The 84,632-nt window shown below is 47.9% G+C and carries 70 protein-coding genes and 1 riboswitch; of the genes, 31 read left to right on the forward strand and 39 right to left on the reverse strand.

Going from position 1 to position 84,632, the window contains the following annotated elements; all coding sequences use genetic code 11:
• Positions 1–212, forward strand: a 212-nt coding sequence (locus tag H3001_RS19265) for a hypothetical protein (RefSeq protein WP_219915837.1), incomplete at its 5' end; no start/stop codon positions are given.
• Positions 213–314: 102 nt separating this feature from the next.
• Here the strand turns inward: H3001_RS19265 and H3001_RS04395 are convergent.
• From H3001_RS04395 to H3001_RS04420, 6 genes are all read right to left on the reverse strand, one after another.
• Positions 315–845 (reverse strand): methylglyoxal synthase, encoded by a 531-nt coding sequence (locus H3001_RS04395; RefSeq protein ID WP_178244159.1) that lies wholly within the window; start codon positions 843–845, stop codon positions 315–317.
• Between the two features lie 186 nt (positions 846–1,031).
• Entirely contained in the window at positions 1,032–1,295 is a 264-nt protein-coding gene (locus H3001_RS04400; protein WP_181214179.1) for a hypothetical protein, read from the reverse strand.
• Positions 1,295–2,194: a helix-turn-helix domain-containing protein gene (locus H3001_RS04405; RefSeq protein WP_178244158.1), complete on the reverse strand. Its 900-nt coding sequence runs from the start codon at positions 2,192–2,194 to the stop codon at positions 1,295–1,297. Before H3001_RS04405 ends, H3001_RS04400 begins: the two co-directional genes overlap by 1 nt.
• A 41-nt stretch (positions 2,195–2,235) precedes the next feature.
• Complete coding sequence (locus tag H3001_RS04410) at positions 2,236–3,876, reverse strand: efflux MFS transporter permease (RefSeq protein WP_178244157.1); 1,641 nt, start codon at positions 3,874–3,876, stop codon at positions 2,236–2,238.
• A gap of 4 nt (positions 3,877–3,880) precedes the next feature.
• Positions 3,881–4,963, reverse strand: a complete 1,083-nt coding sequence (locus tag H3001_RS04415; RefSeq protein WP_178244156.1) for an HlyD family secretion protein — start codon at positions 4,961–4,963, stop codon at positions 3,881–3,883.
• Between the two features lie 63 nt (positions 4,964–5,026).
• Positions 5,027–6,352: a TolC family protein gene (locus H3001_RS04420; protein WP_178244155.1), complete on the reverse strand. Its 1,326-nt coding sequence runs from the start codon at positions 6,350–6,352 to the stop codon at positions 5,027–5,029.
• Between the two features lie 289 nt (positions 6,353–6,641).
• On the opposite strand from H3001_RS04420, the gene H3001_RS04425 reads away from it, so the two are divergent.
• From H3001_RS04425 to H3001_RS04435, 3 genes are all read left to right on the forward strand, one after another.
• Positions 6,642–8,183, forward strand: a complete 1,542-nt coding sequence (locus tag H3001_RS04425) for a phosphatase PAP2 family protein (protein ID WP_246368474.1) — start codon at positions 6,642–6,644, stop codon at positions 8,181–8,183.
• Positions 8,184–8,251: 68 nt separating this feature from the next.
• A complete protein-coding gene (dnaG, locus tag H3001_RS04430; protein ID WP_181214180.1) occupies positions 8,252–10,354 on the forward strand; it encodes a DNA primase in 2,103 nt (700 codons plus the stop codon).
• A 154-nt stretch (positions 10,355–10,508) separates the two neighbouring features.
• Positions 10,509–10,829 carry a cupin domain-containing protein gene (locus H3001_RS04435; protein WP_178244168.1) on the forward strand — a complete coding sequence of 107 codons (321 nt, stop codon included), beginning with the start codon at positions 10,509–10,511 and terminating at the stop codon, positions 10,827–10,829.
• 230 nt (positions 10,830–11,059) lie between these two features.
• On the opposite strand, the gene kduI is transcribed toward H3001_RS04435, so the two are convergent.
• The 5 genes from kduI to cls (H3001_RS04460) all read right to left on the reverse strand — a co-directional run bounded on the left by kduI (position 11,060) and on the right by cls (H3001_RS04460) (position 17,322).
• Positions 11,060–11,983 (reverse strand): 5-dehydro-4-deoxy-D-glucuronate isomerase, encoded by a 924-nt coding sequence (kduI, locus tag H3001_RS04440; protein ID WP_178244153.1) that lies wholly within the window; start codon positions 11,981–11,983, stop codon positions 11,060–11,062.
• 52 nt (positions 11,984–12,035) lie between these two features.
• Positions 12,036–13,421 (reverse strand): PTS galactitol transporter subunit IIC, encoded by a 1,386-nt coding sequence (locus tag H3001_RS04445; protein ID WP_181214181.1) that lies wholly within the window; start codon positions 13,419–13,421, stop codon positions 12,036–12,038.
• Positions 13,422–13,433: 12 nt separating this feature from the next.
• Complete coding sequence (locus H3001_RS04450) at positions 13,434–14,672, reverse strand: DUF4861 domain-containing protein (protein WP_394367791.1); 1,239 nt, start codon at positions 14,670–14,672, stop codon at positions 13,434–13,436.
• 39 nt (positions 14,673–14,711) lie between these two features.
• Positions 14,712–15,506 carry a gluconate 5-dehydrogenase gene (locus tag H3001_RS04455; protein WP_178244151.1) on the reverse strand — a complete coding sequence of 265 codons (795 nt, stop codon included), beginning with the start codon at positions 15,504–15,506 and terminating at the stop codon, positions 14,712–14,714.
• Between the two features lie 382 nt (positions 15,507–15,888).
• Positions 15,889–17,322 carry a cardiolipin synthase gene (gene cls / locus H3001_RS04460; protein ID WP_181214182.1) on the reverse strand — a complete coding sequence of 478 codons (1,434 nt, stop codon included), beginning with the start codon at positions 17,320–17,322 and terminating at the stop codon, positions 15,889–15,891.
• Positions 17,323–17,544: 222 nt separating this feature from the next.
• Here cls (H3001_RS04460) and cls (H3001_RS04465) point away from each other — a divergent pair, with 222 nt between their 5' ends.
• The 5 genes from cls (H3001_RS04465) to H3001_RS04485 all read left to right on the forward strand — a co-directional run bounded on the left by cls (H3001_RS04465) (position 17,545) and on the right by H3001_RS04485 (position 23,187).
• Positions 17,545–18,858: a cardiolipin synthase gene (gene cls, locus H3001_RS04465; protein ID WP_181214183.1), complete on the forward strand. Its 1,314-nt coding sequence runs from the start codon at positions 17,545–17,547 to the stop codon at positions 18,856–18,858.
• 107 nt (positions 18,859–18,965) lie between these two features.
• Positions 18,966–19,919, forward strand: a complete 954-nt coding sequence (gene metF, locus H3001_RS04470; protein WP_178244148.1) for a methylenetetrahydrofolate reductase [NAD(P)H] — start codon at positions 18,966–18,968, stop codon at positions 19,917–19,919.
• Between the two features lies 1 nt (position 19,920).
• Positions 19,921–21,048 carry a DNA polymerase III subunit gene (locus tag H3001_RS04475; protein ID WP_181214184.1) on the forward strand — a complete coding sequence of 376 codons (1,128 nt, stop codon included), beginning with the start codon at positions 19,921–19,923 and terminating at the stop codon, positions 21,046–21,048.
• A gap of 83 nt (positions 21,049–21,131) precedes the next feature.
• Positions 21,132–22,571: a PSP1 domain-containing protein gene (locus H3001_RS04480; RefSeq protein ID WP_181214185.1), complete on the forward strand. Its 1,440-nt coding sequence runs from the start codon at positions 21,132–21,134 to the stop codon at positions 22,569–22,571.
• A gap of 148 nt (positions 22,572–22,719) precedes the next feature.
• The gene (locus tag H3001_RS04485; protein ID WP_181214186.1) at positions 22,720–23,187 is read left to right on the forward strand and encodes a gliding motility lipoprotein GldH; all 468 of its coding nucleotides are present in this window, start codon (positions 22,720–22,722) and stop codon (positions 23,185–23,187) included.
• On the opposite strand, the gene rodA is transcribed toward H3001_RS04485, so the two are convergent.
• The 6 genes from rodA to purH form a co-directional block, all read right to left on the reverse strand.
• Positions 23,119–24,573 carry a rod shape-determining protein RodA gene (gene rodA, locus H3001_RS04490; protein ID WP_178244144.1) on the reverse strand — a complete coding sequence of 485 codons (1,455 nt, stop codon included), beginning with the start codon at positions 24,571–24,573 and terminating at the stop codon, positions 23,119–23,121. The two genes, H3001_RS04485 and rodA, sit on opposite strands and share 69 nt — an antisense overlap.
• Positions 24,554–26,404 carry a penicillin-binding protein 2 gene (gene mrdA, locus H3001_RS04495; RefSeq protein WP_178244143.1) on the reverse strand — a complete coding sequence of 617 codons (1,851 nt, stop codon included), beginning with the start codon at positions 26,402–26,404 and terminating at the stop codon, positions 24,554–24,556. The genes rodA and mrdA overlap by 20 nt, the downstream gene beginning before the upstream one ends.
• On the reverse strand, positions 26,404–26,904 hold the full coding sequence (gene mreD / locus H3001_RS04500) for a rod shape-determining protein MreD (RefSeq protein WP_181214187.1): 501 nt from the start codon (positions 26,902–26,904) through the stop codon (positions 26,404–26,406). Before mreD ends, mrdA begins: the two co-directional genes overlap by 1 nt.
• Positions 26,905–26,967: 63 nt before the next feature.
• Entirely contained in the window at positions 26,968–27,807 is an 840-nt protein-coding gene (mreC, locus tag H3001_RS04505; protein ID WP_181214188.1) for a rod shape-determining protein MreC, read from the reverse strand.
• Positions 27,808–27,899: 92 nt separating this feature from the next.
• Positions 27,900–28,922, reverse strand: a complete 1,023-nt coding sequence (locus H3001_RS04510) for a rod shape-determining protein (protein ID WP_178244140.1) — start codon at positions 28,920–28,922, stop codon at positions 27,900–27,902.
• Positions 28,923–29,041: 119 nt separating this feature from the next.
• Positions 29,042–30,568, reverse strand: a complete 1,527-nt coding sequence (gene purH / locus H3001_RS04515) for a bifunctional phosphoribosylaminoimidazolecarboxamide formyltransferase/IMP cyclohydrolase (protein ID WP_178244139.1) — start codon at positions 30,566–30,568, stop codon at positions 29,042–29,044.
• Positions 30,569–30,746: 178 nt separating this feature from the next.
• On the opposite strand from purH, the gene H3001_RS04520 reads away from it, so the two are divergent.
• The gene (locus tag H3001_RS04520) at positions 30,747–33,041 is read left to right on the forward strand and encodes an inorganic phosphate transporter (protein ID WP_178244138.1); all 2,295 of its coding nucleotides are present in this window, start codon (positions 30,747–30,749) and stop codon (positions 33,039–33,041) included.
• Positions 33,042–33,541: 500 nt separating this feature from the next.
• Here H3001_RS04520 and H3001_RS04525 read toward each other — a convergent pair whose 3' ends face one another.
• The 5 genes from H3001_RS04525 to H3001_RS04545 all read right to left on the reverse strand — a co-directional run bounded on the left by H3001_RS04525 (position 33,542) and on the right by H3001_RS04545 (position 41,460).
• Positions 33,542–34,459: a DUF4999 domain-containing protein gene (locus H3001_RS04525; protein ID WP_178244137.1), complete on the reverse strand. Its 918-nt coding sequence runs from the start codon at positions 34,457–34,459 to the stop codon at positions 33,542–33,544.
• A gap of 79 nt (positions 34,460–34,538) precedes the next feature.
• Positions 34,539–35,741 (reverse strand): DUF1735 and LamG domain-containing protein, encoded by a 1,203-nt coding sequence (locus tag H3001_RS04530; RefSeq protein WP_181214189.1) that lies wholly within the window; start codon positions 35,739–35,741, stop codon positions 34,539–34,541.
• Between the two features lie 8 nt (positions 35,742–35,749).
• Positions 35,750–36,901: a glycoside hydrolase family 18 gene (locus H3001_RS04535; protein WP_181214190.1), complete on the reverse strand. Its 1,152-nt coding sequence runs from the start codon at positions 36,899–36,901 to the stop codon at positions 35,750–35,752.
• A 27-nt stretch (positions 36,902–36,928) separates the two neighbouring features.
• Complete coding sequence (locus H3001_RS04540) at positions 36,929–38,476, reverse strand: SusD/RagB family nutrient-binding outer membrane lipoprotein (RefSeq protein ID WP_178244134.1); 1,548 nt, start codon at positions 38,474–38,476, stop codon at positions 36,929–36,931.
• A gap of 17 nt (positions 38,477–38,493) precedes the next feature.
• Positions 38,494–41,460 (reverse strand): SusC/RagA family TonB-linked outer membrane protein, encoded by a 2,967-nt coding sequence (locus H3001_RS04545; protein WP_178244133.1) that lies wholly within the window; start codon positions 41,458–41,460, stop codon positions 38,494–38,496.
• A 759-nt stretch (positions 41,461–42,219) separates the two neighbouring features.
• On the opposite strand from H3001_RS04545, the gene argR reads away from it, so the two are divergent.
• From argR to proC, 6 genes are all read left to right on the forward strand, one after another.
• Entirely contained in the window at positions 42,220–42,702 is a 483-nt protein-coding gene (gene argR, locus H3001_RS04550; RefSeq protein WP_178244132.1) for an arginine repressor, read from the forward strand.
• 25 nt (positions 42,703–42,727) lie between these two features.
• Entirely contained in the window at positions 42,728–43,294 is a 567-nt protein-coding gene (locus H3001_RS04555) for a GNAT family N-acetyltransferase (RefSeq protein WP_181214191.1), read from the forward strand.
• Between the two features lie 67 nt (positions 43,295–43,361).
• Positions 43,362–44,570 carry an argininosuccinate synthase gene (locus tag H3001_RS04560; RefSeq protein ID WP_178244130.1) on the forward strand — a complete coding sequence of 403 codons (1,209 nt, stop codon included), beginning with the start codon at positions 43,362–43,364 and terminating at the stop codon, positions 44,568–44,570.
• Positions 44,571–44,588: 18 nt separating this feature from the next.
• Positions 44,589–45,557 (forward strand): N-acetyl-gamma-glutamyl-phosphate reductase, encoded by a 969-nt coding sequence (gene argC / locus H3001_RS04565; RefSeq protein ID WP_178244129.1) that lies wholly within the window; start codon positions 44,589–44,591, stop codon positions 45,555–45,557.
• 16 nt (positions 45,558–45,573) lie between these two features.
• Complete coding sequence (locus tag H3001_RS04570; protein WP_181214192.1) at positions 45,574–46,698, forward strand: aspartate aminotransferase family protein; 1,125 nt, start codon at positions 45,574–45,576, stop codon at positions 46,696–46,698.
• Positions 46,699–46,986: 288 nt separating this feature from the next.
• A complete protein-coding gene (proC, locus tag H3001_RS04575; protein ID WP_178244127.1) occupies positions 46,987–47,757 on the forward strand; it encodes a pyrroline-5-carboxylate reductase in 771 nt (256 codons plus the stop codon).
• Between the two features lie 175 nt (positions 47,758–47,932).
• Here proC and H3001_RS04580 read toward each other — a convergent pair whose 3' ends face one another.
• Positions 47,933–49,282: an MATE family efflux transporter gene (locus H3001_RS04580; RefSeq protein WP_178244126.1), complete on the reverse strand. Its 1,350-nt coding sequence runs from the start codon at positions 49,280–49,282 to the stop codon at positions 47,933–47,935.
• 161 nt (positions 49,283–49,443) lie between these two features.
• Here H3001_RS04580 and H3001_RS04585 point away from each other — a divergent pair, with 161 nt between their 5' ends.
• A complete protein-coding gene (locus H3001_RS04585) occupies positions 49,444–50,022 on the forward strand; it encodes a superoxide dismutase (RefSeq protein ID WP_181214193.1) in 579 nt (192 codons plus the stop codon).
• A 186-nt stretch (positions 50,023–50,208) separates the two neighbouring features.
• Here the strand turns inward: H3001_RS04585 and H3001_RS04590 are convergent, their stop codons facing one another.
• Together H3001_RS04590 and H3001_RS04595 are read right to left on the reverse strand one after the other, a co-directional pair.
• Positions 50,209–50,910 (reverse strand): hypothetical protein, encoded by a 702-nt coding sequence (locus tag H3001_RS04590; protein ID WP_181214194.1) that lies wholly within the window; start codon positions 50,908–50,910, stop codon positions 50,209–50,211.
• A 4-nt stretch (positions 50,911–50,914) separates the two neighbouring features.
• On the reverse strand, positions 50,915–51,754 hold the full coding sequence (locus H3001_RS04595; protein WP_178244123.1) for an outer membrane protein assembly factor BamD: 840 nt from the start codon (positions 51,752–51,754) through the stop codon (positions 50,915–50,917).
• A 107-nt stretch (positions 51,755–51,861) separates the two neighbouring features.
• Here H3001_RS04595 and H3001_RS04600 point away from each other — a divergent pair, with 107 nt between their 5' ends.
• The 4 genes from H3001_RS04600 (at position 51,862) to H3001_RS04615 (ending at position 60,763) form a co-directional block, all read left to right on the forward strand.
• Positions 51,862–53,292, forward strand: a complete 1,431-nt coding sequence (locus H3001_RS04600; RefSeq protein WP_181214195.1) for a CCA tRNA nucleotidyltransferase — start codon at positions 51,862–51,864, stop codon at positions 53,290–53,292.
• A gap of 270 nt (positions 53,293–53,562) precedes the next feature.
• Positions 53,563–53,747, forward strand: a riboswitch (cobalamin riboswitch).
• A gap of 30 nt (positions 53,748–53,777) precedes the next feature.
• Positions 53,778–56,165 carry an anaerobic ribonucleoside triphosphate reductase gene (locus H3001_RS04605; RefSeq protein ID WP_181214196.1) on the forward strand — a complete coding sequence of 796 codons (2,388 nt, stop codon included), beginning with the start codon at positions 53,778–53,780 and terminating at the stop codon, positions 56,163–56,165.
• Positions 56,166–56,183: 18 nt separating this feature from the next.
• Complete coding sequence (gene nrdG / locus H3001_RS04610; RefSeq protein ID WP_178244120.1) at positions 56,184–56,648, forward strand: anaerobic ribonucleoside-triphosphate reductase activating protein; 465 nt, start codon at positions 56,184–56,186, stop codon at positions 56,646–56,648.
• A gap of 1,043 nt (positions 56,649–57,691) precedes the next feature.
• Positions 57,692–60,763, forward strand: coding sequence for a DUF6250 domain-containing protein (locus H3001_RS04615; RefSeq protein ID WP_219915838.1), 3,072 nt, complete (start codon positions 57,692–57,694; stop codon positions 60,761–60,763).
• A gap of 145 nt (positions 60,764–60,908) precedes the next feature.
• Here H3001_RS04615 and H3001_RS04620 read toward each other — a convergent pair whose 3' ends face one another.
• From H3001_RS04620 to H3001_RS04630, 3 genes are all read right to left on the reverse strand, one after another.
• A complete protein-coding gene (locus tag H3001_RS04620) occupies positions 60,909–62,240 on the reverse strand; it encodes a nucleobase:cation symporter-2 family protein (protein ID WP_178244119.1) in 1,332 nt (443 codons plus the stop codon).
• Positions 62,241–62,345: 105 nt separating this feature from the next.
• Complete coding sequence (gene xpt / locus H3001_RS04625) at positions 62,346–62,915, reverse strand: xanthine phosphoribosyltransferase (protein WP_178244118.1); 570 nt, start codon at positions 62,913–62,915, stop codon at positions 62,346–62,348.
• A 112-nt stretch (positions 62,916–63,027) separates the two neighbouring features.
• Complete coding sequence (locus H3001_RS04630; protein ID WP_181214197.1) at positions 63,028–64,002, reverse strand: fimbrillin family protein; 975 nt, start codon at positions 64,000–64,002, stop codon at positions 63,028–63,030.
• 135 nt (positions 64,003–64,137) lie between these two features.
• Between H3001_RS04630 and H3001_RS04635 the strand changes: the two genes are divergently transcribed.
• Positions 64,138–65,568: an alkaline phosphatase gene (locus tag H3001_RS04635; RefSeq protein ID WP_181214198.1), complete on the forward strand. Its 1,431-nt coding sequence runs from the start codon at positions 64,138–64,140 to the stop codon at positions 65,566–65,568.
• 6 nt (positions 65,569–65,574) lie between these two features.
• Here H3001_RS04635 and H3001_RS04640 read toward each other — a convergent pair whose 3' ends face one another.
• Both H3001_RS04640 and H3001_RS04645 read right to left on the reverse strand, forming a co-directional pair.
• Entirely contained in the window at positions 65,575–66,486 is a 912-nt protein-coding gene (locus H3001_RS04640) for a helix-hairpin-helix domain-containing protein (protein WP_181214199.1), read from the reverse strand.
• An 11-nt stretch (positions 66,487–66,497) separates the two neighbouring features.
• Entirely contained in the window at positions 66,498–67,862 is a 1,365-nt protein-coding gene (locus H3001_RS04645; RefSeq protein ID WP_178244114.1) for a sodium-dependent transporter, read from the reverse strand.
• Here H3001_RS04645 and H3001_RS04650 point away from each other — a divergent pair.
• Entirely contained in the window at positions 67,854–68,351 is a 498-nt protein-coding gene (locus H3001_RS04650; RefSeq protein ID WP_178244113.1) for a VanZ family protein, read from the forward strand. The two genes, H3001_RS04645 and H3001_RS04650, sit on opposite strands and share 9 nt — an antisense overlap.
• 73 nt (positions 68,352–68,424) lie before the next feature.
• Here the strand turns inward: H3001_RS04650 and H3001_RS04655 are convergent, their stop codons facing one another.
• The 5 genes from H3001_RS04655 to H3001_RS04670 form a co-directional block, all read right to left on the reverse strand.
• Positions 68,425–68,925, reverse strand: coding sequence for an RNA polymerase sigma factor (locus H3001_RS04655; protein ID WP_219915839.1), 501 nt, complete (start codon positions 68,923–68,925; stop codon positions 68,425–68,427).
• Positions 68,926–69,085: 160 nt separating this feature from the next.
• Positions 69,086–69,568, reverse strand: coding sequence for a CYTH domain-containing protein (locus H3001_RS04660; RefSeq protein ID WP_178244112.1), 483 nt, complete (start codon positions 69,566–69,568; stop codon positions 69,086–69,088).
• The gene (locus tag H3001_RS19620) at positions 69,569–69,703 is read right to left on the reverse strand and encodes a hypothetical protein (RefSeq protein ID WP_262890846.1); all 135 of its coding nucleotides are present in this window, start codon (positions 69,701–69,703) and stop codon (positions 69,569–69,571) included. It abuts the gene before it with no gap.
• A 65-nt stretch (positions 69,704–69,768) separates the two neighbouring features.
• On the reverse strand, positions 69,769–70,884 hold the full coding sequence (gene prfB / locus H3001_RS04665) for a peptide chain release factor 2 (RefSeq protein ID WP_178244111.1): 1,116 nt from the start codon (positions 70,882–70,884) through the stop codon (positions 69,769–69,771).
• 59 nt (positions 70,885–70,943) lie between these two features.
• On the reverse strand, positions 70,944–72,752 hold the full coding sequence (locus tag H3001_RS04670; RefSeq protein ID WP_181214200.1) for an AMP-dependent synthetase/ligase: 1,809 nt from the start codon (positions 72,750–72,752) through the stop codon (positions 70,944–70,946).
• 98 nt (positions 72,753–72,850) lie between these two features.
• Between H3001_RS04670 and H3001_RS04675 the strand changes: the two genes are divergently transcribed.
• Genes H3001_RS04675 through H3001_RS04685 form a run of 3 tightly spaced genes read left to right on the forward strand, consistent with a single transcriptional unit; the run spans position 72,851 to position 75,382 of the window.
• A complete protein-coding gene (locus tag H3001_RS04675) occupies positions 72,851–73,912 on the forward strand; it encodes a M20 family metallo-hydrolase (RefSeq protein WP_178244109.1) in 1,062 nt (353 codons plus the stop codon).
• 14 nt (positions 73,913–73,926) lie between these two features.
• Positions 73,927–74,937, forward strand: coding sequence for a M20 family metallopeptidase (locus H3001_RS04680; protein ID WP_178244108.1), 1,011 nt, complete (start codon positions 73,927–73,929; stop codon positions 74,935–74,937).
• Positions 74,938–74,956: 19 nt separating this feature from the next.
• Entirely contained in the window at positions 74,957–75,382 is a 426-nt protein-coding gene (locus tag H3001_RS04685; protein WP_178244107.1) for a SufE family protein, read from the forward strand.
• A gap of 92 nt (positions 75,383–75,474) precedes the next feature.
• Here the strand turns inward: H3001_RS04685 and cdaA are convergent, their stop codons facing one another.
• Both cdaA and folP read right to left on the reverse strand, forming a co-directional pair.
• The gene (cdaA, locus tag H3001_RS04690; RefSeq protein WP_178244106.1) at positions 75,475–76,254 is read right to left on the reverse strand and encodes a diadenylate cyclase CdaA; all 780 of its coding nucleotides are present in this window, start codon (positions 76,252–76,254) and stop codon (positions 75,475–75,477) included.
• Positions 76,255–76,268: 14 nt separating this feature from the next.
• Entirely contained in the window at positions 76,269–77,132 is an 864-nt protein-coding gene (gene folP, locus H3001_RS04695) for a dihydropteroate synthase (RefSeq protein WP_181214201.1), read from the reverse strand.
• Positions 77,133–77,289: 157 nt separating this feature from the next.
• Here folP and H3001_RS04700 point away from each other — a divergent pair, with 157 nt between their 5' ends.
• Complete coding sequence (locus tag H3001_RS04700) at positions 77,290–78,573, forward strand: UDP-N-acetylmuramoyl-tripeptide--D-alanyl-D-alanine ligase (RefSeq protein WP_181214202.1); 1,284 nt, start codon at positions 77,290–77,292, stop codon at positions 78,571–78,573.
• Positions 78,574–78,660: 87 nt separating this feature from the next.
• Here H3001_RS04700 and H3001_RS04705 read toward each other — a convergent pair whose 3' ends face one another.
• On the reverse strand, positions 78,661–79,626 hold the full coding sequence (locus H3001_RS04705) for a Rossmann-fold NAD(P)-binding domain-containing protein (RefSeq protein WP_178244103.1): 966 nt from the start codon (positions 79,624–79,626) through the stop codon (positions 78,661–78,663).
• Positions 79,627–79,725: 99 nt separating this feature from the next.
• Positions 79,726–80,973, reverse strand: coding sequence for a glutamate-5-semialdehyde dehydrogenase (locus H3001_RS04710; RefSeq protein ID WP_181214203.1), 1,248 nt, complete (start codon positions 80,971–80,973; stop codon positions 79,726–79,728).
• A gap of 158 nt (positions 80,974–81,131) precedes the next feature.
• On the opposite strand from H3001_RS04710, the gene H3001_RS04715 reads away from it, so the two are divergent.
• The 4 genes from H3001_RS04715 (at position 81,132) to H3001_RS04730 (ending at position 84,328) form a co-directional block, all read left to right on the forward strand.
• Entirely contained in the window at positions 81,132–81,362 is a 231-nt protein-coding gene (locus tag H3001_RS04715) for a DUF2007-related protein (RefSeq protein WP_178244101.1), read from the forward strand.
• Entirely contained in the window at positions 81,359–81,829 is a 471-nt protein-coding gene (locus H3001_RS04720) for an amidohydrolase family protein (RefSeq protein WP_178244100.1), read from the forward strand. Before H3001_RS04715 ends, H3001_RS04720 begins: the two co-directional genes overlap by 4 nt.
• 194 nt (positions 81,830–82,023) lie before the next feature.
• Entirely contained in the window at positions 82,024–82,998 is a 975-nt protein-coding gene (locus H3001_RS04725; RefSeq protein ID WP_181214204.1) for a lytic transglycosylase domain-containing protein, read from the forward strand.
• Between the two features lie 847 nt (positions 82,999–83,845).
• Positions 83,846–84,328, forward strand: a complete 483-nt coding sequence (locus H3001_RS04730; RefSeq protein ID WP_317170750.1) for an IS66 family transposase — start codon at positions 83,846–83,848, stop codon at positions 84,326–84,328.
• Positions 84,329–84,632 lie beyond the last annotated feature (304 nt).

Raw genomic sequence — 84,632 nt, forward strand, 5'->3', positions numbered from 1 at the left:
AGTTTGATTCCCTAAGATACAAAAAATTAGGGAAACGGGCAAGTTCTGACTTAGTGAAGTTAGGGCTTGCCCGATTTTTTTTGCAGACACAAAAAAGGCCATCTCAAAGTATTTTGAGACAGCCTCTTTTTCTTTTTTTATCTATTTTAAAAAGGTTGAATACAGGAAGGGCTACGTGGTTCCCCAAAGCACCGCCCCCGTGGATGCCTTAAACCAAGACGAACCTCCACTTACAAAATACCCGGCCACTGTATCCTACAATGGCCGGGCAATATTTTTTTATTCAGCAAATCTACTCCGACAGCAGAATATTCCTATCCCTTTTTCTGCTTCTTTTTGCGCTTGGCCACCTGTTCGGCTGCCTCGGATACAATCTGTTTGTTCGCAAAACGCTGCGTATACTGCGTATAGTCAGGATGAATCCGCTCGTAATTCGGGTCGGAGAAAAGCGGACTGGTGATGATATGGTCGGCAGTCGAACGGTTGCAACAGAAAACAATATTCTCCACCCCTGCCAGTCGCGTAAGTGCCTTGACATCCGTATCGTGAGGCTGCAAGGTCATCGGGTCGGTAAAGAAAAACAAATAGTCAATCTCTCCCTCCACAATGCGCGAACCGATCTGCTGGTCACCGCCCAACGGACCTGATTTCAGAATCACAATATCCCATTCCACATCAGGGTGCTTCTCCTGAAGCGCCTTTTTAATCAGCGAACCGGTAGTACCAGTACAATAGAACTTATGTCCCATCAGACGTTCTGAATTCCACAGAACCCATTCTATCAAATCTTTCTTCATGGCATCATGTGCCACGAGTCCAATCTTGCGTGTAACAGTCTTTTCCATAACATTAAAATAAATTATTCAGTCCATTCAAACACAGACTGAATCAAATGAAAACCTGAAAACTTTTAATCCTTTTACTTGATAAATCTAATATCTATATTACAAATAAACGGAATTTAGTCCTAAAAAGCAAATAAAATGCAATAAATATCACAGAAACGACAAGCAAAATGACATTTAATTGATTTACATCATCCCAAGACAGATATATACCCATAATGAAACATTCCTGAAAGAAACCCGACATGAATGCATTCCGGCAATCTTCTGTTCTTCAACCCCCATACGCAGGTCGAAGAACCTCCGCAGGAAGGTCGGACAACCCTCAATGGGAAGTTGCCCGACCTTCCTGCGGAGGCCAGTCAGAAGCCGAAAGTCCTTCAGCAACAAGACCATCAGCGACAACCATCTCTTCAATAATACTTTCCAGACGGTTTCTTTCACCAGCATTAATGCGAATCAGCCTCATCCGGCAGCTCTCCCTTCTGCAAACGATACTGCATGGGAGAAAAGCCCGTCTGTTTCTTGAAAAAGGTTCCAAAATAAGAAGCATTAGGGAAATTCATCTCATCTGAAATTTCCTGGATAGGCTTCTGTGTATTTTTCAACAGAGAGATACACTTTCGGACAATCGCTTTGAATACCAGTTCCTGGACCGTATATCCACTGATTTGCTTTGAAACCTGCGACAGATATTTCGGAGAAAGACAAAGTTTGTCCGCATAAAACTCTACTCCTCTCTCCTGCATGTAATACCGGTCAATCAGATCGATCAACTTCATGAACACTTCGTTCTTATGACCTACTTTTTCACTGGCCGTCTGAAGTTTCCGGCTGTAAATAGAGCATAGTCTGTGCGTCAGAGCCAGCAACAGCAGTTTGCATTCGTAGGAAGCCATCACATTGCTCCGGGCAGCTTGTGCGCTTTCCAGCAAGGACATATACTTCAGAACCTCCTCCTCTTCGCCCGTCTTCCACACGTAGCAGGGCTCTGCCGACAACTGCGAATAGGGGTACATGGAAAGTACCAAAGTGCCCATGATATCTCGGATAGGATCTACCTGATACACAAAGACAAAGACCTCCAGTCCGGGATCCTCTTCCAAGATCTGCAAACAGGAATATTCCGGAATGAAAAGTGTTTCACCGGCTGTGGCTGAATACGGTTTTCTGTCCAGCATGAACCGGAAACCACCTCCGTTACAGACAATCAGTCCGATACCATTCACCATATAAGGTGTTCTGAATGCCTCAGGGAAAGTATGCAGTACTCCCCCTGAAGAACAGATATATGCATTGCCTAATAAGGCTTCATTCAATTTTTCCAATCTTTCCTGACAGTGGTTCATGGCGACATATTTTAAAGGAGAATCCCCCCTGGAACATGCCGCTAAGTTAATAATTTTCGTTTAGGATAACGCAGGACCAGTACAAATATTGCACAAGCCATACAGCCGTAGAATGTCCATCCGGACATCTCTTTCACAGCCGACAGTGTGGCCTGCACCTGTACTTTCCCCTTTGCCGACAACGCAGCCATCTGTGCTGCCTCCGTCTCACTCTTTCCCTGGAGCCTCATGCCCATAGCTGTCTGTTTATAGGAGAGGGAAGATTCGGGGCTGACCCCATCTACTCCGTGAGCATAACGGGTAACATAATACTGCTGGCGCTCCTGGAGCACGTTGGTATACAGAGCCACTCCCGTACCCGGCCCCAGCACCATACGCACAGTCAGCATGATGCATACCCAGGTAGAAAGATATTTGTAAGGCATTCGCTGATTGGCATATACAGCTGTCAGGGCATACAGAATCACCATTCCCACCGAACGGATAATGATGGGATACTTCATCCGCTCATACAGCCCCATGGTCTGCACCTCGAAATACATGAACAGGGCAGCAAGGCCAATGAACAGGAAACCCATGGCAAAGAGGTACTTGAAATGTACTCCCTTATTGCGCAGCACTAGAATGAGAACGATGCCGATGGCATACCCCGCCAGACACCAGTTGCCCAGCGTAGCATTCTGCCAGTTGTCTATCTTCATGCCCACTCCGGTAAAGACATTGACCAGCATCGAACTGGAATTGAGTACCATCAGCAGGAAAAACAGGACAATCCCGACACGGATGGTACGCAGCTTGAAAATATCCAACAAGAAGTAAGGCGAACGGCGGGTAGACTCCATATAAAGGAAAATGCCGCCCGAAGCAAAGGCCAGCGCCGTAGCCCAGCAGATGGAAGGATCGTCATACCAGTCGAGCACCTTGCCGTATACCAGTACATAAACGACCGAAACCCACAGCACGGAGAAGATGACCACATTGCCGAAGTCACGAAAATTGATGGGAAAGCGCTGCCCCACATATGTATGAAAAGGCATCGTAATGAATATGAGTAAAATAGAGACCAGCAACATTCCCATCATATAATAGTAGACATACTGCCATTCGTATTCATAGGCCAGCCAGGCAGTGAGCCAGGTACCCATCTGCCCCAGGATCATGAAGAAAAGGTAAATCATCGGCTGACTGTTACTCTTCTCCACATCAAGTTTATCCCATCCGGCCTCATCCTGCGGCTCCAGACCCGGAGTTATGTTACGGGTAGCCTCCATACCGAAGGCATACCTGATCAGTGTAAACAGGTTGACCATCATCAGCACCATCCGGAAAAATCCCATAATGAGACTGCAGAGGGCAAGGATAAAGATGCTGTCGGTCACCGCGCACACATAGCTCAGCCCGTACATGATGGAAAATCCGACCAGGCACATCAGTTTCTCCCGGCGAATGCACACCAGGCGATAGAAAAACGGACAGAATGCCGCCATTCCTACCGAGGTCACAAAGCCGGCAAACTGGATGTGTTCGGAAATGATACCCAGTCCGCTCATCATCTCACCGCTGTTGGAGGTATAGACCCCTCCCACAGTCAGAATCGGCAGAAACAGGAAAAGCAGGATGACAATTCCTACGGGTTTGGGTACCCAGTTATAGAACGGATAATTTTTAGGATAAGAAGCCATAATCTTAAAGTTTTGCTTTCACGACCACCATCATTCCGGCAGCCAGTCTTTCATTTTCTTCTTTTGACAAATTGACAAAGTCAATGCGTACAGGGATGCGCTGCTGAATCTTCACAAAGTTGCCTGCCGAATTATCGGTCGGTACCAGTGAATACTTGGACCCGGTAGCTCCCGAGATGGCCGTAATCACTCCCTCAAATTCCTTGTCGCTGACCGCATCGACCGAAATCGTTACCTTCTGTCCTTCCTTCAGGTTTTCAATCTGAGTTTCCTTATAATTGGCAATCACCCATTTCTGCGTTTCGGGGATGATGTAAGTAATGGTCTGTCCGGCATTGATAAACTGTCCTTCTTCCAGGGCACGGCGTCCCAACTGTCCGTCGCAGGGGGCCACTACCACCGTATAAGAAAGATTCAGCCTTGCCATATCGAGCGCAGCCTGTGCACGCTGGATAGCTGCTTCGGTGTTGACCTTTCGCTGTGAGACCTCATTGACACCCGACTTGGCAGCCCGCTGCTGACGCTTTACAGCTTCCAGTTTTTTCAAGGTAGCCGCATATTCCGTTTCAATCTGCTCCAGCTGAATCGGCGTAGCGGCATTCCGCTTCACCAGATTCTGATAACGCTGACGGTCTTTCTCCAGTTTCGCCAGTCGGACCTCAATTTCCGCTATGGAAGACTCGAAGACTGCCGCATTGTTCTGCGTCGTCTGCAAGGTCGCATCGATTACCGTCGCTCCCGCCATCGCATCCTTCAGTGCAGCCTCGGCCTCCATCACCCGGATACGATACTCACGGTCGTCGAGTACCAGCAGCGTATCCCCTTTCTTCACATGTTGATGTTCCGTAAAGCAAATCTGCTTGATGTATCCCGAAGCCCTCAGGTTAACGGGTGATATATACTGTTCAATCTGAGCGTCATTGCTTGTTTCAGTCTGCTTGTAGTCTAAGAACAGAAAGACTACCTGAACCAGTCCAATTGCCAGCACCAATACCCCCAGCAGACTGGCAATCTTCTGCCAACGACGTAATTTCCTTAATTTCTGTGCTTTTTCCTGATGTGTATTTGAAATATTTGTTGTTTCCATAATGATTCTTTTATTATTGGTTATCTAATGATGGTAATGAATAAATCTATTTTCTGCCTGCCGTCAACGAAGCAGGGTATCCAGTTTCCCGGTCAGCTTGAGCAAGGTCAGGTTGTTCAAGCGGTACGAATAATGCGCACTGATGTAATTGTTCTGCGCCTCGGTCATCCTCATTTCATCCTGCAAGACCTCCGTCATCGAGGCAATGCCTTCCTTATACCGGCTGCTGGTCACCTCATACACGTCTTCCGACAACAGATAATTGTCTTTCTGCTTCCGGAAGTTGCGCTGACTGTTCATCAGATCGTTCGTGGCATTCAGGTACTGCGTCTGCAAGCTCTTCCTTGCATTTTCTTCTGCCAAGGTAAAATTGGCCACATCCAGCTTTGCTTTTTTCAGTTTCTGCCGCTTATCGAGCCCGTCGAATATCGGTACCTTCAGAGACACCCCAATTCCGTAAGAACGGTACCACTTGTTGGAAGGGTGACTGTGAAACCAGTGATATCCCTTATCCGTATATGCTGAAAAAGAAAGATTCCCCACCAGACTCAAAGATGGCAGATAGCCGTGTACCACTGCCTGCTGCTGCTTTCCGGCCAGTTCCTTCTGTGAGCGTACCAGCTGCAGTTCATATAGATCTTCCGAGAGTCCGGAAAGTTCAGCCGTAGCAATCTGTTCCGTATTGACAGGCTCCGGAAGAATCTCCTTGTCGGCCGGATAATCCATCAGGTACTTCAGCATATTCATCTGCTGGGTGAACATTGCCTTTGCATTATCGTACTGTACACGCAAGTTCTCCAGATTGATGTTTACTCGTTTAACATCCACCTCAAGCGCCATGTCGTTGTCGTAAAAGGCCACCGTAATATCCTTCAGTTCCTCCAGTCGGCGGATATTTCCTTCCACCAGCCGCAACTGCTCGGCAGTAGTCTGCCCCAGGTAATACATCTTCGTAATCTCCATGATCAGGTCCTCACGCGCCTTTCCGTAATTCTGACGGTTCATACGGTCGGTGATACGGGCAATGGAAACTGCCGTATAAAGGGTCTGGTTGTAAAGCGGCATCTGCAACTGAATTCCGGCATTCGCCGTATACTGCAGTGTCTGTGTGACATTGTATGGCACCCCGAAAGCACTCCCGTCGGTCACAGATACCGGAGGATCAATGTTGTCATTAAAATTGGCGAAACCGTTAATCTGAGGCAATAGCCTTGCCCGGTTTTCCGAAAGCGTATATTTCCCTTTTTCCATATCATTCCGCTTGGTCTGCAAAGAAAGGTTATTCTCTATACCTATATTCAGACATTCCTCCAAGCTCAACACTTCTTGACTGTTACCTTGAACAATCCCCGCTCCTAGTAAAGCAAATATGAACAATATCTTTCTCATAAATTATGTTTTGTAAGACATTGCAAATGTATATATTAACAACTTTACAAGTCTCTTTATATTGTTTGCAAGAATGTTCATATTTTCGCTATTCACGGTTTGACTGAGTATTTTTTCATCCCTCAAAGCCGACAGCTGCTCTGCTGCGTTACTTCTTCCCCTCCTTTCCCCACGGATTTATTGTAATTTATATACATTTTTTATACTCTTATTCCCCGTAAAACAATTATATTTGTAAAATCAATTTTTACAAAACTATTCAGACTTAATTCTATCAGACTTGACAGCTATGAAAAGAGCATTATTGTTTGCCCTTGTTTATGGCTTTTTCACGACTTGCCTGTATGCACAGCACGTACCGGAAGGTCTTGAAAAAGCAGATTCAACCGCCTCCTCCCCACCAACAGCCGGAGAGTATTTCCAGAGCCGCATGTCACTCATGGGGATTCCGCTGATTGCCTCCGGACTGATTGCCCAGCGCCAAAATGAGAATTTCAAGGCGCTGAGAAACCGTTTCGACGAAAAGTTCCATCACCGCTACGACGATTACCTGCAGTATGTGCCGCTGGCAAGTACCTGGGTCATGAAGGCGGCAGGGGTGGAAAGCCAGAGTTCCTGGAAGGAACTGGCACTCAGCAATACGTTTTCGGCCCTCCTCATGGCGGGCTGCGTGAATGCGTTGAAGTATACGGTCAGGGAAGAAAGACCGGACCAGAGTTCGCGCAACTCCTTTCCTTCCGGTCATACGGCTACGGCTTTCATGGGAGCCACCATCCTGCACAAGGAATACGGCAGAATCAGTCCGTGGATCAGCATCGGAGGATATACGCTGGCTGGGGTGACCGGAGTGATGCGCCAGTTGAACAACCGCCACTGGGTGGGCGACGTACTGGTGGGGGCAGGTATCGGAATCACGACTACCGAACTGGGGTATTTCCTCTCGGACGTGGTACTGAAGCCCCGGCATGCCACCGGCTATTCGAGGGATATCAGCGATACTTCTCCTTCGTTTCTGGGATTCGACTTGGGAATGCGGACGGGACCGTCGGTACTGAAGAGCCCGGAGATATACGATACGGAAAACGGGACTCCGCTGGACATGCGGCTGAAGATAGGCAGCAATACGGTGGTAGGAGTAGAAGGGGCTTATTTCTTCAATTCGCTGTGGGGAATAGGCGGAAGGGTACGGATTGCCACGCTCCCGATTACGGCAGACATTCCGGCGGACAACCTGGAGCTGTTCGACCTCGATTCGGACCGGCTGAACGGGGCTCCGGTAAATATGTTTCTCTTTCACGGACTGGAGTCCGACCACCTGGGAATCTGCGACACCGACCTGGGTGTGTATTTCTCGCTTCCGTTCGGACAGCGTTTCCGGGCAGTGACGAAGTGTCTGATCGGCAGAAGATGGAATGCCGGATTCAGCCTGAACTCCATCAGCAGCATCAATCCCGAAATCTTCGACAGGACGAAGGTTTCCGAGAGTGAATATCAGAAATATTACCGGGAGGACGTGGAGTATTACATGGCACAGGAGAATATCACGGACCGGCGCACCTTGCTGGCCACGGAGTTTGTGGACGAGGAATTCCTGAACATACGCAGAGGGTCGACATTCAAAGCCGGAACCGGTATCTCCCTGCATTATCAGTACAAGGACAATGCGGCCTTCAAGATATTCTGCGACTATGATTACTCGAACCTGAAACTGACGTACGAGTTCAACAACTCCTGGGCAGACGAGCACGGAAACACCACTACCCGGATTTACCGGCAGCGGACACCGATGCACAACCTGACGTTCGGCTCCTCCATCCTCTTCCTGTTTTAAAAAGGACACACAACGGAAGTCGGGAATGAACGGATATTGAATTATTTTTCGTAATTTCGTGGCTTGATATGATAGACCAAGCCACCATAGACCGGATATTGGATGCAGCCCAGATTGTGGATGTTGTATCGGAGTTTGTTACCCTGCGCAAGCGTGGGGTGAACTACATCGGCCTGTGCCCTTTCCACAATGAAAAGACACCTTCGTTCAGTGTGTCCCCCAGCAAGGGAGTATGCAAATGCTTCAGTTGCGGAAAGGGCGGAAACGTGGTGCATTTCATCATGGAACACGAACAGATGTCGTATTACGAAGCCCTGAAATGGCTGGCCAAGAAATACAACATCGAAGTGAAGGAGCGGGAGCTGACCGACGAGGAGAAGCAGGCACACAGCCTGAGGGAAAGTCTGTTCGTCGTCAACCAGTTTGCTGCGGAATATTTCCAGGATGTATTGTACAACCAGCTGGAGGGACAGCGGATCGGTATGACGTACTTCCGCAGCCGGGGATTCCGGGATGACATCATCCGGAAATTCCAGTTGGGATACAGTCCGGACAAGCGTACGGCACTGGCAGATACGGCCTTGCAGAAAGGCTATAAGGAAGAATTTCTCGTCAAGACCGGACTCTGCTACCGAAAGGACGACGGAAAACTGCACGACCGCTTCTGGGGACGTGTCATCTTTCCGGTGCATTCGATTTCGGGCAAGGTAGTGGCTTTCGGCGGACGTGTGCTGAGCAGTGCGACCAAGAACGTACAGATGAAGTACGTCAACTCCCCGGAATCGGAGATTTATCACAAAAGCCGGGAGTTGTATGGTATCTTTTTTGCCAAGCAGGCCATCGTACAGCAGGACCGATGTTTCCTGGTAGAAGGATATACCGACGTCATCTCCATGCACCAGAGCGGCATAGAGAATGTGGTGTCCTCATCGGGTACGGCACTGACTTCCGATCAGATCCGGCTGATACATCGCTTTACCAATAACATTACGGTACTTTATGACGGGGACGGAGCCGGTATCAAGGCCAGTATCCGCGGAATTGACATGCTGCTGGAAGAGGGCATGAACATCAAGGTGTGTCTTCTCCCCGACGGTGAAGACCCTGACAGTTTTGCACGGAAGCACAACGCGACGGATTACCAGGCTTACATCAACGACCATGAGGTGGATTTTATCCGCTTCAAGACCAACCTGCTGATGGAAGAGGCCGGAAAGGACCCGATCAAGCGGGCGGCCCTGATTTCTAGCATCGTAAAGAGCATCTCTGTGATTCCCGACTCCATTGTCCGTTCGGTGTACATCCGCGAATGCAGTCAGCTGCTGGAAATGGAGGAAAAGATTCTGGTGGAGGCTACTGCCAAACTGATTGAGCAGGCCCACGAGAACCGTTTCAAAGAGGCGGAAAGGAAGAAGCAGCGCGAAGAGCGGGAAAAGCAGGCACTGCTGGCAAAGGAAGAAAGCGAAAAAGCGCCGGACACAGGAACAAACGGTGAGAACCGGCCCGCAGAAACCGGTGAAAATACAGTACTTCCGGCAGAAGAAGCCATTCCCCTGCCCGTAGCCCCCGAAGATACGTACCGCTCGTTTATTCCGGCAGAAGGCAACGACCAGAAACTCTTCTACCAGAAAGAACAGGAGCTGGTCAAGATGCTGGTGCGCTACGGAGAGTGCGTAATGTGTTACATCGAGGACGAAAACGGAGAGGCCGTACCTTATAAGGTGGCCGAATTCATTATCGATAACCTGAAGGAAGACAACCTGCAGTTCCACAGTCCCCTGCACCGGAAGATGCTGAGGGAAATCGAACAGCAGCTGCAGAACCCGAACTTCATCGCAGAAAAGTATTTTGTGGCTCATCCCGATCCGGAAATCAGCAGGCTCGCAGCGGAAATTGCCAGCGACAGGTATCAGTTGAGCAAGTACCACTTCAAGGCACAGAAAATCGTAACCGACAAGGAGCGGTTGCACGAACTGATTCCGAGACTGGTCATCGACTTCAAGATTTCGATTGTCGACGAGGAGATGAAGCAGACTTTGCGCGAGCTCTCGGAACCTGCTGTACAGAACGATCCGGAACAGTCCAGAAAAATCATGCAGCGGTACATCGAACTGCAGCAGATACAGAGTGCCATGGCCAAACGTGCGGGAGAACGCATCCTGCTGATTTAAGCATTCAATGTCAATATCAATAATATAACACACTATGAAAACAAGATTATTTTCGTTTTGCATGGCTTGTCTGGCATTCATGCCGGCCACTTATGCCATGGAAAAAATGAACGAGCCGCAGAAGGCTGTAGAAAAGACATGCAGTCTGGCCTTTATGTTCGACAGCGAATCGGAATGGGAGGCTACCGGAGACAAGGGTGTAGTACGCAAGATATTGGGCTACAACGGACAGGTAATGATGGTGAAAATCAAATTTGACAAAGACGCTGTGGGAGCGACTCACCGCCACTACCATACACAGGTGACATACGTAGTCAGCGGAAAGTTCGAATTTACCATCAACGGAGAAAAGAAGGTAGTTTCGGGCGGTGATGCACTTTACATGGAGCCGGATGTAGAACACGGATGCAAATGCCTCGAACCGGGAATGCTAATCGACTGTTTCTCCCCGATGAGAGAAAGTTTCCTGAAATAATACCACACGGACAGTTGCATACGGACGGAGGATTCACCCCAACTGCGGACTGAAGGACACTGACCGTACCTCTACAGGTTGCAGATAATATGATTTGCAGCCAGCCGATAACCGCATTCATTCTGTTCCGTGTGAACCGGATAATAAAACAGCCTGCCATTGAGAGAGTCACTCATCAACGGCAGGCTGTTATTTTATGCCTGTACCAAAAGGATAAATATCCTTCGGTATTATCTCATTTCAGTATAAGAAATCTTGTCCATATCTCCATAGTCCAGGTTTTCACCGGCCATACCCCAGATAAACATGTAGTTGCTGGTACCTGCTGCAGCATGGATAGACCATTCCGGAGACATTACAGCCTGTTCGTTAGCCAACCACAACAGACGTTCTTCCTGAGGTTCACCCATCAGGTGGCAAATCATGTTGCCCGGAGTCAGGTTGAAGTAGAAGTAAGCCTCGATACGACGAGAGTGAGTGTGAGCCGGCATGGTGTTCCATACGCTACCCGGTTTCAGTTCAGTCAATCCCATCTGCAACTGGCAAGGACCTTCCTGAAGTACGTTCTTCACGATCAACTGGTTGATGACACGGTCGTTGCTGTCTTCCATCTTTCCGGCAGCGAAAGAGTTGGCTTTCAGTGAACCTTTTCTTCCGTCCAAAGTAATCAGCTGAGTCTTGTAAGACTTGTGAGCAGTAGCAGAGTTCAGATAGAATTTAGCAGGCTTAGAAGCGTCCTTGCTCTTGAAAGTCACCTTCTGGTTGCCGCTTCCTACATAAAGCGCTTCCTTGAAGTTCAGTGTATATTCCTTACCGTCTACAGTCACGATACCTTCGCCACCCACGTTGATGACTCCCAGCTCACGGCTGAACAGGAAGTAAGGTGCCTTCAGGTTATCAATGGTTTCCAGAGTCAGTTCTTTGTTCACCGGCATCGCACCACCGAAAATGAAACGGTCGTACATAGAATAAGTCAGGTTGATTTCATCGGCAACCAATACTTTTTCCATTACGAAACTGCTGCGCAGTCTCTGAGTATCATAAGTCTTCACATCCTGAGGATGGCATGCAGTCTGTACACTTACACTCGCAATCTGGGCATTGGCAGTAAACGCTGCAAAACCCATCATCATTGCAATCGCTAATTTTTTCATATGCTTCTTGTTTATTTAGTGATTAATTATTTTAGTAAACACAACGGTCCGATCAGTTCTGACGGCTTTCCTTGATGATTCTCCGGCGGTTGAAGATAGCCAGTCCCAAAGTAAAGATGACCAGGATTCCTGTACCCACAAGTTTCATGTTATAGATGGCATAGAAAATCACCCAAGAGAAGATGCTGGAAGCGAAGTCGAGCGCACCGCCCTGGAAACCTTCCGGAATCTTCACAGCTGCATCACCTGTCTTCACATATACGTCCTGTGCAGCCTGAGTAAAGAACGGAGCCAGGTCGGTTACGAAATAAAGACCGATTACCAATACTACCAGACCGATGATGAAAGTCTTCAGTACATTACCCTTAGTGATAGGCAGGACTGCCGGGAAAAGATAGAACATACCGGCCAGTGAAGCCAATGGCAGGAACTGGTTGCCGGGCAATACTACAGAAAGGAAGAGTGCCACCGGAATCAGCAACAGAGAAACTACCAGGGTAGTCGGATGACCGATAACCAGTGCCGGGCTCATACCGATGTTCAGTCCTGAAGCATTCTTGAATTTCTTTGCAATCAGTTCACGGGTAGCGTCAGAAATCGGACGAAGACCTTCGATGAACAGTGCAGTAATTCTAGGAATCAGCTCCATTACGGCTCCCATCTTGATACCCAGACCCAGAATGGCAGGAATACCGTCTACCAGTTCTTTGCCGTCCTTGCAGGCCAGCGCTCCGATACCGCAGCCTACTACCACTCCCAGGAAGAGAGGCTCGCCCATGATACCGAATTTTTTCTTCATGCCTTCCGCATCGATATTCAGTTTGTCAAATCCCGGAATCATATCCAGCACCTTGTTGACAACCAATGCAAACGGAACGAATCCCTGACAGAAAGGCTGAGGGATGGAAATACCGTCCATTTTCTCGTAATATCCCTGGAACTGCTTGCAGGTCAGGTCGGCCATTACCAGCGTAATGATGTAGCAGATGACTGCAGCAAAGAATCCCCACCAGATATTATCAGTAGCGAAATAAATCACCGCACCGATAAAGGCAAAATGCCAGTAGTTCCACAAGTCAATGTTGACTGTCTTGGTAGTCTTGGTCAGCAGCATGACAATGTTGACTGCCAGACACACCGGGATGATGAATGCTCCTACCGAAGTATTGTAGGCTACCGATGCGGCAGCCGGCCATCCCATATCAAAAATACCCAAACTCAATCCGTAAATTTCTGTCACTTTCTTCAAGGGATCCCCCAAGCTGCTGGTAAGCAATCCGGTGATGACTGACAGTCCCACAAAACCGACACCTACCAACAATCCGCTCTTCAGCGCCTTGCCGAACTTGATACCGATACATACTCCCAGAATTGTAAATAAGATAGGCATCATTACGGCGGCTCCCAAGCCTATGATATAACTAAAAACTTGTTCCATAAATTCATTTAACTATTTAACTTCTACGTGTAATGGTTTCTCAATCTTACGCGCGTATTCTTTCAAATACTGTTTCCATGTTTCCATGTCGGGCATATCCGCCTTGCTCCATCCGCTTCCCCAATAATATACATAGGAAGCTCCCGGCTGGTAAGTGGTATATCCCAGCAAATGTCCGATGGCACCCGGACGCTGTGCCTTCTCTTCCTCAGAGAACCACTGAACTCCTGTATTCTCCAGTGAAGGTTCGAAAGCAGCTCCTACAAAAATCACACCGTTCTTATTCTGTGTATTATTGGTAGAATCGGCATATGCGATGTATCTTTCTTCTGTACTGAAAGCATAACCGTCAGGATGCTGCGGATGCAGTACGATACCGGTCACCACGGTTGAGGCACCCGATAAGTTTTCGTAACGGATTTCCGTTTTATTCAGGTACGATCCCTTATCCAGCGTAATGATTCGGGTTTCTACCACATTCGAATCATTCTTGACTACCGAAGGATGATAGGTCAGTTTCACAGAAAAGCGCAACGGACCATTGTCCAGGATGGCATACTCTTTATAACAATATGGATAAATAATCGTTGAATCTTCCATAAGTGCAGCCGTACCTCCTCCCAGAGTGGCACCTACGCTGTAACAGTCCATACCGTTGCCATGATCGACATGGTAAGACTTGGTATTCAGCAAGCTGTCGGCCTTTTCCTTTTGTCCCTGTTCTCTAAGAAGACGTATCTGCGCAATGGTTGCAGAGTCAGTTTCCATCTTGTATCTCTGCTCTACAACGGGTTCTGACACCGACTTAGTGAAGACATCATATCCATAAGATTTTTCTCCGGTTTTCTGAAGTGCCGGTCCATAGGCTCTGTATGCAGCCTTGTCATTTTCCCAAGCAATGTCATCCAGACGATTCGGGTACATTTTTCCGCACGCAATCGTATCCACTTTTTCCGGAACTCCCGCCGATACAGTATATACCACTGCCTGATTCGGACCTACCGTAGCCGGAAAGATCAGCAAACTATCATGAGTAATCTGATAAGGCACCTGATTGTGCTGCGCATCGGTCACTACCCATTCCCCATTGGCAGCAGCCAGTTTTTCCAGATTCCGTACAGGAATCTCAACCATTTCGTTTTCACGGTTTAAATCTGTAGAGTTGGTTACAGTAATCTCTACAGTCTGCTTGTTGGAAGAACATCCTGCCAGGCAGCAGGCTGCCAGCAGGACGTTCATTGATTTAGTAATAAGACTCATCCGTACTTATATATAGGTTATATTACAATGTTATTTAGGCTGCTTACCGATATAAGCCAAAATACCACCATCTACATACAATACATGACCGTTTACAAAGTTAGATGCGTCTGAAGCCAAGAATACAGCCGGACCCATCAGGTCTTCAGGATTACCCCAGCGAGCAGCAGGGGTCTTAGCGATGATGAATGCATCGAACGGATGACGAGAACCGTCAGCCTGAGGCTCACGCAACGGAGCAGTCTGAGGAGTTGCGATGTAACCCGGGCCGATACCGTTACACTGGATGTTGAATTCACCGTATTCAGAAGCGATATTGCGAGTCAGCATCTTCAAGCCACCTTTGGCAGCCGCATAAGCAGAAACTGTTTCACGACCCAGTTCACTCATCATAGAACAGATGTTGATGATCTTACCGTGACCTTTCTTGATCATTGCAGGGATCACAGCCTTAGAAACGATAAACGGAGCGTTCAAGTCTACATCAATAACCTGACGGAATTCAGCTGCAGACATTTCGCACATCGGAATACGCTTGATGATACCTGCGTTGTTTACCAGAATATCGATTACACCTACTTCTTTTTCAATCTGGGCAACCATGGCATTTACAGCTTCTTCATTGGTTACGTCGCATACATAACCGTGAGCTTCGATACCCAGTTCCTTGTATGCAGCCAGACCTTTGTCGACCAATTCCTGCTTAATATCATTGAATACGATTGTAGCACCAGCCTGAGCAAAACCTGTTGCAATAGCGAAACCAATACCATAAGAAGCTCCAGTTACCAAAGCTATCTTACCTTCAAGTGAAAAATTAACCATACGTCGTTAAAAGTTTTAATTTAATTAATCAATATATCTTTTGAGTGTTACAAATTTAGGCTGAAAAATTGAGAATCTGCCATTTTAGGCCAATTCTTTTGTATATGTTTGTACAAAGAAATGATAATTCTGTTCAATCTTCCGGATTTTTTGTGTTCGTTAACAGAAAATCGCGGCAAACGTTTTGAAAGGGGCTGTTCACAGGGATTGACGACTGGATGTAAAATAAAAAATAACTGCAGACCCTAACGCTCCTTCTTCTCCCGGAAAAGCCCTGTTCGGAACCAGCCGCCGACTGATGAAACAGCCTGCACTTCCCTCTTTCCGGAACTTCACCTTCCCCCATTTTCCAGGAGGCTTCTCCCCATGACTCTTTTCGAACTTACAGCAAAGGAGCGAACAGGCGCACGATGGACTCCGTAGCTTTATTCATCCGGGAGCGCTTGCCCCAGACCTTGGACGAAAGCAGCAGGCTGTCCTTCTGGTCTGCCAGAAAAATATTCTTCATCCGCAACACGGTCGGACGGTCATAGAAAAAAGCATTGGCCTCAAAGTTGTGTTCGAAACTGCGGAAATCCATATTGACCGACCCGACCGAAGCGACCTCATCGTCAGAAACCATCATCTTGGAATGCAGAAAGCCTCGCCGATAGAGATAGACCTTGACTCCGGCTTTCAGCAGGTCGTCCATATACGAAAGCGATCCTTTATGGGCAAGGAAGGTATCTCCCCGCTTGGGCAGCATCACCCGCACGTCAACTCCGGCAAGGGCAGCTATCTGAAAAGCATTCATGACCTCATCGGTTGGCAGGAAATAAGGAGACTGTACGTAAAAATAATGGCGGGCACGGGTCAGCCCGAGAATAATACCCTGCATCATGTCATGCCATTCCCCTACGGGATGCGAGGTGACTATCTGAGCCACCGAATCGCCGGCATCCTCAATTTTCGGAAAGAACTCCGCCGCCGTCAGCAAGGTACGGTCCATGGCATACCAGTCGGTCAGAAAGGCCGTCTGCAAACCGTATACGGCCTTGCCGGTGATCCGCACGTGGGTATCTCTCCACTTTCCCCACCCCAGTCCGTGCAGGTAGCGCTCGGCAATGTTCATGCCTCCGATGAAACCGACCTTTCCGTCGATGACCACTATCTTGCGATGGTTACGGTAATTGACTTTGCTGGTGAAACGGGGAAAACGGACTTTCAGAAAGCTTTGGACCTCGATTCCCTCACACAACATGTCGTCGTAAAACATCGGACTGACTTTCCAGCATCCGACGTCGTCGTAGAGCAGGCGTACCTGAACACCCTGTCTGACTTTATCAATCAACAGGTCCCGAAGCAGCCTTCCCATCGGATCGTCTTCGAAAATATAAAACTGAAGATGAATATGATGGCGGGCCTGAGCTATCGACCTGATCAGTTCCGACAGCATCGTATGACCGTCGGTAAACACATCTACCTTGTTTCCGGAAAACAACAGGGCCGAATTTACCCTGTAAAAGAAATCACCCAGCCGGTTCAGTTCCGACCACTGGAAGGAAGTATCCTGCTGCTGAAAAGCCTGCACCGGACGCTTGCTCAGTCTCGAATACCCTTTACGGGTAATCAGGCGTTCCTTTCGGGTACTCCTCCCGAGGAAATAATACAAGAACCATCCTATTACCGGCAGGAAAAAAAGGACCAGAATCCATGCCATCGTCTTGACCGGATTCCGATTGTCCAATATCACGATGAAAATAGTTACCAGAATCACCGCCAAATAAAGTACATGGAACAATCCCGAAAAGACTTCATTTATTACAGCAGCATCCATACCCCGTTCAATTATCCAATTTTCAACAAATTTATAAATTTTATCCCACAAAAACAAACGAACCTGCAGTCACCCACGGCTTTCCGCCCGACAATAACGGCTTATTTTCAGTTGATTTGTCCGTTTTTATGGTCTAAAAATACATAAATGCCGAGTAAGAAAGAGGGAAATGACCTTTTCTTGTTTTTATTTTATATTTTTGTCCTCCTAAAATTAAAGCACATGATATATAAAATTAACTGTTGGAAGAAATACCACTACATATACATATTGTTGCTGTTTTGGGGATGTATCTCCTTTTCCTGTAGGCTATCGGCCAACACCCCGGACAGTTTGGACAACTATTTTAAAAATTATATCTCTTCGGATACGCTGTTTGTCCGTTATTTACAGGAACAGCACATCAAAACCACTTTCCACAATGAGTTGGAACTGCTGACGAGCGGAAGAGAAAAGTTCGAACACCTGTTCCGTGAGATAGAAAAAGCCAAGAAACACATTCATCTGGAATATTTTAACTTCCGGAATGACTCTATCGCCCGCGAGCTGTTTGAAATCCTCATCCGGAAATCCGAAGAAGGAGTCAAGGTCAGAGCCATGTTCGATGCCTTCGGAAACATGTCGAACAACCGCCCTCTGAGAAAAAAACACCTGAAGATACTCCGCGACAAAGGAATTGACATAAGGGTATTCGACCCGATCCGTTTTCCCTACATCAACCACGCATTCAGCCGTGATCATCAGAAGATTGTCGTCATCGACGGAAAAGTTGGCTACACCGGAGGAATGAACATTGCCGATTATTACATCAACGGCCTGCCCAAGGTCGGTCAGTGGAGAGACATGCACGTGTGCATCAAAGGTCCGGCAGTGGAAGAACTGCAGAAAGCCTTTCTGCACACCTGGAACAAAGAAACCAGACAGCACATCAACGGTCCGGAGTTTTTCCCTTTTACCGCAGCAGCCACACAGGCCGACTCCACCCGGGGAAGCCAGGTAGCCATCGTGCAGCGGATACCGAAAGAGACCCCGGAAGCGATGCGGGATGCCTATATTGCAGCCATCAACTCCGCACGCCATAAAATACAGATTATCAATCCGTACTTTACTCCGACGGCAAGCATACGCAAGGCATTGGAAAAGGCCATCAAGCGGGGAGTACGGGTAGACATCATGATTCCGGGAAAATCGGACATTCCCTTTACGCCTGATGCCGCCCTCTACATCGCCAACTCACTCCGGAAGAAAGGAGCCCACATCTACATCTACAACGGAGGATTTCATCATTCCAAAATCATGATGATAGACGAACGCTTCTGCACGGTAGGCAGTACCAACCTGAACAGCCGGAGCCTGAGATACGATTATGAAATCAATGCATTCATCCTCGACCTGCCGGTGACGGCCGAACTGACAGAGATTTTCCGCCAGGACAAGGCAGACAGCACCGTCCTTACCAAGGAAGAATACAAGAAACGCAGCATCAGGAAACGTATTTTAGGCTGGTTTGCCCATTTGTTTACTCCCGTTCTCTGACATCGGCTCATAAAATATCTTTTCAGGACATCTGTTAGAAAGTACCACATTTTTTTGTATTTTTGCGAAAGTGCAATTAAAATTCAAACAGATACAAAGATAACGAAATGAGAGTAATCGATTTAATCACATCACGACCTGAGCCTATGTTCTCTTTTGAACTGCTTCCGCCTATTAAAGGAACAGACATAGAGAAGCTCTATCAGGATATTGAGACTTTGAGGCCGTTCAACCCACAATATATCAATATAACCACCCACCGCAGTGAATACGTATATATGCCCCTGCCCGACGGACAGTTCGAACGCCGACGGATCCGCCGCCGTCCGGGAACGGTAGCCGTAGCGGCTGCCATCAAAAACCGCTATGACATTACGGTGGTACCTCATCTGCTGTGCAGCGGATTTACTCAGGAAGATACGGAATACATGCTCCTCGACCTGCAGTTCTTAGGCATCACCGACCTGCTGATTCTCCGGGGAGACAAGGCCAAGCACGAATCTTCCTTTGTTCCGGAACCGGGAGGACATGCACATGCTCTCGACCTGGAACGGCAGGTGAACGACTTCAACCGGGGGGTGTTCATCGACGGTTCTCCCATCAAGGCACCGCTTCATCCTTTCAGCTACGGAGTAGCCTGCTACCCGGAAAAGCACGAAGAGGCCCCCAACATGGACATGGACATCATGTACCTGAAGCAGAAGGTAGAAGCCGGAGCGGAATATGCCGTTACCCAGATGTTCTTTGACAACCGCCGCTACCTGGAGTTTGTGAAACGGGTACGGGAAGAGGGTATCCACATCCCTATCATCCCCGGAATCAAGCCTTTCAGCAAACTGTCACAGTTGAGCGTCATTCCGAAGACCTTCAAGGTCGACCTGCCGATGGAGCTGGCTGCCGAAGCGGTAAAATGCAAGGACGACAGTCAGGCCAAGCAACTGGGTATCGAATGGTGTATCCACCAGTGCCGTGAACTGATGGCCCAGGGAGTTCCCAGTCTTCACTTCTACACGGTAGGAGCGGTAGACAGCGTAAAACAAGTAGCCGAAAAAATTTTCTGATATGTTATTGCAAGATGTCATCGGTCAACATAAAGTAAAAGAGATCCTCCTTTCCATGTTACGTGAGCAGCGAGTTCCTCACGCTATCATGCTGTGCGGAGCCGAAGGTACCGGAAAGATGCCTTTGGCACTGGCTTTCGCAACCCTGCTGTGTTGTGAAAACCCGCAGCACGACGATGCCTGCGGACAATGCCCCTCGTGCGTGAAAATGAGAAAACTCGTACATCCGGATGTACATTTTGCCTTTCCTGTCATCAGGAAAAAGCCCGGACGCCCCGTGGTTTCCGACGATTGGATAGAGCCCTGGAGACAGATGCTGACAGAATCTCCTTACTTCTCCCTTTCCCAATGGATGCAGCGCATTGAAGCGGGAAATGCGCAACCCGGCATTTTTGTGGACGAAAGCGATGAGATTTACCGGAAACTGTCGCTCAAGGCCTCGCAGGGAGACCGGAAGATCATGATTATCTGGCAGCCGGAAAAAATGAACGCGGAATGCGCCAACAAGTTATTGAAACTTCTGGAAGAGCCTCCCAAGGGCACCGTCTTTCTGATGGTGACGGAAGAACCCGACATGGTACTTCCCACACTGGTAAGCCGTATGCAGCGCATCAACATCCCCTTACTGGAAGAAAGCGACCTGAGCCAGATGCTCGAAAAGCGGTACATGCTCCCCCCCACTGATGCAGCCGATATCGCACACCGTTCGGAGGGAAGTGTACTGAAAGCCCTGGAGACCATCCATACGCACGAAGAAAACAATATCTTCTTCGACCTGTTTGTCTCACTGATGCGCCTTGCCTATGCCAGACAGATCAAAGAAATGAAAGCCTGGAGCGAGCAGCTGGCCGGAATGGGAAGAGAAAAGCAAAAGCGCTTTTTATCCTACTGCCAGCACATGCTGCGCGAGAACTTTATCTACAACTTCAGGCAAAAAGACATGAACTACCTGTCGGTTTCCGAACAGCAGTTTGCTGTCAGGTTCGCCCCTTTCATCAACGAAAGGAACGTGATAGGTATTCTGACCGAAATCGAACTGGCTCAAAGACACATTGAGCAGAATGCCAATGCCAAATTTGTATTCTTCGATTTCTCACTGAAAATGATTGTATTACTAAAGCAACCTTAATATAAACCTAATATAAAGAATATCCTCCGGGGCCTGCCGATACGAAGCGACGGACCGGAGAGTCTGCATAAAAAATAATATATATGAGTAAGTTCCTGCTGAAAAACGGAAGTGGAAGTCTGTCCTGCAAAGGCTGTGGCAGACAGAACAACAAATTAAATACATACGACTGGCTGGCAGACATTCCTGCCGATCCGGAAGAACAAGATATGGTGGAAGTGCAGTTCAAGAATACCCGAAAGGGATATTACAAGAACAGCAACCGTCTGAAACTGGAAAAAGGGGATATCGTGGCTGTAGAAGCCAGTCCCGGTCATGACATCGGAACCGTCACTCTGACCGGACGGCTGGTGTTGCTGCAGATGAAGAAAAGCGGCATGAAACCGGACGCTGAAATCAAGCGTGTCTACCGTAAGGCCAAACCGGTGGACCTGGAGAAATACGAGGAAGCCAAGAGCCGCGAACATTCCACCATGATCCGCTCCAGACAGATTGCGGCCGACCTGGGTCTGCAGATGAAAATCGGTGACGTGGAATATCAGGGAGACGGCAACAAAGCCATCTTCTACTACATTGCCGACGAGCGTGTGGACTTCCGTCAGCTTATCAAGGTGCTTGCCGAAGCCTTCCGGGTCCGTATCGAGATGAAACAGATCGGAGCGCGTCAGGAAGCCGGCCGTATCGGAGGTATCGGTCCTTGCGGACGCGAGCTGTGCTGTGCTACCTGGATGACCAGTTTCGTATCGGTTTCAACCAGTGCGGCAAGATATCAGGACATTTCACTGAATCCGCAGAAACTCGCCGGACAGTGTGCCAAGCTGAAATGTTGCCTCAATTATGAAATCGATGCATACGTAGAATGCCAGAAGCGCTTGCCAAGCAAGGAAATCACGCTGGAAACACAGGATGCGACTTATTTCTACTTCAAGGCAGACATTCTGAAGGGAGTCATCACCTATTCTACCGACAAGAACTTCCTGGCCAATGAGGCAACCATTACTGCCCGCCGTGCCTTTGAAATCATCAACATGAACAAACGGGGTGAGAAACCGGAAAAACTTCAGGACGACGGACATACTGAGACCAAGCAGTCGAAGGACTTGCTGGAGCAGGAAAGCCTGACCCGTTTCGACAAGAACAAGGCAAGCAAGAACCGGAAAAAGAAAAAAGGAGAAAAGCCAAATGCTCCGGGCGTGAAGAACGAGAAAAAGAACGGAGAAAAGAAAAAAGGAGGAAATAACGAGCCTCAGCACAAAGAAGTGAACGGTGTTTCTCCGGAAGCTGAAAAGACGAATCAGCCCGCAAAGAACGAAAAACCGGTCAAGGCAGAAAATGCCAAGCGTCCCCCTGTTGCCTCGGAAAACGGCAATGCACCGCGTCCTGCCGCACGACAGGAAAACAAGAAGAACAACGGAGGAAAGAACAACCGCAACTTCAACCGGAAACCGGCCAATGAGCAGGCTGGAGATAAAAAGCCGGCCGGTCCTAAGGCCGTAGCAGAAAAAGAACAGCCTATTTCCTGATTACTTTACAATTTCTGTCTGATACATCACCTGTATCAGGCAGAAATGATATGTCATCCCACTGAGTATGTATAACGTTTTTCATTTTTTTACCCGACACTTACGGTCACTGTCCGTATGCATCTGCCTGTGCAGTCTGCTGATAATCATGACAAGCGGCTGTCAGCCTTCTCCCCAATACCACTCGTACCAGCAGGTCGGTCCATCGTGGGAAAATAAAGATATGCTTTCTTTCCAGCTTCCCCACTCACTTACGCTTCCCGGCACCTATTCGCTGGAAATCGATATCCGGCACACCATACGCTATCCTTACCGTGACATCTGGCTCGCCTTGAGCCGTCCGGCACAGCCCGATCTGCCTGCAGATACCTTTCATCTGTATCTGTCGGACGAGGAAGGCAACTGGAAGGGCAATGGAAAGACACTGATTCAGTACGTACAGACTGTCGGTACCATCCGCCTGCAGGAGACCGATTCCATTCTCCAGCTTATCCACCTCATGAAAGAGAATCCGCTGGAAGAAGTCAGTGACATCGGTATCTGCCTCTTACCCCTCACGGGAAGCATCGATACGCAGAAAGACGAAAAGCAGGATGGTGAATCCCCACAGGGATGATCCTCCATAACTGAAGAAAGGCAAGGGAATACCGATTACAGGAGTAAGTCCCAATACCATCCCCACATTGACAAACAGGTGGAAGAAAAAGACACTCAGCACACAGTATCCGTACACCCTGCCAGAGCGGGAACTCTGCCGCTCGGCCAGCCAGATCAGGCGCCAGATGAAAACCGAGAACAAAAGAATGACAGCAGATGCTCCTACGAAACCCTGCTCCTCACCCACCGTACAGAAGATAAAGTCGGTATCCTGTTCCGGCACATATTTCAGTTTGGTCTGGGTACCGTTCAGAAAACCTTTTCCCAGGAAACCGCCCGAACCGATGGCAATCTTACTCTGGTTGACATTATAGCCCGCTCCCGTCGGATCGTCCTCCATACCCAGCAGCACCTTGATTCTCACCTGCTGATGCGGCTCCAGCACATCATTAAAGACATAATCGGCCGAATAGAAAAAGCCTACAGAGCCCAGGGCAAAAAACAGGATATACAGATAGCTCCGGAGTCTTTCCCTCAGGAAGAGATAAACCAGGTAGATGCACAATGCCAGAAAGACAAACGCCTGCAAGACGGCCACGTCGTAAGGAATTACGTACAACGAGAACAGAACTCCCAGCAATATGGTACCAAGGCCTGCCAGCAGGATATAACCGAAAGCACGACTGTAATTCTTTCCGTAGGCCTTCACCAGCAAGGCCGAGAAGATAACAATCAGGGTCATCACCGAGAAATCGCCCCACGAGGTACATTCGTCGGGCATCATGACCTCACTGAAACGGATACCCACAATAAAATAGACTACCGCACAAATACCGGAGAACAATACCGCTCCGGTCATTCCCTCCCGGTACAACACCAGGAAAAAGGAAAGATACACCAGTGCAGAACCCGTCTCCTTCTGACACACAATCAGCACCATCGGTACCAGAATGATTCCCAATGCCATCATCAGGTTCTTTCCCTTCTCCATCGAAAAGGTATATTCACCGATATACTTGGCAAGTGCCAGGGCCGTAGCAAACTTGGCAAATTCGGCAGGCTGCAGACTCACCGGTCCCAGCACGATCCACGAACGCGACCCCTTGATTTCATGAGGATTGAAGATGGTTCCGAACAGCAGAAGCAATAAGATGCCATAAATCAGATAGGCATAAGTATCATAGAAGCGCTCCTCAATCATCAGCAGCACGAAGCCCAGACCGAAGGAACACCCGATCCACATCAACTGCTTTCCGGCACGGGTAGACAGACTGAAGAAATCAGGGTCACCGTAGTCGTAGCTGGCTCCACAGATACTGAGCCAGCCACACATGACCAGTATGACATACAATGCAATCGTCCACCAGTCCACCGTCTTCCATATACTATCTTTCCTGTAAGCCATAATCAATTCTTCTTTTCTGAATATCCGTAGCCAATACCTCGTCTTCCGGGCTGAGTTTTCCCTTTAAATACTGTTCAATCATCAGACGGCCGATAGGAACCCCGTACGTAGCTCCCCATCCTCCGTTTTCCACATACACCGCAATGGCGATTTTAGGGTTGTTCATCGGAGCAAATCCCATGAATGCCGAATGGTCCTTTCCATGGTTCTGGGCCGTTCCCGTCTTGCCGCACACCTCAATGTCCGGCAAATTCGCCATCCGGCAGGTACCTCCCGTCACAGCGGCCCTCATGCCCTGCACCACTTCATCGTAATGACTGGCATCCACCTTGGTATACCGGCGCTGGGTATACAGCGAATCAAGAGCCTCTCCTTCCACCTTTTTCACCACATGAGGTGTCACGAAATATCCTCGGTTGGCAATGGTCGCCCCCAGATTGGCAATCTGAAGAGGAGTTGCCGTCACCTCACCCTGTCCGATAGAGATACTGATGACAGTCAGCCCGTTCCAGGACCCGCGATACGCCTTATCATAAAAATTCGCATTCGGAATCATTCCACGCTTCTCACCGGGAAGGTCGATGCCCAGCGTATAGCCGAAGCCCATCGAAACCATGTAATCACGCCAGGTATTCATGGCCTTCTGCACCGTACCGTATTTCTGGCGTGCCCCGATCATATAATACAGTCCCCAACAGAAATAACCGTTGCAGGAAGTCGCAATGGCAGGCACCAAAGACAAAGGCGAAGGGTGTCCGTGACAACCCACATGCAGTCCCTTATACGAAAATCCCCCGAAACAAGGATAACTGGTACCCGTATTGATAATCCCTTCCTGAAGGAAGGTCAGCGCCTGAGTCGTCTTGAACGTCGATCCGGGAGGATAAGTACCCATAATTGCCCGGTTCAGCAACGGCTTCCAGGGATCGCGTGCCATTTCATTGTGATTCTTTCCCCGGTTTCGTCCAATCATCATATGAGGGTCGTAAGAAGGCGAAGACACCATGCAGAGCACCTCTCCCGTCTCCGGTTCGATAGCCACGATACTTCCGATTTTTCCTTCCAGCAGACGCTCACCCAACATCTGCAAGTCGATATCCAGACTCAAAACCAGGTTCTTTCCCGGGACGGAAGGCTTGTCGAACTTTCCGTTCATATAATTTCCCTGTATTCTTCCGTGAGCATCCCGCAGCAGTACCTCTACCCCTTTTTCACCGCGCAACTGCTTTTCGTACGACCGCTCCACTCCCAGTTTCCCGATGAAGTCTCCCGGCAGGTAATACTCATCGTCCTCCATTTCCGACTTCGAGACTTCCGCAATATCCCCCAGGATATGGGCCCCCGCATTGTAATTATACTGACGGATGGTACGCCGCTGAATGTAAAAGCCCGGAAATTTGAACAGTTTTTCCTGAAAGACCCCACAGTCTTCGGCCGAGAGCTGGGTCATGAACACCTGATTCGTATAAGGAGAATACCCCGGGTTCAGCCGCCGGTTTTTCATGTCCCGGAAACGGTTGCGGACAAACTCCGGCGTAAGGTTCAGGGTCTGGCACAAATCGGCCGTATCCAGACTCACCATCTCCTTCATGACCACCGTAATGTCATATGCCGGCTGATTGTACACCAGCAAACGGTCGTTGCGGTCGTAAATCACCCCTCGGCTGGGATACTGTATTTTCTTCAGGAAAGCATTACTGTCGGCATTCTTCTTATAATCATCGCTCATGATTTGCAGGAAGAACAGCCGCACGATGAACAGGAGAGCGACGAAGAACACGGCCCCCCCGATGACATATCTTCTTTTTACCAGATCATAGTTTCTGTCCACTATCTTTTCCTCCTAGCCATATCAACACATACCACACAGATTACCGTCACGCACACATCCGAGAGAATCTTCCACAGCAGGTTCTTCATCTGCCACAGTGAGAAAGCATCGATCAGATGCAGCAGCGTGATGTGAATAAAGACACAACTGATGACGTATCGCAGAAAAGGCGAGGTTCCCATCGTACGCATGCCCGGAGCATAATCTTCCGTCATTCCCCGCAGCGTCTGCATACGCAGCAGTCCGTTACGGACAAAAGCCAGAAACGTACTGGCCGCCGCATTCATTCCCGGAGTATTACTGAAAATATCCACGCACAGCCCCAGGAAAAAAGCCTGCAACATCAGTTGTTTGCGGGAAGTCTCCGTGCGCTGCATCAGTATAAAGTACACATACAGTACCGGAGTCGCATAACCGGATATATGCACCCGGTTGAGCACCAGCACTTGCAGCAATAAGAAAAAGACAAACCAGGCAGAACGATATACTAACTGTATCATAAAAGTTCACACTAAACGTCAATAAAACTCCCGGCACGGTTCAGTCGCCACCGGACACACACATTATTTAATACTCTTTTCCAGATTCGCCTGTTCGGCCGCTCCCTGGAAACCGATCACACTTACATCATTCAACCGTGCAAAGTCAGTAAACAAACGTATCTTCAGCAAATACGACAAACCGTCATGACTGTCGCTCATATCGTCTACCGTACCCACCGGAATACCCTCCGGAAAGACCGCACTGTGTCCGCTTGTCACCACAGTGTCTCCGAGGCTGAATTCCGAATGACGGGGAATGTCACGCAAATAGGCATATTGTGAAGAGCCCCCCTCCCATTTGAGGACTCCGAAATAATCGGTACGCTTTATCTTACAACTGATACTGCTTTTCGAATTCAGGACAGAAAGTACTACGGCATAATGGGCCGAGGCCTGATACACAATGCCTACCACTCCCGTACCGCATACCACTCCCATCTCGGCATACACACTGTCTGCCTCTCCCTTGTCGATGGTCAGATAGTTGTCCGTACGCACAATGCTGTTGTTCACCACGCGCGCAGGAATCACCGAATAAGTGTCCTCCAGATAACGGTTTACCAAAGCCACTTGTGTACTGTCTTTCTCATAATGATACAACAGGCTCTTCAGGCGTTGCGCCTCTAATTCCAACTGCACATTACGCATCATCAAATCCCGATTCACACGGCGTAATCCGAAGTAGGAAGTAACATTACCTGCCATCTCACATACAACCCCAGTCACATAATTGGCCGAAGTAAAGAAAACACTTCCCTGATAATTATTAAAACGAAATAACAGAGTGAAACTGACCACTTCCAAAAAGATAAAAAGCAGCCAGTGGTCATGTTTCAACAAAAAATTCAGCAGATTTCTCATAATCCAATGTATGGCAATTGAAAATTGACAATAGACAATTCAATGAAACCTGTTCACCTCATAAACTGTCAATTGTCAATTGCCTGTAATCTTTATCGCATCAGGAACGAAAAACGATCCACATTCTTTAACGCAATACCTGTACCTTTGGCTACACTCAGCAAAGGATCCTCTGCAATATGGAAAGGTATATTGATCTTATCGGTCAAGCGTCTGTCCAGACCTCTCAGCAAGGCACCACCACCTGCCAGATAAATACCGTTGCTCACAATATCGGCATACAGTTCAGGAGGTGTATTTTCCAGTGCGCTCAGGATGGCAGTCTCGATTTTAGCGATGCTCTTCTCCAGACAGTGCGCGATTTCCTGATAGCATACGGGAACTTCCATCGGGAGTGCCGTAATGCGGTTAGGACCTCTTACGATGTAATCTTCGGGAGCCTCATCACCCAGGTCGGTCAAGGCAGCTCCTACGTGTATCTTGATACGTTCTGCCATTCGTTCACTGACCTTCACGTTGTGCTGGCGGCTCATGTATTCCTGAATGTCGGCAGTCAGATCATCTCCCGCAATGCGGATGGAGTTGTTCGACACGATACCTCCCAGAGAGATAACCGCGATTTCCGTCGATCCACCACCTATATCCACAATCATATTACCTTCGGGCGCTTCCACGTCCAGACCAATACCTATAGCAGCAGCCATCGGTTCAAAAATCAGGTACACGTCACGTCCACCTGCATGTTCCGCACTGTCGCGCACCGCACGCAGTTCCACTTCCGTACTTCCGGAAGGTACACCGATCACCATCCGCAAGGAAGGAGTAAACAGACGGCGTCCCGTATTCACCTTCTTGATCAGCCCGCGCATCATCTGCTCACAGGCATTGAAGTCGGCGATGACTCCATCACGCAACGGACGCACCGTACGAATGTTCGGGTTTTCTTTCTCATACATCAGTTTCGCACGCTCACCCACTGCAATCATCTTGTCAGTCCGGCGGTCAAGTGCAACCACAGACGGCTCATCTACCACAATCTTGTCATTGCTCAATATAATCGTATTGGCAGTTCCAAGATCCATTGCTATTTCTTGTGTAAAGGAAAATAATCCCATTTTTAAGTTCTTAGTTTAAAATTTAGTTCTTGAGTCTCAGTCTTGATTTACAAGTTCCCGGACCAGACGCCTGTCCGATCCGGGAACCGTAAAGCTTTCAACCGCTTCCTTTTTAATTATTAATGTTTAAAGTGACGGATTCCAGTCAGTACCATAGCCACTCCATGTTCGTTGCAGTACTGGAAAGTCAGGTCGTCTCTTACCGATCCGCCCGGCTGGATAACTGCCTTGATACCTTCCTTGTCGGCCAGTTCCACACAGTCAGGGAACGGGAAGAAAGCATCGCTGGCCATTACGGCACCGTTCAGGTCGAATCCGAATGACTTGGCCTTTTCGATAGCCTGTTTCAAAGCATCTACACGTGAAGTCTGTCCCACACCGCTGGCATACAACTGTTTGCCCTTAGCCAGTACGATGGCATTACTCTTGCTCTGTTTTACAATCTTGTTGGCGAACAGCATATCTTCAATTTCAGCTGCAGTAGGCGCCTTTTCAGTTACCTGCTTCAGGTCTTCCGGAGTATGAGACTTCGTATCCTTGTCCTGAACCAGCACTCCGTTCAGCAAAGAGCGGAACTGCAGGGTAGGCAGTTCAGTTTCCTTACGAACCAGGATGATGCGGTTTTTCTTCTGAGTCAATATCTGAAGCGCATCTACGTCATAGTCCGGAGCAATGATAACTTCGAAGAACAGTTTGTTGATTTCTTCTGCAGTAGCCCGGTCTACAGGAGTATTGGTAATCAGTACACCACCGAATGCAGATACAGGGTCACCGGCCAGTGCATCCTTCCATGCTTCCAGCAAGGTAGGACGTGAAGCCAGACCGCAGGCATTGTTGTGTTTCAGGATAGCGAAAGTAGTCTCACCCTTGAATTCATCGATCAGGTCGACAGCCGCATTGATGTCCAACAGGTTGTTGTAAGAGATTTCCTTACCGTGAATCTGGTCGAACATTGCACTCAGGTCACCGTAGAAAATACCTTTCTGATGCGGGTTCTCGCCGTAACGCAACGTCTTCGGTTCTTCTACCGCACAACGGAATGCAGAGTGTTCACCTCCGTCAAACCAGTTGAAGATAGCCGAATCATAGTGAGAAGACACTGCAAACGCTTCTTTCGCAAACCAGCGGCGTTCTTCGCGTGTAGTCACCGCACCGTTTTCCGTAATGATATCCAGAAAAGGCTTATACTGTGCCTTGCTGGCTACGATTACCACGTCATTGAAGTTCTTGGCAGCCGCACGGATCAAAGAGATACCACCTATATCGATCTTCTCGATGATGGCCTGTGCTTCCGCACCCGATGCAACCGTTGCTTCGAACGGATACAAGTCTACGATTACCAGGTCGATTTCAGGGATTTCATACTGAGCAATCTGCTGCTGGTCCTGTTCCAGTTCACGACGGCACAAAATACCACCGAATACTTTCGGGTGAAGTGTCTTCACACGGCCACCCAGAATAGAAGGATAGCTGGTAAGGTCTTCCACAGCCTTGCAAGGATAACCCAGGCTTTCGATAAACTGACGTGTACCTCCTGTTGAGAGAAATTCCACGCCTTCTTCTGCTAAACGACGGATAATGGCATCCAGACCGTCCTTATGGTAAACCGATACTAAAGCGGTCTTAATTCTCTTTGACTCTGACATTGCTATTAAGTTTTAAAATATTTGGATACAAAGGTACTAATTTTCGGGCGATAAACCCACTATAAAATAGTGAATTTATCTTTCTTTTACTTTGTAACACAAATGTAACATCTATGACATCTCAGTATAACATGTTTCATCTAGTTTTGCAGCCGAAAAAATATCTCAAGTTAAACATATGGAAACCATTTATCTGGGAATAGTTATATTCCTTTTTATGCTGGCAATCTTTGATTTGCTGGTAGGTGTCAGCAACGACGCTGTCAATTTCATGAATTCAGCAGTGGGCGCCAAAGTGGCCCGGTACAAGACCATTATCATTGTAGCTGCTGCAGGAGTTTTCGCCGGAGCGATCATGAGTAACGGAATGATGGATATCGCACGTCACGGCATCTTCCAACCGGTAAATTTCAGTTTCTACGAAATCATGTGTATCTTCCTTGCGGTGATGGTTACCGACGTGGTGCTGCTGGATGTGTTCAACACCTTGGGGCTCCCTACTTCGACCACCGTATCCATGGTTTTTGAATTGCTGGGAGGAACCTTCATTCTGGCCATTCTGAAAATCATCGGTGACGAGACCGGCCTGCTTACGCTGGGTGACATGATGAACACCGAAAAGGCACTTTCCGTCATCATGGGTATCTTCCTTTCGGTAGCCATCGCCTTCATCGCCGGAACACTTGTACAGTACATTTCCCGTCTGATTTTCAGCTTCAATTACAAAAAGAAACTTTCCTGGACCATTGGTATCTTCGGAGGTATTTCAGTCACTTCTCTTTCTTATTTCGTCTTGATCAAAGGACTGAAAAGCGCTCCTTTCATGACACCCGAAGCAATGGGATGGATTGAGGCGAACACCACCATGCTGGTGACTGCCTGCTTCCTTTTCTTCACTGCATTCATGCAGATTTTACACTGGTGCAAGGTCAACGTATTCCGCATCATCGTATTGCTCGGAACCTTCTCACTGGCACTTGCGTTTGCCGGCAACGACCTTGTCAACTTCATCGGAGTTCCTCTGGCAGGCTTCTCTGCGTATACCGACTATGTGGCCAACTCCAACGGAGCCGGTGTACACGACTTCATGATGTCATCTCTTATGTCATCCGCACAAACACCCGCTATATTCTTGTTCTTGTCGGGCATTATCATGGTATATGCACTGGCAACTTCCAAAAAAGCTAAAAATGTAATCAAAACGTCTGTCGACCTTGCCCGTCAGGAAGAAGGTGACGAAATGTTCGGTTCTTCTGCACTGGCACGTACCATCGTACGCCGCGCGACCTCTATCAATGAGTTCATGGTTCGGGTCATCCCGGTGGGAGTACGCCGCTGGATTGACAGCCGTTTCAACAAAGATGAGGTGATTCTGGAAAACGGAGCAGCCTTCGATATGGTACGCGCTGCTGTGAACCTGGTACTCTCCGGATTGCTCATCATCATCGGAACCACCATGAAACTTCCGCTTTCTACTACTTACGTTACCTTTATCGTAGCCATGGGTACCTCACTGGCCGACCGCGCCTGGGGACGTGAAAGCGCAGTTTACCGTATCACCGGTATGTTGTCTGTCATCGGAGGATGGTTCATCACTGCCTTCGTAGCCTTCACCATCTGTGCCCTGGTTACTGCCATCATGTTCTATACCAGCTTCGTAGGTATGTTCATCTTCATCGGTGTTGCCGTATTCCTGCTGGTACGCAGCCACATACAGTATGGCAAGAAAGAAAAGGCCGAACATCAGGATGATATCTTCAAGCGCATGATGCAGAGCAAAGACAAGGGAGAAATCCTTACCCTGCTCCGTATGCACTTCCAGGAAACAATGACCAGCTACCTGCGCTTCAGCGAAGAAAGCTATGTGAAGATTACTGACGGATTCATCAACGAAGACCTCAAATTGCTGAAAAAGGCGATGAATGCCGCAGACGAGCAGAAGAAAATGCTCAAGAAACGCCGCCGTAAGGAAATTCTGGGATTGCGCCGTATTCCTATCACGGTAGCCATTGAAAAGAATACCTGGTTCCACCTGGGCAGCAACAGTTGCGAACAGATGCTGTACTGCTTGAAGCGTATCTGTGAGCCTTGCAAGGAACACGTAGACAACAACTTCAATCCGATTTCAAAAGAGAGCATTGCAGAGTTCCTGCCGATCAGAGAAGAGCTCTGTACGCTGATGGAACGGACTTGTGCATCGATTGAAGCCAACAACTACAGCGAGGCTGACGACATCCTGGTAAAGGGAGATGCCTTGAAAAATAAGATTTCGGCACTGCGTAAACAGCAGATGAATCACATGCAGGAGGCCGACAGCACCAGCCTGAAAGCTTCAATGGTATACCTGAACATCCTTCAGGAATCACAGGAGCTGGTAAGTATCTGGCGACACTTGCTCCGCGCAAGCCGCTTCTTCCAGAGCGACTACGTTCCTCAGGAAGTACAGCAACAGGCTGCACTGGTACGCGAATAATGCATAGGTAATATATTCCGTCATTCAAACGGAAAGAGCCCCGTGGAAAGTCGTTTACGACTGATCCACGGGGTTTCTTTTTGCCTTTGCTTTCCTCATCGGAAAGCTCCCCTTCATATCTTTCATTTCGAAAACCGGCTTCCGAAATCGTTTATCCACATCATTCTCCACAGGTTGTCACCAATACAGGCAATCCGCCGACATCCTCTCCGAGAAGCTTCCCGCCGGCATCCTTTTAACAGAAACAGCTGCAAGGCCAATGGCATAAAAGTTTCCTGATTGTGAAACTCCGGTTGCACGTCCATGCAACTTTTGTTGCACAACCAGGAAACTCCAGTTGCATAATCAGGTTACTTCCAGCCTAAGCCATTCACTTTCCCCACAAGCGTCTTCCCGCTTCTTCCCGTTTGCCTGCAGACACCATGAAAAAACAGTGAGGGACAGCACGATAGCATCGGCTGCCCCTCACCCCACTTATGATTTTACCTTAAATTATAGAATCATTGATACATATAAACCGAGAAGCTCATTATATCTACTCGTCCCGGCACATTAATCATCTGATATTTCAGGAAACGAGTATCCACTCTTTCGTCCAGTTTAACGGTCTGAGTAGATCCACTGGTATCAAACTGTCCCAATGAAACCCAATCCAAGCCATCATCTGAACGGAACAGTTCTATTTTAGTCGGAGCATAAGAGGCTCCCCAGTGCCTAGTCTGAATACCTGATACTGTCTTGACAGTCTTGAAATCGACAGTAAACCAGAAAGGAACTCCATCGGTAGCCACATCACTGCTTCCGGTACCGGCTACTGAATTGGCATTGGCATTTTCCACACCATCCATGAAGGTGAAGATCCATTCAGTCGGAGTAGAAACCAGCTGCTCCTGTTTCGGTCTTTCTGCAGCTTTTACAATCTTGAATGAGAACTTCTGGTTGAACTGGCTGAGAGCCACGTCATCGTCGGCACAGCTCATGCCTTTTACATTAATGTCGAGCGTATATTCAGCAGCATCTTTCACCTTTTCAAGTTCCGACCAGTCGGTAATACTCAATGTTACCGGTTCAGAATTTTTCTGACCCGCCTTGATTACCATAGACTGTGCACTCAGTGCGATTTTATCCTCACTGACAGGAAGAGTAGTTGTAACTGCAAAGTCAACCGTTACATCCTGTTCTACCACTTCTGTCGCATAAGCCATAAAGGAGAATTCCATGGTTCCTTCTATACCCGATCCCTCAGCATGAGTCAGGTTAAAGGTAGTTGGAACAGGTCTCAGATAATCAGCCTGAAGCAATGAGACATAAGTCATATCCCATTCGTTCAAAACTTCCTCATCGTCATCGCATGAAGCCAAGGGGACAGTTCCGCCTATGAAAGCGGCCATCAATATATATTGAAAAAACTTTTTCATAAACTATTACTTTCTGTATGCAAGTCCATGATTTTAATGCAATAAAACCATGAACTTGCGGTAAGTTAATTATTAATGATTATTTAGGCCACTCAGTAGATGTATCTGTAGACAAGATACCGTCTACCCAAGTCACCTTCTGGTTAGTAGCCAGTGAATGATTCTTTCCGGTAGCATCTTCGAATGAATTTCCAGAACCTTCATTCAAGCGCCAGTAAGCTTCCAGACCGCTTGATTTCGGACTAACCTGTGTCATACTGTTCTGGATCTGTGCAGCAGAACGAGCTACTGACCAGATACGGGCTTCACTGATCAGAATCTTACAGTTGCCCCACCAGCCACTCTGGTTACCGTCACCGTCAGTGAACCAGTTTACAGCCTTGAAGGTCTTACAAGCATCCGAGCATGCCAGCATACCACTGTCGACACCGTTGATATAAATACGATAGTTCATACCGTCGAAAGTAACTGCCAGGTGCTGCCACTTGTTGACTTCAAAATGATGAGTCGGGTTTACATAACCATTGTGCAGCTGGATCTGAACCAAAGAATGCAGCGGATGATCCGGACTTTCCGCATTCGGGTCTTCAAATCTCAACAGGATATAGCGTCCGTCTCCGTCATCAGTAGAGAATACCGCACGGTTTCGGTTGCCTGTATCACTGATCTGGAAACGAACTTCAATAGTGTACTGTGAATAAGTTTCCGGATTGTCGATATAACTCTGAGAGAAGAGTTTGGCACCACCTGTAAACATCGGAGCAGAGAAACGGATGATACTTTCAGCCAGAATGACAAAAGTACCTGTATTTTCCATTACCGGATAAGCACCGTCTTTTGAAACCAGACGTACAGGCAAAGCATATGATTCACCTGATTTCATCATTTCATCAGAGAAGGGTTCCAATACCACCTTCGTTTCAGAAGCATTATACTGACCGGCTTCGATGACAATATCTTCCGGCAATACATACTGTCCTTCTGGCATAGTAATATAGCTGGTACCGTTAATACGGTTATATTCATCCAATACCGAAGAATCTACCTCCAGTTTAAAGTGGCTGTCCATGGCAGCAGCGTCACTCACATGGATATCCAGTGTAGTAGAACTCTCGTTATTTACATCTACGTTCACTTTCACGCTTGTACCCGACAAAGCCTCATTGATATAAGCATGGGTATCCAGCGTATTGTATTTCGCATCATCGCAAGATGTCAATCCCCCCAATCCTACAAATAAAACCGAGAGAAGACATATTTTCATATAATTTTTCCGTTTCATAATATTATCTATTTTTTAAGTAAAGAATGACCCGACGGGTTCATAATCTGAATAGCATTTCTCAAGTTCTTGTACTCCGGATTGGTTCCGAATTCAGCTTCCATATGGTAAGTACCTACTCCCGCTTTCCGGAAGCCGTTACGCGGCTGCCAGCGTGCAAAGCCTTCCAGAGACTTCATGCTGTTTCCCCAACGGTCAGTATAGTTATATCCACCGTTCATTGCCACATCGACTGCTTCAAAGTTTTCGGTCATAATGGTCATGTTAGTAACTTTTTTCTCACCCAGTACTTCACCGAAAGTTTCCACCAATCCGCATTTATAGGCTCCATAGCCTCCCAGAAGACGTCCGTCCAAGTTATTGTCACTTCCTGAGTTGTAAGCCTGAATGACAAAATAGTCAAAATAAGCTCCCAGTTCCGGTCTGTCGTTCATACTCTGCGGTTCACCGTCAATCAACAGCAGTTTTCCAGTACCCGACTTCGGGCCAAAATATTTACCCAGTTCATCAAGGAAAATCGCAAAGTTTTCATTGTTGGCATAATGTCCTCCCGAACCCGGCTTAATCAGGTTACCCACATGCGGTCCGGCATTCGGTTCGTAATCAATATCAAATCCGTCGTAGCCATACAGATTCAGAGTATCTGCCACAGCCCGCGCATATTTACGGATAGAAGCCTCAACTGCCGCCTGGTCACTTTCGTCAGAAGGGAATCCCCAGAACTCATTGACCGCATTGCGGTATTCCTGACCTTCCAGTCCCTCACCTACATAAGACGGGGTAAAACCGTCACCTACATAAGCCAGGATTCTACAGAAAACCACCTTGGTACCTTTCACCTGCTGTACAAACTGCATGTCGCGCTTCTGTGCTTCAGAAAGTCCCAAACCGTTATCCCAGATAGACACGATGTCTACACTGTCCGGGATTCCGGCAAGTGATTTCTTCATAAAGGCACCTTCACCGCTCCAGCCTCCGAACCAGCCGAATGCAAGTTGGTGATCGCTTCTCTTATACTCACGCAAAGCTTCATAATATTCTTCAGAAGTGATGTCTTCGGGGAAGACCTCAGCCTCTACATCCGTCCAGTCACTGCAACTCGTCATGAAAGAAGTTGCCAATGACAACAATAAAGTAGGTAATAAATGTATTTTTTTCATACCGTTGTTTTCATTTAAGTTTGTTTATTAATCCTTCTTTGCCCATTTCAGGTCGGTAGCAGGCGTATCATTTCCACCCAAATCCAATGCACCCTGATCGCAGTTTGCCTTATTATTCTGTTTTTCAGTGTAAGGGAATGCCAGACGGCGGGCACCTCTGGATGTACTTACCACTCCGTCAGAAAGGTTATCGATACAAGGATAGAATTCCGGATAACCGGTACGGCGCTGTTCGGCCCAAGCTTCCAGACCCAACGGATAGTTGGCAATCCATTTCTGAGTAATGATGCGCTGGAAGTTTTTACCTGTAAGTGTATTGTCTGCATCATCCCATTTTACACAAACGGTATTTGAGATAGTTGCCGGAGCCTTCTGTACATTATCACTTACGTGAGTAACAGTCGGTACAGTCTCATCAGTCAGGTAATCAGCAGCAGAAACGCCATACTGAGACATTGAAAGCGTAATACCTTCTTCATAATATTCCTTGGCAGTTTTCGAACCCACATTCCAGCCACGCAACTTACCTTCTGCGCGCAAGAAAGCAGTTTCGGCAGCACAGAATACCAACAGTTTATCCGAGCCGGAAATGTTTGGAGTAGAGTATCCACCCGCATCAGCCTTTGCAAAATCCTTGTCACCCATACGCATACCTGCATACTGTCCGTTCAATCCTGCAATAGTAGAAGCATTGAAATACTTGGCAGCACGCGGATCCTTATAGGCAGCCATATAGTCCACGATATTTGCATTTACACGCAAGTCACCCCAGGAAACAGCAGCCAGCTGATAAGGATTGGTCTGAGTACCACAATCCATCATGGCATTATCGTTATTAGCTTCAATCAAACCGGCTTTATGTGAGGTTGCAGCTTCGGCAGCTTCCTTAGCTACATCCGGCAAGAAAGAGCTGATACGCATTGCCACACGCAGACGCATAGAGTTCGCCAGTTTTGCCCAGCTGGCATAGTTGCCGGCAAATACAGGGTCATTGGCACCCAGCGGAGCATTTCCGTTGGTTTCTACATGATAGTTATACAACACTTCTGCCGCATTGGCCAAGTCCTCCAGGATTGCCTTATATACCTGTTCCTGCGTATCATAAGACACATAGAAGTTACCTTTCTTTACCTGGCTGTAAGGCATCGGGCCGTATGTATCAGCAATGCGCAACATATTGATGGCACGTATCATACAAGCAAATGCATAGTAGTGTCCAGATGAATTGGTAGCTTCCTTAACCTGGAAGAAGTTACCGTAAATCTTCTGGAAGTTAGTGTTCCAGGGAGATGCGTTCCATGCATCACTCTGATTATAAGTACCGAAGTTAGTGCCACTCCATACATTAGAAGCACAGAAATATCCTCCGTACTGTCCGACCATCTGATCCTGCATCTGTGAGTCATTCTGCTGGATATTGACAATTGTCTCTATCATTGACTTCATCAATGTGGCAGGGTCAGCCTCATGAATCTGATACTGATTCGTATTATATTCTTCAAACTTGTCCGTACAGCTTCCTACCATAAGCAGTAAAGCAGCACCAGCTGTTATATTTCTTATAAATTTTTTCATGACCTTCATTATAACCTTTAGAATTGAACTTTTACATTGAATCCAACATTACGCAAACTCGGCTGCATAAAATAATCCACATTCATATAATAGTTACTTGATGTAGAAGCAGACAGTTCCGGATCGAACGGAGCCTTGCAGTAAATCATCCACAAGTTACGTCCTACTACACCCAAAGTAACGTTAGCCACATTCTTGAACCATTTCTTAGGAAGTGTATAGTTCAGGCTTAATTCCTGCAGACGTACGTTGGTAGCGCTGTACAGATAGTAACGTCCGTAACCACCTTCACCGGTACCGATAGTCTGATAATATTTCTGAGCCTCAACCATACCGTTGTTGATAGGAATACCACCGTTTTCACGTGCTATAGCAGAAGCCTCAGATACACCATAATAGTCCAAAATACCCTGAGTAGCTGAATAAGCCAGACCACCTACACGTGCAGACAATACAACTCCCAGGTCAATACCTTTATAAGTGAAGTGGTTGGTCCATCCCAAGTTGAAATCAGCATCCAGGTCACCTACCTTAGTCGGAGTTGAAGAGTCTGACATACTGATATTTCCGCTCTGATCAACTTTGATATTACCGTTGTTGTCCTTAGTCAATTCGTTGTAAACATAGATATCAGTCATAGAGCCACCTTCTGTCAGAATTACACGAGGAGCAACGTTTTCCTTACCCAGCCATCCTACATGCATTTCATCCATCTGAATCAATTCACCGGTTACCGGGTTCGTGCAGCCGCTGGCCAAACGTTTTACCTTATTACGGTTCAATGTAAAGGTAGCATTAGAAGACCATCCGAAGCCAGCCCATTCATCTCTGAATCCCAAAGCCAGTTCAATACCCTGGTTCTGTACGTTACCAGCCTGAACAATTGCCTTGTTATATCCTGATGAAGGCGGGATATCTACGCTGAAAGTCTGGTTCAATGTATTTGAACGGTAGTAAGTAGCATCCAAGCTAAAGCGGTTTTCCCAGAATTTCAAGTTCAAACCAACTTCCCATGATTTGGTCTTTTCAGGTTTCATGTTCTTCATCGGGTAAGTAGTCGGATTTTCCCAGTTGTGTGTCTGTCCGTTATATACATATCCCGGATTAGTCAGGAAGCGGTCGAATGAAGAAGCTACTACTGTATAAGAACCTCTCACCTTTGCATAAGTAATTACTTCCGGCAAATCAAACATTTCTGACAATACTGCAGAAAGTCCCACTGACGGATAGAAGAAAGAAGGCTGGTCAGAGAATGCCAGTTTTGAATCCCAGTCGTTACGGCCGGTCAGTGTCAGATACAACTGATTTCTCCAGCTCAATTCAGCACTTGCAAACACACTCTGAATTTCATCTTTGTAACCGCTAGGTTCCGGTTTATAGTTTGCAGAGAAGTTGATATTGTTAATCTGGAAGAAGTTCGGGATAATCAAGTCACCGGCAATGGAGATTTCATCCATCGATGTATGGTAAATAGAAGCACCGAAGTTGGCATTCAGGCGGAATTCACCGAAAGTCTTGTCGATGGTACCCAATACATCGGCATACAATGAACGCTCCTGGCGCATTACATCTTTCAAACCACCGCTCACACCGCAGAAAGTAGTCAGAGTAGATGCCGACTTTTCTTCACGGTTACGATAATCGGAGTTGTCCAGGTTTACACGACCTGTAATATTGAACCAGTCTGTAACCTTCCACTTCAAAGAAGCGTTCAGCATGTAACGTTTCTTTTCAGATGTACGGACAATACGGTTCTGAATCCAGTAAGGGTTCTGCAATGACATACCTCCATCACCATAAGGCCAGTACTGTTCCATATAACCGTAGTTTGTATTATAACGTTCGTACAGACGGACTTCATCAAAGTTCTCACCGCGCGGGAAAATATACAATGCCGGAATCGGGTTATAGTACTGTCCCTGAGAAACCATGTTCTTGTTGTTCTGTACGATGTACTGAGCACCCAGATCCAATGTCAGCCTGTCGTTCAGGAAGTTGGTTGTATTACGGGCAGTAAAGTTATAACGGTTATAACTGTTGTTAGGAAGGATACCGTCCGAATTGGTAGTTGAAGCAGACAGGTAAGTCTGGTTCTTGTCATTACCGGTTGACAAAGAGATTGAGTTGATGATATTGGTACCGGTGTTGAAGAAATCGGCCGGATCATATCTTCTGTCTGTATAGTCACCCCAGCTGAACAGACCTGAGCTGGTACCAAAACGGTTCTGCATTTCCGGCATCATATAAGCCTTAGAGAAAGTAGTACTGTTGGATACTGATACAGAAGTACGTTCCACTGCACCTTTCTTTGTAGTAATCAAAACCACACCATTGGCAGCAGCCGATCCATACAAGGCAGCTGCAGAAGGGCCGGTCATCATACTTACACTGGCAATATCATCCGGGTTAAGGTCGGCTACTGCATCTGAGCCACCCATTTCTCCGAACTGACCTTCACCGCCACTCTTTCCGGTATTGAACATCGGCACACCGTCGATTACGTACAATGCGTTATTATCTTTAGTCAAAGACTTCATACCACGCATTACCACACGGGTAGCACCACCGGCTCCTGTAGCACCGCTACTGATCTGAACACCGGCAACTTTACCAGCAAGTGAATTCATGAAGTTCGCATCCTTTACCGCAGTAAGTGCATCCCCTTTTACTTCCTGCACGTTGTAACTCAATGCTTTCTGAGAACGTTTGATACCCAAGGCTGTAACCACAACTTCATCCAGGACTTCCGTATCCTCCGACATTACAATCTGTCCCAAATTAGGCTTTACCCCCAGGCTCAATGTTTTATAACCGATATAAGAAATTTCAAGCGTAGCACCTGCAGCTGTATTCAGTGTGAAATTACCGTCGATATCGGTAATGGTACCATTAGTAGTTCCTTTTTCAAGGATGCTTACTCCAATCAAAGGCATTCCTTTCGTATCAACGACTGTACCCTTGGTTGTTACAGATTGCTGTGACATAGAAATGTCATTGGAATCCAAATTATTATAAGAAGAAGCCCAAACGGCATTCCCCGGAACCAACAGCAAAAACCATAGTAATTGAGAATATTTGCTCCGTTTCATCTAGATAAGGTTAATTAAATGTTTATTAATTTAATGATCAAATTTCTAATTTCTTTTCTTCATAAAATACACGTTCCGAGAAACATGTAAGTGCTGTTTAAATTTACGTTTTCATAGCCTTTACTTTTTTATTTTTCATTGTTACTCTCTCAATTCACCTAAAAAAGAACTAACCAATCTACAACTTATTTAAAGTACTTACTTGTCAAAGAGCTCTAATACATTATTATATTGTTGGACAAAACTTGATTATTCCTGTCCGTCTTATAGGTTCAATAGATTTATTGGTCACAAATTTAAAGAAAAAAATAAACCATTCAATAAATCTTGAAAAAAATGTGACAATATTTTAATGAAATATCAATATTAAGGGCAAAAAAGAGAAGAAAGAGTTATTTACGGAATATTTATTCAAATCACATTCACATTATCAAAAATGAAAAAGGAAACCCGACAGGATAATTAAAAAATTTAATTATTGACAGTCAAGGGAAAACAAAACCGATAAGTAAATCTTCAAATAGCCATCTTTAAACAGCCAGAGATGTATATTTCACATTTATTAAGAATAAAAACGCAAAAATATAGCAGAATATGCATATAATTTCCACTTAATCCGTATATTTGCAGCCAATAACAGAATAATTATACACGATGAAAAGTAAAAACAGCAGACTCGACTCTATAAAAATGATTATCTCGAGTAAAGAAGTAGGAAGCCAGGAAGAATTGCTTCAGGAATTGGCCAAAGAAGGCTTCCAGCTCACCCAGGCCACTCTCTCGAGAGATTTGAAACAGTTGAAAGTAGCCAAGGCAGCAAGCATGAACGGAAATTACGTATACGTTTTGCCCAACAATACCATGTACAAGCGTATGACCGAGCCGCAGAGCGCTTCTGAAATGCTACGTCATAACGGCTTTGTTTCCATCGAATTCTCAGACAACATTGCAGTCATCAAGACTCGTCCGGGATATGCAAGCAGCCTGGCCTATGACATCGACAACAATCATTTTCATGAAATAATAGGTACCATTGCCGGTGACGACACCATCATGCTGGTAGTCCGTGAAGGATGTACACGTACCAGTGTCAAGCAAGCTCTGGCACACATTATACCGAATATCAATCATATTTAAAACAAGATCAAGATACAGACAAAAAATGGACACCAAACAAATTGACGTAATGGTAGCCGACGCCTCACACGAGGTATATGTTGACACAATTCTTGATACCATCCGCGAGGCAGCCAAAGTACGTGGAACAGGTATCGCCGAACGTACACACGAATACGTAGCCACCAAAATGAAGGAAGGAAAAGCCATCATCGCGCTCTGTGGAGATGAATTTGCAGGCTTTACCTACATCGAATCATGGGGGAACAAACAATATGTGGCCACTTCCGGACTGATTGTACATCCCGAATACCGGGGATGCGGACTGGCCAAGCGAATCAAGCATGCATCTTTTACCTTGTCACGCCTGCGATGGCCGAAAGCCAAGATATTCAGTCTGACTTCGGGAGCTGCAGTCATGAAAATGAATACGGAACTGGGATACGTACCGGTTACATTCAACGAACTGACAGACGACGAGGCCTTCTGGAAAGGATGTGAAGGATGCATCAACCACGAAATCCTGGTCGCTAAAAAGCGCAAATTCTGTATCTGTACCGCCATGCTTTACGATCCGGCCTTACATACAGACGATAAAATAAACAATTTCTGATGACATATATACCTTAATATATATAGACACAGAAATATTCCGCAAAACTCATAATAAAAATATAACCATGGAAGAAAAGAAGAAAGTAGTCGTTGCATTCAGCGGCGGATTAGATACCTCATTTACCGTTATGTATCTGGCAAAAGAAAAAGGATACGAAGTGTACGCAGCCTGTGCCAACACCGGGGGATTCAGCCCTGAACAGTTGAAGCAGAACGAAGAAAATGCCTACAAGCTGGGAGCTGTAAAATATGTGACTCTGGACGTTACTCAGGAATATTATGAAAAGAGCCTGAAATACATGGTATTCGGAAACGTACTGCGCAACGGAACCTATCCGATTTCCGTAAGTTCGGAACGTATCTTCCAGGCACTGGCCATCGCACGGTATGCCAATGAGATCGGTGCCCATGCCATTGCACACGGTTCTACCGGAGCCGGCAACGACCAGGTACGCTTCGACATGACTTTCCTGGTCATGGCACCGGGAGTGGAAATCATCACCCTGACACGCGACATGGCGCTGAGCCGTGACTATGAAATCAATTACCTGAAGGAACACGGTTTTGAAGCAGATTTCACCAAACTGAAATATTCATACAACGTAGGTATCTGGGGTACTTCTATCTGTGGTGGAGAAATCCTGGATTCTACCCAGGGACTTCCTGAAAGCGCTTATCTGAAGCAGGTAAGCAAGACCGGAAGCGAACTGCTGAAACTGGAATTTAAAAAAGGAGAACTGTATGCGGTCAACGGAGAGGTCTTCGAGGATAAGATCAAGGCCATCCAGAAGGTGGAAGAAATCGGAGCCGCTTACGGTATCGGCCGTGACATGCATGTAGGAGATACCATCATCGGTATCAAGGGAAGAGTCGGTTTCGAAGCGGCTGCTCCTATGCTGATCATCGGTGCGCACAAGTTCCTCGAAAAATATACCCTGAGCAAATGGCAGCAATACTGGAAAGACCAGGTAGCCAACTGGTACGGTATGTTCTTGCACGAAAGCCAGTATCTGGAACCGGTGATGCGTGACATCGAAGCCATGCTGCAGGAATCACAGCGCAATGTCAACGGTACTGCCATACTGGAACTTCGTCCGTACAGCTTCGCAACGGTGGGAGTTGACTCAAAAGACGACCTGGTGAAGAACAAATTCGGGGAATACGGAGAAATGCAGAAAGGATGGACAGCCGAAGATGCGAAAGGCTTCATCAAGGTACTTTCTACCCCGCTTCGCGCTTATTATGCGAACCACAAAGACGAAGAAAATATTTAAAAGACAAAGACTCAATTCATGATTAAAGCAGGAATCGTAGGAGGGGCAGGATATACGGCAGGCGAACTGATTCGCCTGCTGATCAATCACCCCGATGTAGAGATAAAATTCATCAACAGTTCCAGCAACGCTGGAAATAAGATTACAGACGTACACGAAGGTCTGTACGGAGAAACCGACCTGGTATTTACCGACGAACTTCCTCTGGAAAGCATCGACGTATTGTTTTTCTGTACGGCACATGGAGACACAAAAAAATTCATGGAAAGTCATGAGATTCCGGAAGACCTGAAGATCATCGACCTGTCTATGGATTACCGTATCAAGAGCGAGGAACACGACTTTGTATATGGTTTGCCTGAACTGAACCGCAGAACCATCTGCCAGAGCAAGCACGTAGCGAACCCGGGATGTTTTGCGACTTGTATCCAACTGGGACTGCTTCCGCTGGCAAAGCATCTGCTGCTGAACAACGACATCATGGTGAATGCCATCACCGGAAGTACGGGAGCCGGAGTTAAACCGGGAGCTACCTCGCACTTCAGCTGGAGAAACAACAACATGAGCATTTACAAACCGTTTTCTCATCAGCACGTACCCGAAATCAAACAGTCACTGAAGCAGTTGCAGCAGAGTTTCGATGCCGAAATCGACTTTATCCCGTACCGGGGAGACTTCGCACGGGGTATCTTTGCTACCATCGTTGTCAAAACGAAGGTCGAACTGCCGGAAATTGTCAAGATCTACGAGGATTATTACGCCAAAGATTCATTTACGCACATTGTGGAGAAGAACATTGACCTCAAACAGGTGGTCAATACCAACAAGTGCCTGATTCACCTGGAAAAACACGGAGACAAACTGCTCATTGTTTCCTGCATCGACAACCTGCTGAAAGGGGCCAGCGGACAGGCCGTGCACAACATGAATCTGATGTTCAACCTGGAAGAAACAGTGGGACTGACACTCAAGCCTTCTGCCTTCTGATATTATGCAGTAAACTATGAAACTATTTGATGTATATCCATTGTTCGATGTGAACATCGTACGTGGAAAAGGATGTCATGTATGGGATGACAAAGGAACCGAATACTTGGATCTTTACGGCGGACATGCGGTCATCTCTATCGGACATGCACATCCGCACTATGTGGAAGCCCTGAGCAAACAGGTTGCCACACTGGGATTTTATTCCAATTCGGTCATCAACAAGCTGCAGCAGGAAGTAGCCGACCGCATGGGAGAACTCTGCGGATACGATGACTATCAGCTGTTTCTGATCAACTCGGGAGCCGAGGCCAATGAAAATGCCTTGAAACTGGCGTCTTTCCATAACCAGCGTACCCGGGTGGTTTCTTTTGCGAAGGCTTTTCACGGACGTACCTCACTGGCAGTTGAGGTGACGGATAATCCGAAGATCATTGCTCCGGTCAATGCCAATAACCACGTGACTTATCTGCCGTTGAATGACACCGAGGCCATGAAGGCTGAACTCGGAAAAGGGGATGTCTGTGCAGTCATCATAGAAGGCATACAGGGCGTTGGCGGCATCCAGCTGCCGACTACCGAATTCATGCAGGCCCTCCGCCAGGAATGTGACAAGACCGGTACCGTACTGATTCTCGATGAAATCCAGTCGGGATACGGAAGAAGCGGTAAGTTCTTCGCTCACCAGTACAACGGCATCCGCCCGGACATGATTACCATGGCCAAAGGCATTGCCAACGGTTTCCCGATGGGAGGGGTACTGATCAGTCCGAAGTTCACTCCGGTTTACGGTCAGCTCGGAACCACCTTCGGAGGCAACCACCTGGCTTGCGCCGCTGCCATTGCCGTACTGGATGTCATGAAGAGCGAGCACCTGGTAGAGAATGCCGCAACGGTAGGCGCTCACTTGTTGGAAGAACTCACTCATTTCAAACAGATCAAGGAAGTCAGAGGAAGAGGTCTGATGATCGGTATGGAATTTGAAGAGCCAGTCAAGGAAATCAGAAAACGCCTCCTCTTCGAACAGAAAGTCTTTACGGGAGTCAGCGGAACCAACGTAATCCGTCTGCTTCCTCCTCTCTGTCTGTCTCAGGCAGAAGCCGATGAATTCCTGGAACGCCTGCATCGGGTTCTCTGCTGATAGCTGCAGCCGGCTGACGAGCAGTTGAAGAGGCTTTTTCCCGAAAGGAAAGGCAGGTATCAGAAAAAAACAGTTGAAAGCACATATAAACAACCGGCAAGGCCGTGATTTCCTCATCTCATTAGGAATCACGGCCTTACTTTTATCCCCCAGCCTTGTTGACCTGTTAATAACTTGCCCTCTTCCTCAATGTCTTCCTCTTTTTCAAAACCGGCAAAATAAGAAGTACAAAATAGGATTCTTTCTTTTTTAATTATAACTTTGTATATCACATTAATCTGACGAATTATGAAAATAGCAATCATCGGAGCCGGAAATATGGGAGGTGCCATTGCCCGCGGACTTGCCCGGGGACACTATATACAGGCACAGGATATCATTGTGACGAATCCCAGCAACGAGAAACTGGAGCGGCTGAAAGCCGAATATCCGGATATTCACACCAGCAACTGCAACAAAGATGCTGCAGAAGCTGACATTGTAATCATTGCGGTAAAACCCTGGAAAGTAGAAGAAGTCTTAAAGCCGTTGCGGTTGCGCCAGCCACAGATACTGGTTTCGGTTGCCGCCGGACTGACCTTCGAGGACCTGGCTCATTTTGTGGATCCGGAAATGCCTATCTTCCGCGTCATCCCGAATACGGCCATTTCGGAATGTGCCAGCATGACCTTAATCGCCCGAAGAAACGCCACGGAACAGCAGACCCAGATTATGATGACGCTGTTCAATGAGATGGGACGCTCCATGCTGATAGAGGAAAAACTCTTTGCTGCGGGTACCTCACTGGCTTCGTGCGGCATTGCATACGTAATGAAGTACGTGCAGGCTGCCATGCAGGCAGGTATAGAAGCCGGCTTACGCCCCAAAGATGCAATGACGCTGGTAGCACAGACCCTGGAAGGAAGTGCCCGGTTGTTGCTGCAGCACGAGCAGACACACCCGGCTCTGGAAATTGAAAAGGTAACCACCCCGGGAGGAATTACCATCAAGGGCCTCAACGAACTGGAAATTTCCGGTTTCAGCGCAGCCATCATCAAGGCACTGAAGGCCAGCATGTAAGTTACAGGAAAGCATTCAACAGCAAACCGTATGCTACATAATAAGCATCGCCCTGCCGTACTCCTACAGAGAGAATAGCAGGGCGATGCTTGTAAACAAGTATGTCCGTTCAAAGAAAACCTCCTCCCGCACACACCAGTCCCTTTTACCGGTTTGTTCCGGCTGTATTCGCTGATTATTTCACAAATCCCTTTTTGGCCCATTTCAAGCTGCCCCATCTCCGGACAAAAATGAGGGCCCGGATATTCTCATCCAGCAGGAAGGCACACCACATGCCTATCAGTCCCCATCCCCAGTAGATACCCAGCAGATAACTGAGCCCTACCGAAACCGTCCACTGCACCACCAGTCCCACATAGAAGGGGAAGTTCACGTCACCGGCAGCGCGCAGGGCATTCGTGGCATAAATATTGACGGCCCTGCCGATTTCCACGGCAATATCCACCACCATAATCGTTACCCCCATACGGATAATCTCCTCGTTATCGGTCAGCAACGAAAAGATGGTATGTCCGCACACGGCCCAGATGCACGACAGGACAAGGGATACAAGGATGGAAAGCCGCATGACATACCGTCCCAGCAGATAAGCCGCATGAATCCGTTTCTGCCCTACCAGGTGTCCGATACTGATGGCACCTCCCTGGGCCATCGCTATGGCAAACAAATACACAAACATTACGATGTTCACCGTATAGGTACGGGTTGCCAGGGCATTGTTGCCCAATATATTGATGAGATACGTAATCACCACCTGTGAAAAACTGTAGGAAAGGTTCTCTCCGGCCGAAGGCAGACCCACTTTCAGCAAGTTCTTCAGTTCGATCCAGGGGAAAGGACGGAAGTATTTCAAGGGGAAACGCGAGATGTGTTTCCGGAACAAAATCACAAACAGTACCACCATGCTGACACCTCGTGCCACCGAAGTGGAAATAGCCGCTCCCTCGGCACCCAGTTCGGGGAAACCGAACTTACCGAAGATCAGTGAGTAATTACCGATGATATTCATAATGTTCACCAAGACCGTCACCATCATCGGATAAATCGCCTTATTGGCACTGCGCAACGAGGCAGAGACTGTCAGTGAAAGGGCCTGGAAAAAGGCGAAGGCACCCACAATCTCCATGTAGCCGATACCGTATTTCAGCAGTTCCGGACGCAGTCCCATCCAGCCCAGCAGGGTTTCCGCACCAAAATGAAGAATGGCACTGACCACCAGTCCGACCACCAGGTTCAGCAGCAAAGATACTCCTACCACCTGAATCATGTTTTTATAAAGCTTTCCTCCCAGGTACTGCGAGCACAGCACCGAAGTTCCGATGTTAATCACCTCGAATACCAGAAAAGCAAACATGACAATCTGGTTGACTACACCTACCGCCGCCACACTTTCGTCGGAATACTGGCTCAGCATGATGGTGTCTACTGCTCCCAGCATCATAATCAGCAGGGTCTCAATGAATATCGGAATGACCAGACGGGTCAGTTCCTTACGAATATTTGTCTGATGAATTACCTGTTCCACAATCTTTCCCCTTTTTTCGGCTGCAAAGTTACCATTTTTCCAAGAAACCCGGATTGACCTATGTCATCGTTTCAGGAGGTTTGAAAAAGAAAATCAGGCGTTTGGAAAAATATTTGCCTAAAAATGCGTATCTTGCATCTGTAAACTAAAAAACAAATACTATGACACATCTTATGCCTCAACTTCCGTATGCTCACGAGACACTGGCTCCTCACATGAGCAAGGAAACCATTGATTTTCATTACGGGAAACACCTGCAAACCTATGTGGATAATCTGAACCGGCTGATTACCGGCACTCCGTACGAAAACGCATCGCTGGAGGAAATCGTAATGACTGCCGAAGGGCCGCTGTACAACAACGCTGCCCAGACCTGGAATCATACCTTCTTCTTCGAGGCACTGACACCGGCTCAGGGAAACCTGCCAGAGGCACTGGAAGCCCGACTGACAGCGGCTTTCGGCAGTGTGGCCGACTTCAAAAAGCAGTTTACACAGGCTGCCATGGGCGTTTTCGGTTCGGGATGGGTCTGGCTGACTGCCGACGCTGAAGGACATCTGTCCATTACGGCAGAACCCAATGCCGGCAACCCCATGCGAAAACAGTTGAAACCGCTGCTGGTCATCGACGTATGGGAGCATGCTTACTACATCGACTACCGGAACCGAAGGGCTGATTTTATTGAAGCTTTCTGGAAACTGGTCGACTGGAACAAGGTGGCAGAAAGACTTGCACTATGATCCGGGCGGGGCTTCCCCGTTCTATCCTCAGGAATTCACCCTGAACACGTAAAGAACCTGATACACATTGAATAAAAAGAAAGGGTACGCACCGTCATACAGGATGCGCACCCTTTCTGTCATGATATACTTTTATTCTGTCTTCAGCAGATACTGCCTGTCTCCTCCCCTTCTATCTGCCCATTCTCAGAAAGTGACTCCAAAAATCATGCGGGCCATCTCCGTATTCGGGTTAAAGACCAGCTTGGCAAACAGCGGCAAGGAATATCCGGAAGCAAAATGAATCTCCTTGGTAGCCTTTACACTCAACAGCGATACGGCAAATCCTTCCGAACCGTTGTTATAGAAATCCGTCGTCCAGGGCACCGCTCCGGCCTCCGCCTCCCATTCCAGTCCTCCCAGTCTGAACGGGACTCTCAGGGAAAAGAAAGAAGAATACGCCCGGTTGCCTTCCAGGTTTACCCCGTCATATCCGGCAAAGTTCGTATACCAGTTCACATCCAGAAAACCGAAATCATATCCTACCTGCGCCTCAAACGTATGGCCGGTATTCGTCGAGCCGAAATGAAAGAACCCACTGGTACCGTCGAGCCAATAATCCGTCACCGAAACAGAAAAGCCCTTTTCACTTTCATATCCCAGCGTCAGGTCGATTTCAGGTGTATTCTCCCTCTCAAAACCGGCATTTCCCCATGCAGCCAGATAAAATCCTTTCCACGAAAGCGTCAGTTCCGGCTGGATACTCACCCCCTTCGGCTCCTGCGCTCTCCACACATTGACACTGACCACATCGGCCTTCAATTCCACCTCCGGCTTCTCCTGAGCCATTGCGGGCATTATGCTACCTGTTCCGGCCAGCATCCCTACTGCTAAAAAGAATGTTCTCATCAGTCTACTGCGGGTCCTCCATGTGTTTGGCTTCTTCCATCTTTCTCTTGACGAACTGAATCTTCAGGTTCGCCTCCTTCTGTTCCTTCCGGATTTCTTCCATGGCCGACAATACACGGGCCAGTTCGGAAATAGCCACTACCGCCTTCACATCGTTCGGCTGCATCACCGTACGGTAATTGCGGTCGCCCAGGAATTCCAGCTGGATTCTTTTCTTGTCCTGATTGGAAACAATGAATGCAGCTACACCGCCGTCGTTTCCGACTTTGTAATCCGCCTTTTCGATGGCACGTCCCAGGTCGGTAGTCTCATAACTGTCGGGGGAAGCAGGAGTCTCGGCAAACATGTCTCCGTCTGTACTGACCTTCACTGCAGTATGATGAATGTTTCCGCCGGCACAATAGATGGAAGTCAGCGACATCTCCCCTATCTCATTGACCTGTGCACGGAGGAAAGAACGTCCGATGTTCTTTTCCACCACCTGAGTCGGGTAAAAATAATTACCGATTTCCTGATAAGCCGTATCCTTCTCCAATACGAACTGCCCTTTCAGCTCATCAAAAGCAGCCTTTTTCACCTGCATCATACTGTCCAGATAGACCAGCGTCTTCTGCTGCTCGCTCAGATCAATCTGCTGCATCAGACGGATACCGGCCTTGCGCACCTCGAATGCCTCGGGATAAAAATTCCGGATACTGTCAATCCGCAGTTTGGCCAGGCTGAAATCACCTGAAGCATAAGCGGTTTCTGCACGCTGCAGCACCTCCGCAGCCTGCTTCTCGTCTCCATTGCAACCGGTCAGCACGGTTGCCAAAGCCAATAAGGCCCATAATATTCTCTTCATAATTCTCTTCTTTGATTTAAAGAACAAAAATACAATTAAATCAACTCATACTCCTTAAAGCTCCCCTTTTTTTTGTAATTTTGCATCCCAATTTAGAAAAATTCAAAATGGAACTGAAAGAACACTTTACTGGCAAGATATTCAAACTGATCTCAGAAACCGCCGATGAGCTGGGGCTGGAATGTTATGTAGTGGGAGGATACGTAAGGGACATTTTCCTGAACCGCCCATCGAAAGACATTGATGTAGTAGTAGTAGGAAGCGGGATAGAAATAGCCGAAGCGTTCGGAAAGAAACTAGGACGGGCTGCACACGTTTCCATTTTCAAGAACTTCGGTACCGCACAGGTGAAGTACCACGATACGGAAGTCGAATTTGTAGGAGCCCGCAAGGAATCGTACAGTCATGACAGCCGGAAACCCGTGGTTGAAAACGGTACACTGGAAGACGACCAGAATCGGCGTGATTTTACCATCAATGCCATGGCTGTCTGCCTGAACAAAGAACGCTATGGAGAGCTGGTAGACCCGTTCGGGGGACTTGAGGACCTCAAGGAGCGTATCATACGCACCCCGCTCGACCCGGATATCACCTTCAGTGATGACCCGCTGCGCATGATGCGCTGCATCCGGTTTGCCACACAGCTGAATTTCTATATCGAAGACGAAACCTTCAATGCCCTGGAAAGAAACCGGGAACGGATCGGCATCATCTCCCACGAGCGGATTGCGGACGAGCTGAACAAGATCCTGCTGTCGCCGGTACCTTCGAAAGGATTCATCGACCTGGACCGCTGCGGACTGCTTGCCCTGATTTTCCCCGAACTGGTGGCACTTCAGGGAGTGGAGGTCAGAAACGGCAGAGGGCATAAAGACAATTTCTACCACACCCTCGAGGTGGTGGACAATATCGCCAAGGTAACCGACAACCTCTGGTTGCGCTGGGCTACCCTGCTCCACGACATCGGCAAGCCGCGCACCAAGCGCTGGGAGCCCCGTGCAGGATGGACCTTCCACAACCACAACTTTATCGGCGAGAAAATGATTCCGGAAATCTTCCGGAAGATGAAATTGCCGATGAACGAAAAGATGAAATACGTACAGAAGCTGGTCGGCCTGCACATGCGTCCTATCGTGATAGCCGACGATGTAGTCACCGATTCGGCAGTCCGCCGCCTGCTGTTTGAGGCCGGAGATGACATCGACGACCTGATGTCACTGTGCGAGGCAGACATCACTTCGAAGAACGAAGCCCGGAAGCAGCGTTTCCTGGACAATTTCAAACTGGTGCGCCAGAAGCTGAAGGACCTGGAAGAAAAAGACCGCATCCGCAACTTCCAGCCACCGGTAGACGGGGCGGAAATCATGCAGGTCTTCAACTTGCAGCCCTGCCGTGAAATAGGCAGCCTGAAGAGCTCCATCAAAGATGCCATTCTGGACGGAGTAATTCCCAACGAACACGACGCGGCCTTTGCCTTCATGCTGCAGAAAGCCGCCCAGATGGGACTGAAACCGGTGAACCTGCCCAAGCAGGAATAACCGCCACGAAATATCCTTCATGGAAAGCAATCTCACCCTTGCTTTCCATGAATTTTTCCTTAAAAACTGCCCTAAAACATTGCTCTATATTATCTATCTGATGTCATAAGAAAGTTTTCATATTTTCCAAATATAAAATCTTTTATAAATTAAAGTTCTCCAAAAACACCCTCTACAGATAGCCATAAGCAGATTTTCTTCAGAAAAAGTTATCTAATTTAGAAAACCGGGCAAAATCATCATTTTTAAAATCCTTTCCCCTTTCCTATATTTGCATCGTTTTTCAACGGTAACTATGTTTCAATAGGGAATGCTGTGAAAATCGGCAACAGTACCCGCTGCTGTGATCCTCGATGAACCGGAAAATGCAACGAGCAACCACTGTATGTCATCCATATGGGAAGGTATTCCGGGAAGAGTTCAGTCAGAAGACCTGCCAGAGAAAAACGCCAATGTCAAATGTTTAACTTACTCAATTAAAAGAAATGGACGCAACAACCACTTGCATCATTAAGCGTGACGGAAAGCGGGAAGACTTTTCGGCCTCTAAAATCAAAAATGCAATCCACAAGGCATTCGATGCTACAGGTATCAGCAATTCGGACAGTGTAATCAATGCCATTACCCTGCGCGTGATTTCACACATCACCCAACCGACCATCGGGGTGGAGGAAATTCAGGACCTGGTAGAAACCGAACTGATGAAAACGCAGCCGGAGGTAGCCAAGAAGTACATCATCTACCGCCAGTGGAGAAATACAGAAAGAGACAGAAAGACTCAGATGAAGCATATCATGGACGGTATTGTGGCCATCGACAAAAACGATGTCAACCTGAGCAATGCCAACATGTCGAGTCATACACCTGCCGGACAGATGATGACCTTTGCTTCGGAGGTGACAAAAGACTATACTTACAAGTATCTGCTGCCGAAGCAGTATGCCGAGGCGCATCAGATGGGGGATATCCACATCCACGACCTGGATTATTATCCTACCAAGACCACAACTTGTATCCAGTACGACCTGGACGACCTGTTCGAACGGGGATTCCATACCAAGAACGGCAGCATCCGCACACCGCAGTCTATCCAGAGTTATGCGACGCTGGCTACCATCATCTTCCAGACCAATCAGAACGAACAGCACGGGGGACAGGCCATTCCGGCTTTCGACTTCTTCATGGCAAAGGGAGTACTGAAAAGTTTCCAGAAGGCCATCGTATCCATCCTTTCTTTCCTGCAGGAGATGAAAGACTGCCTCATCGACGAGAAAAAGGTACTGGATATTACACGAAATACGATCCGCTCCATCAAGCCGGCCCAGGAAGCACAGAGCGAGTTTCTGACTGCCCTCCGGGAAAACGGCATCGAGCTCAGTGAGAACGAACTGACACACATCCTGCATAAGGCTTATCTGCAGGTTCAGAAAGATACCCACCAGGCTATGGAGGGATTCATACACAACCTGAACACCATGCACTCGCGCGGAGGTAACCAGGTGGTATTCAGCTCCATCAATTACGGTACCGATACCTCGGCCGAAGGACGTATGGTCATCGAGGAACTGCTGAAGGCAACCATCGAAGGACTGGGAGCCCGGGGAGAAGTTCCGGTATTCCCGATTCAGATCTTCAAGATCAAGGACGGGGTATCTTATTCGGAAAACGATTTCCAGAAGACCATGGCGCATTTCGAAGACGCTCTCGAAGGAAAGATTGAGTTCGAGGCTCCGAACTTCGACTTGTTCCTGAAGGCTTGCCGCACGACTGCCAAAGCCCTGTTCCCGAATTTCATGTTCCTGGATACACCGTTCAACCAGAACGAGAAATGGGATGCGAACGACCCGAAGCGCTACCGTTACGAACTGGCTACGATGGGATGCCGCACACGTGTGTTCGAAAACCTCAACGGAGAAAAGACTTCGCTCGGACGAGGCAACCTGTCATTTACGACCATGAACCTGCCAAGACTGGCCATTGAGGCCCGTATCAAGGCAGAGAACATGCACGAGGACGGAAATCCGGACGCTATCGAACGGACGGCTAAGAAGGAATTCCTCGAATCGGTACACCGCATGGCTGAGTTTATCGGAGAACAGTTGTATACCCGCTACCAGTACCAGCGGACGGCACTTGCCCGCCAGTTCCCCTTTATGATGAGCAACAATGTATGGAAGGGAGGCGACCAGCTGAACCCGAACGAAGAAGTGGGCGACGTACTGAAGCAGGGTACCCTGGGCATCGGCTTCATCGGCGGACACAATGCTATGGTAGCCCTGTATGGTGAAGGACACGGACACAACCAGAAGGCGTGGGATACCCTTTACGAGGCAGTGCAAGAGATGAACAAGGTGGTTGCCGAACTCAAGCAGAAGTATCACCTGAATTATTCGGTACTGGCCACTCCGGCCGAAGGCCTGTCCGGACGCTTTACCCGGATGGACAAACGGAAATACGGCATCATACCGGGAGTGACCGACCGGGACTATTATGTCAACTCCTTCCATGTAGACGTAAAGGAACCGATTACCATTGTCGAAAAGATCAAGCGCGAGGCTCCGTTCCATGCCATTACCCTGGGCGGACACATTACATATGTAGAGCTCGACGGGGAAGCACAGAAGAACATCAAGGCCATCGCGAAAATCGTGAAGGTGATGCACGACGAGGGCATCGGATACGGTTCCATCAACCATCCGGTGGATACCTGCCACAACTGTGGATACAAAGGGGTCATCTACGACAAATGTCCGATATGCAACAGCGAGAACATCCTCCGTATGCGACGCATCACCGGATACCTGACCGGCGACCTGAGCAGCTGGAACTCTGCGAAGCGTGCGGAAGAAAGAGACCGGGTTAAACATGGATAATTTTTAATATTCATACACTTGTTACATTATTTATATACATATCCGGAAACCATTGTGGACGGTGACGGAATCCGTTTTTCCATCTACCTGGCAGGGTGCAGGCATCACTGCCGGGGATGCCACAATCCGGAATCGTGGAATCCGGCTGCCGGGCATCCGGTGACCGATGAGGTCGTGGAGCAATGGATTTCGGAAATCAACCGGAACCCGTTGCTGGACGGCATCACCTTTTCGGGAGGAGATCCTTTCTATAACCCCGAAGAATTTCTGGCGCTGATACGGAAAATCAGTGAGGCAACGCGACAGCCTGTCTGGTGCTATACCGGATACACCTACGAGGAGTTGCTGGCCGACCCGCTGCGGTCTCCCATTTTAACATATATCGACGTACTGGTGGACGGGAAATTCGAACAGGCGCTCTACTCCCCTCTTCTGGAGTTCCGGGGAAGCAGCAACCAGCGTATTTTGCATCTTAAGAAATAGCGATATGTTAAATTCAAGTTCCTCACCCCGGATATAGTTAACAAAAACGCAACTTAATCTACAAAATCAGGTAGAATGTTTAAAAGCTGTTATCGCACACAGCAAAAAACGCCCCTTTTCTTGATATAAATCATGAAAAGGGGCGTTTTTGATAAAAACCCGGTGCATAGTATTGTCAGTTAACGAAAAAGCCATACCTTTGCAGTGTAGTTGTGAAACTAGAAAGACAAAAACAATAAGATTTATAGAAAAACATACGAATTAAGGTAATTTAAGGTATTAGTAAAAGGTAAAAAAGCAATTTAGATTAAGGTATTAGATTTTTGATAAGGTATTAGATTTGAATTTTAGTTTTAAGGTATTAGTAAAAAGGTAATTGTTTTCAGGGATAAGTTTTTGATAGGTTAACAGGAATTGCTTTTAAGGTAAAAGAAAGAAAGAAGGATAACAGGATGAGATGAAGATGCAAGAACCCTTAAATGGGGGTTCTTAGGGAAACCGGCGGTATTCAGATAGTTGAATATTCGCTTTTTTTGTTTTATGGCGGTACCCTTCCCCGGAAATTCCCTGCCTCTTGCCGAAACGGCTTCGTACCCGTACTCTTTTCCACATGGATGGCATTCTGCGTGATTGCCTCACCCGATTCACTGTCATTTTCAGTATAAATGTTTTTTTGAGAAGTCTCCGGCACCCCGGCCTCTCCCACTGGATTTTCCTCCGTTCCCTGCCATACAATACATAAACATGCAAGGCCCTTCCACTTCATCCGGCCTCCGGCGCAGGATCTCTTTCCGACAAGCGTATATTTTATCTTCCCTCACTAAATGTTCGTAACAGCCCCTCGAGGTGCCAGCCGACCTGCGCACGCGGGTCATACAACCTCCGCATGCAGGTTGTACAACCCACGTACGGAAGTTGTACCACTCCGGTACGCAGGTCCGGGAACCGGTAAATAAAAAGCTAAAACCTTGCAACTATGCACAGAAAATGCGTATCTTTAATTTTGAAACTTCAATATTCACTTAATCATAATCAAAGCAAGAATGAAACAGCTGAAAAAACTATTATGGTGCATCTTACTGATCTGTAGTGTACAAGTACAGGCCACCAGCTGGAATGTATCCGAATGGACACTGGAGGATTCTTCCGGTAAAGCACGCGTAAGTGTGGAAAACGGAATCATGGATATCCTCTCTCCCGACGGACTGACACTCTGGTTCAATGAAAGGATTACGGGTAACTATGAAATCAGTTATCGTATCCGGGTAGTCATGAACAACGGGAAATACGACCGTCTGAGTGACATGAACTGTTTCTGGGGGGCCAATGACCCTGAAAATCCGGATAATATCTTTGCCAAGTCCAAACAGCGGAAGGGGCTTTTCCGCAACTACAACCACCTGAATCTTTTTTATGTGGGCTATGGAGGCAATGAGAACAAGACCACCCGCTTCCGGAAATATCATGGAGAATTCTACGGAAAGGATGAGAATAAGATAAAACCTCTCCTGAAGGAATATACCCAGATGCCTTACCTGCTCGAAGCCAACCGCTGGTACGACATCGTCATCAGTGTACACAATGACTCTACGACTTTCAGCCGTGACGGAGAAGTACTGTTTACGCATGTACTGAAGGATAAGGAAGGAGACGGACATTTTGCCATCCGCCTGTGGAAAAACCACGTGCAGTTCAGTGATTTCACCATACGCACCGGAGAGCAGGAGTTTGCCTATCAGAACTTCCGCCGGTATTACCGGGAAGCGCTGGCTTACCGGCCGGCCGAAAAGACAGAGGCACTGGCACAGCTGAGGACACATTTCAGCAAGACTCCGTTCCGGGTAGACAAGAGTTTCAAGCCGGAGAGCGCAGAGAAATATCTTTCTCTGCTGACCGAGGAAGGTACATTCAGTGACCTGGATGCCACCGAAAGACGGTTTGAACAGGAAAACCGGTATCAGCAGGGGTACCTCAATACGACGGATGACGAGGTGGGTATCTTCATCGGTCATGCACTGACCCGTCTCTATTACATCGGAGATGCTTACCGGAAGGGAAAACTGAGCCAGGAACAGGCGACGGACGAAAGGGTATGGAAGGCGATGGTGCATTACGGCAATATCGAGATTTCACGTCCGAACAACAAGCCCCGTTTCCATGCGTCGTGCTTTGCCATTCCGGCAGCTGCAGCCAATACGTATTTCACTTTCCTCAAGGAAATGGAAGAGGCTGAACAGGGAAAAGGAAGCGATGCCCAGCGGAATGCCTGCGAAATGCTGAAGGTACTGGGACTGCAGGCTTACACACAACCGTTGCGCAACGACGACACCGACCGCGACGTGGTCAGCGTGGAGCGTTTCAGAAACCACGTATGGTGGGTTGGCGGAAACGCACTGGCTTACCGCCCGCTGTTGCCGGTGGCTGCCATGTTCAGCTCCATCGAAATGATCGACCTGCTGGCCGAAGTGGCACAGCGGGGCATCAGCATGACCTCACAACTTACGTATGACGATGCCTTCTGGACCGAAGGATTTACTGCCGACGGAGCCGGATGGGGACACGGAAAGCAGTGCCTGATCTGGGGATACCCCATTGACGGTACGTTCAGCGCCCTCAATATGCTGGGCATGCTCAAGGGAACTCCGTGGGCCAAGAAACTGAGTGCGGACAACGTGAAGGCACTGATGAACTTCATGCGGGGAGGAAGCTGGTATTACTACAAAGGTTTCCGTCTGCCGGGACTGGACAGAAACTCGTATGTCTACAATCCTTCTGAAACGGCCATTCCTTACCTGAAGATGCTGAACCTGATACTGAAGGACTGGAGTACTTCGTTCAGTGAAGAAGAACTGAAGGAACTGAAGCAACTGCAGGCCGAGGCGAAGCAGAAACGGATTAATATGGAAGGATACGAGAAAGGAGTGTACAGCGGTACCCGCTGGTTCTTCAACAACGACGACCTGATGAAGAAGACTCCGGATTACCACCTGTGCATCAATATGGCTTCTTACCGTACCGACGGTCTGGAAAGTGCGGCCTTTGCCGACAACTACAACTTCTGTCCTACCGACGGAGCTACGCTCTTCCAGCGCAGCGGTGACGAGTATTTCCGTATCATGGGAGGATGGGATGTGACTGCCATTCCCGGAGTGACGGCACGCGAAGGCATGGACAAGCTGAAACCGGTCACCAACTGGAGAGGATACTGCAGCCGGTATAATTATGCTGCGGGGGCAACGAACGGTGGCGAAAATGCAGTAGCCGGATACATCTTCGACAAGATGCACGGAGGAGAAAAGGAAGCGGGAAAGAAGGGACTGGAAGAGGAAAATCCTGTATTGTACGGTGTAAAGGCTTATAAAGGATATTTCATTCTCGGCGACTACATGGTGGCTCTGGGAGCAGGCATCCACAACCGTCATCCGCAGATGGAGGGAAGCATACGGACGACCATCGACCAGACCGCCTGGGTAGCTCCGGTATCGGTAGATAAGAGTAAAGGAAGTACCATTGTAGCAGAAAACAACGAAATGAAAGTCGTGGTGGAAGGCAAGAAACTGCAGTGGATTACCCAGAAGGGTAAGTTCAGCTATGCCGGTATCCCGGGATACTGTGAGAAAGTGCATGTAGTATGCGAGAACCTGCCGGCCATGTGGAAAAAGTTCAATCCGGCCAATACCAAGAAAAAAGACCTTCCGCAGAGCCTTCCGGCATTGCGTGTCTGGATCGACCACGGACAGACTCCGGTAAACGCATCGTACGGATACGTGGTATACACCGGCAATGAATCTCCTGAGGACAAACCGGCCTTCGAGGTATTACGGAACGATACGCTGATACAGGCGGTACGCAGTGCCGACAAGACGGTGCTGGAAGCTGTCTTCTATACGGAACAGCAGGAACTGAAAGGCAAGGGATATCAGTTGAAGGTATCGGCTCCGTGTGCCGTACTGATAGAAAAGGAGAAAGAGTACCTGCAGATTACGGTAGCAGATGCACAGATGAATGCCGAATTGACACAGATTACGGTATCTTTCAACGGAAAGGACTATGAAATTCCGTTGCCGCAGGGCATGGAATGTGGTAAGCCGGGTACCATTTCAGTCAAAGAATAAGAGTTTCCGGCTGAGCAGAAGCCGGATTCTCTGTATACAGTCTGTACAAGAAGAGCCGTATCCAACTTGATTCATTCATTTCAAGTCTGGATACGGCTCTTTTTCCGATTGCAGTCGGCAATCTATATGCGACAACCGTCTTCGATTAATCTTTAATACGGATCAGCAGGTTGGCCAGGATGGCAGTCACACCTCCGGTAGTAATACCAGAAGCAAAGATATTGCGGAGCGTTTCCGGCAACTGGCACAGAATCTCAGGAACGAGTTCCACACTCAGACCGAAAGAGAAGCTCAACGCCATTACCAGCGTAGCCTTACGGTCAATCTTCTGGGCAGCGATGATACGGATTCCGGCAGCAGCCACTGTACCGAACATCAGCAGAGTAGCACCTCCCAGTACCGGTTCAGGCATCAGAGAGAAGACAAGTCCCACAGCCGGGAACAGTCCGAGCAGAATCAGGAAACCGGCAATAAAGTAACCAACGTAACGGCTGGCTACACCTGTCAGCTGAATCATTCCGTTGTTCTGTGCGAAAATCGAGTTAGGGAATGAGTTGAAGATACCGGCCAGCATAGAGTTGAAACCGTCGGCCAGGATACCTCCGGAAGCACGCTTCACGAACACTTCTCCCTCTACCGGTTCGCCGGAAATCAAGGAGTTGGCAGTGATGTCACCATAAGCCTCGATGGCAGTAATCAGGTATACCAGGGCCAGGGCAATGATGGATGAGATATCAAAAGAAAGACCGTACTTGAAAGGAATCGGAATGTTGAAGCCTCCGTAGCTCTGTACAGAAGAGAAATCAACCATGCCCAGGAACCAGGCCAGTGCATAACCGATGATCAGACCGATGACGATGGAACTCATACGCAGGTAACGGTTTGAACTGCGGTTGAAGAAAATAATCAGCACCAGTACCAGCGCAGCCAGTCCCACGTGCTGCAAGGCACCGAAGGTTCCGTTTGCCTGAGCCACGGCACCACCGCCACAGGCAGAAATACCTACCTTGATCAGACTCATACCGATCAGGGTCACCACAATACCCGATACCAGCGGAGTAATGACCTTACGGGTATATTTCAGTACGCGGCTGATGAGCATCTCCACCGAAGAAGCCACCATACAGGCTCCGAAGATAGCCGACAGTCCGCCCGTAAGTCCCGCAGAGATAATAGGACCGATAAACGAGAAGCTGGTACCCTGTATACAAAGCAGTCCGCAACCGATAGGACCTACCCTGCGGCACTGGATAAAGGTAGAAATACCCGAAGCAAACAAAGCCATGGAAACCAGGAAACCGGTTGTCTCCACATCCAGTTTCAGCGCTCCGGCAATAATGAGAGGAGGTGTGATGATGGCCACAAAGATAGCCAACAAGTGCTGCAAGGCAGCGAAAATTGTTTCTTTCAAAGGTGGACGGTCGTTCAAGCCATAAATCAATCCCGCCCCAGGATTCACATTCTGTTCTTTTTCCATTAAAACGATATATTAAACAAATAAAAAAAATTAAGAATGAAATTTGGCAGAGGCGGAAGCACCTGTTCCTGTCAATTTCATTCTTAATTTTCCATCAAACCATTATTATTCCTTTATCTTGATTTCACAGTTGTCCAGGCTTTCAATAATAGCCAGTGACTCCACGTGGATGCCGCGCTCGCGCAGGAAATCGCCTCCATGCTGGAACGACTTCTCAATCAGGAATCCCATACCTACCAGTTCGGCACCCGCCTGCTGTACCAGGTCGATAATTCCCTTTGCTGCATTTCCGTTTGCCAGGAAGTCATCGATAAACAGCACCTTGTCGCCTTCACACAGATAGTCACGGCTTACGCATACGTCATAAGAACGGTCTTTGGTAAAGGAATAGACAGTAGTGGTCAGCATATTCTCCATGGTACTGGGTTTTTTCTTCTTGGCAAAAACCACAGGCAATTCCAACAGATATCCCACCATAATGGCAGGTGCGATGCCACTGGCCTCGATCGTCAATACTTTATTAATCTTGGTACTGGCAAAGCGACGCACAAACTCCACAGCCATTGACTTCATCAGAATAGGATCCATCTGATGATTAATGAAGTTATCGACTTTCAGTATTCCTCCCTCAAAACATTTACCATCCTGTAAAATTCGTTCTTTGAGCGCCTTCATATTGTGAAAATATTTGAAAATAACATTTTTAATAAATGGCGCAAAGTTACAATTTTCCATTCAATCTAGGAATACGAAAAAAGAGATTTTCTGCAAGCGGATGGAATTATGGTCAATAAAATTTATTTTCTGTCTTTCTGGCATTGATTACAATTTCTCCCAGGTCCATACCTTCCTCCCAGTCGGCAATGGAACTTCCCTCCAGGAAAAGGTGATCCTTTTGAATTTTTACCGTGTATTTGTAGCGTTTTCCCGATTCAAAACGGACTTCCGGCGTACGGAGATCTGCGGTATACGGTGTTCCTGCGAAAACATAACTTACGCGTACCTCCAGCGACCGGCTTTGCGCAGAAGGATTAACCAGCAGCGGTACGGTGTACCCGTCTCCCTCAATTTTTCCCTGTTCTGCCTCCCAGGACACCGACCATCGGTCTGCCTGAGGATTTTCCGAAGCAGTCTCCAAAGGCTGCATCAACTGCTTTTCCAGATTGTATTCCTGTGGAGCCAGCATCCCCTCCCCTTCGACAGACAGGGCTTTCAGTACCGTTTCTTCCCCCTCCTTCCGGTCCTGAGCCTCAATAAAACGGATAACCAGCAGAGCGTATAGATGCTTGAAAGACGATTCTCCGGTAAAAGGAATCTTTCCCTGATGCGAGGTAGCATAGGAACAAGTGGTCCGTGCCGTCAGAAAATCGAAACGGCCAAGTCCCTCCCAGGTACCCGGCTGCAAAGTGAGGTCGGGCAGTGGAATACGACTTGCTGAAACCGCCTCCCGGTAAGGATAAAAAGCCGCAAACTGTAACACCGTTGTCTTATCCGGCCAGGACAACGGCACCTCCGGCTCCCAGTTGCCGTCACTCCGGTACGTCCAGCGATACGGAGTCTCTCTTTCCGGCAGAAACAGACCGATCTGATCCGACTCAGAGAAATCGGTCTTTCCTTCGTAAGTCACTGTACGCGTAGCATTTACATCTTTTATCACAGCCTGTATGCCCAGTGCAGGGAAGGCATTTTCCCCCGCATTTTCCACTTCCTGATACTGACAGGCAGTGAGCGGGAGCAAGGAGATTAACCAAAATTTTTTCATAACCTTCATTGAATAAGTGAGTTCTATATCAAGAATAACGCAAAAGTTTTCTTTTTATTTACCTCCATCTGTTATTTTCTCCTTCAATTCTTTTTTTATCTTTGCTACGAAATTCAACACTTAAATTCAGTTATCATGCAAAAATTATTCATTTCATTACTGCTATTCATAGCGATATTATCGGCTGCACCGGTATCTGCACAACAGGCGAAATATGTCTTTTATTTTATCGGTGACGGAATGGGAGTCAACCAAGTACAAGGTACAGAACTGTATCGTGGAGAACTGGAAGGCAAAATCGGAATTTCACCGATTCTGTTTACCCAGTTTCCGTACGCCACTACTTCTACTACTTTCTCTGCCACAAACGGCGTGACGGATTCTGCTGCGGCAGGAACGGCTCTGGCCAGTGGTAAAAAAACAAAAAACGGAACCATCGGAAAGGCAGAAGACCAGGCTACCGATGTATACAGTGTGGCTACATGGGCCAAGAACAAGGGATATCGGGTAGGAATTACCACCAGTGTGAGCATTGACCATGCCACTCCGGCAGCTTTCTATGCACACAATGCAGAAAGAAGCAGCAGCTATGAAATCGGAAAAAATCTGTATGAGGCCGGATTCGACTTCTATGCGGGTTCTGATTTTGTCGACCCTTACAACAAGAAAGATAAGTCGGGACAGTCAGAAAGTCTGTATGACATGGCTGCACAAAAAGGATATGTAATTGCAAGAGGCTACAAGGATTATCAGAAAAAGAGCAAAAAGGCAGAGAAAATAATCCTTTTCCAGTCGGAAAAGGCTTCGGAGAAAGACAACAGTTCAATTCCATATGCCATCGACCGTGACAAGAACGACCTTACGTTAAGTGATATTACCCGTTCAGCCATCCACTTCTTGACCAAGGACAGTGAGAAAGGCTTCTTCCTGATGGTAGAAGGGGGAAAAATCGACTGGGCTTGCCACAGCAACGATGCGGCAACAGCTTTCCACGAGGTAATGGATATGGATGCGGCAGTAAGAGTGGCATACGAATTTTATGCCCAGCACCCGGATGAGACGTTGATTGTCATCACTGCCGACCATGAGACGGGTGGTTTTGTATTGGGAACCGGAGCCTATAAACTGAATCTGCAGGTACTCAAGAATCAGAAAGTCAGTGAGGGCGGATTTACACGTATCCTTTCGGACCTGCGCAAAAAGTATAACCAGGAGGTAAGCTGGGAGACTGTCAAGCAGGCTTTAAAGAAGAATTTCGGTTTCTGGGAGAATGTACAACTGACGGAAGCACAGGAAAAACGCCTGTACGACTGCTATGAGAAGAGTTTCAATCAGCAGAATATCAAACTGGAAAAGAGTGAATATGCACAGGATGAGCCACTGGCAGGAGAGGCCAAACGAATCATCAACGAAATTGCACTGGTAGGATGGACCAGCGGAGGACATTCAGCCGGTTATGTACCGGTATTTGCCATCGGTGCCGGAGCTGAAAAATTCCAGGGAAGATTGGACAACACGGATATTCCGGAAAAAATAGCGGAAGCTGCCGGTTTTGACAGAGAATAAAAGGCATTAATCAAACGCTAAATACGGCGCCAGCCGTTGCAGGTCTTCCTCAGTAAATTCTTCGAGCATGGATAACTGGGGAAGGCCTTTTATTTTTCCGCGTTTCCGCCGCAGTTCAATAATGGCACGTGCCTTATAGAAATTCATGTAAGGATGATTCCGGAGTCGTTCCAGAGAGGCTTTATTTACAGGAATCTTAACCAGGGAGTCTGTAGATGAGACTTCAAACCATTCGTTCATTTCCGGAGTTACGTATTCAATCTCCCGGAGCTGTTCGACACGATAAAATCCTCCCAGGCGGTTCCGGTAGGCGACAATTCTTTTTGCAATGCCGCTTCCGATTCCCGGAATCCGTTTCAGAAGGGTTGTATCGGCGGTGTTCAACGAAATCCTCGTTCCTTTTTCCAGTTTGGGCAATGTGCTGAATGAATCTTTCGGGAAGACCGTCCGGACAGAATCGGACAGTACCGTCCGTGCCGTCTTGCTTTCCACTTCGGGAATAGACAGATAAGGCAAGAGGCGATGATAATCGTCTGAAGATAATCCGTAAATCTTCGAAAAAGCGGTCGCAGAACGGAAAACCCCTCCTTTCTGACGATACCGCAAGATATTACGCACCACAAAAGCTGGCAAACCCAACTGCAGCAGCATCACGGAATCGGCCGTATTGGGGTCAAAGGCATGCAATACCGATACTGTATGAGTTTTCTGCTTCCGGGGAGAAGAAAATTCAGCGTCTGCCTCCACCAACTGTTTCAGAAAGGAATCAATCCCACACGTATCCGGAAGGACGGCGTAATAACCTGCCACGTCTTTCTGTTTAAAAATTGCAATTCCCAATAAGACGGCAACTACAACCAACAGCAGCAGGATGGCCCTTCGCTCAGATTTTGTATAGTAAAAGAAATCCTTCCACATGCATCAACTTTTTACAGCCAACCTAATTCATTGATGAAGATCAGCGTGATACCTACCGGAGCTACGTAACGCAGAATAAACGAATACACGGGATACAAAGGCATTGACAGGCTGCCCTTGTTGGTGATTTCATCCTTAACCAGGCGCTTGTCCAGATACCATCCTACAAAGATGGCAATCAATATGGCACTCAGCGGCAACATAATCTTTGCGGTCAGGAAATCCAATGCATCGAAGAAATTCAGTCCTGCAATCTGATACCCACTCCAGCACCCCAGTGACAAAGAGGATACAATACCTATCAACAGACTGCCTGCCGTTACCAGTCGGGCTGCCTTAATACGGGAAAAATGGAACTTTTCATGCAGGAAGGCAGTCGACACCTCGTGAAGTGAAATCGTGGACGTCAGAGCAGCCAGTGCCAGCAGCAGGTAAAACAAGACGGAGCAGACATATCCGATCAGCGGAATGCCGGCAAACGCCTGATGAAAGATATTGGGCAGGGTAATGAAGACCAGAGAAGGTCCGGAGTCGGGACTGATACCCACCGAAAAGGCTGCCGGAAAGATAATCAATCCGGCCAGTACCGCTACAAACGTATCAATCAGGCCCACGCTGACGGCCGTATGCGCCAAACGGCTCTCCTTTCCAAAATAAGAAGCATAGGTCGACAGACAACCCATTCCCAGGCTCAGAGAGAAAAAGGCCTGTCCCATCGCTCCCAGGAATACCTCGGAATCCAGTTTGGAGAAATCCGGCTGTAGCAGGAAACGTATACCTTTTTCCGCTCCCGGAAGCATTACCGCACATACTGCCAGAATCAGAATCAGGGCAAACAGCAAGGGCATCAATAATTTAGAGGAACGCTCTATGCCTTTCTGCACGCCTCTTACTACGACCCAGTGAGTAGCCAGTACAAAAACCAGCAAACAGACCAGGGGACGAAGCGGATGAGTAGAGAAATTCTTGAACAGAGTCACAAAATCTCCTTCCGCACTGCCTAAGAAACTGCCTGAAAGTGCCTGAAAGATGTATTCCAGCGTCCATCCGGCCACCACCGAATAATATCCCAGAATCAAAAAGCCGGTCAATACGCCCAAATATCCGACCCACTTCCAGGGAGTCTTAGGTGCCAATACATTGAAAGCCTCTCCCGTACTGGCCTTCGCCTTCCGGCCCACTACAAATTCAGCAATCATAATAGGAACTCCCAGAATAAACACACAGCCCAGATAAATCAGGATAAAAGCCGCCCCTCCATGATTTCCTACTTCATAAGGGAAACGCCATATATTACCCAATCCTACCGCAGAACCTGCTGCAGCTAAAATCGCTCCTAATTTACTTCCAAATCCAATTCGCTCATTATGACGCATAAATCAATCTATATTTTATTTTTTAAACAGAATATCCACGCAAAAATAAGTAAAATCTCGTATTTTTGCACCAAAATAAAAAATTTGAACACAATGCATTACTTAAAGACTTACCCATTATCGCTGATTCTCATTCTGATTATAGGTTATTTATCTTTTTTCCAGCCTCCCCAGACTTCATTAAGTGAAATCACAAACATTGACAAGCTTGTGCATTTCTGCATGTATGGGGGACTTACCACAGTCTTGTGGGTGGAATATCTCTTAAGACACAAGTCAATCACTTACTCACACCTGATCATCGGAGGCGTCCTTGCCCCGATCTGCATGAGCGGCATTATCGAAATCCTTCAGTCCACTACCGACAACCGAAGCGGCGACTGGATGGATTTTCTGGCCAATATCACAGGCGTATGCACCGCCAGTTTACTCTGCTACTACGTTATCCGGCCTTATCTCAAACGAAAGGCATCTGAAAACAGAAAATAAAAAGAAAGGCTCCTACTTGCTTCACAGCAACCAGAGCCTTATTTATTATTATTTTAAAGATAGAGAGTACATCTTAACGGAAGTCTTTCAACTCTTCCTGCAGTTTCTGCCGGGTAAAATAAATTCTACTCTTTACTGTACCCAACGGCAAGTTCAGTTTCTCTGCTATTTCACGATACTTAAATCCTGAAACATACATAGCAAAGGGGGTTTTCAATTCTTTCGGCAGAGCATTTACAATACGGTGCATCTCCTTCAGGTCGTATGCACTTTCTGTAGAGTCAGCCTCCAGATCCAAACATTGGTTCAGACAGAAGGAATTTTCAGATTGATCTACATAGGTCTGATCGCGCAGAGTCCGACGATAATTGTTAATAAAAATATTACGCATTATCGTATAAATCCATCCTTTGAAATTAGTTCCTACCGCATACTTTTCTTCATTGTCCAACGCCTTTAAAGAAGTCTCCTGCAAGAGGTCGTTTGCCTCTTCCTGATCTGAAGTCAACTTATAAGCGAAAAGCAACAATTCATTCTGTATGCTAATCAAATTCTGTGCGAAGTTAGCTGCCATAATTTTATCTGTTATTTGAGAGTTTACTTTGTTTTAGCGATACAAAGATACCTGACATATCACGAACAATGTTCATAAAATCAGACATCCGATAGCCTAGAAACTATCCAATAACAGTTTATACCCCCTATTCTGATAGATTTCAGGGGGTGTGACAGGTTTATTTCGACCCCCTCCAGGTTATAAACGGCCTTTCCTTCAGAAAAGAATTATAATATTGTACCTGTCCGGTAACCTCTTCTCCCAGGAAGGGAGGACGTTCATAAACTTCGTCTTCGGTCGCGAGTTCTACCTCCGCAATTACCAACCCCAAGTTATCTCCATAAAATTCATCTACTTCAAAAACATGCTTTCCGGCTCTCACCAGATAACGTGTTTTATCTATGATTCCAGACTCACAAAGTTTCATCAGCTCTTCCGCTTCCTGTAAAGAAATTTCCTTCTCCCATTCATAGCGGCTGAGTCCGGAACGGTCCGAAGGTCCCTTAATTGTGAGGAAGCCTTTGTCCTCACAAATACGAACCCTCACAGTGCGTCCGCGCGCACTGCAAATATATCCTTGACAGATTCTTTTGCTGGCAAAAGCCAGTGACTTGTAAGAATCATCAATCACCAGAAATTTCCGTTCTATCTCCTGTGCCATTTATGCCAAGGAATAACCTATGATTATCAGTAAAGCCAATACTACGAACGCAATGCATATATTACGAATCATCCGGTTGGCTTTTTCTGCCTCACGCTTACTGTAATTTTCCTTTTTAATTGATTTCTTGTTCATAGGACTTACATTTTGTTTCCCAAAAATACAATATATAATTAAAAATTACACAAAAAACGCTCTTTTTATACCTCGCTATCTGAAAATTCCATCAAATAGGCTTTGATAAAGCCGTCAATCTTACCGTCCATAACCCCATTTACATCTGAAGTCTGGTAATTGGTACGATGGTCTTTCACGCGGCGGTCGTCAAACACGTAACTGCGGATCTGTGATCCCCATTCGATTTTCTTCTTTCCGGCCTCTACCTTCGCCTGTTCCTCCAGACGATGCTGCAGTTCTTTATCATACAGGATAGAGCGCAACTGACGCATGGCGTTCTCCTTGTTCTTCGGCTGGTCACGTGTTTCCGTATTTTCAATCAGGATTTCCTCTTCCTCACCGGTATACGGGTCTTTGTACTGATAACGCAGGCGGACTCCGGATTCTACCTTATTTACGTTCTGTCCACCGGCACCACCGCTTCGGAAGGTATCCCATGACAAACGTGCCGGTTCTACCGTCACTTCAATCGAGTCATCGACCAGCGGAGTTACAAACACCGATGCAAACGACGTCATTCGCTTTCCCTGCGCGTTGTAAGGAGATACACGGACCAGACGATGCACTCCGTTCTCACCCTTCAGATAACCGTAAGCATATGGACCTTCGATGTTCATGGTAACCGTCTTGATTCCGGCCTCATCACCTTCCTGCAAATTGGCAACCGACAATTTATAGCCGTTGCTTTCCGCCCAGCGCATGTACATACGCATCAGCATAGACGACCAGTCCTGACTTTCCGTACCACCGGCACCTGAGTTAATTTTCAGCACACAGTCCATCTGATCAGCTTCCGAACGCAACATATTCTTCAGTTCCAGCTCCTCCACTGCCACAAGTGCCTTGCTGTAAGCCTCATCCACCTCAGCCTCTGTCACCAGTTCATCCTTATAAAAGTCAAAAGCCAGTTCCAGTTCATCAGCCAGCGTCTTCACTTCCTGATATCCTTCAATCCAGCTCTGCAACCCCTTCACCTTCTTCATCTGAGCCTCAGCCTTCTTCGCATCATCCCAAAATCCAGGCGCCTGTGTCCGGAGTTGTTCCTCTTCCACTTGTACCTTCTTGTTCTCAATATCCAAATAACGATAAAGAGCCTCTGTACGATTCTTGATATCTTTCAGTTGTTCTATTGTTATCATATATAAAAACTTAAATGTGTCAACAGCTAATTTTATCTCGTTAATAATTCATTCCTGTCTCATTCCTCCTTATACATTTCCTCAATCTCGGCCGCATAATTCTTCATCAGTACAGGACGCTTGATTTTCAATGTATTGGTCAGTTCTCCCTTTTCCATACTGAAAGGTTCGGGAAGCAAGGTAAACCGCTTGATCTGCTCGTAATGCGCAAACTCCTGCTGCAAGGTATCGATACGCATCTGGAAAAGTTCCTTGATTTCCGGTTTCTGCAGCAAGTCCTTCCGGTCCTTATAGTCGATTCCATGTTCACGCGCATATTTCTCTACCTGTGCATATTCCGGCACAATCAGGGCAGAAACAAACTTCCGCTGATCGGCAATGATGGAAATCTGATCGATATAACGGTCGACCACCAGTTTGGTCTCAATCGCCTGAGGAGCGATGTACTTTCCGTTAGAAGTCTTGAACAAGTCTTTCAGACGCTCAGTAAGGAAGAGGAAGCCGTCTTTGATATATCCGGCATCTCCCGTATGGAACCATCCGTCTTCCGTAATATACTGCTTTGTCATTGCCTCCTTGCGGTAATATCCCTTCGTAATCGTCTCTCCGCGAAGCAGAATCTCCCCGTTTTCGGCAATCTGTATCTCGATACCCGGCATCACCCGTCCTACAGAACCCAGGCAGAAGTCGCCAAACCATTCACAGGATACCGTAGCCGTCGTCTCCGTCAGTCCGTATCCGGCAATCATGTTGATACCCACCGAATGAACGAACTCCTGGACCGCAACCGGAATGGCCGCTCCCGCCGTCGGGAAGAAATGACCGTTCTCAATTCCGATGGTCTTCTTAAGCAGACTGAAAACCGTCTTCTCATAAAATTTATATTTCAGATGCAGCAAAGCCGGCGGAGTCTTGCCACGCAGCACATACTCAATGTTATGTTCCCGTCCCACCTTCAGCGCATCAATCATCAGACTCTTTTTCAGTCCGGTAGTCTCGTTGATTTTCTCCAGTACCCCGTTGTATACCTTCTCCCAGAACCGCGGGACACTGCACATGGCAGTAGGCCGTACTTCCTTGATTGTCTTCTGAATATCCTGCGGACGCAAATTGATGCACAACAGGCACCCCTTGCTGACGCAGTAATACGTCCACGCTCTCTCAAAAATATGCGTAAAAGGAAGGAAGTTCATCACCACTTCCGAATCATCAAATCCCGTCATCCGGCGGTTATGCGCTTCAAAAGCCGTTTCAAAGCAAGAATGATGCAACATCACCCCCTTCGATTCTCCGGTCGTACCCGAAGTATAAAGAATATTCGCCAAGTCATCCCTGGACGAAGACTTCGTCCGGGCATCCACCTCCTTCTGCAATTCTGCAGGCTCACCCAACTTCAAGAAATCCGAATAATAAATAGAATTGGCATCGGCAGGTGCCTTCTTCACCTTCGGATCAAAGATGATAATCTGTTTCAGCGTCTTGCACAAATTCTGCACCCGGTATGCCACATCATACTGGTACTGCTCGCCGACAAACAGAAAACGGATAGAAGCATCCTCCAAAATATAATGCACCTGTGCCTCAGAGCTGGTCGCATACAAAGGAATCGTAACGACACGACTGGCAAAAGCGCCAAAATCCGTATAAAGACATTCAGGCATGTTCTGCGAAAACACTCCCACATTCTCCTGTACTCCTACACCCAAAGCGACCAATGCTTTCGACGCCTGTCTTGCTTTCCCCGCAAACTCATTCCATGTCACGGGCATCCACACGCCTGCCTCGTAATCACGGTATTTTAAGGCAATACGATTACCGTATTTTTCGGCTTGCTTATCAAGCAAAGTCGACAAATAAGAATTACTCATTTATTTTTTGATTATTTTATTATCGCTGTGTGCAAAGATAGAGTTTAATTTGGAATAAATAAAGTATCTTTGCCTTACAAAACAAAAGATTCTTTACGATGGATACTGGTTATTATACTTCCGAAGCGCTTACGCTGCTTTATTCACTCATTGGCATTCCTTCCATCAGCCGGGAAGAAGAAGCCGCAGCCGATTTTCTGCAAAACTACATTGAAGAAACGGGTATCATGACCGGACGTTCCGGCAACAACATCTGGTGCATCAGTCCCATGTTCGACATCAACCGGCCCACCATCCTTCTCAACTCACACATCGATACAGTGAAACCGGTGAACGGATGGCGCAAACAGCCCTTTACCCCGAAAGTCGAAAACGGGAAACTGTACGGTCTGGGAAGCAACGACGCCGGCGGAAGCCTCGTCTCACTGTTTCAGACTTTCCGCTACCTGAGCACCACCGAACAAAGCTATAACCTGATCTTTCTGGCATCCTGCGAAGAAGAGGTTTCCGGAAAGAACGGCATAGAAAGCATCCTTCCCCAGCTCCCTCCCATTACCCTGGGCATCGTAGGTGAGCCTACGGAAATGCACCCGGCCATTGCCGAGAAAGGCCTGATGGTACTCGACGTAACAGCCCGGGGAAAAGCTGGACATGCCGCCCGCGAAGAAGGCGAAAATGCCATCTACAAGGTACTCGACGACATCGAATGGTTCCGCTCCTACCGCTTCCCCAAAGCATCCGATCTGCTGGGCCCTGTAAAAATGAGCGTCACCCAGATCAATGCCGGTACCCAGCACAACGTCATCCCCGACCTGTGCACCTTCGTGGTCGACATACGCAGCAACGAATTCTATTCCAACGAAGAGCTGTTCAAGGAAATCTCCTCCCACATCCAGTGCGAGGCCAAGGCACGCTCCTTCCGCCTGAATTCCTCCCACCTGCCGGCCGACCATCCCTTCGTACGCCGTGCCGTCGAACTGGGCAGAGTTCCCTTCGGTTCACCGACCCTTTCCGACCAGGCCCTGATGCCCTTCCCTTCCGTAAAAATCGGTCCGGGAAAATCGTCACGCTCTCATACAGCCGACGAATACATCATGATCAACGAGATAGAAGAAGCCATCCGGCTTTACGTGGAAATATTAGACGGACTTACTTTATAACCCCAACAAGCATTATGGAAAAGCATTTTCAATTCCCGCTCCAGATACTCTGCCTGTGCCTGCTGATACTGGCAGCCACAGCCTGCGGAAGCAGCAAGAAGAACACCCAGGAACAGGAAGACCTTTCGGAAGAGCCCACCGTACAGGCACCGCTCTTCAACGCCGACAGTGCCTATGCCTACGTTGCACGCCAGGTTGAATTCGGACCGCGCGTTCCCAACACACAGGCCCACCGCAACTGCGGCAACTACCTCGAAGCCCAACTGAAGAAATTCGGAGCCAAAGTATACAGTCAGGAAGCCGAACTGATGGCCTACGACGGTACCCTGCTGAAGGCCCGCAATCTGATCGGAGTCTATAACCCCGATACCCGCAAGCGCGTGCTGCTCTGCGCACACTGGGATACCCGTCCCTATGCCGATGAAGGAGAAGAAGAGAAGCATCACACCCCCATCGACGGAGCCAATGACGGAGCCAGCGGCGTCGGAGTGTTGCTCGAGATAGCCCGTCAGATACAGCTGCAGGCCCCGACCATCGGTATCGACATTGTCTTCTTTGATGCCGAAGACTACGGAACCCCCGACTTCTACGACGGTCCCCGCAAGCCCGACACCTGGTGTCTGGGCTCACAGTACTGGGGACGCATTCCTCATGTACCCGATTACAAGGCCCGTTTCGGTATCCTGCTGGACATGGTAGGAGGCAAAGGCGCAACCTTTTACTACGAAGGCTACAGCCGCCGTACTGCCAATCAGGCCATGCAAAAGATATGGAAAGCTGCCCACCGCCGGGGTTACGACAACTTCTTCATCCAGTCGGCCGGAGGAGAAGTCACCGACGACCATATCTACGTCAATCAGTTCCGGCAGATCCCGTGTGTGGACATCATCGACTTCAATCCTCACACAGACACCGGATTCAACCCGAACTGGCATACTGTAAACGACAATATGGAACACATTGACAAAGCCACCCTGCAAGCCGTAGGGCAAACTGTCATGGATGTCATCTATAATGAAAAATAATATATTGAAATATTGAAACATGGAAACAATCAACGAACTGCAAGATGAAATCATTGAAGAGTTCAACGGTTTTGACGACTGGATGGACAAATACCAGCTGCTCATCGACCTGGGCAACGAACAGGAAGAGCTGGATGCAAAATATAAGACCGACGACAACCTGATCGACGGCTGTCAGAGCCGCGTATGGCTGCAAGCCGACCTGGTAGACGGAAAAATCATCTTCCAGGCAGAGAGCGACGCCCTCATTGTAAAAGGCATCATCTCCCTGCTGATCAAAGTCGTATCCGGTCATACCCCCGATGAAATCCTGAATTCCGACCTCTATTTCATCGAGAAAATCGGTCTGAAAGAACATCTGTCACCTACCCGCAGCAACGGTCTGCTGGCAATGGTCAAACAGATGCGCATGTACGCACTGGCATTCAAGGCGCAACAAGGATAAATTCCTTATCGCATACCCAACAAAAAGGTCCGGCAACAGGCATTTCCCCTCTTGCCGGACCTTTTTTTTCCTATCCTATAGGATATAACGTCTTATTCCAGATCATCACTGGTCAGCATACGCTCCAGTTCCTCTGCCGTGAGCCGCAAGTGAAACTCTCCCTGATAAGCAATGGAGATACCTCCCGTCTCCTCCGATACAATCACCGCCATGGCATCCGTCTCCTGAGAGACCCCCAGTGCCGCCCGGTGCCTCAGTCCCAGTTCCTTCGGGATATTCAGGTTGTGCGAAACCGGCAGAATACAGCCCGCAGCCTTTATCCGCTTGTTGCTGATGACCATAGCCCCGTCGTGCAACGGACTGTTCTTGAAAAAGATATTCTCAATCAGGCGCTGATTAATGGCCGCATCAATCACATCCCCCGTCCGTACAATGTCATCCAGCGGGAAATTCTTCTCAATCACAATCAGTGCCCCCACTTTTCCCTTGCTCAAGCTCAGACAAGCCATTACGATAGGCATCATATCCTCCTTCCGGCTGCCTTCCTTCTGTCCACCCTTGAAAAAGCGCAACAGACTGCTGGTGCGGTGACGCGAGCCCAGCGAAAGCAGGAAATGACGCAGTTCATCCTGGAAAAGCACAATCAGTGCAATCACTCCCACACTGACCAGTTTATCGAAAATCGACCCCAGCAAGCGCATCTGAAGCACCTGGGACACAATCACCCAGATGACGATAAAGACCAGGATTCCAATAAACACATTGATGGAACCCGATGACTTCATCAGCTTATAACTCTTATAAAGCAGAAAAGCAACCAGCAGAATATCAATGATATCCTTGACACTGATTATCGAAATATCAAATGGCATATGTCAACTCATTCTTAAAAAACAGATTCACTTTCCTTCCCTTTCATCTTGTTTACAATCTGCACGACCTGACAGGCCTCACGCACATCGTGTACACGCAAGATGTCGGCTCCCTTCATCAACGCCAGCGCATGCACCGCCGTCGTACCGTTCAACGCCCCTTCCGGTCCCCCGCACAGCAGGCGGTAAATCATCGACTTGCGAGATACCCCCACCAGTACCGGCAGTCCCAGCATGGCAAAATCATCCAGATGGTTCAGCAGTTCATAATTGTGTTCCAGCGTTTTTCCGAAACCGAATCCCGGATCCACAATCACATCCTTCACTCCCAGTTCATGCAGTTTCTGCACCTTCTCCGAGAAATAAATCATCACCTCCCTCACCACATTCTCATAATGCGGCTGGCACTGCATGTCCTGTGGCGTACCCTGCATGTGCATCATAATATAAGGTACCCCCAGGCGCGCCACTGTCGCAAACATGGCTTCATCCATCTCTCCGGCCGAGATATCATTGATGATACCCACCCCGTATTCCTCCACGCACATCCGGGCCACATCCGCACGGAACGTATCCACCGAAACCACCGCTCCCGGACATTCCCGGCCAATCAGCTGCAAGGCACAGCGCAAGCGCGCCATCTCCTCCTCCGCATCAATATGGTCAGCCCCCGGCCGCGAGGAATAAGCACCGATATCAATCATGCTTCCCCCCTCTTCCAGAATCTGTCTGGCCCTTGCCACGATGTCTCTTTCCGTCTGCATCCGGCTTCCGGCATAAAAAGAATCGGGCGTCACATTCAAGATACCCATCACCTGAGGAACCGACAAATCCATCAGTTTCCCGTTTACATTCATCTGCTTTATCACTCGTTCCATGTTTGCATCTCCTAAGTGCTGCAAATGTACACACAATAATTTGTATTTGACACATGTCAGAATTATTTTTCCACCTCCTTTTCCACAGAATAAACCTGCAATCTCACCGCTTCTATATTCTTTATCGTATATTTGCACCGGAATAAACTATCCGAATATGGAAACAGCTGAATTGTATAAATTTTTTCTGGAATGCGGCAAAGTGACGACCGACAGCCGCAATTGCCCCGAAGGCTCCTTGTTCATAGCCCTGAAGGGAGAAAACTTCAACGGCAATGCCTTTGCTGCCAAGGCCCTGGAACAGGGATGCCGGTATGCCGTAATCGACGAGCCGCAGTATGCAGGAGAACGCACCCTGCTGGTTGACAACTGCCTGACTGCCCTGCAGCAGCTTGCCAACTACCACCGCCGCCAGCTCAAGACGCCTCTTATCGGCATTACGGGCACCAACGGAAAGACCACAACCAAAGAACTGATTGCCACGGTACTCCAGCAGAAGTTCCGTACATTATATACACAGGGAAATTTCAACAACCACATCGGTGTGCCGCTGACCCTTCTTCAACTGACTCCCGAACACGAGATTGCCGTAGTGGAAATGGGTGCCAACCACCCCGGAGAAATCAATACACTGGTACGGATTGCCGAACCGGATTACGGCATCATCACCAATGTAGGGAAAGCCCACCTGGAAGGATTCGGTTCTTTCGAGGGAGTCATACGGACCAAAGGAGAACTCTACGACTACCTCCGGGAGAAAGGAAACGGTACGGTGTTTATCCAGCATGAGAATCCCTACCTGAATCCGATTGCACACGGACTGAACTGCATCCCTTACGGACAGCAGGGAGGACATATCTGCGGACAATTGCTATCGTGCTCGCCTTACCTGCATTTCCAATGGCACGAGGAAGGCAAAGAAAGCCACGAAGTACAGACACACCTCATCGGTTCGTACAACCTCGACAATGCCCTGGCGGCAGTTGCCATAGGTACCTACTTCGGAGTGCCTGCCGCAGCCATCTGCAAGGCCCTGTCTGACTACATACCGCAGAACAACCGCTCACAGCTGAAGGAAACCGGCCGCAACCACCTCATAGTGGATGCCTACAACGCCAACCCGACCAGCATGATGGCGGCACTGACCAATTTCCGCCAGATGGAAGTCAGCCCCAAGATGGCCATCCTGGGAGACATGAAGGAACTGGGAGACAGCAGTCTGGAAGAGCATCAGAAAATAGCAGACTACCTGCAGACCTGCGACTTCGGAACCGTCTTGCTGGTGGGACCGGAATTCGGAAAGACAAGCACTCCTTTCCGTCACTTCCCCGATACTGCAAGCCTCATACACTTCCTGGAAGAACAGACTGTCGACGGAAAATACATACTGATAAAAGGTTCGAACAGCATGAAACTCAGTCAGCTTTCCGACCTGCTCTAAGACAATTACATAAATAAAAACCGGCGCACCGACCGCTTTTCAAAAGCCACCGGTGCGCCGATTTTTATTTATAAAAGTCCTATCCTATTATTTCAGGTCCTGCAACATACGCTTCAGTACCACCGTCGCCGAAATCTCACGGTTGGCCGCTTCCGGAATCACCAGAGACGTCGGAGCCTCAATCACCTCATCCGTCACAATCATGTTGCGCCGTACCGGCAGGCAGTGCATAAAATACGCATTGTCCGTCACCGCCATATGCGCCGCGTCTACCGTCCATCCCATATCCTTGCTCAACACCTTACCGTAATCTTCCGGACGAGTCACACCCGGACAAGCCCAGTTCTTCGCATAGATAAAGTCGGCACCCTCAAACGCCTTCCACTGATCGTATTCCACCTTCGCTCCGCGCACAAACTTCGGATCAAGCTCATAACCCTCCGGATGCGTAATCACAAAGTCCACATTCGCCTCGTTCATGAAATCAGCAAAAGAGTTAGGAACCGCCTGCGGCAAAGCCTTCGGATGCGGTGCCCACGTCAGTACCACCTTCGGACGCTCCTTCTTCTTGTACTCCTCAATCGTAATCAGGTCGGCAAACGCCTGAAGCGGATGTCCGGTTGCCGCCTCCATCGAAAACACCGGTTTACCCGAATAGCGGATAAACTGATTCAGGATCTTTTCCGTATAATCATCCTCACGACTCACGAACTGCGCAAACGAACGTACCCCGATGATGTCACAATACGAAGCCATGACCGGAATAGCCTCCAGCAAATGCTCGCTCTTGTCACCGTCCATGATGACACCCCGTTCCGTTTCCAGTTTCCAGGCCCCCTGATTGACATCCAGTACAATGACATCCATTCCCAGGTTGCGGGCAGCCTTCTGCGTACTCAGACGGGTGCGCAGACTGTTATTGAAGAAAATCAGCAGACAAGTACGGTGTTTTCCCAAAGCCTCGTATTTATAACGGTCTTTCTTAATCTCAAAAGCTTCCGACAGGGCCACATTCAAGTCCCCCAAGTCGAATACATTCGTATATGTTTTCATATTAATAGCGTATATTAATTAATTATCGCCCGCAAATATACAATAAAAATACAATATCATCCCATTTGCGAGCTTTTATTTGTATATTTTTTCACCCAATTACTCACGGACCTGTCCGTTTCCCTCAATCCACCACTTATAAGTAGTAATCTCGTTCAGACCCATCGGTCCCCTGGCATGCAGTTTCTGCGTACTGATTCCAATCTCCGCCCCCAGTCCGAACTCACCTCCGTCGGTAAAGGAAGTCGGTGCATTGACATACACACAGGCCGCATCCACCCTCCGGCAGAAATATGCTGCCACCTCCTTGTCCTCCGTAACGATGCACTCACTGTGCTTCGATCCGAAAGCCGCGATATGCCGCAAAGCCTCTTCCACCGTATCTGTCGTGCGGATAGCCATCTTGTAATCCAGGAACTCCGTACCAAAACTACGGGCATCGGCCGGAACCAGCCATTCCGCAGGATAATGCCCCTCCAAGGCCTTGTAAGCCCGTTCGTCGGCATAGATAACCACCCTGCTCTTCTGCAAAGGCGCACAAAGGAAAGGCAAGTCCTCCAGTCTTCCGGCATGCACCAGCAGACAGTCGAGGGCATTGCACACACTCACCCTCCGGGTCTTGGCATTACAGATAATCCGCTGCCCCTTCTCCCGGTCGCCGGCCTCATCAAAATACGTATGGCAAATACCCGCTCCCGTCTCAATGACCGGCACAGTGGCCTCCTTCCGGACATATTCAATCAAGGCACTGCTTCCCCGAGGAATGATCAGGTCGACCCGTCCCTCCGCATGCAGCAAAGCCGTGGCAGCCTCCCGTCCGGGCGGAAGCAGTTCAACCACCTTCGAAGGAATCCCCCTCGCTTCCAGTACCCGATGAATCAGCGCCACAATCGCACGGTTCGAGGCATCGGCATCGCTTCCCCCCTTCAGCACACAGGCATTGCCGCTCTTGAAACAGAGTGCAAACACATCCAGGCTCACGTTGGGCCGTGCCTCATAGATGACTCCGATTACCCCAAACGGCACACTGACCTTCCGCAGGTGCAAGCCGTTGGGCAAAGTCCGTTCTTCCAGTACCCGGCCGAGCGGCGATGCCATCGCAGCCACCTCCCTTATCCCCCGGGCAATCCCCTCCAGCCGTTCCGGTATCAGTTTCAGGCGGTCGTATTTAGGATTCTCCGGCGACATCTTCCGCAAATCCTCCTCATTCGCCTTCAGAATCCCCTCCATATCGGCCGTCAGCGCATCCGCCAAGGCATACAAGGCTCCATCAACTGCCTCTTTATCCAGCAAAGCCAGCTGCCCGGATGCCTCCCTTACCTCATCCAAAATACCATTTATATCCATAACTCGTTAAAATTCTGATGATTTCTTGCAAAAATATTATTTATTCCGTTTTATGCTATTATTTTTTCCACTTTTTCCAGCAGAAGTATGACATTTTTTATTATCTTTGAAATAGAGAGAATTATCCCCTAATTATTAACCCATTAAACCCTCAAGCTATGAAAGATAGTACATACGGATCATTAGTCGAAGTATTCAGAGGTACCCTCTGGGAGGCTGAATTGATAAAAGGCTTGCTTGAATCGGCCGGAGTTGAAGCCATGATAAAGGACGAAACCCTGTCGGCGGTAACTTCTCCTTATTCCAATATCGGAGGAAGAGTACTGGTAATGGTTAATAAGGAAGAGGAAGTTTATGCAAAAAAGGTAGTATCAGAACGAAAAGTATGAAAAGTAAATTATTTGCAGCACTTGCAATCTCATCTTTTTTCATTTCAGGAATGAATGCCCAAGGGCTGCAAAGCACTACGTGGCAATCTTATGGAATTTCATTCAAGGCTCCCCAGGGATTTCAGACTGAGGAAGATTCCGAGGAAGGATATATCATCAGTACCCCCACTTACTACATCACCGTGCAACTGCTGGAGGGTGAGGGATTCAAGAAGAGTGAACTGGAAAAGGAGCTGAAACTCATAGCCACGGACGATGAAATCGGTAATCAGACCCCGGTACGGTCTTTCGAACTGCCCCAGTTCTATGGAGTGTCCCTGTCGGGAAACTGCGAGCAGGAGCAATGCCTGTACAGTTATCTCATGACCAAGGACGGAGCCAGCGGATTCTATATCTCGATTGTCTACAGCGACAAGAAAGACCTTCTGCCGGAAAAGATGCTGAAAAGTTTCACTTTGGAAGAATAATGTTTTTTCCCCGGCCTTATATCCCTTCAGCCGAAGTGCTGAAACGATATAAGGCTCTCTTTTGTCCGGGAGCAACAGTTTCCGGACAAAAGACTTTTTTTCATTCCGTTGCGTCCGATTGTCGTACGAACCGTCTGAGCTGCCGCATCACCACACAACGATAAACAAGTATTATTTTTCAACACATGGTATCTATGTCAAACACTTTTTTACGAAATAAAAAACATCTCCTCCTCAGTATCTGGCTTTTATTCGGTATCCACTCCGGCTTACAGGCCTGCCAGTCTTCCGCCGAGGAAACCGACTCCGCTCCCACTACCCAGGTGGAAGTCCCCCAAAGTATGGTCTTCTGCAACGAGGTCATCGACCTGTCCCGGTTCGACAGACGGGAACGGCTGGACCGGGAACTGCTGGCATTTACCTATATGCACAGCACCTCCATCCAGATGATCAAGAGAGCCAACCGCTACTTCCCGGTCATCGAACGCATCCTGCAGGACCAGGGAGTCCCCGACGACTTTAAATACCTGATGGTCATCGAGAGCAGCGTCAATCCGCTGGCACGTTCAGGAGCAGGTGCCGCCGGCTTGTGGCAGTTCATGCCCACCACTGCCCGCGAATTCGGACTGGAGGTCAACAACCATGCGGACGAACGCTACCACGTAGAGAAATCCACCGCCGCAGCCTGCCGCTATCTGAAACAAGCCTATGCCCGCTTCGGCAACTGGGTCAGTGTGGCAGCCTCCTACAATGCCGGTCAGGGACGTATTTCCCGGGAAGCAGAACGGCAATACGAGGAGAATGCCCTGGACCTGCATCTCGTAGAGGAGACCTCCCGATACGTCTACCGCATCCTTGCAGCCAAGACCCTGTTTGCCAATCCTCAGGCTTTCGGCTTCTACCTGAAGGCAGAAGAACTTTATCCCCCGATTCCTTTCCGGGAAATCAAGGTAGAAGAAACCATCGAAGACCTGGCACGCTTTGCCAAAGGAAGGGGCATCAATTACGCATTGCTCCGAAACATGAACCCGTGGATACGGAGCCATTCGCTGCCGGTACACAATCACCGGACTTACTTTATCCGTATTCCGGATGCAGAAGGAATGCACTACAATCCGAAGGTAACCGTACCGCATGCCCCCAGATGGGTAATCGACAAATGGAAGTAAGACACTGATACACAAAAGAAATATCATTCTCCGACAGGCTTCGGTTTACCGGAACATCCTTATCGGTTGTCCGACTTCTGCAGGGAGGTGCTGCAACCTGCGTACGGAGGTCGGACAACCCGTACCGGAAGGTTATACGACCTCCCTGCGCGGGTTGAAAAAGATTTTCCGGTCGTGTGAAGACTTTTCATTCGTATCTACCTAACTTTACCGCAACAGACTCACGACTAATTCTTTAAGAAGTAAATACGCATTCTGAAACCAATGGTAGACAGGAGGTGAAAAAATCAGTGTCTTCAAATCAAACACACACTGTAAGATAGATAAAATCAAGGCGGATGAAGAACAAATCGTAATAACCTTCAATCGGGAACGCTGCTCTTTCATATCCCTAATTACCGGATAATAAATTGAGTGCTGAAAGCATTGTAATTCTTTATCTATAGAATACAATTCCTTCAAACGTTCCACTATATCTGTCTTGATACGAGCCAGTTCCGCACTTGAAACAGTATCAGTTATCTGCCCAATCATAAATGAAACCTGTTCATATATGTTCAAAGAGATACCACACTCCAAGATACTGGGCTGATTTCCCACAATTACCCGATTATTGATCAACCCAAAAGTCTTCGAGGGGCCATGTTTAACCTGAACGACACGATGCGCTACTTCCTGTGTCCGAGCAGAACAGATATACACAAGGATATCAGTTTGCTGTGCGGAGTGGTACATGAGAAGATGGACAGTGAAGTAAGAATCCCTGGCAAATCAATATAACTTCAAGGGATATCTTTAATGTGATGGTTTTGCAGGCTATGAAACTGCTTTCAAGACCAACCCCAACGTGCGGCTACTCAACTGCCTGGTGCATATCCGCTATCATTTTGAGCAGGCTTTGGATGAAAACAAGGAGATGTCCCAACATGCACTGACTCAGATACAGCATATCTATAAAATAGAACGTCAGTGTGACGAAGCCGGCTTGTCATATGATGAACGCAGACAGGTACATCAGGAGTTGGCCTGGCCAATCATGGAGGCTATGAAGGTCTGGATGGAGACAGAAGGGATCAAATACAGTCCAGGTTCTTTAACAGGCAAGGCCATTACATATGCCTATACCCCATGGGATAATATTATGAGATGCCTGGATGATGGCCGCCTATACCGGGATAACAATAGGGCGGAAAATGTCCAACGGCCCATCACTTTGAGCAGAAAAAATTTTCTCTTCTGTGGTAATCACGAAGCAGCGGTTAATATGTCTGTCATATGTTCTATGCTGGCCACATGTAAGGCGCACGATGAAATCCCAAGGTATACCTGAACGATGTCATTGCGCAAATACCTTATCACAAAAAGGCAACTCAAGAAGAACTTTTGAATCTGCTTCCACACAAATGCTAGACCATATTTTTCATTCCTTTTCTTCTCATTGAGAATTTATTTCTGATTATATTTCAAAGCCTCTTCAATATAATTTTTCATTGTTAATGCCTATTCTGGCTCAGTAGAAATTTAGTGGGGATAAATTTGTAATCTAATCGAATAGTTCTTTACTTTACAGCATGGAAAACGATTATTTGAGCATGTTGGCCAGTATTGTACTGCCCACACAGATATTGGATTAC

The organism is Phocaeicola faecicola, from assembly GCF_013618865.1.
In the GTDB taxonomy this organism is placed as follows: Bacteria; Bacteroidota; Bacteroidia; order Bacteroidales; family Bacteroidaceae; genus Phocaeicola; species Phocaeicola faecicola.

Excerpts from the sequence above, each read along its gene's own strand:
- H3001_RS04485 (WP_181214186.1), top strand. The coding sequence starts at position 22,720 with ATGACAAGCGGCTGTCAGCCTTCTCCCCAATACCACTCGTACCAGCAG.
- H3001_RS04555 (WP_181214191.1), top strand. The coding sequence starts at position 42,728 with ATGGACACCAAACAAATTGACGTAATGGTAGCCGACGCCTCACACGAG.
- mreD (WP_181214187.1), bottom strand. The coding sequence starts at position 26,904 with ATGATACAGTTAGTATATCGTTCTGCCTGGTTTGTCTTTTTCTTATTG.
- H3001_RS04540 (WP_178244134.1), bottom strand. The coding sequence starts at position 38,476 with ATGAAAAAATTTATAAGAAATATAACAGCTGGTGCTGCTTTACTGCTT.
- purH (WP_178244139.1), bottom strand. The coding sequence starts at position 30,568 with ATGTCAGAGTCAAAGAGAATTAAGACCGCTTTAGTATCGGTTTACCAT.
- H3001_RS04530 (WP_181214189.1), bottom strand. The coding sequence starts at position 35,741 with ATGAAACGGAAAAATTATATGAAAATATGTCTTCTCTCGGTTTTATTT.
- H3001_RS04590 (WP_181214194.1), bottom strand. The coding sequence starts at position 50,910 with ATGAGAACATTCTTTTTAGCAGTAGGGATGCTGGCCGGAACAGGTAGC.
- H3001_RS04560 (WP_178244130.1), top strand. The coding sequence starts at position 43,362 with ATGGAAGAAAAGAAGAAAGTAGTCGTTGCATTCAGCGGCGGATTAGAT.
- H3001_RS04685 (WP_178244107.1), top strand. The coding sequence starts at position 74,957 with ATGGAAACAATCAACGAACTGCAAGATGAAATCATTGAAGAGTTCAAC.
- H3001_RS04680 (WP_178244108.1), top strand. The coding sequence starts at position 73,927 with ATGGAAAAGCATTTTCAATTCCCGCTCCAGATACTCTGCCTGTGCCTG.
- H3001_RS19620 (WP_262890846.1), bottom strand. The coding sequence starts at position 69,703 with ATGAACAAGAAATCAATTAAAAAGGAAAATTACAGTAAGCGTGAGGCA.
- H3001_RS04645 (WP_178244114.1), bottom strand. The coding sequence starts at position 67,862 with ATGCGTCATAATGAGCGAATTGGATTTGGAAGTAAATTAGGAGCGATT.
- H3001_RS04715 (WP_178244101.1), top strand. The coding sequence starts at position 81,132 with ATGAAAGATAGTACATACGGATCATTAGTCGAAGTATTCAGAGGTACC.
- H3001_RS04620 (WP_178244119.1), bottom strand. The coding sequence starts at position 62,240 with ATGGAAAAAGAACAGAATGTGAATCCTGGGGCGGGATTGATTTATGGC.
- H3001_RS04615 (WP_219915838.1), top strand. The coding sequence starts at position 57,692 with ATGAAACAGCTGAAAAAACTATTATGGTGCATCTTACTGATCTGTAGT.
- H3001_RS04395 (WP_178244159.1), bottom strand. The coding sequence starts at position 845 with ATGGAAAAGACTGTTACACGCAAGATTGGACTCGTGGCACATGATGCC.
- H3001_RS04600 (WP_181214195.1), top strand. The coding sequence starts at position 51,862 with ATGGAACTGAAAGAACACTTTACTGGCAAGATATTCAAACTGATCTCA.
- H3001_RS04545 (WP_178244133.1), bottom strand. The coding sequence starts at position 41,460 with ATGTCACAGCAATCTGTAACAACCAAGGGTACAGTCGTTGATACGAAA.
- H3001_RS04455 (WP_178244151.1), bottom strand. The coding sequence starts at position 15,506 with ATGGTTAATTTTTCACTTGAAGGTAAGATAGCTTTGGTAACTGGAGCT.
- metF (WP_178244148.1), top strand. The coding sequence starts at position 18,966 with ATGAGAGTAATCGATTTAATCACATCACGACCTGAGCCTATGTTCTCT.
- H3001_RS04635 (WP_181214198.1), top strand. The coding sequence starts at position 64,138 with ATGCAAAAATTATTCATTTCATTACTGCTATTCATAGCGATATTATCG.
- H3001_RS04535 (WP_181214190.1), bottom strand. The coding sequence starts at position 36,901 with ATGAAAAAAATACATTTATTACCTACTTTATTGTTGTCATTGGCAACT.
- H3001_RS04710 (WP_181214203.1), bottom strand. The coding sequence starts at position 80,973 with ATGGATATAAATGGTATTTTGGATGAGGTAAGGGAGGCATCCGGGCAG.
- kduI (WP_178244153.1), bottom strand. The coding sequence starts at position 11,983 with ATGAAAAAATTAGCGATTGCAATGATGATGGGTTTTGCAGCGTTTACT.
- H3001_RS04655 (WP_219915839.1), bottom strand. The coding sequence starts at position 68,925 with ATGGCAGCTAACTTCGCACAGAATTTGATTAGCATACAGAATGAATTG.
- H3001_RS04510 (WP_178244140.1), bottom strand. The coding sequence starts at position 28,922 with ATGGGATTATTTTCCTTTACACAAGAAATAGCAATGGATCTTGGAACT.
- H3001_RS04525 (WP_178244137.1), bottom strand. The coding sequence starts at position 34,459 with ATGAAAAAGTTTTTTCAATATATATTGATGGCCGCTTTCATAGGCGGA.
- xpt (WP_178244118.1), bottom strand. The coding sequence starts at position 62,915 with ATGAAGGCGCTCAAAGAACGAATTTTACAGGATGGTAAATGTTTTGAG.
- H3001_RS04475 (WP_181214184.1), top strand. The coding sequence starts at position 19,921 with ATGTTATTGCAAGATGTCATCGGTCAACATAAAGTAAAAGAGATCCTC.
- mreC (WP_181214188.1), bottom strand. The coding sequence starts at position 27,807 with ATGAGAAATCTGCTGAATTTTTTGTTGAAACATGACCACTGGCTGCTT.
- H3001_RS04405 (WP_178244158.1), bottom strand. The coding sequence starts at position 2,194 with ATGAACCACTGTCAGGAAAGATTGGAAAAATTGAATGAAGCCTTATTA.
- cdaA (WP_178244106.1), bottom strand. The coding sequence starts at position 76,254 with ATGCCATTTGATATTTCGATAATCAGTGTCAAGGATATCATTGATATT.
- H3001_RS04670 (WP_181214200.1), bottom strand. The coding sequence starts at position 72,752 with ATGAGTAATTCTTATTTGTCGACTTTGCTTGATAAGCAAGCCGAAAAA.
- H3001_RS04425 (WP_246368474.1), top strand. The coding sequence starts at position 6,642 with ATGAAAAGAGCATTATTGTTTGCCCTTGTTTATGGCTTTTTCACGACT.
- H3001_RS04480 (WP_181214185.1), top strand. The coding sequence starts at position 21,132 with ATGAGTAAGTTCCTGCTGAAAAACGGAAGTGGAAGTCTGTCCTGCAAA.
- cls (WP_181214183.1), top strand. The coding sequence starts at position 17,545 with ATGATATATAAAATTAACTGTTGGAAGAAATACCACTACATATACATA.
- H3001_RS04595 (WP_178244123.1), bottom strand. The coding sequence starts at position 51,754 with ATGAAGAGAATATTATGGGCCTTATTGGCTTTGGCAACCGTGCTGACC.
- H3001_RS04640 (WP_181214199.1), bottom strand. The coding sequence starts at position 66,486 with ATGTGGAAGGATTTCTTTTACTATACAAAATCTGAGCGAAGGGCCATC.
- H3001_RS04650 (WP_178244113.1), top strand. The coding sequence starts at position 67,854 with ATGACGCATAAATCAATCTATATTTTATTTTTTAAACAGAATATCCAC.
- folP (WP_181214201.1), bottom strand. The coding sequence starts at position 77,132 with ATGGAACGAGTGATAAAGCAGATGAATGTAAACGGGAAACTGATGGAT.
- argC (WP_178244129.1), top strand. The coding sequence starts at position 44,589 with ATGATTAAAGCAGGAATCGTAGGAGGGGCAGGATATACGGCAGGCGAA.
- cls (WP_181214182.1), bottom strand. The coding sequence starts at position 17,322 with ATGGATGCTGCTGTAATAAATGAAGTCTTTTCGGGATTGTTCCATGTA.
- H3001_RS04400 (WP_181214179.1), bottom strand. The coding sequence starts at position 1,295 with ATGCTGGTGAAAGAAACCGTCTGGAAAGTATTATTGAAGAGATGGTTG.
- H3001_RS04675 (WP_178244109.1), top strand. The coding sequence starts at position 72,851 with ATGGATACTGGTTATTATACTTCCGAAGCGCTTACGCTGCTTTATTCA.
- H3001_RS04700 (WP_181214202.1), top strand. The coding sequence starts at position 77,290 with ATGGAAACAGCTGAATTGTATAAATTTTTTCTGGAATGCGGCAAAGTG.
- H3001_RS04660 (WP_178244112.1), bottom strand. The coding sequence starts at position 69,568 with ATGGCACAGGAGATAGAACGGAAATTTCTGGTGATTGATGATTCTTAC.
- H3001_RS04725 (WP_181214204.1), top strand. The coding sequence starts at position 82,024 with ATGTCAAACACTTTTTTACGAAATAAAAAACATCTCCTCCTCAGTATC.
- H3001_RS04415 (WP_178244156.1), bottom strand. The coding sequence starts at position 4,963 with ATGGAAACAACAAATATTTCAAATACACATCAGGAAAAAGCACAGAAA.
- H3001_RS04705 (WP_178244103.1), bottom strand. The coding sequence starts at position 79,626 with ATGAAAACATATACGAATGTATTCGACTTGGGGGACTTGAATGTGGCC.
- proC (WP_178244127.1), top strand. The coding sequence starts at position 46,987 with ATGAAAATAGCAATCATCGGAGCCGGAAATATGGGAGGTGCCATTGCC.
- H3001_RS04420 (WP_178244155.1), bottom strand. The coding sequence starts at position 6,352 with ATGAGAAAGATATTGTTCATATTTGCTTTACTAGGAGCGGGGATTGTT.
- H3001_RS04630 (WP_181214197.1), bottom strand. The coding sequence starts at position 64,002 with ATGAAAAAATTTTGGTTAATCTCCTTGCTCCCGCTCACTGCCTGTCAG.
- H3001_RS04445 (WP_181214181.1), bottom strand. The coding sequence starts at position 13,421 with ATGGAACAAGTTTTTAGTTATATCATAGGCTTGGGAGCCGCCGTAATG.
- argR (WP_178244132.1), top strand. The coding sequence starts at position 42,220 with ATGAAAAGTAAAAACAGCAGACTCGACTCTATAAAAATGATTATCTCG.
- H3001_RS04570 (WP_181214192.1), top strand. The coding sequence starts at position 45,574 with ATGAAACTATTTGATGTATATCCATTGTTCGATGTGAACATCGTACGT.
- H3001_RS04410 (WP_178244157.1), bottom strand. The coding sequence starts at position 3,876 with ATGGCTTCTTATCCTAAAAATTATCCGTTCTATAACTGGGTACCCAAA.
- H3001_RS04605 (WP_181214196.1), top strand. The coding sequence starts at position 53,778 with ATGGACGCAACAACCACTTGCATCATTAAGCGTGACGGAAAGCGGGAA.
- H3001_RS04585 (WP_181214193.1), top strand. The coding sequence starts at position 49,444 with ATGACACATCTTATGCCTCAACTTCCGTATGCTCACGAGACACTGGCT.
- H3001_RS04720 (WP_178244100.1), top strand. The coding sequence starts at position 81,359 with ATGAAAAGTAAATTATTTGCAGCACTTGCAATCTCATCTTTTTTCATT.
- H3001_RS04435 (WP_178244168.1), top strand. The coding sequence starts at position 10,509 with ATGTTCGACAGCGAATCGGAATGGGAGGCTACCGGAGACAAGGGTGTA.
- H3001_RS04520 (WP_178244138.1), top strand. The coding sequence starts at position 30,747 with ATGGAAACCATTTATCTGGGAATAGTTATATTCCTTTTTATGCTGGCA.
- rodA (WP_178244144.1), bottom strand. The coding sequence starts at position 24,573 with ATGGCTTACAGGAAAGATAGTATATGGAAGACGGTGGACTGGTGGACG.
- dnaG (WP_181214180.1), top strand. The coding sequence starts at position 8,252 with ATGATAGACCAAGCCACCATAGACCGGATATTGGATGCAGCCCAGATT.
- prfB (WP_178244111.1), bottom strand. The coding sequence starts at position 70,884 with ATGATAACAATAGAACAACTGAAAGATATCAAGAATCGTACAGAGGCT.